The sequence below is a fragment of the Alteromonas sp. ABV2_168 genome, from assembly GCF_056161165.1.
In genome coordinates, this window is sequence record NZ_JBSWYQ010000005.1 from 57,672 (window position 1) to 173,014 (window position 115,343).

The 115,343-nt window shown below is 48.8% G+C and carries 98 protein-coding genes and 4 tRNA genes (2 of these 102 cut by a window edge); 63 read left to right on the plus strand and 39 right to left on the minus strand.

Annotation, left to right across the window (positions count from 1 at the left end):
• The 3 genes in view from ACXAH4_RS09340 to ACXAH4_RS09350 are tightly spaced (at most 41 nt apart) and all read right to left on the minus strand, a layout consistent with a single transcriptional unit that may run on beyond the window.
• Positions 1-207, minus strand: the beginning of a protein-coding gene (locus ACXAH4_RS09340; RefSeq protein WP_474844393.1) for a sulfite exporter TauE/SafE family protein. The gene continues 624 nt to the left of window position 1, outside the view; 207 of the gene's 831 nt are visible here — the first part of the coding sequence; it begins with the start codon at positions 205-207; its stop codon lies beyond the left edge, outside the window.
• A 41-nt stretch (positions 208-248) separates the two neighbouring features.
• Entirely contained in the window at positions 249-1,823 is a 1,575-nt protein-coding gene (locus ACXAH4_RS09345) for a gamma-glutamyltransferase family protein (protein ID WP_474881639.1), read from the minus strand.
• A complete protein-coding gene (locus ACXAH4_RS09350; protein ID WP_474881641.1) occupies positions 1,823-3,010 on the minus strand; it encodes an amidase in 1,188 nt (395 codons plus the stop codon). Before ACXAH4_RS09350 ends, ACXAH4_RS09345 begins: the two co-directional genes overlap by 1 nt.
• A 230-nt stretch (positions 3,011-3,240) precedes the next feature.
• Between ACXAH4_RS09350 and ACXAH4_RS09355 the strand changes: the two genes are divergently transcribed.
• A complete protein-coding gene (locus tag ACXAH4_RS09355) occupies positions 3,241-3,636 on the plus strand; it encodes a rhodanese-like domain-containing protein (protein ID WP_474844390.1) in 396 nt (131 codons plus the stop codon).
• A gap of 52 nt (positions 3,637-3,688) precedes the next feature.
• Here the strand turns inward: ACXAH4_RS09355 and ACXAH4_RS09360 are convergent, their stop codons facing one another.
• Together ACXAH4_RS09360 and ACXAH4_RS09365 are read right to left on the minus strand one after the other, a co-directional pair.
• On the minus strand, positions 3,689-4,252 hold the full coding sequence (locus ACXAH4_RS09360; protein ID WP_119501602.1) for a DUF924 family protein: 564 nt from the start codon (positions 4,250-4,252) through the stop codon (positions 3,689-3,691).
• A gap of 190 nt (positions 4,253-4,442) precedes the next feature.
• Positions 4,443-5,261 (minus strand): MurR/RpiR family transcriptional regulator, encoded by an 819-nt coding sequence (locus ACXAH4_RS09365; RefSeq protein WP_474864033.1) that lies wholly within the window; start codon positions 5,259-5,261, stop codon positions 4,443-4,445.
• A gap of 262 nt (positions 5,262-5,523) precedes the next feature.
• Between ACXAH4_RS09365 and ACXAH4_RS09370 the strand changes: the two genes are divergently transcribed.
• From ACXAH4_RS09370 to ACXAH4_RS09380, 3 genes are all read left to right on the plus strand, one after another.
• Positions 5,524-6,150 (plus strand): CPBP family intramembrane glutamic endopeptidase, encoded by a 627-nt coding sequence (locus ACXAH4_RS09370; RefSeq protein WP_474881643.1) that lies wholly within the window; start codon positions 5,524-5,526, stop codon positions 6,148-6,150.
• A 114-nt stretch (positions 6,151-6,264) separates the two neighbouring features.
• Complete coding sequence (locus ACXAH4_RS09375; protein ID WP_474881645.1) at positions 6,265-6,813, plus strand: YaeQ family protein; 549 nt, start codon at positions 6,265-6,267, stop codon at positions 6,811-6,813.
• A 121-nt stretch (positions 6,814-6,934) separates the two neighbouring features.
• Entirely contained in the window at positions 6,935-7,555 is a 621-nt protein-coding gene (locus ACXAH4_RS09380) for a CAP domain-containing protein (RefSeq protein ID WP_474844387.1), read from the plus strand.
• 26 nt (positions 7,556-7,581) lie between these two features.
• On the opposite strand, the gene ACXAH4_RS09385 is transcribed toward ACXAH4_RS09380, so the two are convergent.
• Both ACXAH4_RS09385 and ACXAH4_RS09390 read right to left on the minus strand, forming a co-directional pair.
• Positions 7,582-8,607 (minus strand): DUF3080 family protein, encoded by a 1,026-nt coding sequence (locus ACXAH4_RS09385; protein ID WP_474881646.1) that lies wholly within the window; start codon positions 8,605-8,607, stop codon positions 7,582-7,584.
• Positions 8,607-9,542, minus strand: a complete 936-nt coding sequence (locus ACXAH4_RS09390; RefSeq protein ID WP_474844385.1) for a fructosamine kinase family protein — start codon at positions 9,540-9,542, stop codon at positions 8,607-8,609. Before ACXAH4_RS09390 ends, ACXAH4_RS09385 begins: the two co-directional genes overlap by 1 nt.
• Positions 9,543-9,749: 207 nt before the next feature.
• On the opposite strand from ACXAH4_RS09390, the gene thrS reads away from it, so the two are divergent.
• The 8 genes from thrS to ACXAH4_RS09430 all read left to right on the plus strand — a co-directional run bounded on the left by thrS (position 9,750) and on the right by ACXAH4_RS09430 (position 17,618).
• Positions 9,750-11,666 (plus strand): threonine--tRNA ligase, encoded by a 1,917-nt coding sequence (gene thrS / locus ACXAH4_RS09395; protein ID WP_474851294.1) that lies wholly within the window; start codon positions 9,750-9,752, stop codon positions 11,664-11,666.
• 77 nt (positions 11,667-11,743) lie between these two features.
• Complete coding sequence (gene infC / locus ACXAH4_RS09400) at positions 11,744-12,283, plus strand: translation initiation factor IF-3 (protein ID WP_119501596.1); 540 nt, start codon at positions 11,744-11,746, stop codon at positions 12,281-12,283.
• 116 nt (positions 12,284-12,399) lie between these two features.
• Positions 12,400-12,597, plus strand: coding sequence for a 50S ribosomal protein L35 (gene rpmI, locus ACXAH4_RS09405; RefSeq protein ID WP_012518091.1), 198 nt, complete (start codon positions 12,400-12,402; stop codon positions 12,595-12,597).
• Between the two features lie 18 nt (positions 12,598-12,615).
• Positions 12,616-12,972: a 50S ribosomal protein L20 gene (gene rplT, locus ACXAH4_RS09410; protein WP_070123306.1), complete on the plus strand. Its 357-nt coding sequence runs from the start codon at positions 12,616-12,618 to the stop codon at positions 12,970-12,972.
• Between the two features lie 264 nt (positions 12,973-13,236).
• Positions 13,237-14,217 carry a phenylalanine--tRNA ligase subunit alpha gene (gene pheS, locus ACXAH4_RS09415; protein ID WP_119501595.1) on the plus strand — a complete coding sequence of 327 codons (981 nt, stop codon included), beginning with the start codon at positions 13,237-13,239 and terminating at the stop codon, positions 14,215-14,217.
• A gap of 12 nt (positions 14,218-14,229) precedes the next feature.
• Positions 14,230-16,617, plus strand: coding sequence for a phenylalanine--tRNA ligase subunit beta (pheT, locus tag ACXAH4_RS09420; protein ID WP_474851296.1), 2,388 nt, complete (start codon positions 14,230-14,232; stop codon positions 16,615-16,617).
• A 3-nt stretch (positions 16,618-16,620) separates the two neighbouring features.
• Complete coding sequence (ihfA, locus tag ACXAH4_RS09425; protein ID WP_070123303.1) at positions 16,621-16,920, plus strand: integration host factor subunit alpha; 300 nt, start codon at positions 16,621-16,623, stop codon at positions 16,918-16,920.
• A 119-nt stretch (positions 16,921-17,039) separates the two neighbouring features.
• A complete protein-coding gene (locus ACXAH4_RS09430; protein WP_474844381.1) occupies positions 17,040-17,618 on the plus strand; it encodes a hypothetical protein in 579 nt (192 codons plus the stop codon).
• A gap of 11 nt (positions 17,619-17,629) precedes the next feature.
• Here the strand turns inward: ACXAH4_RS09430 and ybaK are convergent, their stop codons facing one another.
• A complete protein-coding gene (gene ybaK / locus ACXAH4_RS09435; protein ID WP_474881648.1) occupies positions 17,630-18,115 on the minus strand; it encodes a Cys-tRNA(Pro) deacylase in 486 nt (161 codons plus the stop codon).
• A gap of 199 nt (positions 18,116-18,314) precedes the next feature.
• Between ybaK and ACXAH4_RS09440 the strand changes: the two genes are divergently transcribed.
• Positions 18,315-19,685 (plus strand): SLC13 family permease, encoded by a 1,371-nt coding sequence (locus ACXAH4_RS09440; protein ID WP_119501591.1) that lies wholly within the window; start codon positions 18,315-18,317, stop codon positions 19,683-19,685.
• A 20-nt stretch (positions 19,686-19,705) separates the two neighbouring features.
• On the opposite strand, the gene ACXAH4_RS09445 is transcribed toward ACXAH4_RS09440, so the two are convergent.
• Genes ACXAH4_RS09445 through ACXAH4_RS09455 form a run of 3 tightly spaced genes read right to left on the minus strand, consistent with a single transcriptional unit; the run spans position 19,706 to position 25,283 of the window.
• Positions 19,706-21,145 carry a CsiV family protein gene (locus ACXAH4_RS09445; protein ID WP_474881650.1) on the minus strand — a complete coding sequence of 480 codons (1,440 nt, stop codon included), beginning with the start codon at positions 21,143-21,145 and terminating at the stop codon, positions 19,706-19,708.
• A gap of 2 nt (positions 21,146-21,147) precedes the next feature.
• Positions 21,148-24,639 (minus strand): transcription-repair coupling factor, encoded by a 3,492-nt coding sequence (mfd, locus tag ACXAH4_RS09450; protein ID WP_474881652.1) that lies wholly within the window; start codon positions 24,637-24,639, stop codon positions 21,148-21,150.
• 50 nt (positions 24,640-24,689) lie between these two features.
• The gene (locus ACXAH4_RS09455; protein ID WP_474844377.1) at positions 24,690-25,283 is read right to left on the minus strand and encodes a PilZ domain-containing protein; all 594 of its coding nucleotides are present in this window, start codon (positions 25,281-25,283) and stop codon (positions 24,690-24,692) included.
• Positions 25,284-25,394: 111 nt separating this feature from the next.
• Here ACXAH4_RS09455 and ACXAH4_RS09460 point away from each other — a divergent pair, with 111 nt between their 5' ends.
• Together ACXAH4_RS09460 and ACXAH4_RS09465 are read left to right on the plus strand one after the other, a co-directional pair.
• The gene (locus tag ACXAH4_RS09460; protein ID WP_474844376.1) at positions 25,395-26,591 is read left to right on the plus strand and encodes a lipoprotein-releasing ABC transporter permease subunit; all 1,197 of its coding nucleotides are present in this window, start codon (positions 25,395-25,397) and stop codon (positions 26,589-26,591) included.
• 99 nt (positions 26,592-26,690) lie between these two features.
• Positions 26,691-27,257, plus strand: coding sequence for a phosphoribosyltransferase (locus ACXAH4_RS09465; RefSeq protein WP_474844375.1), 567 nt, complete (start codon positions 26,691-26,693; stop codon positions 27,255-27,257).
• Positions 27,258-27,284: 27 nt separating this feature from the next.
• Here the strand turns inward: ACXAH4_RS09465 and ACXAH4_RS09470 are convergent, their stop codons facing one another.
• From ACXAH4_RS09470 to ACXAH4_RS09485, 4 genes are all read right to left on the minus strand, one after another.
• Complete coding sequence (locus tag ACXAH4_RS09470; RefSeq protein ID WP_474844374.1) at positions 27,285-27,908, minus strand: DJ-1/PfpI family protein; 624 nt, start codon at positions 27,906-27,908, stop codon at positions 27,285-27,287.
• Positions 27,880-28,524 (minus strand): energy-coupling factor ABC transporter permease, encoded by a 645-nt coding sequence (locus tag ACXAH4_RS09475; RefSeq protein ID WP_303573992.1) that lies wholly within the window; start codon positions 28,522-28,524, stop codon positions 27,880-27,882. The genes ACXAH4_RS09470 and ACXAH4_RS09475 overlap by 29 nt, the downstream gene beginning before the upstream one ends.
• A gap of 15 nt (positions 28,525-28,539) precedes the next feature.
• Positions 28,540-29,349, minus strand: a complete 810-nt coding sequence (gene xthA / locus ACXAH4_RS09480; protein ID WP_474844373.1) for an exodeoxyribonuclease III — start codon at positions 29,347-29,349, stop codon at positions 28,540-28,542.
• 88 nt (positions 29,350-29,437) lie between these two features.
• Positions 29,438-30,019, minus strand: coding sequence for a heme oxygenase-like domain-containing protein (locus ACXAH4_RS09485; protein ID WP_474851308.1), 582 nt, complete (start codon positions 30,017-30,019; stop codon positions 29,438-29,440).
• An 84-nt stretch (positions 30,020-30,103) separates the two neighbouring features.
• Here ACXAH4_RS09485 and ACXAH4_RS09490 point away from each other — a divergent pair, with 84 nt between their 5' ends.
• Both ACXAH4_RS09490 and ACXAH4_RS09495 read left to right on the plus strand, forming a co-directional pair.
• Complete coding sequence (locus tag ACXAH4_RS09490; RefSeq protein ID WP_474881654.1) at positions 30,104-32,656, plus strand: HWE histidine kinase domain-containing protein; 2,553 nt, start codon at positions 30,104-30,106, stop codon at positions 32,654-32,656.
• Between the two features lie 99 nt (positions 32,657-32,755).
• Entirely contained in the window at positions 32,756-34,870 is a 2,115-nt protein-coding gene (locus ACXAH4_RS09495) for a two-component system response regulator (RefSeq protein WP_474881656.1), read from the plus strand.
• A 5-nt stretch (positions 34,871-34,875) separates the two neighbouring features.
• Here the strand turns inward: ACXAH4_RS09495 and ACXAH4_RS09500 are convergent, their stop codons facing one another.
• Both ACXAH4_RS09500 and ACXAH4_RS09505 read right to left on the minus strand, forming a co-directional pair.
• Positions 34,876-35,346: a hypothetical protein gene (locus ACXAH4_RS09500; protein WP_474844369.1), complete on the minus strand. Its 471-nt coding sequence runs from the start codon at positions 35,344-35,346 to the stop codon at positions 34,876-34,878.
• Between the two features lie 11 nt (positions 35,347-35,357).
• A complete protein-coding gene (locus tag ACXAH4_RS09505; protein WP_474881657.1) occupies positions 35,358-36,203 on the minus strand; it encodes a hypothetical protein in 846 nt (281 codons plus the stop codon).
• Positions 36,204-36,334: 131 nt separating this feature from the next.
• Between ACXAH4_RS09505 and ACXAH4_RS09510 the strand changes: the two genes are divergently transcribed.
• On the plus strand, positions 36,335-36,736 hold the full coding sequence (locus ACXAH4_RS09510; protein ID WP_474881658.1) for a DUF2750 domain-containing protein: 402 nt from the start codon (positions 36,335-36,337) through the stop codon (positions 36,734-36,736).
• 1 nt (position 36,737) lies between these two features.
• Entirely contained in the window at positions 36,738-37,121 is a 384-nt protein-coding gene (locus ACXAH4_RS09515; RefSeq protein WP_474851320.1) for a SufE family protein, read from the plus strand.
• Here ACXAH4_RS09515 and ACXAH4_RS09520 read toward each other — a convergent pair.
• Positions 37,114-37,536, minus strand: coding sequence for a hypothetical protein (locus ACXAH4_RS09520; RefSeq protein ID WP_474844365.1), 423 nt, complete (start codon positions 37,534-37,536; stop codon positions 37,114-37,116). The two genes, ACXAH4_RS09515 and ACXAH4_RS09520, sit on opposite strands and share 8 nt — an antisense overlap.
• Positions 37,537-37,574: 38 nt before the next feature.
• Complete coding sequence (locus ACXAH4_RS09525; RefSeq protein WP_474881660.1) at positions 37,575-38,828, minus strand: glycosyltransferase; 1,254 nt, start codon at positions 38,826-38,828, stop codon at positions 37,575-37,577.
• A gap of 263 nt (positions 38,829-39,091) precedes the next feature.
• Here ACXAH4_RS09525 and ACXAH4_RS09530 point away from each other — a divergent pair, with 263 nt between their 5' ends.
• Positions 39,092-39,937 (plus strand): HDOD domain-containing protein, encoded by an 846-nt coding sequence (locus tag ACXAH4_RS09530; RefSeq protein WP_119501574.1) that lies wholly within the window; start codon positions 39,092-39,094, stop codon positions 39,935-39,937.
• A gap of 30 nt (positions 39,938-39,967) precedes the next feature.
• Here ACXAH4_RS09530 and ACXAH4_RS09535 read toward each other — a convergent pair whose 3' ends face one another.
• The gene (locus tag ACXAH4_RS09535; RefSeq protein ID WP_474844530.1) at positions 39,968-40,783 is read right to left on the minus strand and encodes an acyl-CoA thioesterase; all 816 of its coding nucleotides are present in this window, start codon (positions 40,781-40,783) and stop codon (positions 39,968-39,970) included.
• 90 nt (positions 40,784-40,873) lie between these two features.
• On the opposite strand from ACXAH4_RS09535, the gene ACXAH4_RS09540 reads away from it, so the two are divergent.
• Positions 40,874-41,665, plus strand: coding sequence for an alpha/beta fold hydrolase (locus ACXAH4_RS09540; RefSeq protein WP_474844363.1), 792 nt, complete (start codon positions 40,874-40,876; stop codon positions 41,663-41,665).
• On the opposite strand, the gene glgC is transcribed toward ACXAH4_RS09540, so the two are convergent.
• Entirely contained in the window at positions 41,662-42,933 is a 1,272-nt protein-coding gene (gene glgC / locus ACXAH4_RS09545) for a glucose-1-phosphate adenylyltransferase (RefSeq protein WP_119501571.1), read from the minus strand. The two genes, ACXAH4_RS09540 and glgC, sit on opposite strands and share 4 nt — an antisense overlap.
• Positions 42,934-43,069: 136 nt before the next feature.
• On the opposite strand from glgC, the gene ACXAH4_RS09550 reads away from it, so the two are divergent.
• The 3 genes from ACXAH4_RS09550 to ACXAH4_RS09560 all read left to right on the plus strand — a co-directional run bounded on the left by ACXAH4_RS09550 (position 43,070) and on the right by ACXAH4_RS09560 (position 45,916).
• Positions 43,070-44,053 carry a nucleoside hydrolase gene (locus ACXAH4_RS09550; RefSeq protein ID WP_474844362.1) on the plus strand — a complete coding sequence of 328 codons (984 nt, stop codon included), beginning with the start codon at positions 43,070-43,072 and terminating at the stop codon, positions 44,051-44,053.
• Between the two features lie 41 nt (positions 44,054-44,094).
• Positions 44,095-44,628, plus strand: a complete 534-nt coding sequence (locus ACXAH4_RS09555; protein WP_119501569.1) for an SRPBCC family protein — start codon at positions 44,095-44,097, stop codon at positions 44,626-44,628.
• A gap of 79 nt (positions 44,629-44,707) precedes the next feature.
• Positions 44,708-45,916, plus strand: coding sequence for an MFS transporter (locus ACXAH4_RS09560; RefSeq protein ID WP_474881662.1), 1,209 nt, complete (start codon positions 44,708-44,710; stop codon positions 45,914-45,916).
• A gap of 1 nt (position 45,917) precedes the next feature.
• Here ACXAH4_RS09560 and ACXAH4_RS09565 read toward each other — a convergent pair whose 3' ends face one another.
• From ACXAH4_RS09565 to ACXAH4_RS09590, 6 genes are read right to left on the minus strand one after another with little or no spacing between them, the layout of a single operon-like run.
• Entirely contained in the window at positions 45,918-46,835 is a 918-nt protein-coding gene (locus ACXAH4_RS09565) for a hydroxymethylglutaryl-CoA lyase (protein WP_474881663.1), read from the minus strand.
• The gene (locus tag ACXAH4_RS09570; protein ID WP_474881665.1) at positions 46,825-48,807 is read right to left on the minus strand and encodes an acetyl/propionyl/methylcrotonyl-CoA carboxylase subunit alpha; all 1,983 of its coding nucleotides are present in this window, start codon (positions 48,805-48,807) and stop codon (positions 46,825-46,827) included. The genes ACXAH4_RS09565 and ACXAH4_RS09570 overlap by 11 nt, the downstream gene beginning before the upstream one ends.
• Complete coding sequence (locus tag ACXAH4_RS09575) at positions 48,800-49,606, minus strand: enoyl-CoA hydratase/isomerase family protein (RefSeq protein ID WP_474851330.1); 807 nt, start codon at positions 49,604-49,606, stop codon at positions 48,800-48,802. Before ACXAH4_RS09575 ends, ACXAH4_RS09570 begins: the two co-directional genes overlap by 8 nt.
• 12 nt (positions 49,607-49,618) lie before the next feature.
• Positions 49,619-51,226 carry a carboxyl transferase domain-containing protein gene (locus ACXAH4_RS09580; RefSeq protein WP_474881667.1) on the minus strand — a complete coding sequence of 536 codons (1,608 nt, stop codon included), beginning with the start codon at positions 51,224-51,226 and terminating at the stop codon, positions 49,619-49,621.
• A gap of 13 nt (positions 51,227-51,239) precedes the next feature.
• Positions 51,240-52,409 carry an isovaleryl-CoA dehydrogenase gene (locus ACXAH4_RS09585; RefSeq protein WP_474881668.1) on the minus strand — a complete coding sequence of 390 codons (1,170 nt, stop codon included), beginning with the start codon at positions 52,407-52,409 and terminating at the stop codon, positions 51,240-51,242.
• A complete protein-coding gene (locus tag ACXAH4_RS09590) occupies positions 52,406-52,813 on the minus strand; it encodes a MerR family transcriptional regulator (protein WP_474844355.1) in 408 nt (135 codons plus the stop codon). Before ACXAH4_RS09590 ends, ACXAH4_RS09585 begins: the two co-directional genes overlap by 4 nt.
• Before the next feature lie 239 nt (positions 52,814-53,052).
• On the opposite strand from ACXAH4_RS09590, the gene ACXAH4_RS09595 reads away from it, so the two are divergent.
• The 4 genes from ACXAH4_RS09595 to ACXAH4_RS09610 all read left to right on the plus strand — a co-directional run bounded on the left by ACXAH4_RS09595 (position 53,053) and on the right by ACXAH4_RS09610 (position 60,019).
• Positions 53,053-54,228 (plus strand): thiolase family protein, encoded by a 1,176-nt coding sequence (locus ACXAH4_RS09595; RefSeq protein WP_474881669.1) that lies wholly within the window; start codon positions 53,053-53,055, stop codon positions 54,226-54,228.
• A 454-nt stretch (positions 54,229-54,682) separates the two neighbouring features.
• Positions 54,683-57,778, plus strand: coding sequence for a S8 family serine peptidase (locus tag ACXAH4_RS09600; protein ID WP_474881778.1), 3,096 nt, complete (start codon positions 54,683-54,685; stop codon positions 57,776-57,778).
• A gap of 60 nt (positions 57,779-57,838) precedes the next feature.
• Positions 57,839-58,372, plus strand: coding sequence for a PEP-CTERM sorting domain-containing protein (locus ACXAH4_RS09605; RefSeq protein ID WP_474851337.1), 534 nt, complete (start codon positions 57,839-57,841; stop codon positions 58,370-58,372).
• Positions 58,373-58,624: 252 nt separating this feature from the next.
• Positions 58,625-60,019 (plus strand): transporter substrate-binding domain-containing protein, encoded by a 1,395-nt coding sequence (locus ACXAH4_RS09610; RefSeq protein ID WP_474881671.1) that lies wholly within the window; start codon positions 58,625-58,627, stop codon positions 60,017-60,019.
• A 28-nt stretch (positions 60,020-60,047) separates the two neighbouring features.
• On the opposite strand, the gene ACXAH4_RS09615 is transcribed toward ACXAH4_RS09610, so the two are convergent.
• Both ACXAH4_RS09615 and sbcB read right to left on the minus strand, forming a co-directional pair.
• Positions 60,048-61,709: a DUF342 domain-containing protein gene (locus ACXAH4_RS09615; RefSeq protein WP_474881673.1), complete on the minus strand. Its 1,662-nt coding sequence runs from the start codon at positions 61,707-61,709 to the stop codon at positions 60,048-60,050.
• An 87-nt stretch (positions 61,710-61,796) separates the two neighbouring features.
• Positions 61,797-63,227 (minus strand): exodeoxyribonuclease I, encoded by a 1,431-nt coding sequence (sbcB, locus tag ACXAH4_RS09620; protein WP_474881675.1) that lies wholly within the window; start codon positions 63,225-63,227, stop codon positions 61,797-61,799.
• 130 nt (positions 63,228-63,357) lie between these two features.
• Between sbcB and ACXAH4_RS09625 the strand changes: the two genes are divergently transcribed.
• Together ACXAH4_RS09625 and ACXAH4_RS09630 are read left to right on the plus strand one after the other, a co-directional pair.
• The gene (locus ACXAH4_RS09625; protein WP_474881677.1) at positions 63,358-64,374 is read left to right on the plus strand and encodes an isoaspartyl peptidase/L-asparaginase family protein; all 1,017 of its coding nucleotides are present in this window, start codon (positions 63,358-63,360) and stop codon (positions 64,372-64,374) included.
• Positions 64,375-64,473: 99 nt separating this feature from the next.
• Entirely contained in the window at positions 64,474-64,896 is a 423-nt protein-coding gene (locus ACXAH4_RS09630) for a CBS domain-containing protein (RefSeq protein ID WP_474851347.1), read from the plus strand.
• An 86-nt stretch (positions 64,897-64,982) separates the two neighbouring features.
• Here ACXAH4_RS09630 and ACXAH4_RS09635 read toward each other — a convergent pair whose 3' ends face one another.
• Together ACXAH4_RS09635 and ACXAH4_RS09640 are read right to left on the minus strand one after the other, a co-directional pair.
• Complete coding sequence (locus ACXAH4_RS09635) at positions 64,983-66,860, minus strand: phytase (RefSeq protein WP_474881678.1); 1,878 nt, start codon at positions 66,858-66,860, stop codon at positions 64,983-64,985.
• Positions 66,861-66,940: 80 nt separating this feature from the next.
• A complete protein-coding gene (locus tag ACXAH4_RS09640; RefSeq protein WP_474844345.1) occupies positions 66,941-69,634 on the minus strand; it encodes a TonB-dependent receptor in 2,694 nt (897 codons plus the stop codon).
• 325 nt (positions 69,635-69,959) lie between these two features.
• On the opposite strand from ACXAH4_RS09640, the gene ACXAH4_RS09645 reads away from it, so the two are divergent.
• From ACXAH4_RS09645 to ACXAH4_RS09660, 4 genes are all read left to right on the plus strand, one after another.
• The gene (locus ACXAH4_RS09645) at positions 69,960-70,859 is read left to right on the plus strand and encodes a GGDEF domain-containing protein (protein ID WP_474881680.1); all 900 of its coding nucleotides are present in this window, start codon (positions 69,960-69,962) and stop codon (positions 70,857-70,859) included.
• The gene (locus ACXAH4_RS09650; RefSeq protein ID WP_474881681.1) at positions 70,856-71,881 is read left to right on the plus strand and encodes an AraC family transcriptional regulator ligand-binding domain-containing protein; all 1,026 of its coding nucleotides are present in this window, start codon (positions 70,856-70,858) and stop codon (positions 71,879-71,881) included. Before ACXAH4_RS09645 ends, ACXAH4_RS09650 begins: the two co-directional genes overlap by 4 nt.
• A 40-nt stretch (positions 71,882-71,921) precedes the next feature.
• On the plus strand, positions 71,922-75,854 hold the full coding sequence (gene hrpA / locus ACXAH4_RS09655; RefSeq protein WP_474881780.1) for an ATP-dependent RNA helicase HrpA: 3,933 nt from the start codon (positions 71,922-71,924) through the stop codon (positions 75,852-75,854).
• A gap of 182 nt (positions 75,855-76,036) precedes the next feature.
• Positions 76,037-76,339: a PilZ domain-containing protein gene (locus ACXAH4_RS09660; RefSeq protein WP_119501548.1), complete on the plus strand. Its 303-nt coding sequence runs from the start codon at positions 76,037-76,039 to the stop codon at positions 76,337-76,339.
• A gap of 20 nt (positions 76,340-76,359) precedes the next feature.
• Here the strand turns inward: ACXAH4_RS09660 and ACXAH4_RS09665 are convergent, their stop codons facing one another.
• Complete coding sequence (locus ACXAH4_RS09665) at positions 76,360-77,553, minus strand: class I SAM-dependent rRNA methyltransferase (protein ID WP_474881682.1); 1,194 nt, start codon at positions 77,551-77,553, stop codon at positions 76,360-76,362.
• Positions 77,554-77,686: 133 nt separating this feature from the next.
• Here ACXAH4_RS09665 and ACXAH4_RS09670 point away from each other — a divergent pair, with 133 nt between their 5' ends.
• Together ACXAH4_RS09670 and ACXAH4_RS09675 are read left to right on the plus strand one after the other, a co-directional pair.
• Positions 77,687-78,664 carry an NAD(P)H-quinone oxidoreductase gene (locus tag ACXAH4_RS09670; protein WP_474881684.1) on the plus strand — a complete coding sequence of 326 codons (978 nt, stop codon included), beginning with the start codon at positions 77,687-77,689 and terminating at the stop codon, positions 78,662-78,664.
• 319 nt (positions 78,665-78,983) lie between these two features.
• Complete coding sequence (locus ACXAH4_RS09675) at positions 78,984-81,404, plus strand: bifunctional diguanylate cyclase/phosphodiesterase (protein WP_474881685.1); 2,421 nt, start codon at positions 78,984-78,986, stop codon at positions 81,402-81,404.
• Between the two features lie 151 nt (positions 81,405-81,555).
• Here ACXAH4_RS09675 and ACXAH4_RS09680 read toward each other — a convergent pair whose 3' ends face one another.
• A complete protein-coding gene (locus tag ACXAH4_RS09680; protein ID WP_474844339.1) occupies positions 81,556-82,629 on the minus strand; it encodes a YeiH family protein in 1,074 nt (357 codons plus the stop codon).
• Positions 82,630-82,729: 100 nt separating this feature from the next.
• Between ACXAH4_RS09680 and ACXAH4_RS09685 the strand changes: the two genes are divergently transcribed.
• A complete protein-coding gene (locus ACXAH4_RS09685) occupies positions 82,730-83,608 on the plus strand; it encodes a LysR family transcriptional regulator (protein ID WP_474881687.1) in 879 nt (292 codons plus the stop codon).
• Positions 83,609-83,804: 196 nt separating this feature from the next.
• Here the strand turns inward: ACXAH4_RS09685 and rnhA are convergent, their stop codons facing one another.
• Positions 83,805-84,269 (minus strand): ribonuclease HI, encoded by a 465-nt coding sequence (gene rnhA / locus ACXAH4_RS09690; RefSeq protein WP_303573950.1) that lies wholly within the window; start codon positions 84,267-84,269, stop codon positions 83,805-83,807.
• A 139-nt stretch (positions 84,270-84,408) separates the two neighbouring features.
• Here rnhA and dnaQ point away from each other — a divergent pair, with 139 nt between their 5' ends.
• The 9 genes from dnaQ to lolE all read left to right on the plus strand — a co-directional run bounded on the left by dnaQ (position 84,409) and on the right by lolE (position 89,184).
• On the plus strand, positions 84,409-85,125 hold the full coding sequence (dnaQ, locus tag ACXAH4_RS09695) for a DNA polymerase III subunit epsilon (protein ID WP_474844336.1): 717 nt from the start codon (positions 84,409-84,411) through the stop codon (positions 85,123-85,125).
• A complete protein-coding gene (locus ACXAH4_RS09700; protein WP_474881688.1) occupies positions 85,101-86,534 on the plus strand; it encodes a TIGR03503 family protein in 1,434 nt (477 codons plus the stop codon). Before dnaQ ends, ACXAH4_RS09700 begins: the two co-directional genes overlap by 25 nt.
• 30 nt (positions 86,535-86,564) lie before the next feature.
• Entirely contained in the window at positions 86,565-86,759 is a 195-nt protein-coding gene (locus ACXAH4_RS09705; RefSeq protein WP_474844334.1) for a hypothetical protein, read from the plus strand.
• A gap of 16 nt (positions 86,760-86,775) precedes the next feature.
• Positions 86,776-86,852, plus strand: a tRNA-Asp gene (locus ACXAH4_RS09710).
• A 30-nt stretch (positions 86,853-86,882) separates the two neighbouring features.
• Positions 86,883-86,959, plus strand: a tRNA-Asp gene (locus ACXAH4_RS09715).
• A 25-nt stretch (positions 86,960-86,984) separates the two neighbouring features.
• Positions 86,985-87,061, plus strand: a tRNA-Asp gene (locus tag ACXAH4_RS09720).
• A gap of 23 nt (positions 87,062-87,084) precedes the next feature.
• Positions 87,085-87,161: transfer RNA gene (locus ACXAH4_RS09725), tRNA-Asp, on the plus strand.
• A 104-nt stretch (positions 87,162-87,265) separates the two neighbouring features.
• The gene (lolD, locus tag ACXAH4_RS09730; RefSeq protein WP_474851371.1) at positions 87,266-87,952 is read left to right on the plus strand and encodes a lipoprotein-releasing ABC transporter ATP-binding protein LolD; all 687 of its coding nucleotides are present in this window, start codon (positions 87,266-87,268) and stop codon (positions 87,950-87,952) included.
• A complete protein-coding gene (gene lolE, locus ACXAH4_RS09735; protein WP_474881690.1) occupies positions 87,949-89,184 on the plus strand; it encodes a lipoprotein-releasing ABC transporter permease subunit LolE in 1,236 nt (411 codons plus the stop codon). Before lolD ends, lolE begins: the two co-directional genes overlap by 4 nt.
• A gap of 59 nt (positions 89,185-89,243) precedes the next feature.
• On the opposite strand, the gene ACXAH4_RS09740 is transcribed toward lolE, so the two are convergent.
• Complete coding sequence (locus ACXAH4_RS09740; protein WP_474851375.1) at positions 89,244-90,590, minus strand: dicarboxylate/amino acid:cation symporter; 1,347 nt, start codon at positions 90,588-90,590, stop codon at positions 89,244-89,246.
• Positions 90,591-90,710: 120 nt separating this feature from the next.
• Here ACXAH4_RS09740 and ACXAH4_RS09745 point away from each other — a divergent pair, with 120 nt between their 5' ends.
• On the plus strand, positions 90,711-93,350 hold the full coding sequence (locus tag ACXAH4_RS09745; RefSeq protein ID WP_474881691.1) for an Ig-like domain-containing protein: 2,640 nt from the start codon (positions 90,711-90,713) through the stop codon (positions 93,348-93,350).
• Between the two features lie 71 nt (positions 93,351-93,421).
• Here the strand turns inward: ACXAH4_RS09745 and astB are convergent, their stop codons facing one another.
• Positions 93,422-94,762, minus strand: coding sequence for an N-succinylarginine dihydrolase (gene astB, locus ACXAH4_RS09750; RefSeq protein WP_474881693.1), 1,341 nt, complete (start codon positions 94,760-94,762; stop codon positions 93,422-93,424).
• A gap of 354 nt (positions 94,763-95,116) precedes the next feature.
• On the opposite strand from astB, the gene topA reads away from it, so the two are divergent.
• Positions 95,117-97,750: a type I DNA topoisomerase gene (topA, locus tag ACXAH4_RS09755; protein WP_474881694.1), complete on the plus strand. Its 2,634-nt coding sequence runs from the start codon at positions 95,117-95,119 to the stop codon at positions 97,748-97,750.
• Between the two features lie 7 nt (positions 97,751-97,757).
• On the plus strand, positions 97,758-98,309 hold the full coding sequence (locus ACXAH4_RS09760) for a DUF2058 domain-containing protein (protein ID WP_474844327.1): 552 nt from the start codon (positions 97,758-97,760) through the stop codon (positions 98,307-98,309).
• A gap of 32 nt (positions 98,310-98,341) precedes the next feature.
• Here ACXAH4_RS09760 and ACXAH4_RS09765 read toward each other — a convergent pair whose 3' ends face one another.
• Positions 98,342-99,325 (minus strand): phosphotransferase, encoded by a 984-nt coding sequence (locus ACXAH4_RS09765; RefSeq protein WP_474881696.1) that lies wholly within the window; start codon positions 99,323-99,325, stop codon positions 98,342-98,344.
• Positions 99,326-99,410: 85 nt separating this feature from the next.
• Positions 99,411-102,626: a ribonuclease E gene (gene rne / locus ACXAH4_RS09770; RefSeq protein WP_474881697.1), complete on the minus strand. Its 3,216-nt coding sequence runs from the start codon at positions 102,624-102,626 to the stop codon at positions 99,411-99,413.
• Between the two features lie 638 nt (positions 102,627-103,264).
• Here rne and rluC point away from each other — a divergent pair.
• Together rluC and ACXAH4_RS09780 are read left to right on the plus strand one after the other, a co-directional pair.
• Positions 103,265-104,215: a 23S rRNA pseudouridine(955/2504/2580) synthase RluC gene (rluC, locus tag ACXAH4_RS09775; RefSeq protein ID WP_119501526.1), complete on the plus strand. Its 951-nt coding sequence runs from the start codon at positions 103,265-103,267 to the stop codon at positions 104,213-104,215.
• Positions 104,205-104,855, plus strand: coding sequence for an HAD-IA family hydrolase (locus ACXAH4_RS09780; protein ID WP_474844323.1), 651 nt, complete (start codon positions 104,205-104,207; stop codon positions 104,853-104,855). Before rluC ends, ACXAH4_RS09780 begins: the two co-directional genes overlap by 11 nt.
• On the opposite strand, the gene ACXAH4_RS09785 is transcribed toward ACXAH4_RS09780, so the two are convergent.
• Entirely contained in the window at positions 104,841-105,467 is a 627-nt protein-coding gene (locus ACXAH4_RS09785) for a Maf family protein (RefSeq protein ID WP_474844322.1), read from the minus strand. The genes ACXAH4_RS09780 and ACXAH4_RS09785 overlap by 15 nt on opposite strands.
• A gap of 189 nt (positions 105,468-105,656) precedes the next feature.
• Between ACXAH4_RS09785 and yceD the strand changes: the two genes are divergently transcribed.
• The 12 genes from yceD to holB form a co-directional block, all read left to right on the plus strand.
• The gene (yceD, locus tag ACXAH4_RS09790) at positions 105,657-106,190 is read left to right on the plus strand and encodes a 23S rRNA accumulation protein YceD (RefSeq protein ID WP_474851393.1); all 534 of its coding nucleotides are present in this window, start codon (positions 105,657-105,659) and stop codon (positions 106,188-106,190) included.
• A 3-nt stretch (positions 106,191-106,193) separates the two neighbouring features.
• The gene (rpmF, locus tag ACXAH4_RS09795; protein ID WP_119501522.1) at positions 106,194-106,364 is read left to right on the plus strand and encodes a 50S ribosomal protein L32; all 171 of its coding nucleotides are present in this window, start codon (positions 106,194-106,196) and stop codon (positions 106,362-106,364) included.
• A gap of 17 nt (positions 106,365-106,381) precedes the next feature.
• Complete coding sequence (plsX, locus tag ACXAH4_RS09800) at positions 106,382-107,407, plus strand: phosphate acyltransferase PlsX (protein WP_119501521.1); 1,026 nt, start codon at positions 106,382-106,384, stop codon at positions 107,405-107,407.
• Complete coding sequence (locus ACXAH4_RS09805) at positions 107,404-108,369, plus strand: beta-ketoacyl-ACP synthase III (protein ID WP_119501520.1); 966 nt, start codon at positions 107,404-107,406, stop codon at positions 108,367-108,369. Before plsX ends, ACXAH4_RS09805 begins: the two co-directional genes overlap by 4 nt.
• A 47-nt stretch (positions 108,370-108,416) precedes the next feature.
• Positions 108,417-109,340, plus strand: coding sequence for an ACP S-malonyltransferase (gene fabD / locus ACXAH4_RS09810; protein WP_474881699.1), 924 nt, complete (start codon positions 108,417-108,419; stop codon positions 109,338-109,340).
• 21 nt (positions 109,341-109,361) lie between these two features.
• The gene (fabG, locus tag ACXAH4_RS09815) at positions 109,362-110,102 is read left to right on the plus strand and encodes a 3-oxoacyl-ACP reductase FabG (protein ID WP_474881700.1); all 741 of its coding nucleotides are present in this window, start codon (positions 109,362-109,364) and stop codon (positions 110,100-110,102) included.
• A 194-nt stretch (positions 110,103-110,296) separates the two neighbouring features.
• Positions 110,297-110,536, plus strand: a complete 240-nt coding sequence (gene acpP / locus ACXAH4_RS09820) for an acyl carrier protein (RefSeq protein WP_012518211.1) — start codon at positions 110,297-110,299, stop codon at positions 110,534-110,536.
• 79 nt (positions 110,537-110,615) lie between these two features.
• Positions 110,616-111,860, plus strand: coding sequence for a beta-ketoacyl-ACP synthase II (gene fabF / locus ACXAH4_RS09825; RefSeq protein ID WP_474844318.1), 1,245 nt, complete (start codon positions 110,616-110,618; stop codon positions 111,858-111,860).
• 171 nt (positions 111,861-112,031) lie between these two features.
• Positions 112,032-112,838, plus strand: coding sequence for an aminodeoxychorismate lyase (gene pabC, locus ACXAH4_RS09830; protein ID WP_474851401.1), 807 nt, complete (start codon positions 112,032-112,034; stop codon positions 112,836-112,838).
• Positions 112,822-113,841, plus strand: a complete 1,020-nt coding sequence (gene mltG, locus ACXAH4_RS09835; protein ID WP_474881702.1) for an endolytic transglycosylase MltG — start codon at positions 112,822-112,824, stop codon at positions 113,839-113,841. The genes pabC and mltG overlap by 17 nt, the downstream gene beginning before the upstream one ends.
• Position 113,842: 1 nt before the next feature.
• A complete protein-coding gene (gene tmk / locus ACXAH4_RS09840; protein ID WP_474844315.1) occupies positions 113,843-114,460 on the plus strand; it encodes a dTMP kinase in 618 nt (205 codons plus the stop codon).
• On the plus strand, positions 114,460-115,343 hold the 5' portion of the coding sequence (gene holB / locus ACXAH4_RS09845) for a DNA polymerase III subunit delta' (RefSeq protein WP_474881781.1). The gene runs 4 nt beyond the window's last position; only the first 884 of its 888 coding nucleotides appear in the window; it begins with the start codon at positions 114,460-114,462; its stop codon lies off the right edge, out of view. The genes tmk and holB overlap by 1 nt, the downstream gene beginning before the upstream one ends.

Below are 115,343 nucleotides of genomic sequence, written 5' to 3' on the forward strand. Positions count from 1 at the left end.
TGTAGGAACAATGGTGGCCAGTGATGTGGCCGTTGCCACAATCATGGCAGTATCAGCGCTTATTCCCAGGGCCTGATAAAGAAAAAACAACACCGGTACGATGACAATGCCCCCTCCGACACCCAGTAACCCGGCCAGTAGTCCGGCGAAAACACCGGTGCCCATCATGGCCAAAATAATGGTTAAATTTTCACTGATAAATGCCATTTTTATATTTCTCCCTGACCGGCAGATGCCGTTGAAACAGATTACGCCGTGGCAAAGGCTTTACCGTCACTACGGGGATCGGTGGCCGCTTGTGTACTGCCGTCAGGATATCTGACAACTGCGCCGGCATGACCCATCAGTTCGTTACAGGCTTCAACAACAACCATGTCATGTCCCCTGGACCGTAATGCTTCGCCCACATAGTCGTTGACGTCACGTTCAACTTTCAGATTATGGCTCACATCACCCCAGGTCCGGCCCAGCAGCCAGCGACCCAGTGCAATGGATTTATCCAGCGGCTGATTGTGATAAACGTGACGGGCAAACAGCGCTGCCTGGGTTTGCGGTTGCCCTTCGCCTCCCATGGTGCCGTAACTGATGCGCCGGCCATCGTTGAGCTCTGCATAGGCAGGGTTCAGCGTATGGAAAGGGGTCAGTCCCGGTTGCAGATACTGGTGACTGGAGGCATCCAGAGAAAATGACGTCCCGCGGTTATTCCATACTATTCCTGTCGACGGACTGACTACACCGCTGCCGAATTCCCAGTAAAGGGACTGAATGTAACTTACCATCCGGCCCTCGCTGTCACACGCGCCCATCCAGATGGTGTCGCCGGGAATGGCCGGATGTGGCCAGGCCTGTGCACTTCCCAGTTGAATATGCCGTTGCATATCTTGTAGTGATTCCGGCGAAAGCAAACTTTGCAAGTCAACGCTGAGACGGCTTGGATCGGTGACATAGCGGTTTCGTTTGATGAAAGCTTGTTTGGTACATTCAATCAGTAAATGCACCATGTCGGCATCATCAGAACCTTGCTGCCAAACCCTGTCGTACAACGCCAGAATGAGTAACGAAGCAATACCCTGTGTAGGCGCTGGCAGGTTGTATAACGTACCTTTAGAGGTGGTGACACTCAGGGGCTCAACCAGCCTGGCTTCATAGCTGTGAAAGTCTTCAAGGGTGACCGGAGAACCTGCAGCCTGCAAATCGGCAGCCAGTTTTTCTGCGGTTTCACCCCGGTAAAAATCGTCGAGACCGGCTTCAGCCAGATGCTTTAAGGTTTCAGCCAGTTTCGGCAATTTAACTATCTTGCCTTTCTTAAGGGCCTTCTCCTTAATCAGAAACTGGTCGAAAGCCGGATCGCCGGCGAGTGTGTCAAAGGTTTTGAAGCTGGCATCACTCAGACTTTGAGTGACTTCAATGCCCCAGCTTGCCTGATTGACAGCTGTGTCTAACAGGGTGCCAAGTGGTAAAGGCGTTTGCCATTGTGCGCTGATTTCAAGCGCTTTCTGCCAGCCTGATACAGCGCCTGCCATAGTCAGTGCCGCTTTACCTCCACGTTCAGGGATGGCGTTCAGCCCTTTATAAAACGCCGGCGTTGCATGCTTTGCCGCAATGCCTGCTGCATCAATGCCTACCGGCGCTTTGCCGGGTTCGCTGATCAACCAGAAACCATCACCGCCTAAGCCGTTCATATGAGGGTATTCAACGGCAACAGAGGCGGCAGCCGCTACCATAGCTTCAATCGCTGTGCCTCCTTTTTCAAGGATGGCATTCCCCACCTGCGCTGCAGCATAGTGAGGGGCAGTGAATCCGCTCATTGTATTTTTAGTCATTATTGTTGTTTTCCTGATAATAGGGTACGGGCAATCTTCAGCAGTTGCCTGTCACTTCCCCGCGGGCCCAGAAGAGAAAGGCCACAGGGAGCATTGTGTAAACTGAACAGAGGCAGGTGTAACTGGGGACATCCGCTTAAACCTGCCAGGGATGTCAGTGAGAGTAGCTGGTTTCTGTATCCGGCTAATGATTCCGCCGGTGAAGATATTAGCGGACTGATGCCGGGGGTTGTCGGCATCACCAGAATGCGGTTTGAAACCACCTCTGAAAACCAGGCATTGAACGCCTCTCTGCGCTGTTTCGCTTCATCAACTTCATGGCTGGTTAACGCAGCACAACTATTCAGACGCAATTGAATGTCCGATGCGATGTCCGGCCGGTTATTACTCAGCCAGTGTCCGTGTTGTTGCCAGATTTCATGGCCCTGGATGACTCTGAATGTTTCACCGGTCTGCCAGACTTCTGTGGTCAGTTCGCACGGCGGCATAAACAATTCAGCATGCAGTGAAGCCTGTGTTTCATACCACTGCAGAATGGCTTCTTTATGCCCGCAACGGTCCGTCAGGTTGGTTACCAGACTTAGTGGTAGTGTCTCAGTGTCCTGGAGGTGGGGGAGCAACACCGCAACGGTGTTTTCAAGGGTTGTCAGATCCCTGGTCATCACACCTACGGTGTCAAAGGATGGCGCCAGCGCCACCATGTGGTCAGTGCTTATTTCACCGTGTGTAGGACGTAATCCAAATAAACCCTGATAGCTGGCCGGAACGCGAATGGAGCCGCCGGTGTCAGTACCGAGCCCGATATCTGCAAGATACAGGCTGACTGCTGTGGCTGAACCGGAACTGGAACCACCGGGCAGCCGGTCCGGAGCCGCCGGGTTCTCCGGTGTACCATAATGCTTATTTTGTCCGTTCAGACTGTAAGCCAGCTCGTCTGTAAGCGTTTTGCCCACAAACCTGGCACCATGCCGAATTAAGTCAGTTACCACCGGCGACGTTGCTAAAGGAAGAGGGTGGCTGCTCAGCCAGTCCGGATTGCCTGCAGATGTGGGAAGCCCTGCCATATGGAAAAGATCCTTAACGGCAAGTCGATAGCTGGCAAGAGGCACAGCGGTATTATTCTGTATGCACAGTGGTGCACCTGACTTTTGCGGTAAAGTCATAAACGGGTTTGTTGTGGTATGCATGACTGGAACGGTCGGATTGCGTTGTTCTATGAAACAATCGTTTCACCAATCTGTCAATAGAAACAAATGCTTTTTTCCACATGTTTTCAAATTGATGGCGAATATTTTTGTTATGAATTTGTAAAATTATGCTGCGCTGCAGTATGTTTGACACTTATGTTCACACTGGAGTGGCATAGGAATTACAAATGATCCGTCCGTTTATACGGTTTCATTCAGGAGTGAAGCACATGGCATTAAAAAAAGGTTTTAAGTCGTTACTGGAAGACGCCTCAGCGCGCATCGGAACCATAAGCCCTGCGCAGGCAAATGAAACTGTGTACAAAGCGGACGTTGTACTGGTGGATATTCGTGACGTCAGAGAACTTGAGCGGGAAGGGCAGATCCCGGGAGCCATTCACGCTCCCCGCGGTATGCTGGAGTTTTGGGTCGACCCGGACAGTCCATATTACAAACCGGTATTCGGTGGTGGTAAGCGCTTTGTTTTGTATTGTCAGTCGGGATGGCGTTCTACACTGGCAACAGCAACTTTGATGGATATGGGGTTTGAAGATGTCGTCCACATTGAAGGCGGCTTCGATGCATGGAAAGTGGCCGGTTTACCGGTGGAACCTTATACCCGTTAAAGGGAAGCCGGATACAGCAGAATGAAATCTGTTGTATCCGGATTGCGTTACGTCAGGCTTCGATGAAGTGCTGGCTAAGAAATGCTTTTTCTTCTTTGGTCGATTTGCGCTTCAGCGCTTTATTGCGTTGCGGATAGCGGCCAAATTTCAGCAATAAATCCCGGTGTTCCTGCTCGTATTCAAATTCCAGCTCCAGACCGTCTATATTGAACAGTTCCATGGCCATGTCATGAATAGCCAGTGATTCGGAATGCATAAAGGGCATGAATAAAAAGGTTTTCTGAGCCACGGTAAGTGCTTTATCCGCTTCTACTCTCAACGCTTCCTGGGACAGGGCCAGCGCCATACTGTCGCAAGCGAAAGCGCGGGCATCGTTACGGTAGATGTTACGTGAGAACTGATCCAGTACAATAATTTCGGCCAGTCTGCCTGACGGTGTTGCACGCCAGGGCCATAATTCACTGTTTGCGGCTGCGTTGTGAACTTTCCCGAACCTGGACCGGATTAAATTATCTAAGCCTTCATCTGCACGGAACCACTGTTCTGATTCCAGCTCGTTGAACCAGAAAGCGAGAACACTGGAAGCTTCTTCCAAAGGGATAATTGATGTTTGCATGTTACTCCTGTTTATCACGTCCGTTGTGCGCAGGTAATTGCCAGTTGTCCTTACACTGTTCAAATGCGGCCGGCACCGCCTTATCAGACCAGTAATTTGTATACTGTCATAAAGGTCAAAAAACAATCAATTTAAAATGACGATTTTTTTACGTATTTAGTCGCATTTTAGTTCGACTACTGAAAACGCATTAAGGTTCAAGCTCGTCGAGATTATCGTACATACTGGCAATGCGGGCGGCGCGTTTTACAGCTTTATCACCCAACCTTTCAAATACTCTGTTAGCGAGAAATGAGATCAGGCTCATAGGTGCTGCATAGCTGTCGAAGGCATGTTGCTGGCCGGGATGGCAAACCAGCAGATGAGACACTTTCTGGTTATACACCTGGCCCGTGGGGTCGGTGATCAAAACGGTGGTGTGGGCATTCAGCGCGTCTACAATCCGGGAGAATATACGGGTGCGTCTGCGAAAGCCCAACAAGATCACCACTTCATTTTCCGGAATATCAATAAGATCTTCACCCAGCGACTGGCCGGGTTGAGGCAAAAGCCTTACTGTGCTGCGTACCTGTTTCAGTTGCTGTCTGAAATGCAGCGCCAGCGGGTAAGCGTTCCTGTAACCTATCAGCGTGATTCGTTCAGAATCAGCCAGCAACGACACTACCTGATCCACCGTGTCCGGTTTCAGTCCGTCGAAGGTCATGGCTAAATTGCGGATTTCCTGTTGATAATGATCCGGCTGATTTTCGTCCAGCGGTAATGGCAGGCCTTTTTCACGCATCGACAGCATGGCGTCTTTCACGTCCTGGTGAGACTCAAACCCTAGCTGACGGAAAAAACGGCTGACGGTAGCTTTGGATGTGCCGCTGAGTCTGGCGATTTCAGCAGTACTTTTACTCACCAGTGCGATGGGATGTTGCTGAACGTAGGCAGCAATCTGCCTGGCTGAAGGCGACAGAGAAGGGTATTGCTGCTCAATCAGGCCTAATAAATCTTTTGGCGATGCCATTTAACCCGCTCTTTTCTAATCATTACCGGGACAAAGGTAATGCAAAATTGCTTCAGAGCCAACCTTTTAGCAAATCAATCCTTTTCCGGAGGAAAGGGAGCAGCCTTGGATGATATTGTAATGCCGCCAGGCCTCTTTCGTTTCTGCTGTCTTTTTTTCATACCAATTATTGATAAATAAACGCTGATTTTTTCACCATAACGGGACGAATAGCATTATAATGTCACGGTACTGTCATATTAATTTGTTAAGGGCTTTTCAGATGCGTTTGTGGGCGGAAATGATTGCGCTGTTCTTTATGTTACCGCTGGCAATTGCCTATTGGGTTAATCAGGTCGCCGGATACCTTATGCCTTTGTTGGGGCTCACCGGTGTTGCCTGCCTTGCTGTACTGCTCGCGGATAAACAGTTCAAGCGTTTCAGATTGTGGCACTGGCAGGATTTTTTCACTCACCTTTGTACTACATTAAAATTGTTCATTCCCTGGGCCTGCCTGCTGGGCGCACTGGTTTATCTGATAAAGCCGGAACTGTTTCTGCAATGGCCACTAAACGAACCTGAATTATGGATGCTGACATTACTGATCTATCCCATCGTTTCGGTGATCCCTCAGGAAATAATTTTCCGCACGTATTTTTTCCATCGTTATAAGACCATTTTGCCGTCAAAAATGATGCGTTGGGGGATCAGTACCTTCGTTTTCGGACTGGTCCATCTGGTTTATGGTAACTGGATTGCCATGGTACTTTCATGGTTCGGTGGTGCGCTGTTTGGTTACCGGTATATGCAGACGCGTTCTACACCGGTTGTCGTTGTTGAGCATGCGATTTGGGGCAGCTTTATTTTCACCATTGGTCTTGGATCTTATCTGGTGATTTCTCCTCCCTGAAGACGTGTTAAAGAAGTCACACTGTCAATGGGATAAGCTGTTAAGATAGCTGGAAATTATTGTCTGGCAGTCTGTGATTTTGCTGCCGGCATCGTCAGATTATCCGGAAAACCCATGGCACTGAAAGCGACTATCTTCAAAGCAGAACTATCCATAACGGATATGGACCGCAATTATTATAACGACCACAACCTGACCATTGCCCGTCATCCCTCTGAAAACGATGAACGTATGATGTTACGTATCATCGCATTTATCGCAAATGCCCATGAACGGCTGCAATTTACCAAAGGCTTATCTGATGATGATGAACCTGATTTGTGGCAAAAAAGCCTGAGTGATGAAATTGAACTGTGGATTGAACTGGGCCAGCCCTCAGAACAACGGATTAAAAAAGGCTGTAATCAGAGCCGGCAAATGCTTATTTACGCCTGCGCCGATAACAGTTTCGAAGTGTGGTGGAAAAAAGAGCAAAACAAACTTCAGAGCCGGAAAAATTTATCTGTTTTCACCTTGCCTGAATCAGTGGTGACCAGGCTTGCAAACGCAGTTCAGCGTTCAATGCAAATTCAGGTTACCGTTCAGGATGGCCAGATGTGGCTTAATATTGAAGGTGGCGGTTTAACAGAAAGTGTTGAAGTATCAATAGAACAGCGGATGTAAAGGCAGGGCAGCCCCGTCTCTGCCATTAGTTTTTCGACGTTCAGGCTTGACTGATTTGGCTGACCCGATATGTTAGACGATACGCTTCGCCGTTTTATGGGCTTTTCATAAGGAAGTGCATTTGCAAATATTCAGGTCAATTTTCTTTACCATGTTACTCACGCCCTTTGCTGTGATGCCGGCAGAAGAAACTGCAGACAACGATGTGACGGCTTGCGGCTTCAGCCCGCAGGCCATTGCTCTGGCAAAACTCATACAGCAGGACCCGTTGCAGCAGCGCGCTTCCATTCAATGTCATCCGCTGCTTGCCCAGGCCGCCGATGATAAAGCCCGGGTCATGGCTGAGGTTGGCATGGTTATGCACAATGTGGGAGGCAGTCCTAACAGCCGCTTACGGGAAATCGGTTTTCCGCTGCCACGCTATTATAGCGGTGTTATGGGTAATCAGGTGGAAGCTATTGCCGGCGGCTATACAACACCAGATTCAGTTTGGCGTGCTTTTAAAGACTCAAAGTCTCACCGCCAACACCTGCTCGGTGAGCTTGATTTTTATCGGGAACAGCAGTTTATCGGCGTAGGATTTTATTCCGACCGTCATGCGCCTCACGTGGAATACTGGGTTGTTTACGTTACGAAGGCGGCGGACAATCTGCCGGTGCCTGACTTTGAATTTATACCCGACAAAGGCATTTTTGTTGTACAGCAGGTTAAACCTGAAATTAACTTGTCTTCGCCACAGTGACTGATGGACACTTATTCCCTGTAACATTACCCGGCCTGTGGCGATAAATTACAACGTCCCAGGAAGTGCTGCCACAATCCGATATGTTCTGCCATCACCTCACGGTATTGCCGGAACTCCAGTTCACGCTCAGTTAAATAGTCTTTGAATGCCTCAGACAAATAAGGGGATGTCTGAAGCGCATTCAGTGCCGGCTGCAGTTTATACATGTACTGATTCAACTGGCTGCCGGCAGGTTGTATGCGTTCAATGAAGAACAGATAAAAAACATTTCTGAGTATTTCTGCCTGTTCAGAGGCTTTACCGTTATCACAGTTAATGTCTGCCAGAGGAGCTGGGAGCAAGCGGTTCAGAGCAGATAAATGTGCCGAGAAGACTTTTTGAGATTTCCAGACTTTGGCCGGAATGCGGGATGATTCCAGAATTTTAAGTTGCCCGTTAATTTGTTCTGATGTGACATTTCCTGCATCAGGCAGGGTTGTTAACCAGGCCAGAGCATTAATACCGCTTTCGGCATCGCGGTTACTATCAGCAGTTATCAATTCCTTGCTCTGAGAGAACGCCTGGCGGGTTTCGGTACTGGTTTGGATCAGGTTCGCCCACACTTTCTGCAGTTGTGTTGCTTTCATTGCCCGAAGTTCATCCAGCCGGTTGGCAAGTGACGGGTTTTCATCCGTTTGTTTTAGTTTTCTGACACAATTTTCCAGCGCCGTTACCAGCGCGGATTCATATACCCAACTCGCAGCGGCATCCTGTTGTTTTCCAAGCGTGGTGTTCCGTTCTGCTACCAGCGTACCTAATTCACAGGACTGAATAGAATAAAAATCGGGTAAGGTTATTTCAGCCTCTTCAAGGGGATTAAACAACGTTTGCCGGGAAGGATAGGATAGCGTTGTGTCAGATCCCACATCAGGGAAGCTGCTATTCAGCACCCGTGCCAGGCGGGAGGCGTATTCTTCAAGGTCTTTCGTCAGCGGGGGCGCCAGTCCGCAGCCATTCAAAATCAGGACGGCGATAACAGGCAACAGTATCTTCAGGAATGTCTTTGGCATTACTCAACGGGTTGCCGGATAGCGGAAATTTGTTCTTTGCACGATTGTATATAGTGTCCGCCAAAAAGTAACGCATGATTGAGCAAATGATAGAGATTATAGATGTGCTTTCTGTTCCGGTAACCTTTATCCAGTGGCCATGTCTGGTTATATCCGGCGTAAAATTCCTGTGGAAACGCGCCGAAAAGCTCTGTCATGGCAATATCTGCTTCACGGTCACCATAGTAAACCGCCGGATCGTAAATAACCGGGCCGAACTTACAGAAACCGGCATTGCCACTCCATAAATCGCCGTGCAGTAATGACGCACGAGGATGATGCTCTTTTAACAGCGTATGGATTTGTGTCACCAGTACATCAATATTGGTGAGGCGAATCCCGTGACGGGCACAATCTTCCATCATCAGGCCAATCCGGGTTTCGGCAAAAAAGCGAGACCAGCTTTTGTTGAGCGTATTGTGTTGCCGGGTCTGACCAATGTAATTGTCTTCGTGCCAGCCAAACTGTTGGGCGAGGGCTGTACGGTGGAGCGTGGCCAGCCGCTCGCCGAACACAGACCATTCGCCTTTGCCGGGCTGGCGCAACTTGAGATGTTGCAGCACCAGATATTCAAAATGCTGGTCATCTTCGTCGATTTGTCCGTGACACACTGCGGCGGGTACATACAGCGCGCCGGACCGGGATAAAGCCTTCAGTCCGTCCATTTCGTAACGCAGCTTATGGCCATTCAACAGCGGGTTGATTTTTACAAAGTACCGGTGGGTTTCATCATTGATAACAAAGGCAGAGTGGGTATCACCGCCGCTGATCGTTGCACGTTTTGTGTAACTGAAAAATGTCTGTGTTGCATCGCTTATATGTTCGCAGATGAAATGCCACATAGGAATAAACGTCATTGATCGCCAGGTGAACCATGGAGAAATTATGGCAAACATTACTGTGAATGCCAGCAACGAAAACTGCTGTATTCACAATTAAAGTAATGTGTCATTGCGCACAGCATTTAAGCCGTTATAATTCGGTCTCTTTTGTCAGATGCAGGTAGGCATCTGAATACTTTTTCATTGCGTTATTTTGACGCTGTACACCACAAATTAATGCAAGTGGCGCAGAGTAGGCGTCACCACTGTAAAGGATATAACATGCCTGTAATTACACTTCCTGACGGAAGCCAGCGCGCTTTCGATTCTGCTGTTTCGGTAATGGATGTTGCTGCTGACATCGGCCCCGGTCTCGCCAAGGCGACTATTGCCGGCCGTGTTAACGGTGACCGTGTAGACGCCTGCGACCTGATTGAGTCTGACGCAGCGCTGCAAATCATCACCGCAAAAGACGAAGATGGTCTTGAAATCATCCGTCACAGCTGCGCGCACTTAATCGGCCACGCTATTAAACAGTTATGGCCTGATGCAAAGATGGCAATCGGTCCGACTATCGACAACGGCTTTTACTACGATGTTGATATGGAACACAGCCTGACGCAGGAAGATTTGCAGAAGCTTGAAAAGCGTATGCTGGAGCTGGCTAAAACTAACTACGACGTAGTGAAGAAAAACGTAAGCTGGCAGGAAGCGCGGGATACTTTTGAAGCCCGCGGCGAAACCTATAAAATGGAAATTCTCGACGAGAACATTCCAAAGGATTCTTTCCCGGGTTTGTATCACCACGAAGAATACATCGATATGTGTCGTGGACCTCACGTACCGAACATGAAGTTCTGTCAACATTTCAAACTGATGAAAGTGGCGGGTGCCTACTGGCGCGGTAACAGCGACAACAAAATGTTGCAGCGTATTTACGGTACAGCCTGGGCAGACAAGAAACAGTTGAAAGCCTATCTGCAACGTCTGGAAGAAGCAGAAAAGCGTGATCACCGTAAAATCGGTAAAACCCTGGATCTGTTCCACTGGCAGGAAGAAGCGCCGGGCATGGTGTTCTGGCACAACGACGGCTGGTCTATTTACACCGAGCTTGAGCAGTTCGTGCGTAAAATGCTGCGAAGCTATTCCTACGACGAAGTAAAAGGGCCGTTGATGATGGACCGCGTATTGTGGGAAAAATCCGGCCACTGGGATAAATACGCTGAAAACATGTTCACCACGGAATCGGAAAAGCGTGAATACGCGATTAAGCCGATGAACTGCCCGGGTCACGTGCAAATCTTTAATCAGGGTCTGAAATCCTACCGCGACCTGCCGTTGCGTATGGCAGAGTTCGGTTGTTGTCACCGCAATGAACCTTCTGGTGCACTGCATGGTCTGATGCGTGTACGTGGTTTCACCCAGGACGATGCCCACATCTTCTGTACTGAAGAACAAATCCTCAGTGAAGTGGGTCTGTGTATCGACATGATTTACGACGCTTACAAAGCGTTCGGCTTCGAAAAAATCGAAGTTAAGTTGTCTACCCGCCCTGAAAAGCGTGTAGGCAGTGATGAAATCTGGGACAAAGCAGAAAAAGCACTGGCGGAAGCGCTGGACAGCAAAGGCATTGAATTCAGCTGGTTGCCTGGTGAAGGTGCCTTCTACGGCCCTAAAATTGAATTCACCCTGTACGATTGTCTGGACCGTGCATGGCAGTGTGGTACCGTACAGCTCGACTTCTCTATGCCTGGCCGCTTAGGTTCAACTTATGTTGCTGAAGATGGCGAGCGTCGTGTTCCGGTTATGATTCACCGTGCGGTGTTAGGTTCTCTTGAACGTTTCATCGGTATTCTTACTGAAGAATTTGCCGGATTCTTCCCGCTCTGGTTAGCACCTCAGCAGATGGTGGTGATGAATATTACCGACAATCAGGCTGAATATGTGCAAAAAACTGTACAAAAACTGCAGAATGCAGGATTTAGAGTAAAGTCTGACTTGAGAAATGAGAAGATAGGCTTTAAAATCCGCGAGCACACTTTAAAGCGCGTTCCTTATATGTTGGTCTGTGGTGACAAAGAAGTCGAAGCAGGGCACATCGCCGTTCGTTCCCGTAAAGGTGATGATTTAGGTTCAATGTCTGTTGATGCCTTCATCGAACTGGCACAAAAGGAAGTTGCGGAGAAAACCATTAAGTAATGGTGAGTGTATAAGATTCAGCCCGCTGGCATGAGAAACTGGCGGGCATCAGTTTTTAATTTTTGGAGGATTAGCACATTAAAGGCGCTAATAATAAGGCTCAGGGCGATAAAGCCCGCATTAACGACGAAATCCGTGCTCGCGAAGTACGATTAATCGGTAAAGATGGCGAACAGATTGGAGTAGTGTCTCTCGCAGAAGCGATGCAGACAGCTGAAGAAGCAACTCTTGATCTTGTGGAAATCAGTCCAAATGCTGAGCCGCCAGTCTGTAAAGTTATGGACTATGGCAAATTCCTCTTCGAGAAAAGTAAAGCTCAGAAAGAGCAAAAGAAAAAACAGAAGCAAATTCAGGTCAAGGAGATTAAATTTCGCCCTGGCACTGATGAAGGCGATTACCAGGTAAAACTGCGCAACCTGCGTCGCTTTCTGGAAAGTGGGGATAAGGCTAAAGTCACGATTCGCTTCCGCGGACGTGAAATGGCCCACCAGGAGATCGGCATTGAGCAACTGAACCGTGTTAAAACGGATTTAGAAGACATTGCTACTTGCGAGTCTTTTCCACGTCGTGTGGAAGGCCGCCAGATGATCATGGTGCTTGCCCCAATTAAGAGGTAGTAGTGGTCTAAAGTTTTCAGAGAATCTGCACCTTTGAAACACCCTGCTGCAAACATTAGCCGGCAATAAGTGACTGCACACTGAAAGCCGATATTAAACAATGCGGAGTTTTAGCAATGCCTAAAATGAAAACTGTAAGCGGTGCCGCCAAACGTTTCAAGAAAACGGGTTCTGGCCGCTTTAAAAGCAAACAGTCTCACTTACGTCACATTCTGACTAAGAAGAGCTCTAAGCGTAAACGTCACCTGCGTGGCAAAAAACTGGTTCATGACTCTGATACTAAATTAGTTCAGCGCATGCTGCCTTACGTATAAGACTTAGGAGACTGATTAATGGCTAGAGTAAAACGCGGCACTATCGCACGTGCTCGTCACAAAAAAGTCCTCAAGCAGGCAAAAGGTTATTACGGTGCACGTTCACGTGTTTATCGCGTAGCAGTACAGGCCGTAACTAAAGCTGGTCAATATGCATATCGTGACCGTCGTCAGCGTAAGCGTCAATTCCGTCAACTGTGGATTGCGCGTATCAACGCTGCGGCTCGTCAAAATGGTATCTCTTACAGCCGTTTCATCAACGGTCTGAAGAAAGCGTCTGTTGAAATCGATCGTAAGATCCTTGCCGACATCGCGGTACATGACAAGGTAGCATTCAGCGCATTAGTCGAAGCGGCTAAAGGCGCATTAGCTTAATTTTTTAACAAATTAAGTTTAAGTTCTTTCGGGAAACGGCGAGCAGGATGCTCGCCGTTTTTCGTTTCAGCGCAAAAATTTTTTCATTCTTTCGCCACCTCTGGCAATAAGCGCTCAAATCGCAAATTAATCCTGTAAATGTTGGAATATTCAGCCTCTTAGGGTAGCCGTATTCTTTGTCTGTCGTGTAAACTACGGGTTTAGAATTTTTGGTTAAGCAGCAACGCTGTTTTTCCACCACTACCATGCCAAATTGAGGATAACATGGAGCTTGAAGCGATCATCAGTCAGGCACAAAGCCAGATTGACGCTGCCGAAGATGCAGCCACGCTCGATAATGTGCGCGTCGAGTTTATGGGTAAGAAAGGCAAGTTGACTGACCTGTTAAAAGGGTTAGGCAAACTGTCTAACGAAGAACGTCCTGCAGCCGGACAAAAAATTAATCAGGCCAAACAGCAAATTCAGCAGGCTATCAGTGTTAAGGGCGAAGCGTTACGTGCCGCTGAACTGAATGCAAAGCTGTCTGAAGAAGCTGTGGACGTGTCAGCGCCCGGTCGTCAGGAAGTGCCGGGGAACATACACCCTGTCAGCCGCACGATTGAACGAATCGAAGGTTTTTTTGGTCAGCTAGGGTTCGCTGTTAAAACCGGACCGGAAGTGGAAGACAGCTTTCACAACTTTGATGCACTGAATATTCCTGCCAATCACCCTGCACGGGCTGATCACGATACTTTTTATTTTAATCCTGATGTGATGCTGCGTACCCAGACTTCCGGTGTGCAAATTCGTACCATGGAAACGGAAAAGCCACCACTGCGTATTATTTCGCCGGGCCGTGTTTACCGTAATGATTACGACCAGACACACACACCGATGTTTCATCAGGTGGAGGGTCTCATGGTTGACCGCAATGTGAGCTTTGCTGAATTGAAAGGCATTCTTCATGACTTCCTGGAACACTTCTTCGAAGAGTCACTGGAAGTGCGTTTCCGTCCTTCTTATTTCCCGTTTACAGAGCCTTCTGCCGAAGTAGACGTGCGTCGTAAAGGCGGTAAATGGCTGGAAGTACTGGGCTGCGGTATGGTGCACCCGAATGTACTGAAAGCGGTACACATTGATCCTGAAGAATTCACCGGCTTTGCTTTTGGTATGGGCGTTGAACGTCTGACCATGCTGCGCTATGGCGTTAACGACCTGCGCGCATTTTTCGAAAACGATCTTCGTTTCCTGAAGCAGTTCAATTAAGGCAAAGCAATCATGAAATTTAGTGAACAGTGGTTAAGAGAGTGGGTTAACCCACAGGTTTCTACCGGTGCCTTATCTGAGCAGCTTAGCATGGCTGGTCTGGAAGTGGATGGCGTTGAGCCCGTTGCAGCGGAATTTTCCGGTGTGGTAGTGGGTAAGGTAGTTGAGTGTGGTCAGCATCCGAATGCAGACAAACTCAGAGTGACAAAAATTAATGTCGGTGAAGAGGAATTACTGGACATCGTATGCGGTGCGCCTAACTGTCGCGAAGGATTGAAAGTTGCAGTAGCGAAAGTCGGAGCAGTACTTCCCGGTGATTTCAAAATTAAGAAAGCCAAACTTCGTGGCGAGCCTTCTCACGGTATGCTTTGCAGCTTTTCTGAGCTTGGCATGGGAGAGGATCATAGCGGTATCATTGAGCTTCCTGCAGACGCAGAGCTTGGCATGGACATTCGCGATTATCTGAATCTCGATGACAATATCATTGAAGTCGATTTAACACCTAACCGCGCGGACTGTCTGGGTATTCGTGGTCTGGCCCGTGAAGTGGGCGTTCTGAACAGCACTGATGTGACAGAGCCGGCTATCGAAGACGTGGAAGCCTCTATTGATGACAAACTGGCGATTACCTTAAGCGCCCCTGAAGCGTGTCCACGTTATCTGGGCCGTGTTATCTGCAACGTTGACGTAAAAGCAGCGTCACCGCTGTGGCTGAAAGAAAAGCTGCGTCGTTGCGGTATCCGTTCTATAGATCCTATCGTAGACGTTACTAACTTCGTTCTGCTGGAGCTGGGTCAGCCGTTACATGCATTTAACCTGGATGCCATTGACGGCAATATCAACGTTCGTCTTGCGCATGCCGGTGAACAACTTACTCTGCTTGATGAGAACACCGTTGAGCTGAAAGACAACACTCTGGTTATCGCCGATGACAGCAAAGCACTGGCCATGGCCGGTATTTTCGGTGGTCTGCACTCGGGTGTGAACGAAGAAACGAAGCACATTCTTCTGGAAAGTGCGTTCTTCAGCCGTGATGCCATTGCCGGTCGTGCACGTCAGTATGGTTTGCATACCGATGCATCTCACCGCTATGAGCGTGGTGTGGATCCGTTGCTGCAACGTAAAGCGATGGAAAGAGCCACGGCACTTATTCTGGATATTTGTGGCGGTCAGCCGGGTCCGGTTGTAGAAGCCGTAAATGAGGCATCACTGCCAGTGTCTTCTGATGTGGTATTACGTCGCGCACGTTTGAGCCGTGTGCTGGGTATTGATATTGCTGACGATAAAGTGACCGATATTCTTACCCGTCTGGGCCTGGATGTCACGGTAACGGAATCAGGCTGGGAAGCGAAAGCGCCAAGCTACCGTTTTGACATTGCCATTGAAGAAGATCTGATTGAAGAAGTGGCCCGTGTTTACGGTTATAACAATATTCCTGACCAGGCACCGAAAGGCAGCCTGAAGTTGCTGAACAGCAGCGAGTCAGCGATTCCGGTTTCCCGTTTTAAATCTGAACTTACTGCACGGGGTTACGTCGAAGCCATTACGTATTCGTTTGTTGACCCCAAAGTACAAAGTGGCTTATTCCCGTCCCGGGAAGGCATGGTATTACCACATCCTATCTCGGCGGATATGTCGGTTATGCGCTTAAGCCTGTGGCCAGGATTGCTGGGGGCTACGGCTTACAACCAGAAACGTCAGCAAGCGCGGGTCAGATTGTTCGAAACTGGTTTACGTTTTATTCCTGACAGCGATGCGCCGCAGGGTGTGCGCCAGGAGCCGGTGATTGCCGGTGTAATTGCCGGTCGCCGTTATGACGAAAGCTGGTTGAGCGACGACAGTGCGGTTGACTTCTTTGATGCTAAAGGAGATGTGGAAGCGTTACTGGCACTCAAAGCCGGCGGGCAGTCAGTCACCTTTGTAAAAGGCGAACACAGCGCATTGCATCCGGGTATGACTGCAGAAGTGCTTTTAAATGGCAAATCAATCGGTTATGTTGGTGCAATTCACCCACAGTTTACTAAACTGTTAGGTGTAAATGGTCGCGTTTTCGTCTTTGAGCTTGATCTTAAAGCAATTTCTGAGCGTAACTTGCCACAGGCAAAAGCAATTTCCAGGTTCCCGGCGAACCGTCGTGATATTGCAATTACGGTCAAAGATGAAATTACCGTTGGAGCGATTCTTTCTTTCGTAGAAAAAATTGGCGTAAATCAACTAGTTGGCCTAAACTTGTTCGATGTGTATAAAGGGAAGGGTGTCGAGCCCGGCTATAAGAGCCTCGCACTGTCTCTTGTACTACAGGATCCTGATAAAACTTTGGAAGAAGCTGAAATACAACAAGCAGTGGACACCGTAGTTAAAGGGCTGGAATCAGAGTTTGGGGCAGCGTTAAGAGAGTAGATTATGGCATTGACCAAAGCCGAAATGGCTGAACACTTATTCGAAAAACTGGGTATTAATAAAAAAGACGCTAAGGATTTGGTGGAAGCCTTCTTTGAGGAAATCAAGGAAGCGTTAGAATCTGGTGAACAAGTGAAACTGTCAGGTTTTGGTAATTTTGACCTGCGTGATAAGAACGAGCGTCCCGGAAGAAACCCGAAAACCGGTGAAGATATTCCGATCAAAGCCAGACGGGTGGTTACATTCCGTCCCGGCCAGAAGCTCAAAAGCCGGGTTGAAAACTCAAAGCCACCGACAGAGTAACGTCGTTACGGCATCTGTAAGCGGTGCCTCATCTGTCAGGTATTGATGTTCTTTGTTAGGGCAATACGCGCTGCGTATTGCCTTTTTCGTTTTTAAAATTGCATTTAGCAGGAGTTGCAATGAAAAAAGCAGGATTCCTCGCAGCATTGATTCTTGTTGCTGTGGCGGGGTATTTCATTTATCTGTCCGATTCTTCTTCAGAACAGGCCCCGGTACCGGTAATTACGGTGATGGATATTCTTCATGCTTCTGATTTGGAAGCCGGAATAAAGCAGGCAGTTGCTGATGGTGACAGTGAAGCGCTTGAAAAATGGATGAACCGGGCGCAGGAAGTGGCGGAACAGGCCGGTCTGAGTTCAACTGACATGCAGTATCTTGCGTCATCTCAGGCGGTTGAATACGTAAAGTTCAATGCCAAACGCAGCTTGTTTAATGATGAGTTTGAAGAACGTTACTATGCCCTTGAAGACATCGGCAGTCTGAAGGTGAAGTACCCGGAAGCGAAAGATTTGTTCCCGCAAGTGGAGGCATTAATCACTAAGCGGGATCAGATCATTGAGCAGATTGCTGTCACGTTGTCGTCAGGACAGGCACCCGGTGAGAAAGAACGTGAGGCAGCCAGAGAAATGTGGCAGTCACGCTATGCCGGAGCAAACAACGGGGAGCGGGATGCTATCCGGCCGGGTACCGGCGAATAATCAGCATGGTTTCACCCGTTATCTTCGCTGCTGACGGTCAGCGGGTGAAATGTTGCAGCGGTCAGTGCACTTAAATCAGACGGTTTCAAACCGACCTCAAGCCCTCTGCGGCCGGCACTGACGTGCATTTTCTCCAGGTTCTGCGCTGAATGGTGAATGAATACCGGTAGTCTTTTCTTTTGTCCCAACGGGCTCACTCCACCCAAAATATAGCCTGTAGTCCGCTCGACGTCTGCAGGGGCTGCCATGGCTGCTTTTTTCGCGCCGGCTGCTTTCGCCACAGCTTTCATGCTCAACTTATCTTCCACGGGTATGATGCAGACGACCCATTGCTGCTTATCCGTTTCTGCTACCAGGGTTTTAAAAACCGTTACAGGATCGAGGTGCAGTTTTTCACAGGCTTCCAGTCCGTATGAAGGCGCAGCGGGGTCATGTTCGTATTTTAATACCTGATGTGTCACTTTCTTCTTTTTCAGAAGATTAATCGCCGGCGTCATAGGGCCTCAACTAAGGAAGATAAAAAGAGTTTTGTGCGTTTTGATTTTTGCATCAATGCCGGTTTTTATGATATCAATATCAACGCGCTAACTTAATCAAATAATAAAAATAAACCGGATTAAGACTCAATTGCGAAAACGCCTGCCATCAGTTTCTTTCACCACGTAGTCGGTGCATCACGCGCCCGGAAATGTATGTATGCAAGTTAAATCACGCTTTATTGCCTTGTCAGTACTGGCAAGTCTGAGTATTTTTGTCATTATGATGAGTAATGACTTCGGCCAGATCATGAGTTTAACGGCCGGTCTTACTATTCTTATCGCTATGCTCTGGATGACCGAAGCATTACCTATTCCCGTCACGTCTCTTATTCCGTTTTTTGCCTTTCCCATGGCGGGAGTGATGACCTATCAGGAAGCCTCATCGGCGCTGGGAAGCCACGTTATCTTGTTGTTGATGGGCGGCTTTATGTTGTCCAAGTCGCTGGAAAAATCCGGCGTACACCGCAGGCTGGCAGTTTATATGCTGAAGCTTACCGGGGCCTCAAATGCTAAGCGGCTGGTGCTCGGTTTTATGCTTACCTCTGCGGTTCTCAGTATGTGGATATCGAATACTGCGACTACGCTGATGCTGCTGCCCATTGCACTGGCGATAATCAGCTCTGTGGATTCTCCCCGTCTGGCATCAGCCATTTTACTGGGGATTGCCTACGCCGCCAGTATCGGTGGGGTAGGTACACCAATTGGTACGCCGCCGAATATCATTTTTATGAGTGTGTATCAGCAAACTACCGGCACTGAGCTGAGCTTTCTGGACTGGATGAAAACCGGTATTCCGGTAGTCATACTGGCTATTCCGGTGATGGCGCTATGGCTTACACGTCATCTTGGTCAGATCCCCACGGTGGTATTACCGGACACCGGTGACTGGAAACCGGCTGAGCGCCGGGTGCTGATTTCATTTTTAATTATTGCGCTGGCCTGGGTTTTCCGGCCGTTCTGGACACAGTGGCTGGGCATGACGAATGTGAGTGACAGTACTATCGCCATGGCCGGTGTGGTAATGATGTGCCTTATTCCGGACGGCAATAAGGAAAAGCCGGGACAAATCCTCGACTGGGATACTGCAGCTCAGATCCCCTGGGGCCTGCTGATGGTTTACGCCGGCGGTATTTGTCTGGCTAAAGCTTTCACTGTATCAGGTTTGAGTGTGGTGCTGGGAGAAGCACTGACCAGTTTATCGGTGTTACCGGTCATGTTGCTGATCCTGGTGCTGTGTCTTGCAGTGAGCTTCGTGACTGAAGTGACTTCCAATACGGCCACAGCTACATTGTTGATGCCAATTCTGGCCAGTGCAGCTATTGCCCTCGACCTCGACCCTGTCGTGTTAATGATGCCTGCTGCTATCAGTGCCAGTTGCGCGTTTATGATGCCGGTTGCCACGCCGACAAATACAATTGTATATGGCAGTGGTCATATTAATATGCAGACAATGGTCAGAGAGGGCACCATTCTGAATATACTGGTGGCATTTGTGGTCACCGGCGTGGTCATTGTCACACGCCTTTAGCTGCCGTTAAAAGACATCAGCTATTGCTGATGTCTTCTGATTTGCACGATCATGCCAAACATGGGGTGGTCAAAGTAGTGGATTTGTTTACTGATCACCCGGCGTACCTGATGAAAAGGCACCGCCTGCAATTCAAATTCAGGCTGCCCGTTTTCGCTCTCTCCCGTCGTTACCGGCTGACGGTACTGCATCTCACTGTCGATGTGCAGATAAGGTACCCGGTTAATATATTTCAGATACACTTTCAGAAAACCATCTAATTTCCAGATGGCAGGAGTAAGGCCTTCGTTAGCCTGTGCGACAGTCGTATTTTGTGCTGTATCTGTCTGCATGATGTGTTCAGGTCCCGCTGCCATCATGTCGTCAAAACTCACCTTGCCGGCGCGGTTCAGACGTGAAGATAACTGCGTAAAGAAATCATCCTGTGTCAGCGTTAAATCTTCCTGTGTCTCCGACTCTGCCTGTTCGACGGGTAGCGGTAACTCCGGTTTAATAGCTTCACCGGTCATTGTGAAGCTGTCTGCATAATTGTCGCCGGCGATGATCCGCATGGCTGCAGCTTTTTGTTCACCGAACTTCACCGGCTGACGCCAGGCAATATGAAGCATACGGTTCAAGCCACGGGTCTGCCGGATCTGCCGTGAAAGTTTAGTCAGTTCCAGACTGTTATAAGGCAGCAAGTGTGCAAACCGGGCGAATTCTGTATCCCGGCCGTCAAGAAACTCCGGCACAACATCCGGTGCCGGAAGAGAATTATCCGGTTTGTAAGTCTGCCATTCACCATTTTGCCAGCTTAACCAGTCCCGCGGCGGTTCACAGTAGCTGAAACGGGGAACAGTGACGGGTGTAACCGTATTGATCCCGGAAAAAGCAATCCAGTACTCAGCGATTTCTGAATCTGTGACAGGTTCAACAGCCGGCGTAAGCGGTTCCTCGTCTGCAACGGCCATTTCAGCAGATGAGAACCCGTCATTGCCGGTTTCTTCGCTGAACGCTTCTGCCAGCGCATCTTCGCGGTTCTGCTGAGACAGTTCTGTTTCATCAGATAAGTCCGTTGCTGAGCTAAAATCAGATGGACTGCTGTCTGACAACCCTGTGTTATCAGCGCCTGTACCGGTATTCTCTGTTAACAGTGACTGCGAGGCTTTCCAGCGCGCATAGTCAGCCTGAATGTCTTCCAGTGACGGTGTATCCATCCACAAAGGGGAGGAGGGCACACCACAGGTGGCGAGACCTTGCTTAATGTAACTGATATCAGGACGAAGATAGTTGTCAATCAGATTTAATTCAGCCACAGACTGAGCCAGTGGTGTTTCAGCAAATTGCTCATTGAGCTCACTGATGCTGAGGTTACGATCGAAAATGATCACTTCCACATCAAACCACCAGTCATCAGCAGCAAATACTGGTGAAGCGGTATTTAAAAGAAGTCCTGCTGCTAAAGCGACTACCCGTTTCATGCTTACTTTGTCTCCATGGCAAAGTCGTTCAGTACATTTTCAATCAGGGATAACCGTTCTTCTGCTGTTTCGGTTTTCTTCACCAGACGCAACTTCTGGCTGCCTTCAAAACGGAACGTATCAGAACGGGTTTGTACCAGTTGTATGATATACCCCGGATCCACCGGCGTATTTTCTCTGAATTCAATGGTGCCGCCAATGCTGGTCAGGTCGATTTTTGTTATACCCAACCGTTTTGCGATGAGTTTGAGTTCAGCGACTTTGATAAGTTGTTTAGCCGGCAACGGCAGTAAGCCAAATCTGTCTATACACTCAACCTGGAATTCATCAATGGCATCTTTACTCTGACAACTTGCCAGTTGCTTATAGAGTGAAAGACGCTGATTAACATCTGCAATATAGTCATCGGGCAACAGCGCAGGAATACGCAGCTCAATTTCCGTCTGATTGGCTGAAGCATCTTCCAGACTGGGCTCGCGACCTTCCTTCAATGCTGTCACAGCCTGGTCCAGCATGTCCATGTACAGCGTAAAACCGATAGAGGCTATCTGCCCCGATTGATCATCGCCGAGCAATTCACCGGCACCACGAATTTCAAGGTCATGGGTAGCCAGTGCGAAGCCTGCGCCCAGATCTTCCAGGCTGGCGATGGCTTCCAGACGCTTGGCCGCATCTTTCGTCATCCGCTTCGGATGAGGGGTAAGCAGGTATGCGTATGCCTGGTGGTGAGAACGGCCCACACGTCCGCGCAACTGGTGAAGCTGCGCCAGACCGAGGTGGTCGGCTCTGTCCATAATGATAGTGTTAGCGGTAGGAACATCAATACCGGTCTCAATGATAGTGGTACACACCAGCACGTTATAGCGCTGGTGATAGAAATCACTCATCACGGTTTCCAGTTCCCGCTCACGCATTTGTCCGTGACCGGTGGCAATACGCGCTTCAGGGACAATTTCGGCAATTTCTTTCGCGGTTTTTTCGATGGTATCCACTTCATTGTGGAGGAAGTAAACCTGACCACCACGAAGAATTTCACGCATAACCGCTTCACGGATCACGGACGTATTGCGTTGCTGCACAAAAGTCTTTATCGATAAGCGGCGTGCCGGCGGCGTAGCGATGATGGATAAATCACGCATACCGGACAATGCCATGTTCAGCGTTCTCGGTATGGGGGTAGCGGTAAGGGTCAGAATATCTACATCTGCACGCAGGGATTTGAATTTTTCCTTCTGACGCACGCCAAAGCGGTGTTCTTCGTCAATGATCACAAGGCCAAGATCGTTAAATTCAATGTCGCTGCTGAGCAGTTTGTGGGTGCCCACCACGATGTCCACCTGGCCCTCTTTGATGCCGTCGACAACGGTTTTCTGCGCTTTACCGCTGACAAAACGGCTCATTACCTGAATATTAAACGGCCAGTTTGCAAAGCGGTCTTTGAAATTTTCAAAATGCTGTTGTGCCAGCAGGGTGGTTGGCACAAGTATGGCCACCTGTTTACCGTGATTGGCAGCCAGAAAAGCTGCCCGCATGGCTACTTCTGTTTTACCGAAGCCCACGTCACCACAAACCAGTCTGTCCATGGCCTGCGGTGAACCCATATCCTGAATAACGGCATTGATGGCCTGAATTTGATCCGGTGTTTCTTCAAAAGGAAAGCTGTCGGCAAAGCTCTGGTAATCTTCCCAGTTGATGTCGTAGGCGTACCCCGGTTTTGCTGCCCGTTTGGCATAGACATTCAACAGTTCCGCAGCCACGTCGCGGACCTTCTCGGCTGCTTTTTGTTTCGCTTTTGTCCACGCATCTGAGCCCAGTGAGTTCAGTGGCGCATGATCCACATCGCCGCCGGTATAGCGTGAAATCAGATGCAGAGAAGACACCGGCACGTAGAGCTTTGACTGCTTTGCATATTCAATGCACACATACTCGGTCATCACGCCGCCGGCATCCAGGGTTTGCAAACCCGTATACCTGCCCACGCCGTGATCAAAGTGAACCACCGGTTGTCCAACAGACAGTTCAGCGAGGTTGCGGATAATGGCACTTTCATCCGTTGCCTGCCGTTTGTCACGTAAGCGGCGCTGACTGACCTTATGGCCCAGCAGTTCTGTTTCAGTAATAAACAGAATATTGCCCTGTTCACGCTGCCACTCGAAGCTGTTTTCTACCAGACCAACACAAATGCCTGCAGCAACATCACTGTCGATGAAGTCACTGAGTTGCTGAACGGCTTCAGGGCGGATCCCTGCTTTATTCAGCAGAGTCAGCAGGTTTTCCCGCCGTCCCTGAGATTCAGCACAGAAAAGCACACGGCTGCCGGCATTCCGGGCGGCTTTCATTTTTTCCGTCAGCGCCTGAGCCGGCTGTTTCTTCTGTGGATTAAACGCGATGTCTTTAAGGCTTTCGCATCCGAGGTTGGATTTTCCTGCTTTTTCTTCTAAAGCGTCTGCGTGCAGCGTAATCCGCGGCCAGTTTTTGACCTGTTCGAAAAGTTGGTTAACTGGCAGAAACAGTGCTTCAGGGCTGAGCAGGGGGCGTGATAAGTCGTATCTGCGCTGTTCGTAACGCTCAGCCACATCTGCCCAGAAAAACTCGCTGGCGTCCATGACATCGCCATGCAGCATCAGGACGGCATTATCGTGGAGATAGTCAAACAGGGTAGCGGTATGGTCAAAAAACAGCGGCAGGTAGTATTCGATACCCCCGGGCATGGTGCCTTTGGATACCTGACTTAATACCGATTCCTGCGAACTGTTGCTGTCGAAGGTTTCCAGGTAACGGGCTCTGAAGGCTGAAAGTGCTGCTTTGTCGGTGGGAAATTCTCTCGCCGGTAACAACCGGATTTCATCTACGGCATCCGCAGAGCGCTGATTTTCTGTTTCAAAATACCGGATAGAATCAATTTCATCATCGAATAAATCAATGCGGAATGGTCTGTCACTGCCCATGGGAAACAGGTCGATAATGGAACCGCGAATGGAAAATTCGCTGTGGCTCATTACCTGGTTTACATGCAGATAGCCGGCTTGTTCGAGATTGCGCCGGAACTGTTCACGGTCAAGGGTATCGCCTTTATGAACCATCAGCAGATATTTATTCAAATAATCTACCGGTGCCAGCCGTTGCATCAGCGTGTTTACGGGAACGATGAAGATACCGCGGGGCTCGTTCGCCATCCGAAACAAAGTTTCCATCCGCTGGGAAACAATATCCTGATGGGGCGAAAACATATCATAGGGCAGAGTTTCCCAATCAGGGAACAAGGTGGTAACACTACGGTCGTTATCTAAAAACCATGCAAGTTCCCGCTGGAGCTTCATGGCTGACGGTGTGTCAGCGGTGATAACAACCACCGGTCCTTTATGCTGCTTATATGCCTGGCTGACGGCCAGAGCGCGGCTACTGCCTTTTAACTGACCCCATTGCTGGTGATCACCTGTGCTGCCGGCCTTTTTTGCCTTCGGCAGTGGTAAAGAAAAAATTGTGGCTGTCATGTCACCTTGAAAACTATTGGCTGGTTATCATGGAGTTGCGTGAGAGCGAACTATTCCTGTTTGTCCTGAGCGCGTTTGCGCAGCTGCTGGGTTTGCAAATGCAAACTGGCGCGCACCAGCAATTCCTGATCCTGTTCGCGGATGCTGCGGAAAATGAAAGATATATGGTAATCATCTCCGTGCTGCTGGCAAGCAATAACTTCACCGAAACAATAAACAGCCGCCGCTTCCTGATTGAGAAACAGCTTCAGTTCTGCCAGCGTACCGGTTTCGTAAGGCGATGTGGTACTGACGATTATACCGCCGCCGCCAAACTTAACGGTTTGATAGCGACAGGTCTCATCATCCTGCTGGTGCAGTATATAAGACATCATCAGGTCGATTTTTCTGGCCTGATGGTTCAGGTAATCGGTTAGCGCTGCAGCGTGGTCTCCGAGGTTACGCAGCGGTCTTAATGCCTGTGCCTCGATGGCAGCCATTTCCCCGGCAATTCTAAATGCATAGGGCATGACGGATTCAAGATCGTCACTGGCAGGAACGGATTTACCCGCTTCCAGCGGCACTACGTTTACCGGCAGTTCACTGGTAATCATGAAGAACTCGTCGAATTGTGCCTGTTTATCTGCCAGTGTCTCGTTGCTCATTTAAATCCTGCTACATCAATCTTGTACGTAGTAAAGCTTACACGTAGACTAACAACTTTACTAATACGGTTGCCGTATTACGCCATTTACTTTTTCCGACGCCGGGTTTTCATGTTTCAACCAGTCTCTGCCTTTCTGGCGCTGCGCTATTCTACTGCGAATAAACAAAATAGCTTTGTTTCGTTCATTAACTTTTTTTCAGTCGCCGGAATTGCACTGGGTTTGATGGCGCTGATCATTGTGTTATCGGTGATGAACGGGTTTGAAGGGCAATTAAAGCAGCGCATTCTGGGTATTCTGCCTCATGTGGTTGTACATGCGGAACCATCTGCGGCTCCCTTTGAAAGCATTGCCGGTGTAGACCATGTCATGCCGTTTATCGAAACAGAAGGGGTTTTACAGGCAAGAAGCGGGCTGAGAGGTGTGCAAATTCAGGGCGTTGTGCCGGAAGATATGCAGGACTCTGTGGTGGCAGAAAACATGGTGGCCGGTAAGTTCACCGGTCTGGAAAGCGGCAGTTTTAATGTGATTGCCGGTCAGGCGCTGGCTGTTCAACTCGATCTCAGACCGGGGGATACAATGCGTCTTCTTGTGGCTGGAGCGAGTGTATACACCCCGCTGGGACGCATGCCGGCTCAGCGTATTGTAAAAGTAGCAGGGTTGTACGGGGTTAATTCTCAGATGGATGACAAGGTCATCTTTATGCATCTGGACGATCTGAAAAGGTTATTAAGGAAACCTCAGGATGCGCCCTCAGATACCCGCCTTTTCCTTAACGACGCCTTTAATTACAGTGCGGTCATAAACACATTAGACGGGCAGGGCTTTTCATCCGATAACTGGCGGGAACGTCAGGGGCCCCTGTTCGATGCTGTGAAAATGGAAAAAAACATGATGTTTATGATGCTGCTGCTCATCATTGCCGTCGCTGCATTTAATATTGTTTCTGCGCTGGTGATGGTAGTCACTGAAAAGCAGGGTGACATTGCCATTTTACAAACTCAGGGAATGGAAGCCGGTCAGATACGGACAGTCTTTTTACTTAACGGCCTGTTTAACGGTGTGAAGGGCGCTATACTTGGTCTGGTACTGGGTGTTGTAGTAGTGTTGCAACTGAATAATTTGCTGGCACTGCTGGATATTCAGCTGGCATTGTCTGCCGACGGGCAGGGGATCCCTGTGGATTTACGTTGGCATCAGGTCATTATGGTGACACTATTTTCACTGGTATTGTGTTTGCTGGCCAGTGTTTACCCTGCTGTGAGAGCGATGAAGGTGCATCCTGCTACGGCGCTGCAGAACGAATAAACTGGCTTGTACCATGTTGACCATGTGGTTAATTTTGCGTGCAAATAACCTTAATTTTCACTATACTTCCCGCCTTTCAAATCTGGCCGGATAAATGCTATGAACAAAAACTTTATTACCTCCCAATCTCTTCTGGAAGACTCGTTCCGTTTAGCGGCTATGGTATATGAAGATGGCTTCCGGCCGGACTTCATTATCGGTATCTGGCGTGGTGGTGCGCCTATTGGTATCGCTGTTCAGGAATTTTTTGAATTCAAAAATACCCCAACTGACCACATCGCAGTGAGAACATCGTCTTACTACGGTATCAACAAACAGTCGAAAGAAATCCGTGTTCACGGTCTGCATTATCTGGTCGAGAATGCTAATGCTGACGACAAACTGCTGATTGTTGATGATGTATTTGATTCCGGCCGCAGTGTGGATGCGCTTATCAAACAGGTGCGTAAACTGATGCGTCTGAATATGCCGAAAGATATCCGTATTGCCTGCCCCTGGTACAAGCCACAGAACAACAAGACGGAAATTGTTCCTGACTATTATGTAAATCAGAGCGATGAGTGGCTGGTATTTCCTCACGAAATCGCTGGTTTGAGTGAGGAAGAAGTGCGGGAAGGTAAAACCGAACTGGCCGGTGTGATGGATATTCTTTACAAGAAAGACTAGTAGATCCTGCTGTTAAATGTGTCTGCGCTATATGCGCAGACAGCTGTCGTCCCACCGGTATTCCATTTGTCTGGCTGTTGCTTCAGCATCAGCTTTCTTCGTAATATCAGCTACCAGCGTTAACGCCATGTCGATGCCGGCTGATATACCGCCACTGCTGTAAAGCGAGCCCTCATTCACTACCCGGCAATGTTCATGCACAGTGAGTGACGGATAAAGCCTGCGTAAATCAGCAATGTCCTCCCAATGTGTTGTCATATTATGGCTATCCACAATCCCTGCTTCAGCAAGCAAGAATGAACCTGTACACACTGATGCCACTATCTTTGCACTGGCAGATGCCTGTTTGATCCATGCCAGCAACACAGGATTGTTCAATTCGCGGGTATGATCGCCGCCAACCACCACGAGGATGTCCGGTTTCTCTGCATCTGCAAATGTAGTGTGGCTCTGTACCATAAAACCCGCACGGGCTTTAATCATGGCAGTTTCGGCTACCAGTTGTACCTGCCAGTTAAACTGGTGGACCCGCACAGCCGTGGTAAAGACTTCGTAGGGCCCGGCGAAATCAAGCACCTCCGCGTCAGGGTATATCACAATGGCAAAGCGTAATGGCTGTCGGTTATTTTCCGTCGATATAGAATTTGTCATGGAAGGTGTAGACCAGTTCAGGTTTATAGACGATGAGCAATGTCATAGTCATACCATTTAACAGTCCTTCGGGGAAGAGCAGTAAGGGGATAAGAATAAGGTAGTTATCTCTTACGGTTTGCCAGTCATATAAACCGTCAGCCAGGTAATATCCCCCCAGCAAACCCATTTTCAAAGCTATGACTATGGCGCCCGGGAAAAATGCACAGGCAAATATGTAGACGAACAGATTACGGGGGATTTTGTGAAATGCGGTCATAAAGATGACGTAGCTGACACACACAGGCATGACAACGCCAAGCAGACCATTTACGCCGATCATGTGCCATTGTTCAGTACCGGTTAATGTTATACCGGTAAGGGCCACGGCTCCGGCGATCAGCGCCTTTCTGAATCCGAGTGTCAGTGTTAGTGCACTCAGCCATAAAAAATGAACATCCAGCCCCTGATAAATCCCGGCACGGAAAATCCACAAAAAAAACAGCAGCGCGGTATAACCGAATAACACATGCTGCTGTCTCTTATCTTTTAACAAAGCCTGCCAGGACAGATTCCTGATTATCACAATCATCAGTCCGGTGAACAGAATAAGTGCGAATGTTTGCAGGCTTGTCAATGATGACCTCGTTAGTTAAATATCATACACCGTCCAGATAGGAGCATGATCAGACGGCTTTTCAATGCCGCGCAATTCGTAATCAATGCCGGTTTCCTGAAGTCCTTCATGTACTGGCTTTGTTGCCAGGATATGGTCAATGCGCAGACCCCGGTTGTCGTTAAATCCTTTTGAGCGGTAATCGAACCAGCTGAACTGGTCGCTTACTTCCGGATTTTGTGCTCTGAAGCTGTCGGTCACGCCCCAGTCGTAGAGTGTGTTAATCCACTCCCGTTCTTCCGGTAAAAAAGAACATTTGCCGGTTTTCAGCCAGCGTTTACGGTTATCCTCGCCAATGCCGATATCATTGTCTGCCGGCGAAATGTTCAGATCACCCATAATGATGACGTTGTCATCCTGACTATGGTGGTCACTGAGATACCCCATTAAATCGGCATAGAATTTACGCTTCGCCGGGTACTTGGTTTCATGCTTTTCATTCTCGCCCTGAGGGAAATAGCCATTCAGTACCCGTACCGGCTGACCATTTTTACCTGCTAACGTCACCATTATCATGCGGCGCTGAGCGTCTTCTTCATCAGTGGGAAAACCGTATTGCACATTCAGCGGCTTCTCTTTTGTGAGCATAGCCACACCGTAGTGACTCTTCTGTCCGTGGAAGAAAACGTGGTAACCCATCGCTTCCACATCAGCAACAGGAAACTGCTCGTTATGCACTTTGATTTCCTGCAAACCGATGACATCCGGCTGGTGTTTTTCAATCAGTGCAGACAGCTGATGCAACCGCGCACGAATCCCGTTAATATTAAAAGATACTACTTTCATGAAATTCACTGTTAATTAATTTATTGCAATCATAGCAAAACCGCTGTGCTGCCTGAAGACAGGCACAGGCTATTTTGCAGCTTTTGAGTTATGCAGGTTCACTGTAGTGTGAGGCAGTATTAATGATACTTTCAAAAACCTGTCTGGCAGCGTCTCCCGCATCATCATCGTTGATATTATTGGCCCGGGCCCAGTCCGTAGCGCCTGCTTTAAACGTTTCCCAGTTTGCGCCGGTTTCTGCCATGGCACGGTAGTATTGCTGCGGCAATCCGGGATGACGTGACTGCAGCCAGCGACTGATGATACTGCCGCCCATGGACGATCCCATCCACACATAACTGAATGCCAGCAGGCTGGTTGGTGACTGAGATGATAATGCAGATTTGAACTCAGGCTGTTCTTCCAGCACCCCTAAAATTTGCAGGTCCAGGTTAAGTGCATCAATGACATCATCGACTATTATCAGGTGACGTATTTCATCAGGTAAGCGGGCCACGAAAGGCGCGGCATAAACGTGAAAAGCCCTTAGTACAGACAAGGCTCTGCCATAATGCAGCGGACTGAACGCTTCACTGCGCATCTGGTAACAAAACGGGTAGGTGGCTTCTAACTGCTTGTGAGGTTCTGACGATGATTCTCTGAGTGTTAAAAATAGTTTATTTATATTCATCAATAAGTTGATCTGATATTCTGAAAATGTTGTAAGACATTAAGCCGTAAAATATTCTAAAAGTCATAAGCACGGTTCAAAGACATGGATAACGCCACTTCATCAGACTTCACTGTCGATCTGACTAATTGCGACAGGGAACCCATTCATCTGCCGGGCAGCATACAATCTTTTGGTTGTCTGATTGCCGTGCGCGCCGACTGGCTGATTGCGTTTTGCTCAGCCAATACTGAACATTATCTGGGTGTACCTGTGGATGACGTTGCCGGAGAACCGCTGAAAAACTGGTTTGACAAAACGACGTTACACCATATTCGTTCTTCCTTACAGTCTTCCATGATTACCGGCAGAAATGAACGGTTGTTTGCACAAAAAGTTGTGGCTACCGGACTGACTGTTGATATCTCTGTTCATCATAATGGTCTTTATACTCTGATAGAGCTGGAAGAAGTGCACAGTGGACGTAAAGCTGATGAGCAGTTTGTGCGATCTCTGCTGACGCAATTTTACCGTGCCGCCGACAGTAAAGAACTCATTGATCAGGTTGCCCAGCAAATACAGCTTATCACCGGATATGACAGAGTGATGGTGTATAAGTTCCTGCCGGACGGGGCAGGAGAAGTGGTGGCTGAAAGTAAGCAATTTAAGTTGGAACCTTTTCTTGGCTTGCGTTACCCCGCCTCTGATATCCCTAAGCAGGCCCGTGCCTTGTATGTGAAAAACCTGCTGAGGGTGATTGCTGATGTGGATGACACAACGGTGCCGGTGTTACCTGTTGTGAAGGGGACTGACAGTCAAATTGATATGTCATTTTCCATTCTGCGTGCGGTCTCTCCCATCCATATCGAGTATTTGAAGAACATGGGGGTGAAAGCCTCCCTGTCTGTTTCCATTGTCATTAACGGTAAGTTGTGGGGTTTGTTTGCCTGCCACCACTACAGCCCTAAAGTACCGTCGTATTATCAACGGACGGAACTGGAGCTTTTTGCTGAGGTATTTTCCCTGGAGTTGTCGTCGCGGTTAATGACGGAGCAAAGTGTCGAACGGGACAGAGTGCGGCATGTTCATAATCGAATTATGTCGACCATTCCGACCTCCGGTTCGCTGGCACAGGGTATTGCTGATCAGTTTCCTGTCATGCGCGACCTGATAAAATGTGACGGTATTTGCGTCATCGTAGACGGTGAAGTACGCAGCGAAGGGCATGGTCTGGAACCGGATAACCTCAAGAGGTTGTGCCGTCAGTTGAACGCACTGGCAGCCAGCGAAATTGCCGCCATTGACACTCTGGCGGATTTTATGAGTGGTTATCAGACCGATGTTCACGGCATTGCCGGTGTGCTGGCGGTCCCTGTATCAAAAAGTCCCAGAGATTATTTGCTGTTTTACCGTCAGGCACAGACCAAAACCGTAAGCTGGGCAGGTAATCCGGAAAAACCGATGGTGGCCGGGCCGAATGGCGCCAGACTCATGCCAAGGAGCAGTTTCGACGTCTGGCAGCAAACTCACAGTGACAGTTGTCACGAGTGGCTTGAGCAGGAACTTAATGACGCAGATTCTTTGCGGGTGACCCTTCTTGAAGTAATGATAAGACACATTCAGGAAAGGGACAGTATCCGTCTGCAGGCTGCACGAAAACATGAAATTCTTATATCGGAACTGAATCACCGGGTACGGAACATTCTGAATCTGGTCAACGCCATTGTGATGCAAACTGAGCAAACCGGCAGAACACTGGAAGAATTTATTCAGGTTCTCAGTGGCCGCCTGGTTGCTCTGGCATCCGCTCATGATCAACTTACTGCGTCAGACTGGACTGATATTTCATTCCGCAAATTACTGGAAACTGAAATTCAGGCCTATGTGAATTTATCTAACAGTATTGAGCTCCATGGTGAGGATGTGTTGATAGCGCCTTATGCAGCCACGCCTCTGGTGCTGGTGATGCATGAGATGTTTACCAATGCAGCGAAATATGGCGCGCTTTCGAACTCAGGTGAAAAGGGCACGGTGTCTGTCCACTGGTCTGTATCGAAGAAATCTGAGTTAATCATCCGTTGGGAAGAAACTGGCGGTCCTCCTGTGTCGCTGCCTGGTAAAGACAGTTTTGGTATGACAATGATACGGAATGTCATTCCCCATGAGCTTGAAGGCGAAGTGGACATTGAGTTTTCTCCGGGTGGCGTAAAAGCGACACTGGTGATCCCCCATCGTTATCTTGTCGTTAAAGACACCTCTGCGGACAGTGAAAATGTAGCAACGATTGAAGAACCCGATACGTCTTTAAGCATGCCGGAATATGCTCTGGTAGTCGAAGATAGTCTGGTGATTGCCCTTGATATGCAAAAAAAGCTGAAGGCGCTTGGTGTTCAGAATGTCGCTGTAGCAGGTACGCTTGCCGCAGCGCGCCGTTCTGTTGAAGGGCGCGAACCCGGCCTGGCCGTTTTTGACGTGCATCTGGGTAATGAAACCAGTTTTGACCTTATCAGACAGCTTTCGGTCAAAGGTATTCCTGCCATTATCGTTAGTGGTTATGGTGAGGATGTAGACATCCCGGATGAAATAAAGCACGTACCGGTGTTAACCAAGCCGGTTACCGGGCAGGATTTAATGACTACTCTGGCGCAAATCTTGTAAGACTGATTGACGCAGTCTTCATTCATGATTAAGAGTAATGTGTAACTTAGCGTCAACCGTCGTCTTCAGACTTATCCGGCGGTGATAACAGGAGTAGTGATGAGTTTACTGGAAAATAAGCGGGTGCTGGTGGTGGAAGATACCACTATTGCGGCAACGTATCTGGCCCGCGAACTTACTCATATGGGCGCTGAAGTCGTCGGGCTTGCCCGCTCAGAGTCGCAGGCCGTTGATATGGCGGAGGAACTCGAACCTGAACTTATTCTGATGGACATCCATCTGGCCGATGGTGGAAGTGGTATTGAAGCCGCGCGGATCATCGCCAGCAAAATTGTTGCGCCATTGATTTATACGACGTCGTTTTCTGACGACACTACATTGAGTCAGGCACTGGAAACGTCGCCATATGGCTACATTGTTAAACCATTCGATACTAAAACATTGAAAGTCAGTTGTGAAACTGCGTTAAAGCGGTTTGAACTGGAACAGAAAATCGTATTCAACAAGGTGCTGCCTGAAATTCAGCGCGAAACTGCGGCGCCTGTCAGTCGAGGTGAGGTTTTAACAAATGAAACAGAGAAGAGGCACCGACTTTCTGACGTGATCTTTGATCAGTTATCCGAAGGTGTCGCTATTATTGATGATGCCTTTATAGTCACAGAGGCAAACCGTTCACTGGCAACCTTGCTGACCAGCGATGTGTCTACCCTGAAAGGGCAGGACATTACCCGATATGGTTTTAACCATGATCTCTTTTCACGTTGTGATGAACTCGCACAGTCTGATCGTGTATACCGTCATAAATTATCACTGCGAAACGGCACGGAAGCGATGTTTCCCGCTTTTATTACCCTGTCATGCCTGGATGCCGGAACGGACAGGCAGCAATACATCCTTACGGTTTCTGACATATCAGATTTGTCCCGTGCAGAGCGTAAGCTTGAGGAGCTGGCGTTCCGGGACCCGCTCACCGGAACGGGAAACCGCAATTATATGAAGCTGTTGCTGGATGAGGTGAAATTTTCGCGCTGCATCCAGTCTCTGATTTTTATTGATTTGGATGGTTTTAAGCAAATTAATGACCGCTACGGTCATGATATTGGCGATGCGTTGCTGGTAACCTGCGCTCAACGCCTGCAGTCTGAACTGAGAAACACAGATACATTAATCCGCCATGGTGGCGATGAATTTGTTGTGCTTGTTCAGGACAACGCTGACATATTAGCGCTGACACAAAAAATGCTGGTGTCTCTGGCCAAACCTTATCATTGTCACAGTGTGCCACTTTCTGTCACTGCCAGTATTGGTGTCGCTGATTTTGATATACAGGACAGCACAGAAGATTTGCTGAAACACGCTGATATCGCTATGTATGAGGCGAAAAAGCAGGGTAAGAACCAGACTGTGGTTTATTCCTCTGACCACGAAACGGCTATTGAATACCGTTTGCTGGTGGAAGAGAGTTTGCTGGCTGCTATTAAAAATCAGGATTTATACGCCAGTTTTCAGCCTATTGTTGACCGTGAAGGCAAGGTTGTCGCTCTTGAAGCCCTTTGCCGCTGGCGGGGGAAAGATGTAAAAGACATGCAGCCGGATACGTTCATTCCTGTGGCCGAAGAAACGGGTTTGATCAACCCCTTAGGCTTAAAAATGTTGAGGGAAGTATGCATTGCAAGCGGAATGCTTGAAGCACAGGACTTAAGTCACATCAGGATCCACATTAACGTGTCGTTATTGCAGCTCAGTTCAACAGCGCTGGTGGATCAGTTTGTCACCTACTTTGCGGATTTCAATGTATCGCCGTCATCCGTGGTGATCGAGATTTCAGAGCGGGCTATAGTCGATGCCGGCGCTAAGCGTATTATCCGCGCGCTGGAAGATTATGGGTTTACTGTGGCGCTGGATGATTTCGGACATGGTCTTGTGGCCTTATCCGAATTAACGGATAACCGGGCGTCGGTGATAAAATTCGACGGTACCTGGCTTGTCAGACTGGAAGATGAACCAATGCGATTACTGGCGGCGTCGCTGGTGGATTTAAATAAGCGTTTGGGTAAATCAGTTATTTTTGAAGGCATAGAGTCTCCCGCACAGGCGGCATTTGCCAGAGAGGTAGGGGCAGATTTATTCCAGGGTTTTTTGTATGCCCGGCCAAAGTCTCTGACGGAAATCCTCAGAATGCTTGTGCCTGAAGAGGCACGTGTTACCTACTAAAGTGGTTATTCTAAAGGATTGATAGCTGCCAATGATTGCTGCGGAGTTATTGTCGTATTTTGAATGCGGGGATAGCCGAAGCAATCGGGGCAGGGCATATCATGTAACGCTTTGAACAATGCCTGCTCATAGCCGGTAGATATTGAAAATGTGCAGAATGACGGGTTGGTTTCCATCATAAACAAACAAAAATCTACCACAGGCTCATGATGAGTTAAGTAATTTTGCAGTTCTTTAACGCAGACCAGTGCTGTGTTTATCAGTGTCTGAAACTGTAAATCAATATCGGAAAACGCATTTTCAGTGATGTCCAGCCAGGGAAACTGCACCGTAATGGTTTTCTGCGATGGTGCGCCGGCAGGGAGTGAAGCCCGGTAAAAAATGAAAGCTCTTTCATTGAATGAGATACGGTGTAATGTCAGAAAGTCATCGGGCAGTAATGAACAAAACAGACTGTCTGGTGCTGTTATTTCCATGTTTCTTTGTCTTACCGGTATTCGTCTTCTAAGTTTTGCTGGGCCACGTACATGGAGATAGGAAATTTATCATAGATGTTGTTGTCGTCTCCATGCATTGAATGAACAACAAACAAGTTGTTTACCGGCACGTCGTTTGAACCGGCAAAAACATTAATAAATTCTTTTACCAGCACGTGGCTGTTAATTGTCGTCTCGTCCGTGATCTGCCTGGCCAAATCATTGATCCGGTCCAGGCATCCCATGAATTCGTCCAGTAACGAAACCAGCTCTATGCTTCGTGGCGTTTCTTTCAAAACCGACGCTCTGAAATCCGTGGGGCCACCGAGAAAGTCACGGTCGATATACGCTTTGATTTCGTAGCGGCGGGCAGCGTCAGGTGAGTCAGATACAGGTTGCCCGCTTATTTCAATTTCGTGGACGCTGATCCCGTAATAAGACACATAGTCGTACAAACTGTCTACAAACCGGTAGGCGAAAGAGCGCTGATATTCAATTTCCATGCGCCGGGTGAGCCTGTTAATTTCGGAGCGGTCCTGGATGCAGGCCTGCACATGCCGTTTGATTTGTGCCGTGAACGTCCGGCCACTGAGAATATAATTATTCACCGCGGCGTTAAGTCGTGTCTTTGCGTCAATTAAGTGCTCAGGGTGAGCATTATCGAGATAGGCAGTCCCCACGGCTTTGAGCGCTTCTGTAATCAGGCCGTAATTAGTTCTGACCAGTTTAAATTTATGCCGGATAGCATAAGCTGAAGATAGACGTTTTCTTGCCCGTTTTAACTCCCGGAATTGCTCCTCATCAAGAGGCATTGAGGCTGCATGTGCCGGCGAAAGGATACAATAGGATGAGCTCATCAATACGTTACTCAGTTAACGCAGTCTTTAATCACGATTATGGAGATTAGCACGGAAAGGCGGGAGTTTATATTAGTTTCCCGGTCTCTCTGTGGGTATAATCCGCCGGAAATTATTTATGTGAGAAAATTATGTTCCCGGATACCATATCTGAAACTTTACCTGAAATTGTACAAAGCCAGGCTGCATCCTTGTCACCGGAAGAACGTACCGCGTTGTTTCTTCGTTACTCTACCAAAGCACAGTCAGTGTGGCTGGTAAAAGGAGAGGAAGGCTTCGTGATGTTCGAAAATGACGGTGCTGTGGTGTTGCCCGTATGGCCCCATAAAGATTTGATCAATACATGGGAAGTGGCAGCACACACCACATTAACAGCGGAAAATGTGGCGCTCGACACGTTCATGGAAACCTGGCTGCCCGGCATGGCTGCTAACAATACCCATGTGTGTGTTTTCCCGCTTACCAGTGACGATGCCGGCATTATCATGACAGCTTCTGAACTGGCAGACAGCCTGCAAGAAGAGGCAAAATAAAATGACCCTGCCGCCGCTTGCCGTCGGGGTCAGTGAGGCCCGTGGTTGGGATAATGTTATGCGCCACATTATGCTGGCAGGCAAGCATTTACCGGTGTTGCCTGAATCTTTACGCTCTGCCGGCAACAAAATTGCCGGTTGTCAGAGTAATGTGTGGCTGGACGTAAATACTGAAGACGGCGCCTCGCCATTTCTGGCGTGGTCTGATTCGAAGGTGATAAGAGGCTTGTTGGCGGTAATGCTTGAAAAAGCTGCTTTAAGCGGGCCGCTGACCGTTGCTGAATGGCAGGAATTCTTGCAGCAGGCAGGTCTTGAACGCTATCTCAGTGAGTCACGCACCAGTGGTTTGCGCTATGTCATTGCCGCGCTTGCTGATCTTAAATGACACGATTGTCCCGGATGCGTTCTAACACGCCGTTAAAACAATCAATATCCGGCTCGTTAACATCGCACTGAAAGGGCAGTTGCCGCGAAATGCGTTTTACCTGTTCAGTGTCATCTACATAACTATATACACAGGCATGTGTGAACAGAATTTCCGTCCATGCGGAAGGTAACGGTGAAGAGGAACGGATAAATGCATCAATGTAAGGCAATAAGTCGTATTCAGCCTCAGCAGACAAGCTGGCAATATATTTCACTGCGTCGTTGGCTTCATCTTTTAAACCGTACGCCCGTCCGTACTGGATGGAACTGACAGCTTCAGCCACTCCCTGACAAAAATATACATTGTCATCTTCCTGTGCACTGGCAGAGCAGGACAACAGGATAAGTAGTAAGGTGCTTATCAGTGTTTTCATTCATCTTTCCTGAGAGGCTGACAAGTTAAGCATAGCAACTATTGTCCGTGATGTTTATTTTTTGCCTCTATCCATTGTGACATAAATTGTGAAGCCCGCAGTGACTGGTGCCATACCATTGCCTGCAAAAACCACTGCCGACGATCGGCGTGAAGGCGGTTGCGACGGTCATCAACTTCATCAAGGAGCATTCGCTGGTGTTTTACTGAGTCAAAATGACTGGCCGCAAAACGTTTGCCATCTTCTGACGCTTTTAACCATAGATTTTCATCAGTATATAGTGTGACAGCAGATTCAACAAAGTCTTCGTTGGTATGTGTAACCATACCGGGCCAGGTTTTCTGCTCACCAATCCCTTCTGCACCGGTTGTTGTGGTTACAGAGGGCGTACCGCATTGCATGGCTTTCACCAGTTTTCCTTTTACGCCCGCGCCAAATCTTACGGGGGCCAGCATTATCCGGTGAGATGCAATGGTTTCATCTGCATTCTCAGCCCATCCCCTGACGTGAAATCCTCTGGCCGGATTATGTAAAGCCATTGCCTTCTTAGGAGGATACGCGCCGTATATATTCAGGTTAATGCCCGGCAGGCGCTTTCTGACAGCCGGCCAGATCTGTTGTAGCTGAAGTACCGCATCCCAGTTCGGGGCATGCCGGAAATTACCGATAAAAACAAAATCTGAGCGGGCATGGAAGTCTGGCAGAGGTGTCCGGCACCCGGTCGTAAGCAGCGGCAGGTGCAGCAATTGCTCCCGGGGGATCGGGAAATTGCTTTGCAGCCAGTTCAACTCCTGGTCAGAAATGATCAGCGTCAGATCACTGCGCAGAATGGCGGCCACTTCCCTGATAGTCATATCATTGAATGTGCCGGGAAAATTGTCTGATTTGTTGCCGCTTTTAACCTGCTCGTGACGCTGATGTCTGAGGCTGTGCAAGTCTTCCGTATTTAAAATGTGCATTGCGTCCGGGCAAGCGCCGCGCACTCTTGCACTGAACTGCTCTTCAGTCATAAAGCGGTCGAACACCACCACATCCGGCGAAATAGCGGCAATACGCTCATCGAAACTGCTGCAATTCAGTGCCACACTTTCTGTCGTCAACCCGTCTAAATCCAAATCGGCGCAATGCTCAGACGCATTGGCGGCAGTCATAAATACTACCCGCCAGCCATCACTCAGGAAGCCGGTGATAATACCCATCATGTTCTGTCCCGCTGCTGAAGAGTCAGGCTCAGGCCACACAAAACCGATAATCACAGCCACAGGCCGGGAAGATGAAAACGCAGTGCTCACAAGGTGTTCCGCTATCAAAAGACGGTATGTTACCAGACTCGGGGCAGGGTATGCATTTTAAGACTTATGTATCTGGTCATACGTCGTCTCTCTTATACCTTTACGTTAAACTTCAAATAATTCCCGGGCCCGTATTATTTAAGGCCTTAAACTGAAAAAGTGTGGCATGTTACGATTTCCTGGCCTATACATGTAAACAGCGAGCTGAAAAAAGGAACGCCTGCTGAACAAGGTCTACAGGATATTGCCGGAGTATTGTTGTGATGAATGCACAAGATATTGCAGAAAAAGCGAGTGGGGTGTTTGTACTGCCTGATGCAGTGACCCGGTTAAAAGAGTGTATGGATGACAACGCAGCCAGCATTGATGATATTGCTGAAATCATTGCTTTTGACCCGGGGCTTACCAGCCAAATGCTGAAAGTCGCTAACAGTGCGCTGTACCGCTTCCCCAATAAAATTGAAACCATCAGCCGTGCACTGCAAGTCATCGGAACACGATCAGCCTACGACCTTGCGCTAGCTTACGGTATTACCCACGCATTTAGTGATATCAACGCCAAAGTTATCGATCTGGACAAATTCTGGGAGCAGAGTGTCAGTTGCGGCTTGCTGGCAAAATATTTTGCTGAAAACAAACGTATCCGCGAACCTGAGAAACTGTTTGTGTGCGGTTTGCTGCATAACATCGGAGAGCTGGTGATAGCATCAGAGATGCCTCAGGAAGCGAAACGATGCCTGGCTTTCAATGCCAGAGTCAGTCCCGCTGAATTGCAAAAAGCCATTCTCGGCTTTACCTATGCTGAATTGTCGTCTGCACTGGTGCAGTGCTGGGGGATCCCTGAATCAATCTATCGTCCGGTATCGTTGATCCACGACGTCGACAGCGGAGTGGACGATTCCGATACCCTTATTCTGCAACTCAGTTACGTGCTGGCTCTGGATAACGTAAATCCTGAGGTGTATCCGAGCTATCACAACCTTTCGCCGGAGCTGCACGACAGACTGGCGTTGAAGCGGGAAGACCTGGAAGATGCGCTGGATATCACAAACCTGCAGTGTATCAGTGTAATGTCACTGTTTAATCCGAACTCATTTATTCTGTACTGACCGCCGGTTTCCACCGGCGGCCGCCTTCTGCTAATCAAATACCGCCACCGTTTGCCTGCTAAGGGCAACAACATCATTATGACTGTTCCAGATGGTCGCTTCTGTGTGACCGTATCCGTCTGCAGCCTGACGGGTATGTACCTTATAAGCAAACCAGTCTGTACCACTGACCTCGTGATGAGGGTGAATAAATTCAAGATTCCAGCTCACAGTACTTGCCGGTGCAGGCCATCGCAGCATCTGCAGTAAAGTAGGAGGCCAGGCATCGATCATAGTGATCAAATGTGCATCACTGATGCTTTGAGGCGCTTTCTTAAAACGCATGAAACCGTGGTAATGGCTGCCTGATTTTCCTGTAAAAGGCATGCCGCCATCGTCGATAGCCAAATCAAAATGCTGGAAAAATTTAGGCGTGACCTTAGGTATTTGCGGGATAAATTTTGCCTTTTGTGGCCAGGGCATTTCGTGGGTTTCAACATTGTCTACCCGAATCTTTGAGGTCCGTGCCATGCCGAAGCATGCCTGTACAAACACACATGTCTGACCGTTTTGTATAATCTGACCCGTATACTGGGATACGTTTTTACCGGTACGCAGGCAGGTGACCAGAATAGTAAAGGGCTCGTTAAGTAATAAAGGGCCGACAAAGTTAGTGGTGTAAGAGCGTAAAACACGGTCATCATGAACCTGTGTTGAAATGGCCTGATAGGCCATGCCGGCAGAGATGCCGCCAAATGCAGTGCGGCCCTGAGCCCAGTCCTTTGGTATGATTAATGGTTCACTCTGCCATTGATTTTCGGCGATAGCAGACATTCCCGGTACAGCAAGTAATTCATCTACGTGCATAATTCTTCTGGTCGGATGAGTTTTGTTGTATCCTAGCAGAGTTTTTACACTTCGCCAATTTAACGGTTTCATGAAGAGTCCGGACGACTTATGACAACAATTCATTTTGCCCATGCAAACGGGTTCCCGGCAGCAACATACAATACCCTGTTTTCAGCTTTACCGGCAGACTGGAACGTGCTGGCAAATCCTCTGTTTGGCCACAAGCCAGAATTTCCTGTAGCCGGTAACTGGCAAAAACAGGTTGATGAACTTGTCTGGTATCTGGATTCGCAGGAGCAATTCCGGCCTGTCTGGCTTGCCGGTCATTCATTCGGGGCTATGCTGTCTTATATGACCGCATGCCGTTATCCGCAAAGAGTAAAGGGGGTAATTATGCTGGATCCCCCGATGGTGTACGGGGCTAAACAATGGCTGGTGCGCGGGGCGAAGAAACTTAAATTGATGGACAGAATCACGCCGTCACGGCTTGCGAAAATTCGCCGGACGCACTGGCATAAGGATGATGATCTGGAAGGATACTTTGCCGGTAAAGCTCTGTTCAGAAATATGGATAAACGCTGTATCCGGGATTATGTGGCCGCCGGCACGGTGAAGGACGGAGAAAACCGCAGACTGACTTTTGACAGACAGGTAGAAGCCGAGATCTTCCGTCATTTTCCCCATAATCTGCACCAATTTTCAGGCAAATTGCAGTGCCCGGGGCTGATGGTTGCCGGTTCCGGATCGGATGTGGCAAAACCGTCAGACAGAGCCAGATTCGTTAAAGACAATGCTCTGGAATTCCGGATGTTCGATGGTGGTCATATGTTCCCCCTCGAACAACCGGAAAAAGTCGCTGAAATCATTACAACCACGATTCAGCGCTGGCAGGCGGGCTAACCCCCTAAACCACCAACAGGCATGCCCAGCATTTCGCGGGTTACCAGTACAACACCTTTATCAGACACACGGAAACCCCGGGCGCGGTCTGCCTCATGGTCGTAGCCGATAACAGTGCCTTCGGGCACCACACAACCCCGGTCAATGACGACTTTCTTCAGCCGGCAGTTACGCATAACTTCAACATCAGGCAGGATCACCGCTTCTTCAATGGTGCTGTAAGAGTGCAACCTGACATTTGAGAAGCACAGACTTCTGCGCAGCGTTGAACCGGAAATAATACAACCGCCTGACACGACGGAATTAATGGCTTCACCCCGTCTGCCGTCTTCATCCCAGACGAATTTCGCAGGGGGCAATTGCTCCTGGTACGTCCAGATTGGCCATAAACGATCGTACAGATTCAGTTGCGGCACCGGCGCAACCATTTCCATGTTGGCTTCCCAGAAAGAGTCAATAGTACCCACATCGCGCCAGTAAGCCTGCTCATCACCGGATGTTTCAAACGGGTAGGCAATTACCGTATGGTCTTTAATGATAGAAGGGATAATGTCTTTACCGAAATCACGTTGAGAGCCTTGTTTTTCAGCATCACGACGCAATTGCTCGAACAAAAACTCTGTATCGAAAATATAATTACCCATAGATGCCAGACAGCGAGTGCTGTCACCGGGCAGAGGAGTAGGGTGTTCAGGTTTTTCTTCAAAGCCCAGAATACGCATATTTTCGTCAACCGACATAACGCCAAATGCCCCGGCAGCTTCCTGAACCGGTACCGACATACAGGACACCGTCATTTTTGCGCCGCTTTCAACGTGGCGGGCAATCATCGGGCCGTAGTCCATACGATAAATATGGTCTCCGGAAAGGATCATCACATATTTGGGTAACTCATCGCGGATAATATCGATGTTCTGGAAAACTGCATCTGCAGTCCCTTCATACCAGCTATCGGAAAACCGCTGGGATGCTGGTAGAATCTCGACGGATTCGCCAAGTTCTTTTTTAAAGTGTCCCCAGCCCCGCACCAGGTGGCGGATGAGTGAGTGGGATTTGTACTGCGTTACCACACCAATCCGGCGGATACCGGAATTAACACAATTAGATAACGGAAAATCGATAATGCGAAATTTGCCGCCAAAATAAAGGGCAGGTTTTGCCCGCCAGGTAGTCAGTTCATGCAGTCTTGACCCCTTGCCGCCGGCAAGAATCAGCGCGTAAGTGTCCCGGGTCAAATTACTGATATAGCGTGAACTGTTATCAGCCATGTTGGTTCTCCATTTTATCAGCACGTTACGGCTGTGCCTGAAAGACAAAAGCAAAAAGTAACATTTGGACAACACTGTCACAAATTATTAACTCCATATTACACAAGATAAAACTTAACGCCAGATAAGGATTTTTATGCCGGCTAAATTAACCAGAACCCCGGTGATTTTCGATCACGACGGCGGTATCGACGATTTATTATCTCTGATGCTTTTACTGACAATGGACCATGTGGATCTGTTGGGTGTGACGATTACCCCAGCAGATTGCTATCCGGATGATGCACTGTTAAGTACCTTAAAAATTTTAACGCTTACCGGTAACGGGCATGTGCCGGTAGCCACCGGCAACATCCCGGGGCCAAATCCGTTTCCTCCTGAATGGCGGGCTCAACCGAGGGTTTGTCACAGCATGCCGGAAATGCTGCGGACACAGGAAATCACAGATAATGTGCAATCTGTCGCGGCTGATATCTGGATTGAGGAAACGTTAAAGCAGGCAGAATCACCGGTAACGGTGCTGATGACAGGGCCGTGTACGAACTTATCTGCAGTTTTGTCTCGCCAGCCAGCTTTACAATCCGCTGTCAAAGAAGTGATTTGGATGGGTGGTGCCATTGATGTGAAAGGAAATGTGGCAATGCACGACCACAATGGTACCGCAGAATGGAATGCTTACTGGGATCCCTGTGCCACCCGTACGTTAATTCAAAGTGGCGTTAATGTGTGTCTGGTTCCTCTGGACGCCACCAATGCGCTCCCGGTTGACCGGGCGTTCCTGGTCCAGCTTGCGCAATCACGCACCCCGGTGGCGGATCTGGCCGGGCAGTTCTGGGCCGCAACGGTCACTGCAATCCCATCTTACGAATTTACCTATTTCTTGTGGGACATACTGGCGACGTCCATCGCCGGATTACCAAAAACGGCTTTTTCAAAGACGTCAGGGTATGTTAACGCATCTGTATCGACCCCTGATGCAGGGCGCATTTTCAGATGTGAAGAAAGTGAAGGGCACAAAGTAAACTGGATTGACCGGGTTGACGCAGATGCCGTCAGAAAATATGTCGTTCAGCAATTTTCCGGGACGTTTGACACATTTCCTGCTGCAAATGTTAATTAAGTGTTATATATTTTGAGTGAATATCAACACGGAGATTCAAAATGGCGTGGCTGAAAAAAACGCTGGTGACAATAATAGTGCTCATTTTCGTGCTGACAGGCATCGGGTTTCTGTTACCTTCAGATTATCATGTCGAACGCAAAATCATGATCAATGCCGCGGCTGAAGACATTTATCCCAATGTGGTTAATTTAAAGGCATGGCCCCAGTGGGCAGTGTGGTTTATGCGTGACCCTGCGATGCAGGTTTCGTTCAGCGGCCCTGACCGGGCCATCGGCATGCAAACGGCCTGGCTCAGTGAAACTCAGGGCGACGGTGAGATGGAGATTACCGGTTTGCAACATAACCGCGTGATGACCTACCGGCTCTATTTTCCTGATTACGAAATGGGGTCGACCGGTGAATTTACACTGGAGTCTGTTGAAGGAGGCACGCTGGTTACCTGGAGCGACAGCGGGGATATGGGCATGAACCCGGTAAACAGGTATATGGGATTGATGATGGATGGCATGATCGGACCTGACTTTGAACTGGGGCTCGAAAACCTGAAAACCGTTGTGGAAAATCAGAGTTAGTCCGGAAACCTGAGTATATAAACTGATCCGATAACCGGAAGAATGGTGTTCATGGCGGTCATTACATGCGATATAGTGAATGTTACGACCGCCACGGAGTCTTACTGCGTTGTACCCGAAAAATAAAATCCTCGTCATCGCCTCACTGGCTGCTAACAAACTGGCGGATTTGCTGATATCCGCTAAAACAACGCTGCCTGCATTACTTTTGTCATTGTCTGCGCCTGTATGGATGATTAGCTGGCTGGTACCTGCGAGAGAATCCGGTGCTTTACTTCCACAGGCATTTATCGGTGTTTTACTGCGGCGTTATCCTGCAAGGCATCAGGTATGGCGTGCCGGCATGATCGTGCAGGCGCTTTCTGTGACCGCAATGCTACTCAGTGCGCTGTATCTCGAAGGCGTCGTGGCCGGTTCGGTGGTACTGGGCAGCCTGATACTGTTGAGCCTTGGACGGGCTGCCTGCTCACCGACCATGAAAGACATCCAGGCGGACGTCGCTGATAAAGGAGAGCGGGGCGATTTACTGGGGATAGCTTCCACTGTGTCAGGTGTACTGACACTTTGTCTTGCTGTACCGCTAATTTATTTCAAATCAGCACTGGGACAAACCGTTGTTCTGGTGATTATTGCACTGGCTCTTGCCGGGTTTGTCGCAGCGTTGTTCATTCTGTTGCCGGTGAAAACCCGGGTCAGTGTCGAAAACAATCAACAGGACAGCTCCGGTTTTTCTTTTTCTCAGTTTGATAGTGTGGTGTACCGTTTCATCGCAGTCAGAGGCCTCTTTGTACATTCAGCGTTAGTCGCGCCGTTTTTTATGCTGGAAGGCGATGCTGACAGTCAGTCGCTGTTACCGATTTATCTGGCTGCTCAGGCTGCTGCAACCATGCTGTCCTCGCTGGTTTGGGGCAGGGTGGCAGATAAAAGTGCCAAACTCACCCTTCAACTGGCAGGAATACTGGCTGTCCTTGCCTGTGCTGGTCTGCTCATGTTCAGCATTGACAGTCTGTGGTGGCCAGCCGGCCTATTTTTTTTGCTATCCATTGCCCACACCGGTGTGCGTACAGGCCGGAAAACCTACAGTCTGGATGTGAAGGAGGGGCAGCAACGCACGGAACTGGTGGCCTTCTCGAATACCGCGATTGGTATTATTTTGCTGTTATTCGGGGCCGCATATGCTGCACTGGGAGAGGTCTTGCCTTTCAGTGTCGTTTACATCATGGCCGGTTTTCTGATTGCCGGTGTAGTGACGACACTGATTTTACCGCAGGAAAAAGCGCCGGACTGAGTCATAGTTCCGGCACTTCAGAATGTAGTGCTGCTGCAACTTTGCTTTGTGCTTTTCTGTTGACGATAAGGCTTACAGCGCGACTTGCTTTCAGCAATGCGGTCATATCGACGCCGGTATCAATGCCCATGCCATTGAGCATATACAGTACGTCTTCTGTAGCAACATTGCCGCTGGCGCCTTTGGCATAGGGACATCCCCCCAGCCCCGCAACGGCACTGTCAATGATACTGACACCCTGCTGCAGAGCCACAAGTATGTTTGCCAGAGCCTGTCCGTAGGTGTCATGAAAATGCACTGCCAGTTGTGGCAGTGGTACTACCTCTTTAACTGCTTCCAGCATTGCTGCTGTTGCCAGCGGCGTACCGGTTCCGATGGTATCGCCAAGGGATATCTCATCACATCCCATTGCGATGAGTGCTGAAGCCAGCCGAGCTGCAGCAGCAGGGGCAATGTACCCTTCATAGGGACAACCCAGTACACAGGATACATAGCCCCTGACTTTTAACCCCTTTGCCTTCGCTTTGCTGACAACCGGTTCAAATCTGGCAAGACTTTCATCAATGCTACAGTTGATGTTTTTTTGTGAGAAGGATTCTGATGCTGAACCAAAAACAGCTACTTCTTTTACATTTGCCGCCAGCGCCCCATCCAGCCCCTTTTCGTTGGGTGTCAGCGCACTGTAGGTGACGCCGTTAACTTCAGGCAGTCCGGCAAACACCGCGGCGGTGTCTGCCATTTGCGGTACCCAGCGTGGGGAAACAAAGCTGCCTGCTTCAAGGCGTGTCAATCCGGCCTCAGTGAGCATACCAAGCAATGCTATTTTCTGTTCAGTGGTCACCGGTGCGGACTCATTTTGCAGTCCGTCTCTTATCCCCACCTCAACCAGCGTTACTTTGCGGGGGAGTTCATTCTTCATCAGGCGTAAACTCCAGCAAGACACTGCCGCCGTTAATCATGGTGCCCGGAGAGCAGAAAAGAGATGCCAGCGTACCATCGCAGGGCGCTTTGATACTGTGCTCCATTTTCATTGCTTCCATGATGACCAGAACGGTATCTTTTTTTACTTTGGTGCCGGCTTCAACAGGGCAGGCGACAATCGTGCCGTTCATCGGTGCAGTGAAGGTGTTTTCTGTGCCGCTTCCTTCATCAGAGCCCGTATCCGGTTTGATTTCATTAAAAGTCAGGCTGCCTTGTTGCGTGAAAATAGTGCGGGTTTCACCGTTCTCTGAAACGCGGATGGTTTGTAAAAGATCGTTAATGTTTAACTGTATCGCGTCATTCTGCCATTTACCGTTTGCACGCAATGCGTTGCCATCAATGTTAATCAGCCAGTCGTCGTTTGCCTGTTCAGGCCAGCGGATGTCTACCGTGAAATTGTCAGTTCCGGCAACAGCCAGTTGCAGTGTTTTCTGACAGGTTCCGTTCATCCGCCATGATAAGGTTGTTTCCCATGGAGATATAACGGAGGTCTCTTCCCGTGGCAACACGCAGATCAGTGCCATCATAGCCAATTGTTCGTCACTGACTTTTTTGCTTTGCCGCAACGATGCTGTGTGTTTGTCGATGAAAGTAGTTGTTAAGTTGGCTGCGATAAACTCAGGGTGAGTGGCCAGCCTGTGCAGATAATCCACATTGGTGGTCACTCCGGCAATATGATATTGCCGTAAGGCTGTCGCCAGGCGTCTGAGTGCCCGTTCCCGGTTTTCATCCCATACAATCAGTTTTGCGATCATCGGGTCGTAAAACACGGAGACTTCATCACCGCACCGGACACCGGTATCCACCCTGACATAACGGGAGGGTTGCGGCGGAGTATGATCTTTGAGGATGCCGGTTTCCGGTAAAAAGCCGTTATCCGGATCTTCAGCGTAGAGACGGGCCTCAAAAGCATGGCCGTTTATCGTAAGTGCTTGCTGTTTTTTCGGCAGTACTTCACCCTGTGCGACCTTGATTTGCCACTCTACCAGGTCTTCACCGGTGATCATTTCCGTCACAGGATGTTCAACCTGCAAACGGGTGTTCATCTCCATGAAATAAAAACTGTCATCTTCATCAAGGAGAAACTCCACTGTGCCGGCACCTTCATAGGCAATGGCTCTGGCTGCCTGCAGTGCCGCTTCACCCATCTGAGTGCGAAGTGCTTCCGTCATGCCGGGAGCGGGGGCTTCTTCAATGATTTTCTGATGACGGCGCTGTAAGGAACAGTCACGCTCAAACAGGTAAACACCATTGCCGTGCTGATCGCAAAACACCTGGAACTCCACATGACGGGGACGGGTGAGGTATTTTTCCACCAGCATAATATCGTCACTGAAGCTGGCCATAGCCTCCCGTCTGGCAGCACTCAGAGCGTCAGCGAATTCTTCATCTTTCCAGACCTGGCGCATGCCCTTACCGCCACCACCGGCTGCGGCTTTCAATAATACCGGATAGCCCATTTCTCTGGCAGCCTGAAGTAATACTGCATCCGCCTGGTCATCACCGTGATAGCCCGGGACAAGCGGAACACCGGCTTTTTCCATAATGGATTTGGCCGCTGATTTTGAACCCATCGCACGGATGGCCTCAGGCGGCGGACCAACGAAAATAATATTGTTGGCACGGCAGCTTTCGGCAAATGCTGCGTTTTCAGATAAAAAGCCGTAACCGGGATGGATGGCATCTGCACCGGTTTTCAGTGCAGTAGCAATGATGACATCGCCACGAAGGTAACTGTCTTTTGACGGGGCTTCGCCTATTTTTACCGCTTCATCAGCCATCGCAACATGCATGGCGTTTTCGTCGGCAGAGGAATAAACCGCCACCGTTGCTATACCAAGTTTCTTAGCAGAGCGGATAACACGGCAGGCAATTTCACCGCGATTCGCAATCAGAAGTTTATTAATCATTACTGCTCTCCTGCCACTGCGCCGGGCGCTTCTCCAAAAAAGCGGTTAACCCTTCCTGGCCTTCATCAGATACGCGGATATCCGCGATTTCCTGACTGGTTTCCTGCATCAGGTTTTCGTCTACCGGACGGAATGCCACATTTCGCACCAGCGCTTTTGCTCTGGCCATGGCCACGGGACCATTTTTAAGCAATTGAGAAACGAGAGTTTCTACCGTGTCATCCAGTTCGTCTTCGGTGACCACTTCACTGAGCAGGCCCAGTCGTCTGGCACGGCGGGCTGAAAATACTTCTGCGGTCTGGAAATAGCGGCGACACACACGGGCACCCATCGCTTCAATGACATAAGGGCTGATGGTGGCAGGTATAAGACCAATCCGGACCTCACTTAAGCAAAACTTGCTGAGTTTGGTACCCACGGCCATGTCACAACAGGCAATCAGACCTACTGCGCCACCGAAGGCTGCACCCTGAACTCTGGCAATAACCGGTTTTGGTAAGGTATTCAGTTTGTTAAGCAAACTGGCAAGGGCGAAAGCATCCTGCTGATTTTCCTCTACAGAATAACCAGCCATTTTTTTCATCCAGCCGGCATCTGCACCGGCACTGAAAGATTTACCTTCAGCCCGCAGGATCAAAACACGAACGTAATTGTCCTGAGCGGCGGTGTCTAAGTAATGAGATAACGCTGCAATAATGGTGTCATCAAACGCATTGTGCTTTTCCGGCCGGTTCAGTGTAATGCTGGCAACGCCGCGCTCATCAATATGGTACGTCACGAAATCGGTTACAGGTTCCATGATCCGGACTCCTTACATGCGGAACACGCCGAAGCGTGTTTCTTCAACGGGTTTATTCAGGGCGACTTTCAAACTCATTCCCAGCACTTTGCGGGTATCGGCAGGGTCAATCACACCGTCATCCCACAGGCGCGCGGAAGCATAGTAGGGGTGTCCCTGCTTTTCATAAGTATCGATAACCGGTTGCTTGAAGGCCTGCTCTTCATCGTCAGTCCAGCTTTCGTTATTACTTTCTTTCTGGTCACGTTTTACCTGCGCCAGAACGCCTGCAGCCTGTTCACCGCCCATCACTGATATGCGGGCATTCGGCCACATAAATAAAAATCGCGGATCATAAGCGCGTCCACACATGCCATAATTGCCGGCGCCGAACGAGCCACCTATGAGAACCGTGATTTTCGGCACTTTGGCGCATGCCACTGCGGTGACCATTTTCGCTCCGTGTTTAGCAATGCCGCCAGCTTCGTATTGTTTACCCACCATGAAACCGGTGATGTTCTGCAGGAAAATAAGCGGAGTCTTGCGTGTTGCGCATAACTGTACAAAGTGCGCGCCTTTCAGCGCACTTTCGCCGAACAGAATGCCATTATTGGCGACAATACCTACTTCCATACCGAAAATGCTGGCAAAGCCGCAAACCAGTGTTGTGCCGTAGAGGGGTTTGAATTCATCAAACTCAGAGCCGTCTGTGATCCTGGCTATTATCTCTCTGACATCATAGGTTTTCCGCGAGCCTTCCGGCACGATGCCGTAGATGTCTGATGCCGGATAGCGTGGCTCTTCCCAGTTTTGTTCTGCCACCTGATACCGGTTCTGCCGGTTCAGTCTACCGACAGCATTGCGTGCCAGCTCCAGTGCATGATGATCGTTATTAGCGAGCTGGTCGGCAACGCCTGAAGTACGGGTATGCACATCGCCGCCGCCCAGTTCTTCAGCACTGACCACTTCACCGGTTGCTGCTTTTACCAGCGGAGGACCGCCGAGAAAAATGGTGCCCTGTTCGCGTACAATAATACTTTCATCGGCCATGGCCGGTACGTACGCACCACCGGCGGTACAGGAGCCCATTACCACAGCGATTTGCGGAATATTTTGCGCTGACATATTGGCCTGATTGAAGAAGATCCGGCCAAAGTGTTCGCGGTCGGGAAATACTTCATCCTGACGGGGCAGGTTAGCGCCACCGGAATCTACCAGATAAATACAGGGCAAATGATTTTCTTCCGCGATGGTTTGCGCCCGTAAGTGTTTTTTGACTGTGAGCGGGTAATAGGTACCGCCCTTCACAGTGGCATCATTGGCAACAATCATGCACTCCAGGCCGGCCACGCGCCCGATCCCGGCGACTACGCCGGCGCAGGGTACGTAATCGTCGTACACTTCCCAGGCTGCAAACTGTCCGATTTCCAGAAACGGAGAGCCTTCATCCAGAAGAACGTTTATACGTTCACGGGCCAGTAGTTTCCCCCTGGCATGGTGTTTCTCCACGGCTTTTTCGCCGCCGCCCTGAGAAATCTGAGCGACTTTGGCTTTAAGATCGTCTGTCAGACGGCGCATACAGGCGGCATTATCTTTAAATTCTGCCGATGCAGAATTCACAGTAGAACGCAGAACGGGCATAACCCCTCCTTACTTATTCAGATTCTTTGAACAGTTCGCGGCCGATGAGCATCCGGCGGATTTCAGAGGTACCTGCGCCTATCTCATAAAGTTTCGCGTCGCGGAGTAAACGTCCCGTAGGGTACTCATTGATATAGCCGTTGCCACCCAGCAACTGGATGGCGTCCAGCGCCATACGGGTAGCCAGTTCCGCCGAGTACAAAATGGCACCTGCAGCATCTTTTCGTGTGGTTTCCCCGCGATCGCAGGATTTTGCAACGGTGTACACATAGGCCCTCGCGGCATTCATCTGCGTGTACATATCGGCAATTTTGCCCTGTACAAGCTGAAATTCACCGATAGACTGACCAAACTGCTTCCGGTCATGAATATAGGGTACGACGATGTCCATACAAGCCTGCATGATACCCAGCGGACCACCGGACAGCACAAGGCGCTCATAGTCCAGTCCGCTCATTAAAATACGGACGCCTTCGCCTTCTTTGCCCATCAGATTTTCTGCCGGCACTTCACAGTCTTCAAACACCAGTTCGCAGGTATCGGAAGAGCGCATACCCAGCTTGTCGAGTTTTTGTGCACGGCTGAATCCCGGGAAATCACGCTCAACAATGAACGCTGAAATGCCCTTGGGGCCGGCCTGTGTGTCAGTCTTTGCATAGATAACAAAGGTATGGGCATCAGGACCATTTGTGATCCACATTTTATTGCCGTTGAGGATGTACTTGTCGCCTCGCTTTTCGGCCTTCAGCTTCATGGAAACCACATCAGAACCGGCGCCGGGTTCACTCATCGCCAGCGCCCCGATATGCTCGCCGCTCACCAGTGCCGGTAAGTATTTTTCTTTTTGTGCCTCAGAACCGTTACGGAAAATTTGGTTTACACATAAGTTTGAGTGCGCTCCGTAACTTAAACCAATTCCGGCTGAAGCGCGGCTGATTTCTTCCATGGCGACAGTGTGTGCAAGATACCCCATGTTGGCACCGCCATAACTTTCATCCACCGTGACACCCAGTAACCCCATGTCACCAAATTTTGTCCATAACTGATTGGGAAAACGGCTTACTTCATCCGCTTCTGTCGCCAGCGGTGCAATCTCCTGCTGAGCAAACTGATGCACATGTTCTCTGAGCATGTCGATTTCTTCGCCCAGACCAAAATTCAATGTGGGGTAGGGTGTTATCATCTGTCGTGTCCTCGTTTTAATTCTGCCAGCTCTTCACGGCAGCGTGCTTCAACTTCATCAAGTTCACCCATCAACATCTGAATGTCTTCGAGTTGCTGACGAAGTACCGCACGCTTTTGTTCCGTCATGCTGAGCATCGTTTCCAGCTGTATGGCTGAATCCGGATTTGTGTCGTAAAGTTCGAAAAGGTTGTTCACTTCCGCCAGCGAGAAGCCCAACCTCTTACCACGTAAAATTAGCTTTAACCTCACCCTGTCTTTGTTATTGTAGATGCGGTTCTGCCCGGTTCTTGAAGGTGTAATAAGTCCTTGTTCTTCATAGAAACGGATGGATCTGGGTGTTATATCAAACTCCTTTGCCAGTTCTCCGATGGTAAAAGTTTGCTCTTCTTTGTTGTTTGTCATGACTGCGCCTTGTCGGTGTCGTTAACCTGTATGCCCGGCCCGTAACAGGCATGACGACTGAGAAACTGTCTTAATACAGGTTTACGTTAACGTAAATTGTAGTTAACGTTAAGGTAAAGTAAGAAAATTGTAACGTCAATAAGTGCAAAGTTTCTGTTACGTTTTCCGGTGATATATGATGTACTGAATATAATTTGTGCAGTACCTGAACTTCCTAAAATAAGTGAGGCAATACAACTATGAGCAATGAAGCGGTAGTAATTGTGGAAGCAAAACGTACCCCTATGGGTGGATTCAATGGCAGTTTGTCTTCTGTGCCATCGACGGAGCTGGGTGCTGAAGTGATCAAGTCAATTTGTACAGATGTGGATTTGAGTCAGATTGATGAAGTTATTATGGGCTGTGTATTACCTGCCGGTCTGGGTCAGGCGCCGGCCAGACAAGCTGCATTGAAAGCAGGACTGCCTTTATCTGCCGGTGCAATTACCCTCAATAAAGTGTGCGGATCCGGACTCAAAGCCGTGATGCTGGCCCACGACCTGATCAAAGCCGGCAGCGCAGAAGTCGTCGTAGCCGGTGGCATGGAAAGTATGAGTAATGCACCGTACCTGTTGCCAAAAGCTCGCACAGGTTACCGTATGGGGCATGGTCAGGTACTTGATCATATGATGCTGGACGGACTTGAGAATGCCTATGATGGTAAAGCCATGGGGTGCTTTGCGCAGGATACCGCTGACAGTGAAGGACTGACCCGTGGTCAGATGGATGAATACGCGTTAACTTCACTTTCCCGCGCGAACGAAGCTATCAACACCGGTGCGTTTGGCAATGAAATTTCTGCTATTACCATCTCTACCCGTAAAGGCGATGTGGTGGTTGATACTGACGAAGGACCGGGTTCAGCCCGTCCTGATAAGATTCCGTCATTGCGCCCTGCATTCAAAAAGGACGGTACGGTCACAGCGGCAAACTCCAGCTCAATTTCCGATGGTGCTGCAGCCCTGCTGGTGATGTCTGAATCGAAAGCCGCGTCACTTGGCCTGACACCACTGGCCAAAGTGGTGGCGCACGCTACCAATGCCATTGAACCTGAAAACTTCACTGTTGCTCCAGTAGGTGCAATGGAAAAAGTGCTCGATAAGGCCGGTTGGTCTAAAGAAGACGTCGATCTTTGGGAAATCAATGAAGCGTTTGCCATGGTAACCATGCTGGCCATTCAAAAGCTGGGTCTGGATGCAGAGAAGGTGAACATTAATGGTGGTGCCTGTGCGTTAGGTCACCCTATTGGTGCATCCGGTGCCCGTATTCTGGTGACGCTTATCCACGCACTGGCTAACAAAGGAGCGAAGAGAGGTATTGCTTCTTTATGTATCGGTGGTGGCGAAGGTGTAGCCCTTGCCGTTGAAATGTGCTGATGGTTGCGTACCTTAGTTACTGAATATAAAGGCAGTGCAATCATGTACTGCCTTTTTTTATCTCTATGATTTGATTAATAAATAACCTTTTAAGCGTCAAGAAAATTTACAAATTAGCAACAGGTTATATATTCCTGCTTGATATATCTTATAAAGATCAGGAAGATAGAACACGTGGTGTGAATTTTGTATAAATATCAGACCTCCGATGACATGGAAGAAGTAAATAAAAATCGGGGAATAATAATAAATGCAGTAAATCCAGAAAGCGGGTTCCACGTTTGTAAATGCGTTAACGCAGATTCAGGCAGGAATAATTCCCGATGCGGTAAAACTGATGTTTTATCTTCTGAAGGAAGCCGCAAAACAAAAAAAGTGTCAATGGGAGACGCAATAAATGACATTTAAGAAAAAACTATTGGGAACAATGGTTTCTATGGCTGTTACCGCGGGTATGACTACCACAGTAACTGCTCAGCAGATTCCAGCCCAGGACCTGACGAAGTTTTCTGTTTCAGGAAACCAAGCTAATGTCAAAAAGGGTTCCGGTGTTTACATCATCCAGATGAAGCAGGCACCAGGTATCACCTACGCAGAGGAAATCGGGGAGCTCATCCCAAATAAACAACACGTCGCATCGAGGGGTAACCAATACGCCTCAGACACCAAACAAATCCGCAATTACACCAGCAAATTAAAACGCAACCAGCGTGCCGCAGCAGCCGCCGTGGGTAACGTTAAAATCATCCATAACTATGTTCACAGCTTTAACGGATTTTCAGCAAAGTTAACGCCTGCCCAGGCAAAAGCATTACGCGCTAATCCTGAAGTCGCCAGCGTCTGGGAAGATCAGATGGTGAAAGTAGACACGGCTAATACTCCTGAGTTCCTCGGCCTTACCGGCGCGGGTGGACAGCATACTCTGGGTATTAAAGGTGAAGATGTGATTGTCGGTATTCTTGACACGGGTATCACACCGGAAAACCCGAGTTTTGCTGATGACGGCTCTTACTCCGATCCGGCTGACATCGGTTGGCAGGGTGCCTGTGATACCGGTGAAGAAGCACAGGCAGGCACATTTGCCTGTAACAACAAACTTATCGGTGCACGTTTCTTCCCTGAGACTTTCCAGTCTGTTTATGACATTCAAACAGAGTTAGGTGAATTTATGTCTCCCCGTGACGCCGATGGTCACGGTAGTCACACAGCCAGTACTGCTGCCGGTAACGAAGGCGTGTCTGCTGTAATGAACGGCACTGAAATTGGCGTAATGTCCGGTATCGCGCCGCGTGCCCGTGTTGCCATGTATAAAGTGTGCTGGAACTCTGACTACGTTAACCCGCAAGGCGGTGACGAAGCCGGCTGTTTCTACGGCGATAGTATGGCTGCAATTGAACAGGCTATTGTTGATGGTGTGGATGTACTCAACTATTCCATCGGTGGCAGTCTGACTGACCTGACCGTGCCTTCTACTGCAGCCATGTTACGTGCGGCACAGGCTGGTGTATTTGTTTCAGTTTCAGCCGGTAACTCTGGCCCTGCAGCATCTACCACCGGCACACCTGCTCCCTGGGTAACCACAGTGGGCGCCTCGACTTATGACGGTACAACTGTTGTAAATGGTCTTGAAGTCACCCAGTTCGATGAAACCAGTACGGTTGCATTTACCGAAGGTTCAATTACAAAACCACTGAGTGAAACAGGTCCTGTGACCGGTTCACTAGTTGTAGCTGAACCACTGCTGGCCTGTTTTGACGGTGCAGCATCTACGCCACTTGATAACGCTGATGATATTTCAGGAAACATTGCGTTAATTCAGCGTGGTTCCTGTGCATTCTCGCAAAAAGTTAGCCGTGCACTGGATTCAGGTGCGACTGCTGTCGTGGTCTATGACAATGGCGGCGGTGTGACCGTAATGGGCGGCGATTTTGTCGGCGGCATCCCCGGCGGTATGGTTACTGAAGCTGTGGGCAGCATGCTGAACTCTTCAGCGGTTGAAGGCGGCAATGTGACCGTGACAATGAGTGCCGGTACCTACGTTGAACAAGAGGAAACAGGCAATATCATGGCTGATTTCTCAAGCCGTGGCCCGAATGCCTCTACACTGGATGTTATTAAGCCGGATATCACAGCCCCGGGTGTTCGCATCCTGGCTGCAACCACTGACACGCCAATGTTCGGCGAGCAGGGTAAGCAAGTGGCTTACTTAAGCGGTACGTCAATGTCTTCCCCGCACATTGCCGGTATGGCAGCGCTGCTTATCGATCAGCATCCTGACTGGACTCCTGCTCAGGTTAAATCTGCACTTATGACTACTGCTTATCAGGATGTCACCAAAGAAGATGGCAGCACACCGGCTGATCCGTTTGATTTTGGTGCTGGTCATGCTGCACCGGTTTCTGCTATGGAACCCGGCTTAACCTTTGATGCTTCTTTCTTCGATTACATGGGCTTTATGTGTGGTCTGGACGAAGAATCATTTGTTATCAGCGAGTCAGGTTATGATTGTGCCACTTATGAGGCCAATTACTTCCCGACTGATCCAAGTCAGCTGAACTATCCGTCAATTGCTATCGGTGAATTGTCCGGTGCTGAAACTATCTACCGTTACGTTTCTGACGTAACTGGTGCAGACAGCACTTACACCATTTCAATTGAAGGTCTGGATTCACTGGATGTTTCTGTTCAGGGCTATAACAGCGAGCTTACGCCGGTTCAGGGCGGTGTGGTAGAAGTTGCAGCAAACGGCACCTCAGCATTCGCACTGACAGTAGCGAAAACAGAAGAAACTGTTCTTGATGAATGGATCTTCGGTGCAGTGGTACTTGAGGGTGATAACGGTAAAGTTGTTCGCAGCCCGGTAGCAATTATGCCGGCAGCGGATGAGAACATTTCTGCACCTGAGAGCGTTTCTGTAGGTCTGAACTCCCGTGGCCGTGGTTTCTTCTCAGTGGGAATGAACTATACCGGTCGTGCAAGTATCGACTACGCAAGTCTGGTTGCACCTGAAGTGGTTACAAGCACCGTTGAGCAAGATCCTGACAGCTCGTTCGCATTCAACGAAGACGGTTTGTCTACTACCTTGTTCCACATCCCTGAAGGGACCACCATGGCCCGTTTCAGCTTACGTGACGAACTGGTAGAACAAAGCGGTACTGACCTTGACCTTTACGTTTACCGCTGTGAAGGCTGGTTATGTTCAGAAGTTGGTGTGTCTGCATTCGGTGGTTCTGATGAAGATGTTGTTCTGATGAATCCTGAGCCGGCAGCTAATGTTGGCGTTGGTGATGTCTATATCGTTTGGGTTCACGGTTGGGATCTGAATGGCGCGACGGAAACTGACTTCCAGATGCCTGTATGGGTAGCCGGTGGTAAAGACAGCAGCAGCCGTTTCAGCATGTCATCCCGTGCGGTTGACGGACGCCTTAATGACGTTCGTATCATTACCCGCGGTCTTGCGTCTGGCGTACCTTACATGGGTACCGTGACGTTCTTCGATGGTGATGGCCAGGAACAGGGCACCACAATCGTTGAAGCTGTAAAACAATAATCAGAGGAAACGGGTACAGTGATTTTCACTGTACCCACACATTAAAAAGGCAGAAGTAACATGAAAAAACTAAAAGCACTCTTTAGCGCAGCCGTACTGGCTTGTTGTTCAATGATGTTTGCAGCGCAAAGTCAGGCTGCAATTATCTCTCAGTCTGTATATGTTGGTGGTCTTGAAATCATTTCTTATGACCTCGAACTGGATAACAGCCTGATCAATTCAGGGATGGGGGCAATCAGCACTTATGATGGCCTGGCGTTTAACCTGGTTGATTTCTATATCCCTCTGGCAGACGGCTGGAACCCCGTTTTGAACGATTTCGAAGCTGTTGTCGATGTAGATAATATCTTCGCGGGCGTTGAATTTTTATATGTAGATGCAGAGGATGATTTCCCCTGGTACTACAGCGTTTATTACGATGCATTCTCCACAATTGATAATTACGTAGCTATTTTCTTTGCCGGCGATTATCAGTTAGAAGCATTTGAAGATGACGTAATGGTTGTTAACTCAGTAAGTCTGTCTGAACCTTCAGTGCTGGCACTGTTTGCTCTGGCGTTCGGCGGCATGATGGTACGCCGTCGTCGCGCGTAAGCAGTTTACTGTTATGATTAAGGCCTTCCCGATGAAGGCCTTTTTTTATTCCTCATTAATTACATCCATTTTATCTGCTCAGTCAGATAAACAGGTCGGTCCGGCGCAACCGTTGCATCACTTGTAAATGCCGGGAGATACTATGATCTTTGTACCGGCACTTTCCTTATTAAGAATAAGTCGTTAACCTGTAGCCGTTGGCGTTCAGTGAGTTTGCCACCGGTAGTTTTCCATTTCCCCGAGGTTGTTTGTTTGTCAAAACGGTATTTATTCCTGTTTCTTGCGCTGGTTGCTTTAGCCGGCAAGGTGCCGGTGGCCGTTGCTGCCGGAGAACAGGTTGTCACGTACTGTATCGATCCCGACTGGATGCCTTATGAAGCCATGCGTAACGGCAAACATATTGGGATCTCCGCAGATTATCTCGATGTTATCAGTAAGCTCTCTCATCTCAGGTTCGAACTCATCCCCACGGAGAGCTGGCAGGATTCGCTTGCGGCTGTAGAGTCCGGTGCGTGTATGGTGACGACAATGATCAACCGTACACCCTCAAGAAGCCACTTTTTGAACTTTACTACCCCGTATATAGAAGTACCTAACGTACTGGTAGGCCGTAACGGTACGCCTATCGTTCAGGGGTTTGAAGGTGTCGGCAATCGTATCGTCGGTGTGGTCAGCGGTTTCAGGCATGCGGAATACCTTGCCCGCTACTATCCTGATTTGCTTACGGAGTATGTTGATTCTGAGGTGAGCGGGTTACAAAAGCTATCTAAAGGCGACATCGATTTAATGGTGGGTTCACTGATGGGCGTTTATTCTGCAATAAACGCTCACGACTTTTCAGATCTGCAAATTGTCGGTTTTGCCGAGCCTTTTGATATGCTTTCCTTTGGTGTGAATAAGAATCATGCCGAACTGGTTCCTTTACTGAATAAGGCGATTTCGTCTATACCTGAATCCCGTAAAGTTGATATTTATAAACGCTGGAATGCTGTTCGTCAGGTAAAGCAGAGCCGGTATGGGTTTGTGCTCGGTATCGTGTTTATCGCTATTGCACTTGTTGCTGTAGCCGCCTGGCGAAAACGGGTAATTAGCAGTTACCAGCGCCAAATCAGCCAGAAAAACGATGAAATTGAAAGCTTGCAGTCTTCGTTACTTGAAAAGAACCGTACACTGGAGTTTTTATCCACGCGGGATGAAGTAACCGGCTTATACAACCGCAATTATTTCATGCAAAAGGCTGAAGAAGAGATCTCAAGGCATTTGCGTTTCCAGACTCCCTGTACACTGATTGCGATTGAAATTACTGAGAACGGTAATAAACTCAGGGCAGGAGCACACACAGACAGTCTATGTAAACGACTCACCAGTGCTTGCTTAACCACAGTAAGAGATGTGGATATTACGGCAAGGTGCGAACCTGATAAGTTTATGATTTTATCACCGCAAACGAACCTTGCGGCAGGCGACAGCCTGGCGAACCGTTTACTTGAGTGTCTGAAAGCAGAAGCAGATCCTACAATCATTTTTATCACAGGAGTGGCTGAACTGCAGAGCGGCCAACGTTATTCCGAATGGAACGACGACCTTAACAGAGCTCTCAGTGCTTCCCGTCGTCAGGGCGGCAACGTAGTCGCGTTGGCAGAGTAGGTTTTGGTAGAGTAAGGCCGGCAGAGGCTTAGCCGGAGGTATCCGGCTCATAGTGCCACTGATGGCCTTCATAGCGGATTTTGCAGCGTTCGTATTCCCGTTCTGAGCGCCAGTTACGGTTATTCAGTTTGGCTGATACGCCGGCGTAAATTCGTTTGTTGGCCTTTAACTGAATACGGTTTTCATATTGCGTTTTCAGCTTTTTCAGTTCCGACGCTTTCAGTTCCAGCCAGTTTAATAACGCTGTTTCATTATTCAGAAGAGATTTTGCTTCGGTTATTTTGTGCTTTAAATCTTTATGGATGGTACGACCGGAGATGACCTCCAGTTTCTCGCGGTGGCGGGAGTTATTCTCCCGTAGCTGGCGTAGCAGTTCATCAATGGTTTCTTTACGCTCCATCAATGCACTCATCCCCCCAGTAAAATCTACTTTCAGCGTACTGCCTGAAATCGCGCCCAGTGTGCCGGCTTCAACTTTGTCTTCGCACACAATTTCACAGGCAAACAGATTACCCATTGGTTTGGATATGTTTCCTACAGTGACAGAACCACCGGCCTTCAGGCGGCTGTAGGCCATTTGTCTGCCCACGGTAATATTCTTACCGGCAATAATATACAGCCCCTGGCCATGCTGAACGTGAATGCTGCCGCCTGCGATAAGCGTGCATGCATAACCTTCAGCGTTATCGGTAACCTTACCCATTGCACCTTCAGTGATGATGATATCGCCGCCGGCTTCAATGATTGCAGATTCAACAAAGCCGTTAATCGTGATGTCTTTGGTTGCTTTGATTTTCATTTTCTCTGCAACATCACCATTCACCAGAACAGCACCGTCATAGGTGACATGTCCGCTGCCCACATTGACACCATTGCAAATAAAGGTGTCGTCAATATTCATGCGATGTTCATGGTATTTCGGCATCCCGGAAATCGTCGCCACCAGCATGTTCTCATCTTCATTACTGACGGCGGTACCGGAACCCATTTTAAATTCCAGCCATTCACCGGGCTTGGGGTAAAGTACCGTGTCTTTAACGTCATAGCCTTTACGGCCTTGAGTCGGTGCTGTTCTGCGCACTACCGGTGTGCCGGTTTTCACACAGACGACGTCGCCAAGATTCCGGAGATCCGCTTTTTCGCCGTCACTGGTCTGAGGCTTGAGGACCCGCTCAAGTGCATTCGGGACCAGCGGAATAAATCTTGAACCCTTTCCGTTTCTGGGAGGGAGTCCCCTGGCCACTACAGCATTGAGCACCTGGCCGGGTTCTGCTTTTTCCGCTTCTTTCAATAGCATATTGATGTGGCGCATGCCCACGCCACGGCGTATGCGCTGTTTCCAGGCGAGGTTACGGATAGTAATGGCATTAGGCATTCTGCCGCCGTAGGGAGCGGTAAGCCGCAAAGTGGCGTGCATGTTGTCTTCACTGATAACAAAGTCGACTTCTGCATGACGCAATTCAGCAATGTCTGCGGTAACCGGCGTCTTGTCGCCGGTTTTATGATAAAGGTTTGCTTTGTCACATGCTGATTTCAGGGCTTTTTCTGACAGATAAAAATCGCTGTAAGCACCACTGGCTAATTCAGATTTAATGGTGCTCAGATCTGCTTCCTTTTCCATTTCGGCAGGAAGTAAGCTAAGGGTGACAAACTGAGTATCGCTGTTGTAACTGAAAGAAATACCTTTCATCTTCTGTTCCATGAGACTACGCCAATACCATATCGGCAAACTGCTACTACGTCTTTAGTCTACTTTATAGTGACAGTTGCGATGAGGTCAAAGGTTTTGAGCGTATTGATATAGCGCCCTGAGTATAGCTTGTCTGTTCGGATCGTTCTGATGCTCATGCGCCAGCGTTTCCAGTTCCATCATAAACAGTTCGAGGGTAACCGTGGCGGGCGAATCTTTATCAGTCAACCTGTATTGTCTGTGTGCCTGCCAGCGGTGCATTTCATCAGCATTCAGCGTGTAAGGATAATTACGTGCACGATAACGGAACAGCAGGGTTTTTAAGGTCTGGTTCTGTGTTTGTGATGCCAGCCGGTCAAGCGCTTCCGGTGCGCTGGCATGCACCTGCTCACACCAGCGGCGCTCTTCATCTGACAAAAATCCACCACTGTAAAGGGAATGATCGGCGTCATTATCAACGTCATCATGAGGCGTGTTATACACATCAGACAACTTTTGTGTGATATCGCTGGCCGCTAAACGCTTGTAATTTTCCAGGCACTGCTCTCTGTTCAGCCCCAGCCGTTCAGCATTTTCTTCCGTCATGGCTTTTGCCGTTGTGACAAAAGGCGACCGGTTGATGTGAATAAGCTTTAGACCGGGACGGGGTTCATCCCCCAGCTCTGAAGCTGGTGTATACAGCTTTTCCCGGATGGTATCTGCATCATCGTTTAACAGCGGTTCTATGGGCTGAGACAAATCGACGGCGATAATGGCATTACTGTTAACGGGGTGCATGGCAATTGGCATTACCCAGGTACAACAACCCTGACTGGCGGGAATTTTAGACGAAATATGCAACAGCACAGAAGGCTGCTGCAGATTAATCTGCTTTAATACGGCATGTTTACTGCGCAATGAAAACGCATAGTCATAAAGTTTTGGTTGATGTTGCCGTATCAATTTTGCCAGCGCGATAGTAGCGCGAACATCCGAAAGTGCATCGTGAGCCTGACTATGTTCCAGTTCATTGGCTTTGGCCAGTTCTTCTAATTTGAATACCGGTGTACCATCGTCTCTCACCGGCCAGTTAATACCCTCTGGGCGCAGGGCATAGCAGGCCCTGGCAAGATCAATAATATCCCAGCGGGAATTGCCGTTTCGCCACTCTCTGCCATAAGGGTCATAAAAGTTGCGATAAAAGAGGGTGCGGCTGACTTCATCATCAAAGCGAATACTGTTATAACCAACCACGCAGGTGTTGGGCTGGCTCATTTCTTCATGGATACGTCTGGCGAAATCAGCCTCAATCATACCGTCACGCAGTGATTGCTGTGGTGTGATGCCGGTGATCAGGCAAGCCTGAGGGTGGGGCAACACATCATTGGCAATTTGCGCCATAATATTAACGGGCTTTCCAATAACATTTAATTCTGCATCGGTACGGATGGCAGCAAATTGAGAAGGGGTATCTTTGAGCGGGTTAGCGCCCCAGGTCTCGTAATCGTGCCATAGCATTGATGGCGCATATTGTGTCATTGGTAAATAAAATCCATTAGAAAAACGTTACGCGGGGCACTATACCAGCGCAGCAGGGTGCAAGCCAGTTTGCGGCTGATGAACTGATCCTCCGGACGATGTAAAACATGAACAACAATAAGGAAAAGGAATGAAAACGTTTCTCGCAGCTGTGATATGCGGCGCTCTGACATTAAGTTCGCAGGTAGTGGCGGCTGAAGAAAAACCGGTGGCAATCGTTATCCACGGCGGCGCCGGAACCATTTTACAGAAGAATTTCACGCCGGAACTGGAAAAAGCCTACAAAGATACCCTCAGCGAGGCGGCAAAAGCAGGCTACGCTTTGCTTGAGCAGGGCGAACCCGGTGAAAAGGCAGTAATTGCTGCCATCCAAATTCTGGAAACCTCACCGTTGTTTAATGCCGGCATTGGGGCAGTGTATACCTGGGAAGGTGAACACGAACTGGATGCCTCATTAATGCACGGCGGCACCCATAACGCCGGTGCGGTGGCGGGCGTAAAAACCATCCGGAGTCCAATCGCTGCAGCATCGGCCGTCATGCACTTATCTCCCCATGTCATGCTATCCGGTGAAGGGGCAGAAGCTTTTGCAGAAGAGCAGGGGCTGACGCTGGTGGATAACCACATTTTTGACACTGAAAGACGCCTTGAATCACTCAAAAAAGTAAAAGCCCGTATGGAAAGTGCAGGTTTGTACGGCGGTCAGAAAGGCAATGAACGTTTCGGTACAGTGGGCGCGGTTGTGCTCGACAGCGAAGGCAATCTGGTAGCTGGCACTTCAACCGGCGGTATGACTGCCAAGCGATACGGCCGCATCGGCGATTCGCCCGTGATTGGTGCCGGAACCTGGGCTGACAACGAGAGTTGTGCGGTGTCGGCGACGGGGCATGGTGAGTTTTTCATCCGTTATCATGTTGCAGCAGATATTTGTACCCGTATGAAATATCAGGGCACAACGTTAAAAGAGGCGTCTGATACAGTTATTTTTGATGTGCTCAAACCGGTGGGCGGTGACGGCGGCATTATTGCCATTGATAAAGAAGGCAATATTGCAGCACCGTTTAACTCAGCGGGCATGTACAGAGCAAAAATTGACGGTAAAGGTGTTCTTTCCGTGGGCATTTTTGAGCGGTGGGAAATATTGTAAAAATTATGTACAAATCCGGCTGAATTTATTCGCGTCCGGGCCACGGAGGGTCTAGGCTGAAAGTAACGACACGTCATGGTGACGTACTGGAGGCTAAACATGGAATCTTTGCAAGTAAGCGATTATATGAATCATCATCCGGTGAAGTTGACCGAAGACATGACCGTTGCCGAAGCCGTTGAAAGACTGCTGGCAAATAACCAGACCGGTGGCGCTGTTCAAAATGCGCGGGGGCAGGTGACGGGGTTCTTATCCGAACAGGATTGTCTGAAGATGATGATTGAGTCGAGTTATTATCGTGAGCAAGTGTGTCGGGTGAAAGACATTATGCAAACTACCGTCAGTGCAGTGAAACCCTGGAATTCTGTACTGGAAGTGGCGCAGCGACTGATTAACGAACGCCCGAGGGTTTTCCCTGTTATCGACGATGACGGTGTACTCGTTGGCGTGATAAACCGTGCCGCTGTTCTGAAAGCCATTGATAAGCAGCTTCAGTCGGGCTACGACAAAATGGCTGTTTAAGTTACCGCTTACACCGGCAGACATTAAAAAATAAACCCTTGCTATTAACCATAGCAAGGGCCCGTTCTCCGTTTTGCACTAAGCCGTTATTTCCGGCGATGTTGGCGGATAAATTCTGCCAGCGATGAACCGGAAACCAGTTTGAAGTTTTGTTGCTGAGAGGGCATCACGTTGTGTCCATCCTGGACAACCAGCAAGCCATCAGGCAGGTTTTCGCCGAAGGGCAGAGACATAGTTTCCAGACCGTCTGTTTCTGAAACCCCGTCGATGCCTTTTTGAAGATCAGGCACAATATCAAACGTGCCCAGCAAATGGTTATTCGTTGTGGCGTAAACGGCGTAGCGGTGATTGCCCTGACTGGACACTATCAGATAACGTTCCCCGTCCACATCAAACAGGCCCATACCTTCAATATCGTCTTTTACCGCACCGTCTGCTTTTGCAATCAGTGACGGCTCAGGGTTACTGATATCCAGGCTACGCTTCCACACGCCGGTATCTTCTTCGCCGTAATACAGCATGGCATTTTCATCGTCTGCCACGCAGCCCTCAGGCTGTGAAGGAACGGTAAACCGGTCGATGACCTTGCCCGTTACTTTGTCTTTTTCAAATGACAGGCGATGCCGCTCGTAACTGCCATCCGTATCGTTCACCAGTACGTCAACACCGTTTGTATGTTGGTACAGGCACAGACCATAAAGATCGTTTAATTGCGAGGGCAGCTTCCCGGCAGGTACAGCGTTTCTGGTTGCAGGTTCCAGCAGGAATATATCAACCGTGCGGGTAGTGCGGTTTGACGCTGCGGCAATGGCAAGTTCCTGTCCGGCTACCTGCCAGCGGGACCGCACGTCGACGTTATTTAGCCTGCCTGCATTCAGATGTTGAAGTCGCTTGCCTGAAAGATCATACAAGTCCAGCCCGGATTTTTTGTCTGTACCGATTATCACAGAGGATTCCGGTGCTTCGTCGTTGTACCATATGGCCGGATCGTCAGCGGCATCACCAAAGCGGGCAACGGGATCGGTTTCTGCGAATGCGGTTAAATGCCCGTCTGCCGGTTGTGTGCGGCGGGTTGCCGTTTGTGGTGCTGATACCGGTAATACAGCGGTAAACAGGCTTTCGCTGTCATCGTCATACAGGCCGATCACAGTGTTGTTGTTAAACGGGGCAGCCCTGACTGCTTCCCATTTATGTTCTCCGTTTATTTTAAATTCACTGATGCTGTCATTCTGGAAAACATTCACCACCGGAGCGTCAGGGGAAACGAATACTGTCAGTCCTGCTGCCTGGCCTACTCCTTCAACGCCTTCGCTTGTTACGCCGTGCTGTTGCGTCATAATAAGGGAGCGGCCATCACCGGCTTCGGCGTGATGGTCGTATTGCCACAATCCGGTATTTTCATCAGCCAGATAGACATAGCCGTTTTGCACATCGGCCTGGCAACTTTTAATGCCCGGGCCTGTGTTAACGGTTCGTATTTCTACAAAGTGGTCGTCTGCCAGCCAGTGCTGCTTCATTTGTCCTGTGGCGTCTGCTGTGGTCAGTGTCAGATATTCACCGGAAACAGATAAACACAGCGCTTCAATATCAGCCAGATCTGCCTGCAGCGATTGCTGTTTTTCAAACTCGTCAGTACCGGTGTTGTAGCGGTACAGCTCAACACCATAGGTATCTTTGTTAAGCGCCGCAACGGTCAGCGTGCCGTTGTGCTGCAGAATGTCGGATTGACTGAAGTGACCGGGTAGTGTGCTGATTATTTTCTGATCTTTACCGGTCAGAATCAGGCCCTGGGTTTCGCTGGTAACCAGATAATGCAACTGATTGTTGATGACCAGCGGGGTTAACTGATTACCTTCAATTGAAAAGGCTGTTGCATCGATGGTGACAGGGTCGGCCATTACCTTTCCCGGCGCAAAAAGCAGAGAGGCAAACAGAAAGGCGAGGGGAGTATGTTGTTTTTTCACTTTAAATCTCATTGAAATCGTTAGCAGTATGAGGGAAGAAAATCGAGGTGCAGCATCAGCCGCACCACGGTGCCTGCAGGTTACATTTGCCAGGTAAATCCAAGTTCAAATGTACGGCCGTATTCTTCGTACTGCGCATTGCGGTTTCGCTGGTCGAAATAGTGGTAGTAAGGCTCGTCGCTCAGGTTAATGCCGTTGAAATAAATCAACATGTCATCATTGATGTAATACTTGCCTGAGAAATCAAGCTGGTGGTGATCGTCTTCCATACGAAGCATATCGCCATCGATTTCTTCCAGGTTCTCGCTCTTGTACGTCATAGTAAGACGCAGGCTGACCAGGTTGTTTTCGTAGCCTAACGTAAGGTTACCCACCGTGTCTGACTGGTTGGGCAGGCTGGTTTCAAATGTTTCACCGTCAAGCAGGGTCGTTGCATCAGAGGACGAGAACGTACCGTTCGCTGACATTAAAAAGCCGTTATCAAAAGCTTTCACCCATGACAGCTCAAGGCCGTGTAAGCTGGCAGACTCACCATTCACAGGCTGTACCACTTCGTCATAGCCCTGCCAGTCTTCTGTACCGGCTACGTCTGCATATACGACAAAATTATCTATGTCTTTATAGAAGTAACCGGCAGAGAGCACACCGATTGCGCCGGGATAATACTCAACAGACAGGTCAATGTTGGTAGATTCATACGGTTTAAGTTGCGGGTTACCCACTTCGGCTTCCCGTTCAGTGACAAAGCTGTCGCCGTCTTCTTCTGTTTTACTCTCGATGATCTGGTAAGCCGCCACATCTTCAAACTTAGGTCTTGCGATAGTTTGTGTAAATGCGCCGCGCAACACGACTTTATCATTGAGGTCGTATCTGAGGTTCACACTTGGAAGCCAGTTGTCGTAGTCACGGTCCGCGTTCCAGGCGGTATTGATCACTTCTTCAACGTCCGTTTCTTCATTTTCAACCAGTTCAACCCGCATACCGTCAGTGCTGAAGTCCGTGCGCTCATAACGTAAACCGGCAACCACACGAAGGGCATCAATGTTGGCTGTTACCATAGCGTAGGCCGCGAAGATATCTTCATTATTTACATAAGACGCCCCGTTAGACTCTACCTCAGAGTCCAATTCGGCCAGTTCAAGACTATTGCGGTTACTGTTATAATTATTTCGCAATGCGTTTCTGTCCAGTCCGTCGCCAAAATCACCTATATTCCAATCCGGAGCAGCAGTTGCAAATCCTTCACCTGTGATGCCATCAAAGTCACCATCATAAATGGATATCTGGCTTGTATTTATTTTTTCACGGCTGCGGTATTTGCTACCAAATTTAAACTCGCCCTGATAATCGCCTAAGGTAATACCGCGGACAAAGTCAATTTTTGCACTCGTCTCGGTATCCTTCGTATAGTTATCTTCAAAACTGATTTCGTCTAAATCATAGTTGGCCAGTTGCATGGCTTCTGCATTCTGTGTGAGCTGCGGAATGCGGGTGTCGAGGTCAGCACTGATGCTGGCGTTATCCTGAACAAATGTGTAGTAAAGGGCATCAGGTTCGTCTTCCTCAGACTTTGCATAACCCAACTGCCAGTTGATATCCCAGGTATCCAGTTGATGTTCACCGCCGGCCGCAACGGTCATAATCGTTTGTTTCTCGTATCTGTCTTTGCTTTCTCTGGCAATTTCAGAGTCTTCGCCATCAAAGGTAAAAATATTCGCCTGACGATACTCGTTGTCAGAAAACTCGCTGTAAAGGGTTCGCAGGAAATACTGATTGTTGAAGTCAGGACGGAAATCGAAATTGACCGCAGCACCTAAACGCTCACGGGTGATGGTATAGTCACGCTGTTCCAGTTCATCATCGCCGTTGCTTTCAATATTGTCGGAACCAAAATCACGTTCAAACCATGAAAGCGCTGCGGCAACACCAAAGGATTCATTAAACTTGTGGGTCAGGCTGCCAGACAATTTCGGGCTCGTTTTATCTACCAGCTCATTGTGGCTGGCCTGCATGGTAAGTTTGGCCGTGTCCTGCTGGTAATCAAAGGCACTGACACTTTTCACTTCGATGGCACCACCGATAGCGTCACCATCCATATCTGCTGTGACCGATTTTGACACTTCAAGAGTCTGAATTAGTTCTGATGGGATAACATCCAGTGCTACAGAGCGCACACCGGCTTCCGGCGAAGGAATGTTAAGTCCGTTAATGGTAACGTTATTTAAGTTAGGATCGATACCGCGGATCCCAACAAAGCGGCCTTCACCCTGATCCCGCTCAATCGACAAACCCGGTAAGCGTTGTAATGCTTCAGCGGCATTTTGATCCGGGAACTGACCAATGGCGTCGGCAGAGACAATGGATGAAATGCGATCTGATACCCGCTGCTGGTTAATGGCACTTGCCTGGCCGCTGCGTTGTCCTTTCACCAGAATATCGGCGATGGCTTTGCCATTATCAGACAGTGCAATAACAGGAGAAACAATGCCTGTTTCCGTTACATTAACCACTTCTGTGACAGGTTGCGCGCCCAGATAGCTAACCTGAAGTGTGTAAGCACCTGCGGGCAGGGAAGGAAAGCGGAAGGTACCGTCTCTGCGTGATTCGGTAACAAGATTCAATTCTTTAAGTGTGATTTGAGCACCCGCAAAAACACGGGAGTTGTCGTCGTTTGTCAGTTGTCCGGCAATTTCTCCGGCATTCACTGACAAGGCAGCAGAAGAAAGGCTGAGCGCAGCTAAACAATGAGTGGTCAATTTTGAAAGACGAAGCATGAGTGCATTCCTGAATTTATAACGTTGTGTTAAGTGACTGGCCGCTACGCTAGAAAGAGTTAATGACAATTTTGTGACCGCATGATGACAGCGACTGTCATAAATACCTGATTTTATTATTTATTATTGTAAAAAATAAAATGGTGAGCCATTTTGACCCGAAGCTAACTCATTGAAGTTAATAAAGTTATCGCAATTGCGGGGAGTTTGACGCAGCAAATGATCACCGGATTGTCACATTGGTGAGCCAAAATGACCCTGTTATCACAGATATAAAACGGGTAAATCATCATTTCACCCGTCTGATTTAAGGTTTTTACAGGTTATGAATGCGGTTTTTCGTTACCGGCAAAGTCATCTCATTGGTGCCAGTATTGGCGCTCAGTGCATTGCATTATATTTAAGTTTTTCCCATGGACAGTTAAAGCCATTTGATGAGATTGCCTGGCTGGATGTCACCGGCGAGGGCAGCGTTATGCTGTTCGCATTTGCCTGGATTATTGCTGCTATTGCCAGCCGGCCACCCGGAAGGGTAACCACCTTGCTGGTGGCTGGCCTGAACTGTTTTGCATTTACCGCATTGCTCGATTTTCTGGATGAAATGTTCACTTACTCCGCAGCTTCAGACTGGTTAAGCATGCTGGAGTCTATGCCGGCTGCCTTTGGTATGGTGATCATGACAGCCGGATTGCTGGGCTGGCACGAAGAACAAAAAGCACTTAACAGGCAATTGCAGCGCAGAGAGTGGGCTTTACGTAATCATGGGCAGATAGACAGCGTCACGCAACTCTATCTGGCGGATTACTGGCAGGAACGTCTCACAGACCTGAAGCACCAGGGCGGCAGAGGCAGTGCAATCATGATAGACATAAACGGCTTCTCACGGTTTAACGAGGCCCACGGTTATGCCGAAGGTGACCGTTTTTTGCAGGAAATTGCCCGCTTACTGGTCATGCATGTACGTGAGACAGATCTCGTTTGCCGTTATGCAGGAGACCGGTTCGTGATTTTAATGCCTGATACAGCACATCCGGATGCCCGCCGGATTGCCGGCGATATTCAAACGTCGGTACATTGTCTGGCATTTAAAAGCGGCGCCAATACAACGGCCTTGTTTCAGTCTGTCCGTACGGCTGTTGGAGAGTTTGATGCACACCATAACAGCGACAGGTTGTTGTCAGATCTGCAGGACCAGTTAAATCATCAGGATACGCAGGCAGCATGAAACAGCCGGGTCATCATTTATCTTCAGAGCCTTTGTTGAATCCGGAAACCCGGTGTATCAGCGCATCGCCGTTTTGCCAGACGCTGCTTAATGTGGCGTGTGCCAAAGGGGCAGATAAAAACAAGGTGCTTCGGGGAACCGGTATTTTCGATACAGACCTCACGCACGAGCGTGCTTTTTCGCCGTTACAGATAGCTGCCCTTGTGCTGAATGCGGATAAATACGCCGGCGTGCGGGATTTTGCCTTTCAGGCCGGGCAGGCACTGGCTACATCACAATATAGTGGTGTCCTCAAAGCCATGGCATACAGTAAAAACCTGAGGCAGGCTTTACTGATTTTGCGTCGATTTACATCTCACATATCGCCGTTAGTGTCGTTTGGCGTATACCCAAGGCCGCAGGGTATAGTGATCACGCTGCGGGACAGTGCCGGCAAAAATAAAGCGTTCGATGCTGCATCACTCATGGTCTGTTCCGCCTTCATCGCGTTAACGAAGCAATGGTGCGGTCAGAGACTGCCTCTTAGTTTTCATTTTCCGTTTTCCCGCCCCCGACATATCGCTGAATTTGAAATGCACCTCGGACGGCGCCTGCATTTCGATTCTCCCTGTTTTTACATTGCGATAGATAACGCCTCCTTACAGAAGCCTTTTTTGCATTACGATACCTATTTGCTGAAAGCATCGGTTTCTCACTATAAAAAGCAATTAATCAGCGGTGTACAGCTGCCGGATTTTATCCGAAATGCAGTTATGCGTAACCCGCATCTTTGCGCTACAGACCTGGCTTCAGCGCTGGATATCAGCCCGGCCACACTGAAGCGAAGACTAAAAGCTTGTCACTGCACGTTTTCAGCGCTGGTTGATGATGTACGGCGGGAACAGGCTATATTTCTGTTACAAATTTGCCGGTTATCTAACGAAGAGAGTGCCTTGCGACTTGCCATTTCCGACCTTACAAACTTCCGGCGCGCAGTAAAACGCTGGACAGGTTTAACGCCCGGCGAGTTGCGAAGCCGTTAAACAACATAACGGCTTTATGGTAGACTCTTCCTCTTTTTCGATGTCCCAGAGTAGTAAGGAAAGAGTCTTGTCTTCTGAGCCAGCCGCGCCTTCTGTTTCTTCATTATACGACCAGTTGTCATTGTGTATGCTGGCCGATCGTTTTCCTTTACGCCGTCGCATTCAAAAACTCAGCGGGTTGATTAAATCTCAGTCTGAACAGGCGGCTGACGCCATCAGTGATGTTATGCAGCGCATTGACGCGTCAAAAGTGAAACGTGCTTTGCGGGCGGAGAATTTGCCGGTCATTGAATATCCGCCGTTACCCGTCAGTGATAAAAAAGACGACATCAAACAGGCCATCGCTTCTCACCAGGTGGTCATTGTGGCGGGGGAAACAGGCTCAGGAAAAACCACCCAGCTTCCGAAGATTTGCCTGGAACTGGGCAGGGGCGTGGACGGCATGATTGCCCATACCCAGCCAAGACGACTGGCTGCCCGCAGCGTGGCAAGCCGTATTGCTGAAGAACTGAATACGCCGTTAGGTGAAAAGGTGGGTTTCAAAATCCGCTTTTCAGATCAGGTCAGCGACAGCAGCTACGTCAAGCTTATGACCGACGGTATGTTGCTGGCGGAGATGCAGCAGGATCGCTTCTTAAATCAGTACGACACCATCATTATTGATGAGGCTCACGAACGCAGTCTTAATATCGACTTCCTCCTCGGGTATTTACGTCAGTTATTGGATAAGCGCCCCGAACTTAAACTCATCATCACTTCGGCGACCATCGACCCGGAACGCTTCAGCAGACATTTTAATGATGCGCCTATTGTCGAAGTGAGCGGCAGAACCTATCCGGTAGAAATTCGTTATCATGATCCTGAAGAGCGGGAAGATGACAACGATCAGACTGATGCCATTGTCCGGGCCGTTGATGAACTTAAGCGCGAAGCGCCCGGTGACATTCTGGTGTTTTTAAGTGGTGAGCGGGATATCCGCGATACCCAGGATGCTCTCCAGAAGCAGCAATACCGGAACACTGAAATTGTGCCTTTGTACGCCAGATTGTCGGCAGCAGAACAAAACCGTATTTTCCAGTCTCACAGCGGCCAGCGCATAGTGCTGGCCACCAACGTGGCGGAAACCTCGTTAACGGTGCCGGGCATTAAATACGTTATTGACCCGGGTACCGCGCGTATTTCACGGTACAGCGCCCGCAGCAAAGTGCAGCGCTTACCCATTGAACCGGTATCTCAGGCGTCTGCGAATCAGCGGGCCGGACGATGCGGGCGGGTATCAGACGGGATCTGTATCCGCTTATACAGTGAAGAAGATTATCTTGGTCGTCCGGCGTTTACCGATCCGGAAATTCTGCGTACTAATCTCGCGTCCGTCATTCTGCAGATGCTGGCGCTGGGGTTGGGGGACATCGGCGCATTTCCGTTTGTTCAGCCACCGGACAGCCGCAATATAACCGATGGCTTCAGGTTGCTTGAAGAAATTCAGGCGATTAAACGGGGTAAAGGCCAGCCAAAGCTAACGGAAATGGGCCGCAAAATAGCCCGGTTACCGGTTGATCCCCGCTATGCCCGTATGGTCATCGAAGCCGGGCGCACGAATGCGGTGCGGGAAGTCATGGTGATTGCTGCCGGTTTATCTATTCAGGATCCCCGTGAGCGGCCACAGGAAAAACGTCAGCAGGCAGATGAAAAGCATAACGAATACCGTGACAAAGACTCAGACTTTATCAGTCTGTTTAATTTGTGGCAGTCATTCAGAGAACAGCAAGCTGCGCTGTCTAATAATCAGTTGCGCAAGTGGTGTAAAGCGCAGTTCATCAATTATCTGCGTATGCGTGAATGGCAGGACATTGTCAGCCAGCTAAAAAAATCTGTCGCGGAAATCGGTTTGGGGATCAGCAAGCAGGATGCTGATTTTCAGTCTGTGCATCAGGCGCTTTGCAGCGGTTTGTTGTCGCACCTGGGCATGAAAGACAAAGAGCGGGAGTATCTCGGCTCACGGAATTCAAAATTTATGATTTTCCCGGGCTCAGGCCTGGCAAAATCACAACCCAAGTGGATCATGGCGGCAGAGCTGGTGGAAACGTCCCGCCTGTTTGCCCGGATGAATGCGAAGACTGACCCGGCATGGGTAGAGCCTCTGGCAAAGCATGTGACCCAGTCCAGCTATTCAGAGCCTCACTGGTCTAAAAAGCGCGGCGCTGTGGTGGCTTTTGAGAAGGTCACCCTGTTTGGCTTGCCCATCATCCCGAAGCGGGCTGTGGTTTACAGTCAAATCGATCCGCACGTGTCTCAGGATTTATTTATCCGTCACGCGTTAATTGAAGGTGATACCAAACTGAATAACAGCGTGCTGGCGGATAACCAGACCTTGCTTGATCAGGTGGATGAGCTTGAGCAGAAAACCCGGCGCCGGGACATCATGGTGGACGAAGAAGCGCTGGTGGCCTTTTATGCCCAGCGTTTACCGGTAGAAGTCAATAACGAAGCTTCGTTTAAAAAGTGGTGGCAAAAACAATCCGACAAGAACATTCTCGCTTTCAGTGAAGAGGATGTGTACCGCCAGCAGCCGGGTGCGAAGACTGCCAATGCTTTTCCCGATGTCTGGAAGCAGGGCAATATTACGCTGCCTTTACGGTACCATTTCGAGCCCAATGCTGAAGATGACGGGGTAACGGCAACCATTCCGTTACCCATATTAAATCAGGTGGCAGATAAGGGCTTTGACTGGCTGGTGCCGAGTTTACAACACGAACTGATTGTCAGCCTGATTAAAAGCCTGCCTAAACGTTTACGCAAAAATTTTGTGCCTGCACCGAATTATGCAGAAGCCTGCCTTGAAGATATCAGCGCCTTTGACAAGCACGGTCAGCCGGTGCCGCTTTTACAGGCGTTGTCTGACAAACTGCGCCGTATGACCGGTGTTATTGTGGAAGAAGAAGAGTGGCAGTTGTCTCAGCTTGAACGGCATCTCAAAATGCACTTTGCTGTGGTTAACGACAAAGGTGAGGTGATTGCCCGTGGTGATGATCTGGAAGCATTGAAGAAGCAATGTCAGGGGCAGGTGAAAGCCACCTTTGAAAAGGCCGCAACGCCGGAACTGGAACGCAAAGGGCTTGAAAGCTGGGATTTTGAACAGCTGCCGGAAACCTTTACGCAAAAGATGGGGGGCTTTGAAGTACAGGCGTTTCCCGCTTTGGTCCGCCGTGGTGACAAAGTTGATATAGTACTGGTGGACGAGCCTGAAAAAGCGAAACAACATCATCAGGACGGCGTTAACGTGCTGATCCGTAATGCTATGCCGTCGCCACTCAGCTATCTGCAAAGTAAATTGCCGAACAAAGCAAAACTGGGTTTGTATTTTAATCCTTTCGGCCAGATCAAAGCGCTCATTGACGACTGTATACTGGCCGGTATTGATGATTTGGCCAACACCTTTAAACAAGCACAAGGTGTTGAAATACGTGACGCTGAAACCTTTAAACAGTGCGTCGATTTTGTCAGGGCTGAAATTAATGATGTGGTGCTGGACATAGCCGGGCAGGTGGAAGAGGGGCTCACTCTCGCGCACCAGTGTCAAAAGCAAATGAAGGGCAATGTACCGCTCAACATGGTCAGTGCCCTTGGCGATGTGAAACAACATCTGTCTACACTGGTTTATCCGGGTTTTGTCTCGGATTTAGGTCGCGGAAGGTTGCCGGACTGGAACCGCTACATTAAGGGACTGGCGCGACGCCTGGAAAAGCTGCCCATTGATCCGAATAAAGACCGCATGCATCAGCAAACCATTGAAAAAGCGGTGACTGCGTTTAATAAAGCCTGCAATAAATACCCGCAGGGTAAGGCACCTGCTGAGCTGCTTGAGGTCCGCTGGATGATTGAGGAACTGCGTGTTTCTCTGTTTGCCCAGCAACTTGGCACCGCCTATCCGGTATCAGCAAAAAGAGTTTTAAGTGCGCTGGAAAACTTTTAATAAAAAAGTCGCGTAAAGGTATGTGATATCGCGAAAAAGCGTGATGGATATACGCTGATATTACACCACATATCAAACTTTCGGTGACTCTTCGGCGATCTCAGTTGACATCGCCGGGGTGTCGTCCTATAAGTGATGAAGTATATTACGAGGTTGCTACCAGAGGTTGGGAGAAGTAAGACATGTTAGGATACGACGATAAACGTAATTTTTTCAGGATGATGGTTAACTCGCCTTGTCAGGTACAGATTAACGACGAAGAATCCAGCCGTACTCATCAGGCAGTATGTAAAGATATCAGTGCCACAGGCATGTCTCTGGAAGTTGAAGAGCCATCCATTGAAGTGGGTACGCAGGTTAACGTTTCTATCGACTCCAACAGCTCCCAGATCCCGTCCTTGTCTGCCATTGCAACCGTGGTTCGCTGTGTGCCTGAGACAGACGCCAGCTGTATTATTGGTGTAGAAATTTCAGAAATGAAGTAACTAACTCATGAAGTAACTGATTAAAGATCAGTTACTTCACACACCAGACCTTTCAGGTAATAACCTTCCGGATACGTGCCGATAACAGGGTGGTCTTTGGCCTGAGTCAGGCGTTCAACAATCTTAATGGTCTTGCCGGCATCCAGCGCGGCATCGGCCACAATTTTCTGAAATAAATCCGCCGGCATCAGGCCTGAGCAACTGAATGTCAGCAGCAAACCACCGGATTTCACCGCGTGAATACCGTACATATTAATGTCTTTGTAGCCTCGTGATGCGCGGCCCAGTGATGCTTTGCTGTCGACGAACTTAGGCGGATCGAGGATCACCATATCGAACTGTCGTTGTTCTTCGTGATACTTACGCAGAACCTGAAACACATCACCGTTCACCATGTCGCAACGGGCACTGTCGAGATGATTGATTTCAAGATGCTTTGCCGCGAGCTCAAGCGCCGGATCAGACACATCCACATTGGTGACATGTTTTGCGCCGCCCTGTAACGCGTAGCACGAAAACGTGCCGGTATAGCTGAAACAGTTCAGCACATCTTTATCTTTTGCATAGCGGCCGGCAGCTGCGCGGGCATCACGCTGATCAAGGTAAAAACCGGTTTTATGGCCGTTGCGAATATCTACCTGAATCTGAATACCATTCTCCAGAATTGTGACCACCGGTTCCGGATCGCCATGAAGCGTCTGCACCAGTGGCTCCAGTCCTTCTTTTGCACGCACATCCACATCGCTGCGTTCAAAAATGTCTTTCCCCGGCAGCACTTTTTTCAGTGCCCACACAATTTTGTCACGTTGCTTATCAGCACCGGCACTCAACAATTGCACAACAATCACCGTGTTGTACACATCTATAGTCACGCCGGGCAATCCGTCAGACTCTGAAGCGATGAGGCGATAGCTGTTAGTGTTGTCGTTAATCACCAGGTTTTCACGGAGGGTGAGGGCAGTAGAAAGGCGACGAACAAAAAAACCATTGTCTACCGGTTCATCTTTGTTAAAAGTCCACATGCGAACCCGTAACTGGGATTCAGGGGACCATGCACCGCGTCCCAGCCAGTCACCTTCTGCACTTATTACATCAACAGTGTCTCCGCTGCGGCAACGTCCGTTAACCGTGGCAACGGCACTGGCAAAAACCCAGGGATGACGACGGCGCAGTGATTTATCACGTTGAGGTTGTAAGACGACGGTGGCAGACATTGTTATGATAACCCTTAGATGAAAGTGGCGCGCAGTATAGCTTTTCTCATTATCCGGCGCGACTTTTGAACCGAATATTTGTGATGACCATAGGTATCTTTGAATTCAGATCGTCAAACGAAGGAGTACAGCGATGCGATATATCGATTTTGACAAGGGCGCGGGGCCGGAAACTTTGAAGATCAGTGAAACGGATACGCCTGCTATCGCCAGTGGCCAGGTGCTCGTTAAAGTGCATGCATTCGGGGTAAACCGCGCCGACACCTTGCAGCGTCAGGGAAAATATCCGCCACCGCCGGGTGAAAGCGACATTCTCGGACTGGAAGTTTCCGGGGTAGTGACTGAGGTTGCAGATGATGTCACTCATTGGAACACGGGTGACAAGGTGTGCGGTTTGGTAGCGGGTGGCGGCTACGCTGAATATGTGGCGGTAAATGCACGTCATCTGATGCCGGTGCCAGAGCGTATGTCCTTGACACACGCAGCAGGGCTCACGGAGGTGTTTCTTACCGCCTGGCAGGCGCTGTTCACAATCGGTAACCTGCAAGCTCAGGATAAAGCCCTTATTCACGCCGGTGCCAGCGGTGTTGGCTTAGCTGCGCTGCAACTGTGCAAACTGAAGGGCATTGCCACAGCCACCACCGCGTCTTCTGAAGATAAATTAGCCCAGTGTCGTGATATGGGCGCGAACCTGACCATCAATTATAAAGAACAGGATTTTGCTGCTGTTTTGAAAGACACCTGGCCGGAAGGCGTAAACTTTGTACTCGATTTTGTGGCAGGGGATTACCTGAACCGTAACCTGAAAGTACTCGCGCAAGACGGGCACATCGTTTATTTAGCCATGCTGGCAGGGCGTTTCGCCGACAAGTTAGACATGGCATTGATGTTGGGCAAACGCGCCCGCATTCAGGGGTCAACGCTCAGAAACCGCAGCGACGCTTACAAGGCTGATTTGATACGTGATTTCTGCGAACACGGCTTGCCGGGCTTCGACGACGGCACGCTCACAGTGAACGTAGATACCGTGTTGCCAGTTGAAGATGTCGCTACTGCCCATGCCCGCCTTGAAGCCAATGACAGTCGCGGCAAAATCATTGTTGAGTGGTGATGAAGGCGAGGTTCACCTGACAGGTGTCTTTTAGTCAATTGCCGATGGCAGACACCCCGGCAAAATTGTATGACCCGTTTCGCATTATCGAGTGTTAGTCCGGCTTCATCACTGCACGCGACAAAGGACTGATAAAAATTCACAGTTCGCCATGCTATCTAACCTTCCTGGCTCAGCTATAACAATCCTGGTTTTACGATGACAAATGAGATCTTTCTGATATCAGGAAAGAAGATGGAACAAGATCGAAAAGGAACTTGGTAAGCTTCGTAGAGAATATGAACTGCGATTTTTCACAAAAGAAGCAACGTCTTTATGAATGAAAATTAATAGTGTAGGATGGATGAAATATTCATTTGATTTATGTTTAAGTGCAAAGGTAATGATTAAAAAAATATTTGGATCATTAAAAGGGCGTTTGTTTTCACTTATTTTTTTGGCAATTTTACCTTGCTACGGCTTGATCCTTGTTCATTTTAACACTGCGATAAATAATGAAATTGAAAAATTGCGTGGCAGGGCAGAATTCGTTACTGAGCAATCGGTGCGGAATCAGCAGAACATTGTAAACGGTACCAATATCTATTTGCGGCGGTTAGCTGAATCAGAAGCCGTTAAAGATGTTTTCTCAAACCGCTGTATTGAGTTTGTAAAAGAACAAAACCGGTTGAACATGCACGTTACGAATATAGTGGCTTTTTCTATAGACGGTCATTTAGCATGTGCGGCATCTGATAGCGAGTTTGTCTCAGGTTTGGCTCAACAGCCTTTTTTTTCAAAAGCTATAAATACTAAGACCTATGTAACCAGTGAAATACAAGTTGACTCATCTACGGGCGAATTTGTTATGGCGTTTGCTTACCCAATTGTTAGTGAAAGTAACACAAATGAGGTGACTGGTATTGCGGTTGTTGTTGCATCAGTGGAATGGTGGGGACATTTTGTCAGGTCAATGGTGTTACCAAAAAATAGCGTCGCATATATTTTGGATCGTAATTATAAAGCGGTATTCAGTTTAAATAATGATCTTAGCTTTGAAGGGTATTCACAGATTAAAAATGGTGAAACGCGAATAGGGCCAAATGGAGTTCGTCGAATATTTTTCAGCCATCATTTAAGTGTTGAAGATCAAGATATATCGTTAACATTTGTGACGGGGATTAGTATTGATAGAGGTTTTAACTCAATACTTCGCTCATTTTATTATGAGCTATTGTTGTTTACTGCGTTTGTGGCAATTGTACTTATTATTTTGTGGCTTTTTTTCAGAAGTAATATTCAACGTCCACTAGACAACCTTTCAAGCTTCGCTGATGCTCTGGGTGAAGGTAAAGAGATCCAAAGTGACGAAGGTATTGGGATAGAGGAAATGGATTCCCTTCGACAGTCGTTGTTCAACATGGCTGACAAAAAGCATTCTGCCGAACAAAAGTTACGTAATCAGGCATCGCGGGATTCTCTAACTGGCTTGGCAAACCGATCGGCATTCAATGCGTTTGCGCAGCGGATTGTTGAAAAAGGCTATGCATCATATTCACCTAAATTTTCCGTAATTTATATCGACTTGGATAATTTCAAAGAAATTAATGACACCCGGGGGCATGAGGTCGGCGATAGAGTTTTGCATATATTGGCGGATAGGTTAAGCAAGCAGCTACCTGCGAACTGGTTTATTGCTCGACAAGGAGGTGATGAATTCACAATTATTGTTGACCAATATCAAAAAAGCGAACGTGTTGTTACTGATTGTCAATCATTGCTTAAACTGATTAGTGAGCCCATTCAAGTCTCGCATTTTTCGATGTCGATAATGGCTAGTATTGGATTAGCATTTTATCCGGAAGATGCTGATTCTGTTTCCGATATTATGTCTGCGGCAGACCAGGCAATGTATGCAGCTAAATGTCAAGGTAAGAACAGGGTTTGCCGATTTGATCTCGAATTAAAAAACGCTTTGCTACGGCGTACTTCGCTAACTGAAGCTCTGGGGCTGGCAATTGAAAGAGATGAACTCACTCTGCACTTTCAACCTATTGTTAATAAGCAAAATCGTGTTGTGAAGTTTGAAGCATTATTGAGATGGACGCAGCATAATGGCGTTAAGGTATCTCCGGCGGAATTTATTCCGTTGGCTGAGCATTCAGGTTTGATTTTTGATATTGGGTATTGGGTTATTGAACAAGCATTGGCTGCACTTCCGAGCCTTCAACTGCGGTTTGGGAATGATATACAGGTGAGTGTCAATGTATCGCCGTTACAGTTATCAGGTCATCGGGGAGCATCTAATGATTTGTTGCAGCAACTTTTAGAAAATCACCGCCGGGATCAAAGTACTAGACATGGAATAGTTATTGAAATTACTGAAAACCTGTTAATGTCTTCTGAGGATGCCACAAAAGAAGCGTTGCGCAAAATTCAGGAACATGGCATAGATATCGCTTTAGACGATTTCGGAACCGGCTATTCCTCTATGTCGTACATTCTGGATCATCGCATCGATTTACTAAAAATAGACAGGAGCTTTGTGCAACACATTACATCAAATAAGTCGTCGTATTTAATGTGTGAAGCAATGATACAGCTCAGCCAAAATTTGGGAATAAAGGTTGTCGCAGAAGGCGTAGAATCTAAAGCACAGGCCGATCTACTGTTTGAAATGGGATGCGATTTTCTTCAAGGTTTTTACGTTTCAAAACCACAACCTTTAAGCGTGGTTTTGAATGATTATAAACTTGTATAAATTTCGGACGTTATTTTTGAATAAAATACACAGACCTTTATTTTTCCTTATTCAGGAGCGCTTATACGTGCCTGTTTGTTATAATTTTATACACTACTCTGCCTGGCAGTGACAGGTAAAGTGTTCAAAAAGCCGCAACGTATAGAAACGCTTACACAAAAAATAAAAACTTATTAATAAGCGCTCCCCCGCCAATCAGGAAGATAAATAACACCAGCCCCAGTATTAGTGGTTTCATGCCGGCCTGCCGCACTACTTTGAGATGGGTCTTTAATCCTAATGCCACCATCGCCATTGTCAATAATACATTATCCAGTTCTAATAGTGGCGCAATTACGTTTGTGTCCGGCTTGCCCAGAGAATTCAGGGCAATGACCAGTAAAAAAACAATGGCAAACCAGGGCATCTGGGCCAGTGGAAAATTGTGTCTGCCTGCTGACAAGTTCTGTTTAGAGTCGTTAGTTGCCTGCGCGCGTTGTGCAGGCAGCACTGCCAGTACAATAAGAAAAGGCGCCAGCAACATCACCCGGATCATTTTTTCCAGCACCGCTACCTGTGCTGCGTCGGGGCTGACCGCACTGGCGGCGGCAACCACTTGCGCGACCTCATGAATGGTAGAGCCGGCATATATACCAAAAGCATGGTCAGATAACCCCAGATACGCACCGATAAACGGGTAAATGAACATACTGGTGGTACCAAAGATAACTACAGTGGCCACGGCAATAATAACGTTATCAGCTTTTGCCTTAATCACAGGGGCTGTCGCCAGTATGGCTGCAGCACCACAAATAGCCGAACCTGCACCTATCAGCAGGCTGGTGTGACTGTCCAGTTTAAGTAGTCCCCGACCAGTAATGTAGGCCACCGTGAATACACCCGACATAATAACCAGGTCGATCAATAAGCCAATCCACCCTAAATCAATAACCTCGCTGAACGTAAAGTGAAATCCAAATAGCACAATACCGGTTTTAAGAATCCGGCTTTTGGCAAACTCTACTCCGGTATCAATGTGCTTTAACAGGCCCGGCGTAATCAGGTTGCCCGCCAGCATACCTATCACTATGCCCAGCGTGAGCGGGCTGATACCGGCCTGGGAAAACCACTCCAGCCGGGCCAGGCCTGTCGCGCCAACAGCGATGAGCAACACAATGATCAGGCCGCCCGCAAGATGGCGAGAATTGTCCGTGTTCGGATTGTCTGGGTGTATTGGTGATGGCATGGCGCTTTCCTGCAATAGCTGAAGTTGCATTTAATCTACGCCCGGCATTACTATTACTCAAATACACTATTTTCATTTTTGAGTAACTTTAGGTTATACAATGAATTTGCATGGTTTGCGGGTATTTTATACTGTGGCTACCCAGCGTAGTTTTTCACTGGCAGCGGAGGCGCTTTTTATTAGTCAACCGGCGGTGTCAAAAGCGATCAAAGAACTTGAGCACACAGCAGGCCTGCCATTACTTGAGCGCGCCAGTAAAGGCAAGACAATTCGCCTGACCGAAGCTGGCCTTGCCTTGCTGGAACACGCTACGGGAATTTTTGCAATTGAAGCGGCCGCCGAGCAGGACTTAAAAGCCCGGGCGGGACTCACCCGCGGACAACTCAAGATCGGTGCCAGTACAACCGTGGCCAGTTACTGGTTAACCGACTTTCTGGCCCGGTTTCACCGTGACCATCCTGATATCGATATATCATTGAACGTGTCCAACTCTTCGCACATTGAACAGGCGCTTCTGCAAAATGATATTGAACTGGGTTATGTGGAAGGTGAAATTGTTCATCCACTTATTCATTGTGAACATTGGAAAAGCGAGCCGTTAAGTCTGTTCTGCGTTAGCACCGGCGCATCCCCCGAGAAAAAGATACCGGCACTTGAGCAGGCGACCTGGCTAGTCAGGGAACCCGGTTCAGGGACGCGTAGTGTGAATGAACAGTATTTTCTCGCACATCAGATTGCGCCGTTTCAGACCATAACGCTGGGCAGTAACGAAGCCATTATTCATGCTGTTGCCGCCGGGATGGGTATCGCGCTGCTGCCCGATGTGGTGGCTGCGCCATTGCTGGCGCTCAACAGCGTTCAGCGCTTACCTGTTAAGGCGCTGCATCAGCCGGAGCCGCGTTCTCTGTTTTGCATGACCCATAACACCCGTCCCCGCTCACCCGCTGCCATCGCTTTTTTAAGTCTGAGTCGGGCGTAAGTAATGCAGCCCTATATTGCTTTACGGCAAACATTCTGTAAGTAGCAGCCCCAATACCGCGGCTACCACCAGTGACTAAAACGATTTTTGAATCATCCATGAATTTATCCTGCGTTACTCAAAATACGTGCCTGAGGTGTTGCGTTCAAAAGGATAATCATCTCTGTATCCGCCAGTTTTTCTTTGCACCGGTGAATTAACCGGAAAAGCCGGTATCGTCCTGCGTAGGACTGCCGGCAGCTTCACGGGCTAAATCATCAACCCGCTCATTTTCCGGATGGCCGGAGTGGCCCTTAACCCAGTGCCAGTCCACATCGTGCTTCTTCACTGCTTCGTCCAGACGCTTCCACAAATCTGCATTTTTTACCGGCTTTTTATCGGCGGTACGCCAGCCGTTTTTGCGCCAATTTTTGATCCACTGGTTTATGCCATTTTTTACGTACTGACTGTCGGTGGTAATGTCTACAATGCAGGGTTCTGTCAAACATTCCAGTGCGGCAGCGGGGGCCATCAGTTCCATGCGGTTATTGGTGGTTTGATTAAAACCCTCACTGATTTCTTTTTTGTGTTTTCCGAATATCAACAGTGCGCCATATCCGCCAGGTCCGGGGTTGCCTAAACAGGAACCATCGGTATATATCGCGATTTTTTTCTTTGCCATGAAGGGCCTTTTTTACGTCAGAAATGTGTTTCCGGGATAATGTCCTGGTATACTAATGAACTGAAACCGCCTGTGCCAGCGAAAATCTGAAATTCGCGGGGCACCCGGCAACTATAAGATAAAACAAGGTGTTGCAGACATGCGTCAAATCGTGCTCGATACAGAAACCACGGGTATCGAACCTAAAGAAGGTCACCGTATCATTGAAATTGGCTGTGTTGAGGTTGTTAACCGCAAACTCACCGGCAATCATTTTCATGTATACATTAACCCTCAGCGAATTGTTGAACAGGAAGCGATTGAAGTTCACGGGATTACCAATGAATTTCTGGCAGACAAGCCGTTGTTTGCAGACGTGGCGCAGGACTTTATCGACTTTATCACCGGTGCCCAACTGGTAATTCATAACGCGGCCTTCGACGTCGGCTTTATGGATCACGAATTCGGTATGAATGCTCCCACTGCCGGGGTCAAAACTCACGATATCTGCTCTGTGCTCGACAGCTTATCTCTTGCCAGAAAGATGCACCCGGGGCAGAAAAATAACCTCGATGCATTGTGCCGGCGCTATGGTATAGACAACAGCCACCGTGAACTTCACGGCGCTTTGCTGGATGCCGAAATTCTTGCTGATGTTTATCTGCTGATGACCGGTGGCCAGACAAAATTGAATCTGGCCGGCCAGAACAGCGAAGGGAGCGGCGATACTCAGGGGATCCGGCGTATTCAGCGAAACGGAAATAAATTAAAGGTTATCCGCGCCTCCGCCGATGAATTAGAACAACATGAAGCACGACTGGATATTGTGCAAAAGAGCGGTGGAAAGTGTTTGTGGCGAGCAACTCCCGAAAGTTAATTCCTTTTTTAACTTCTATCTGGCTATTCTTTATTGCCGGCAGTTTTTCGCTGTCAGCACAGCAGGCCGGTGATGAACCGGCCGTCGACACCAGTGCGTTAACCGCACTGGGTGATGATTATCAAAATTCTATTCTTTTGCTTCGTAACCGCTTCCGCATCGATCATGAAGTGGACGAAGTGACCATGGTTTTCTTCCGTGAATTTGGCTCTGCACCCGTGGTTCTGGTGCGTCCCGACGGCTCTAAGATATTTTCTTCTCAGGCTGAAAAAAATAATGTGGAATGGTATGACGATGATACCTTCGACATGATTAAGATAAAAAATCCGGTGCCGGGACCGTGGCAGGCTGTAGGGCAGGTGTTACCGGAAAGCCGGGTGATGGTACTTTCAGGCATTGAGCTTCATGCCGATCCTCTGCCGGCAGTTATATTCTCCGGTGAAGTGCTCAAACAAACCGCCTATCTGACTAATGGTGGCAAGCCCATTGATTATTCGGCTTTCCGTGAAGTGGTTGACTTGTCCATCGAACTCAAAAGTACCAATAATCCGAATTTTGATAACTTTGGCGCGAAAGACGAACTTATCGCCACCTTTGAAGACAATGGCAGGGGCATGGACGAAGCGCCGGAAGATGGCGTATTCACCGGTCAGTTTAATCTGGCAATCCCTTCCGGTGAGTGGCGTCCTGTTTTCACCGTGGACACTCCCATGTTTTCCCGTGAACAAATTGATCCGGTTATCATGTTACACCCGAACCCCGTGCTATTGAGTGAAACACTGGATGACGGACAACAGGGTTACCACGATTTACATATTGATGTGGTGCGTGACCAGATTGATATTGAATCATTATTGATAGACGGAAAGGTCAGGTTTCCCAATGGTGATATTCAGAACTTTTCCATTACTGAACCTTCATCTGAAGCCCGCTTACACCGGATCCTCGCCTATGAAGATGGTTTGTTCAGAGTAAAGATCACTGCTTACGCGAGCACCACCGGTGGCAGGGACGTGATCCTCGATGTGCCGGAATATACATTTCTAGGCGAAACCGGCGGCGAAGAGAGTGACGAAGCGCCTGTAACAGGTAGAGCAGGGGATCTTGAAGCGGCATTATTAAAAGACACGCCATCCATGCCGTCTGTACAACTTCCACCGGAAGAGCCCGGAATGGATGACGGCACAATGATCATGCTTATTGCAGTGGTAAACGGCTCGATAATCCTGATTGGTGTGCTCATTGTAGGCTTTATTGTATGGAAGCGGAAAAAGGCTGCAAAACCTGCGGTTGCTCCGGCAGCGCCTAAGGCTACTACAGGTGCAGAAGTTAAAGAGAAAAAGCCGGGTATGCTGGCTGGTTTACTGTCGAAATTTAAAAAGAAGAAGCCTGACAGCGAAGAAAAGTAGTCGGGTTGTGGTCTTCACCAGGTGACTTAAATGGCAGAAACACGGTTTGCAGGCCCTGCCAGCATGCTATACGGTGGTTATTACATCATTATGGCGAATAATCAGGCAAACGATGCATGTTGGCACATTTTATCTAAAAAAACCGTTGACTCGACCATAGGGAATACGTATTATCTGCGCCGCAGTCAGGGCAGAGACTTCAATAAAGAATCTGCAAGCTGCTGAAAAAATTGAAAAAAGTGGAGCGGTAGTTCAGTTGGTTAGAATACCGGCCTGTCACGCCGGGGGTCGCGGGTTCGAGTCCCGTCCGCTCCGCCACTTTCAATAGCAAAACTAATATGGTTCTTCGGAGCGGTAGTTCAGTTGGTTAGAATACCGGCCTGTCACGCCGGGGGTCGCGGGTTCGAGTCCCGTCCGCTCCGCCATTTAGTTTCGCGCCTTCTCTTGTGTGGAGCGGTAGTTCAGTTGGTTAGAATACCGGCCTGTCACGCCGGGGGTCGCGGGTTCGAGTCCCGTCCGCTCCGCCATTCAAGAGACACAATTTCCCAGTGGAGCGGTAGTTCAGTTGGTTAGAATACCGGCCTGTCACGCCGGGGGTCGCGGGTTCGAGTCCCGTCCGCTCCGCCACTTTCCTCTAAAGTTATCTGTTTTTCAACGCTTTCTGTTGGTCATTTGCATCCCTCACGTTAGTATTCGCTCAGGTAGAATTACTTCCGGAAGCTAGATTTCATATGGATGCACTACTCGCATGTCGCGGGATTTCAAAAACTTATCATGATGGCGAAACCGATACGCCGGTTCTCTCTGATGTGTCACTTACCGTACAGACCTCTGAGCATGTCGCTATTCTCGGCAGTTCGGGTTCAGGAAAAAGTACCTTACTGCATATTCTCGGCGGCCTGGACAAACCTGATGAAGGTGAAGTCTGGTTTCATGGCGAGTCCATGACAGGTATGAAACCGTCTCAGCTGGCGGCACTGCGCAATCAGAAAATTGGTTTTATTTACCAGTTCCATCATCTTCTCCCTGAGTTTTCAGCACTGGAAAATGCAGCCATGCCTTTACTGATTGGCGGTATGCCGGAAAAAAAGGCAAAACAGGCGGCAACTGACATGCTGGAACAGGTGGGGTTAACGCACCGGTTGATGCATAAGCCATCCGCGTTATCAGGTGGTGAACGTCAAAGGGTGGCAATTGCCCGTGCACTGGTAAATCGTCCCGCTCTGGTTCTGGCCGATGAGCCCACCGGGAATCTGGATAACAAAACCGGCGAGCAGGTCTACGGTTTACTGACATCTCTCAGTGAAAGCCTGGGCACCAGTTTTGTTGTCGTGACCCACGATAATGCGCTGGCCGCACGAATGAACCGTACTTTGCATATTAAAGACGGATTGCTTCACGGGGAGGCGGCAGGTTGAATCTGGCATGGCAGCTTGCTTCGCGTTTCCGGCGCAGCAAGCAAAAAAATGGCTACATTTCTTTTATCTCCTTCTCCTCCACGGTGGGGATTGGCCTGGGTTGTTTTGTACTCATTGTTTTGCTGTCGGTGATGAATGGTTTCGAACGGGAATTGCTGAACCGTATTCTTGCTGTTATCCCTCATGGCGAACTCTATGCCGTTAACAGTGAAGGCATTGAAAACTGGGAAGAAGAGATAGCCCGCCTTGAGCAGGATCCCAGGGTGGAGAGCATTGAGCCTTATACAAAAATCACCGGTATGTTGCAGCATAAGGGTAGCCTGAAAGCTGTCGAAATTACCGGTCTTGATATCAGCCGCGCCAGTCATGACCGCTGGCGGGATCAGGTGACGAAAGCCGGCTGGGAACAGTTTACCTCGGGCGATGATCAAATCTTGCTGGGGCAGGGACTGATGCAGAAACTGTCGTTATCGGCTGGTGACCGCATTGGTGTTCTGATCCCGACAGCGACAGATAATATGGCATTCAAAGCCCCCCATCTGATGCATCTTACTGTGGCAGGCAGTCTGAACGTGGGCGGTGAAATGGATAACTACCTGGCGATGATGCACCTGAACACCGCTTCAAAAGAATCCGGCGTAACCACCGGTGCCCAGGGCCTGCGTTTTATGTTGAAAGACCCTTACGATGCCTATGACACCATGCGCAGTATTGGTTATGATTTCAGCCAGGCGGTTTATATTTCCTACTGGATGCGTACCCAGGGACACCTCTATAACGACATTCAACTGGTGCGTGTTGTTGTGATGATTTCACTGACCCTGGTGATTGCCGTAGCCTGTTTTAACATTGTGTCCACTCTGGTGATGGCCGTCAGAGAAAAACAGGGAGCAATAGCAATCCTGAAAACCATGGGTGCAGGAGACAGTCTTATCCGCCGCACATTCATGATTCAGGGCCTTATCAACGGTGTGACCGGTATTGTTTGCGGCACCGTGGCAGCGGTATTCGTGGCGCCTAATCTTTCTGCCATTGTCGCTTTTATTGAAAAGCTGACAGGCATAACGGTGTTGTCCGGAGATATTTACTTTATCGATTTTCTGCCGTCAGAATTGCAGTGGCAGGACGTGGTTATTACTGTATCGACTGCCTTTGTATTGTGTTTGCTGGCAACATGGTATCCGGCTTCAAGGGCAGTAAAGGTTGATCCGGCAAGAGCACTGAACGGATAACAATAATTATGCGTGCTCTGTGAATATAAAAAAAGGTGGCCGCGGCCACCTTTTTTCTTTTAAGCATTTTTATCGAAGTGTTCGAAGTCCACCGTTTCTTCTTTTATGCCGGCATCCGGGTCATTGTAAACCGCTTCATCCAGTTCACCCTCACTCTTTGCCACCACACAGGAAACCATACAGTCACCGGTGATGTTAACGGCAGTACGGGTCATATCCAGTAAACGGTCGACACCGATAATCAAACCGATACCTTCCACAGGCAGATTCACCTGTTGCAGTACCATAGCAAGCATTATAAGGCCTACGCCCGGCACACCTGCCGTACCTACTGAAGCCAGTGTGGCGGTGAAGACCACCATAATGTAATCACCAAGTGTCAGATCCACACCATAAACCTGTGCGATAAACACGGTGGCTACACCCTGCATAATGGCAGTACCATCCATGTTGATGGTTGAACCCAGTGGAAGCGTGAAAGAAGAAACCGATTTGCCCACGCCCAGTTTGTTACGTGCAGTTTCCATGGTCACCGGTAAGGTGGCGCTGCTACTGGATGTGGTGAAGGCAAACAGGGCGGCGTCGCGCATTTTCTTAATCAGGGTAAACGGGCTCAGACCGGTCATGGTTTTAAGAAGCACTGAATACACAATCGTACCATGCAGAATAAGCACGACTAATACGAGGAAAAAGTATTTCGCGAGACTGCCAAGCATATCACCACCGATGGTGCTGAACAGTTTAGCCATTAATACGAACACCCCGTATGGCGCCAGATTCATGATAATGGTAACCAGTTTCATGATAATCGTATTTAAATCTTCAAATACCGCGCCCAGACGTTTGCCGGCATCGCCGGTCATCGCCATAGCTACACCGAACAACACGGCGAAGATAATAATTTGCAGCATGTTTCCTTCCGCCATGGATTTGATGGGGTTGGTAGGGAACATGTTAATAATAACCTGAGAGAAGGAAGGGGCTTCTTTAGCCACATAGCTTGCATCTGTGGGCATTAATACGTTACTGCCGGGACTGACAACTAATCCCAGACTGATGGCCAGTGTAATTGCGATAGCTGTTGTGAGTATATATAACGATACGGATTTGAGGCCCAGACGACCCAGTTTTCCCGGGTCAGATAAACTGCACGTACCGCATACAAGTGAGATAAACACTAGCGGGACAACCAACATTTTCAGGCTGGCGATGAAGATAGCACCGATTGTGGAGAATATACCTTCTACCAAAAAGGTATACGTGGAAAACTCAAAGCCGAATATCGAAAAGCGAAAATCTCCGCTATTATCGAAAAGAAGCTGAAGTAACCAACCGGTAATGATTCCGGCGCCCATGCCGATAAAGATTCTGGCAGTGAGGCTAAGCTTATTAGCAGATTGAGACATGTGGGTTCCCTAACAACAATGTTATTGATTTTGTTATAGCTTTAGTGTGCCAGAATCTTATCAGATTGAAATGAAAAATATTTCAGTATTGTCATTTACTAGAGGTCCAGGAAGACAACTATGAAAACACTTTCCCAGTCTCTGACGCTGTTCAGTATGCTGTTCTTATTATTAGCCTGCGGAGGCGGCGGCTCATTAGAGCGTGAATCCGACAGCAGTAGTGGCTCAGGAGACTCTGGCGACACTGACTCAACTTACACGGTTTCCCTTGCTCTCGTAAACCAGAATGATGAGACTGACCGTAATCTTGCGACAGATAACCCGCTCACACTGAACGCGACAGTGACTGACAATGACGGGGCGCCGCTGGCAGACACCTTAATTACCTTCACATTATCTAATGAAGAACTGGCTGTTTTCGGTAATGATACCGGCACAGCGCGTACAGATGATGCCGGTGTTGCCACTATTGATCTTACCGTTGGCACAGCGGCCGGTGATGGTCAGATCACAGCCACTTTACCTGATGGTACTGAAGGCACAACGACATTTACTTCGTCCGGCAGTAGTTCGGATGAAAACGCGGTCTACACAATTTCGCTGACACTGGTAAACCAGGCAGGTGAGGCTGACCGTAATCTTGCATCAGACAATGCACTGACCCTCAATGTCAGTGTGACCGATCAGTTCGATAATCCGCTTACCGATACTCTGATTGATTTCACGTTATCTGATGAAAATATTGCCACTTTCTCAAACGACACGGCTACCGCCCGCACTGATGATACCGGCGCGGCGACCATCGGCCTTGCTGTTGGCAGTGCCTCAGGTGACGGTGAAGTCACCGCTACATTACCTGACGGGACTACTGCTTCTACCACTTTTTCCTCTGAAGGAGCTTCTGTGATCACGGAAGTGCCGGCTGTTCTTGAGTTGTACACCACTTCGGTACAACTGGCTTCCAGCGGTTCAGATGACATTGAATTAATTGCACTGGTTAAAAATGCTCAGAGCGTATTAATGGAAGGGGTTGATGTGTCATTCTCTGCACCTTCTTCAGCCGGTGTAGAAATTCAGCAGGTTGACAGCCAGACACTGGAAAACGGTACGGCAACGGCCAGACTGACCAGCCAGAATAATGCTGCCAACCGCACTGTCACCGTGACTGCCGCCGCCGGCGACCTGACGCAAACCATCGACATTGAGATTTCAGGCACTGAGGTCACTATTAACGGTGCCCGCTCAATTACTATTAATGATTCCACCACTCTGACGTTGCGGGTTCAGGACTCGGATGGCACAAATATTCCTAATCAGGCCATCGAACTGGCTGCAACATCCGGCGAATTATCAGCGTCATCTGTCACAACTGGCGCGAATGGTCAGGCTACCGTCCAATTTACCGGTACTGTATCAGGTTCGTCCACGGTCACAGCGTCTGCGTTGAATGCCATTGGCAGTTTCACAGTCACCGTGCAGGAAGATGACTTTTCCTTTACCACTGTGCCTGCGGAAGAAGTGGCTGTTGCACCGGATGACAGCTATGAAGAAGCGAATTACACCACACTGACAGTGAGCTGGAACAAAGACAATGCCCCTTTTGCCGGCGGAACAGTAACTTTTACTGCATCCCGCGGTGATATTCGCCCGGGCGATGAAAGCGGTACTACCGACGCTAACGGTGAGTTGTCCTTTGATATCGCGTCAACCAATGCCGGCTTATCTTCTGTCACTGCAACCGGCGTGGACGGTGACGGTAATGAAGTGAGTGCGACAGTTGATATAGAGTTTATTGCCACCGATGCTGACAGCCTTTATGTGGATGCGTCTCCTGATCAGATTGGCCCTGACGGACAAACCAGTACCATTACTGCGATAGTCCGTGACCCTGCGGGCAACCTGGTGAAAGGCAAAGTTGTCAGCTTTACAGTGAACGACACCAGTACCGGTTCCATTTCACCGTCACAGGCAACCACTGACAGTAACGGTATTGCTTCAACAGTATTCACATCCGGCGCAGTAACCAGCGAAGATGCGGTGATGGTAACAGCAACAGTGGTTGATGATGTCGCTGTAACCGGCGATGTAACACTGACTGTAGGAAACCGGGCATTTGACGTATCAATCGGTACCGGTAATGAAATTGAAAAACCCGATAGCACAACATACCTGAAAGAGTTTGCTGTGTTTGTAACGGATTCGGTGGGACAGCCAATTGAAGGGGTGTCGCTGACAGCATCGTCTACACCTGTAAAATATGCCGATGGTGGTGAATTCTACAAGGGATACTGGGTATGGGTTGACCCTGTATGGGTTATCCGTGATGTAGATTCTGACGGGAATATTCTGGGTACCTATACTGCTGAATGTGTGAACGAAGACATTAACGGAAACGGTATTTTAGATTCAGGTAATTTTAATGCTCAGCGCCTGGCTTCGGATACTACAGACTTTTCCAATGGTGAAGACATTAACCGCGATACTTTCCTGACTCCCGGTATTGTTGGTTCACTGACATTCAAGGATGGTATCAACGAAACTGATGAAAATGGGCAGGCAACGCTGGAACTCCGTTATCCCAGAGAATATGCCGGATTTTACGAAGCTGAGATTTCTGTATTTGCACAGTCTACAGGTAGTGAAGCCAGTGCGAGTATGAAGTATCTGTTTGCAATCGCTGCAGATGATGCTTCGAATGAAAATATTCAGCCACCTTCCAGTCCGTTCGGAGTGAGTAGCCAATGTACAGATGCTGAGTGATTCAGCTCTCTGACAAAAAAGCCGTCACCTGAAGTGACGGCTTTTTCATATCTGCCTGTCCGTAAGATTAATTAAACCTGCTGGAAGGGGTAGACCGAACCGAGTTTCATGATTTGTGTCAGTTCATCCAGTGCGGTACGGCTTTCTGTGAGTAACTGCGGATCCCGTAAATCCTGCTCAGACAAGCGGTCACGGTAGTGTTTTTCCACCCACTGATTCAGACGGGCAAACAGGATGTCATTCATCAGCGTATGCGGGTTTGCGGCCTTTAATTCTCTCTCATTCATGGCTACGCGTAACCGTAGACAAGCCGGACCACCGCCGTTTCGCATGCTCTGCTTAACATCAAAGTATTTCACTTCTTTTACCGGCGTGTCCATGGCTGTGAGGGTGTTTAAATAATCAGAAACTGCCGGGTTTTCCTGACATTCTGCCGGTGCAATAATTGCCATGTGACCCTGCGGCAGGGTGATGATTTGAGTATTAAACAAATAGGTACTGACCGCGTCCATTACAGAAACAGCACTGGTAGGTACTTCAATGAAGTGCAGCGGACTTTCACCAAATTTGCGGCGAATTTCTTTCAGTACGGAGCCGGTATTCAAAAAGGCTTGCTCATGATAGAAAAGGACGTTCTGGTTACCTACTGAAATCACGTCGTTGTGGAAGACTCCCTGATCAATCACATCCGGATTCTGCTGGATATACACCACTTTTTCATCTTTCAGACCGTGCAGGCGGGAAATAGCCTGTGAGGCTTCAAACGTTTGTCTTGCAGGGTAACGCACCGGTGCAGGTTTACTGTGGTTAAACGCATACCGGCCGTAAACGAACAACTCTACACCGGCTTTGCCGTATTCAGTACACAGCCTGGTATGGTTTGCCGCACCTTCGTCGCCGAAATGCTCGTTATCGGGCAGGTGAGTATGGTGAGCGAAGTATTTGTCATCATCGAAGGTTGCCTGCAAAATGGCACCGGTTACCGCCGGTTCAAGTGAACGGTGGAACTTATTGGTCAGATTGGCCGGGGTAAAATGAATTCTGCCGTCCAGTGTGTCAGCACCGGGTGAAACCGTTGCTGCATTGGCTGTCCACATGCTTGAGGCGGAGCAACAGGCAAGAAAGACCTGAGGCGCCTGCTTTGCAGCTTTATCAAGAACCTGTGCATCTGAACCGGAAAAGCCCAGACGTCTCAGCATGGCGATGTCAGGACGCTCCTGCGGCGCTAAAACACCTTGTTTCATTCCCATATCAGCCAGCGCTTTCATCTTCGCCAGACCTTGTTTTGCTGCCTCTTTAGGATTGCTGACAGCATTGGCATTATTTTGAGATGCAACGTTTCCGGTTGATAACCCTGCATAGTTATGGGTAGGGCCAACGAGTCCGTCAAAATTTACTTCAAATTGCTGCATGGAATTGCCTCTTGGAAATGGATCATGAATGACTGCCGGCCGTTGCTTGAATTTAGCGTAAGAACCCAAATAAAGCAGGGGAAGGCAGCAAATAAACCGTCTTTTTTGCTCACTGAATTGGCGGCATTATACGGTTTTTAATGGCCTTGCCAACGTGAGTGATTAAAAAGTGAACGGTTTGTGGCGGTATTTGAAGCAGGCGACAGAATAACTATTAAGAAGATCTTGTTTTCCATTCACTTTGTAGATATATGTTAAAAAAAGAAAGGGTAGTGCACCATCACTTCTTTATACCCTTTATTATTCAATGAGATGATCTAAATCTCTGATTACGAACAGGTTTAATCAATTTTTATGGCAAAATCACTGGTTATTGTCGAGTCACCAGCAAAAGCAAAAACGATAAATAAATATCTCGGTAAAAATTTTATCGTAAAATCTTCTGTTGGCCACGTGCGCGACTTGCCTACGAAGGCGGTCGGCAATGTTGAGCCCAAAAAACCGGCAAAAGAACTGAAAACGTTAAGCGATGATGCGCGGGAAGAATATCTGCGCAAATATGAATACCGTAAACTGGTAGATCGCATGGGCGTCGACCCTGAAGCAGACTGGAAAGCACATTATCAGGTGCTTCAGGGCAAAGAAAAAGTTGTCAATGAGCTGAAGAAGCTCGCAAAAGACGCTGACACCGTTTATCTCGCAACGGATTTGGACCGCGAAGGGGAAGCCATTGCATGGCACCTGCGGGAACTCCTTGGCGAGAAGAATAAAACTTATCAGCGCGTGGTGTTTAACGAAATCACCAAAAACGCCATTCAGGAAGCTTTCTCTCATCCCGGTGAGGTTAACACTGATCGCGTGAATGCCCAGCAGGCAAGACGTTTCCTTGACCGCGTTGTGGGTTTCATGGTGTCACCGCTGTTGTGGAAGAAAATTGCCCGCGGGTTGTCTGCCGGTCGTGTGCAGTCAGTGGCTGTACGTCTGGTTGTCGAGCGTGAGCGGGAAATTAAGGCTTTTGTACCGGAAGAATTCTGGGACGTACATGCAGATGTAACATCAGGCGCGAAACAGCAACTGCGTATGCTGGTTAACCGTTATCGGGATAAAGCGTTTAAACCGGTTAATAAGAAAGAAACCGATGCAGCGCTGGCCGAACTGGAAAAAGCGCAATACGTGGTTGAAAGCCGTGAGTCTAAACCCACGCAAAGTAAACCGTCAGCACCGTTTATTACATCTACTCTGCAGCAGGCGGCCAGTACACGTCTTGGTTTTGGTGTTAAGAAAACTATGATGCTGGCTCAGCGATTGTACGAAGCTGGTCACATTACCTATATGCGTACAGACTCAACGAATCTGAGTCAGGAAGCGCTGGATAATTGCCGTGCTTACATCGACGATAATTTTGGTGGCAAGTATCTGCCGGATTCACCTATCCGTTACGGTAGCAAAGAAGGCGCTCAGGAAGCCCACGAAGCGATTCGTCCTTCAAACGTAAATGTGCAGGCAGCGTCGCTTAAAGAGATGGAGAGAGACGCACAGCGCCTGTATGAGCTGATCTGGCGTCAGTTTGTTGCATGTCAGATGACAAACGCAAAATATGATGCCACTACGATCCGTGTAACTGCCGGTGATTATGAACTGGTGGCTAAGGGCCGGGTACTGAAATTTGACGGTTGGACTAAGGTACAGCCACAAATCCGTAAGAAGGGTGATGAAGAACTGTTACTGCCGGACGTGAAGCAGGGCGAAGCCCTCGATTTGCAGGCCCTGGATCCTAAACAGCACTTTACGAAACCGGTGGCCCGGTTTAACGAAGCTTCACTGGTAAAAGAGCTTGAGAAACGTGGCATTGGCCGGCCTTCTACCTACGCCAGCATTATATCCACGATTCAGGATCGTGGTTATGTCCGGCTGGAAAATAAACGTTTCTATGCTGAAAAAATGGGTGAAATTGTTAATGATCGTCTGATGGAAAACTTCGACGACCTGATGAGTTATGATTTCACTGCCAATATGGAACAGCATCTCGATGACATTGCAGAAGGTAATAAAAACTGGAAGCAGGTTCTCGACAGTTTCTACAACGATTTCTACGCCAAGTTACTGAAAGCAGAAAAGGACGCTGAAGAAGGTGGAATGCGCACCAATCAGGCGGTCCCGGCTGGTATTGAATGCGACAAGTGTGGCCGTGAAATGAACGTCCGTACCGCATCTACCGGTGTATTCTTAGGATGCTCAGGTTACAACCTGCCTCCGAAAGAGCGTTGCACCAACACCATGAACCTGACACCGGGTGACGAAGTGGTGAAAGTCGATAACGAAGAAGAGCTGGAAACCGAAGCCTTGCGGGCTAAGCGCCGTTGTGACGTATGTGGTACGGCAATGGACAGCTATTTGGTAGATGAAAAGCGTAAACTGCATGTGTGTGGTAACACGCCGACCTGTCCGGGGACTTACGTAGAAGCCGGTACATTTAAGATTAAAGGGTACGACGGTCCGGTTATCGAGTGTGATAAGTGCGGCAGTGATATGGAGCTGAAGAACGGCCGGTTTGGTAAATACTTCGGTTGCACCAGCGAAGAATGTAAGAATACCCGTAAGCTGCTGCGTAACGGCGAAGCTGCGCCACCAAAAGAAGACCCGGTGGATTTACCTGAATTGCCCTGTGAGAAGTCTGATGCGCACTTTGTATTGCGTGACGGTGCCTCCGGTATATTCCTCGCAGCACATAATTTCCCTAAATCAAGGGAAACCCGTGCACCAAAGGTTGAGGAACTGGCCCGTTTCAGAGATCGTATTTCGCCTAAGTTTTACTATCTGGCGGATGCGCCGCAAAAGGATCCGGAAGGTAATCCGGCCATTGTGCGTTACAGCAGAAAAACTAAGCAGCAATACGTTATGTCTGAAAATGACAGCGGTAAATCAACAGGGTGGTCGTCCTGGTATCAGGATGGCAAATGGGTAACCCAGGACAAGAAAAAGAAATAGGTGTCAGGTGGCTTCATTACAGGATCAACTCTTAAAGGCAGGTCTGGCCGATAAAAATTCGGCAAAGAATGCCCGGGCGGAAAAGCGCAAAAAGCAAAAGCTGAAAAATAAGAATCAGCAGGTAGAAGCTGATGCTGCCAAAATCGCTGCTGAACAGGCCGCTGCTGAGAAAAAAGAGCGGGACCGTCAGTTAAATGCTGAACAGCAACAGGAGCGTGAAAAGCGCTCTGTTGCTGCGCAAATCAAGCAACTTATCACGGTGAATAAACAAAGCCGTGACGGTGATACCTTACTGAACTTCACCCACGAAAATGTGGTTAAACGTATGTATGTTTCAGCCGCTGTCCATAAGCAGGTGACGAAAGGCCGTCTGGCTGTGGTTGCTCTCGACGGAGCGTATGAACTGGTGCCGTCACCGGTTGCTGATAAAATTGCTCAGCGTGATGAATCTGTAGTGGTTTACCGTGCCGACCTGGATACCAGCAACAACGAAGGTCAACAGGAAGACGAAGAGGACTGGTACGCCGACTACGAGATCCCGGACGACCTGACCTGGTAATTTTACCGGTTCAGTAGTGCGCCGGCAGGACTTCAGCTTTGTAGTCCCGCCAGTGCATTATTAGTGGAGTCTTGCAACGCGCGGTTAATTTTCACGTGTTCAGGGCTCCAGCCTGCAAGAAAGCGGTGGAAGTCGGCATTTGCCAAATCATAAAGCCCCCGCCATTCTGCCTCCGCAGCTTCTGCATCCGTTTGCGGACAGTGTTTAGCAAGAGAACCTTTTAACGCTGAGAAATAATGCCGGAGACAGGTTTCTTTACCGTTTCTCTGCTCCTCATCACTCAGTGCACTTCCCATGAAATACACTACGTCTTTGATACCCGCCCCGTGACCACAGTACTGGAAATCAACTGCGGCACAATCGACAAATTGTTCATCAAAACAGAAGTTGGCCACTTTCGCGTCACCGTGAAGAAGGGTAGAAAAACGGGCATTTTTAAGGGCATCGTCAATCTGCACGGCAGCAGACTTTAACGGAGAGTCGGGCATGGCTGCCCATTCGTTTTGTCTTGTTCCCAGATGCCAGTAAGTGCCTTCCTTCCATACTTTTCCATCAGAACAATGCATAAAACGTCCGTGGAATTCGCCCAGCCAGCGCAATACGCATTTTGCCTGCGCCAGCGTCAGTGAGTATGTTGTCAACGGGAATCCGCTGGCAGATAAGTCCTCCATGATAATCATTCTGTTATCGCCTTCAGCACTACCGCCCAGATAGTCAGGTACTTTACATGCTGAACCCGTAAGCGGAGCCAGTGCCTGATAAAAATAATGTTCAACTTCAAATGAGCGGAGTTTTCGCTGATGACTGTGATCTGATTGCCAGCCACGGGGATGCGCTGTGCTGTTCGCGGGCCGGATACATTTCACCACTACAGGTTTGCCCGTATTTTTGTTCACCGCTCTGAAACAGGCGCCGTAACCACTCCATAATGACTGGATGAGTGAAGCTTCGGTGTACTGTGTTCCGGACACAGTGTTCAGCCAGTTGAGATATTGGTTTAGTGAAAGAACAGTCATTATTTTTACCATTAAAAAAGCCGTACTCAAGGTACGGCTTTGTTATCACGTGCAGGGATTGACAGCCTCAACAGGGCTGTCAGCCTCAGGCCTCTTCAGCAACTGCTGCTTCAGATGCACTGGCAGGTAACGTCATAGCCGCAGATGCGGATGAAGTCGCCTGTGATACCGATGCTGCTTTACCTGACACCAGCAGTGCAGGGCGGCTTTCATCTTTCATCGCGCCTGCTGTTACATCACTGAACACTGCTTCTACAACCGGTGGCAATGCCATCGGATGTGATGCTGATTTTTGTCCGGTGCTGCTTGTTGCTCTGAAAGTGGCTTTCGCAACCGCAGGTTTGGCAACAGGTGCTACGGCTTCTGATTTCACCTCTTTCTCTGCCGTGGCAGCTACAGAGTTTTCAGATACCGGTGCTGCTTTTTCAGCAACTTCAGCTACCGTTTCCGTAGATTTTGTTTCAGTTGTACTCTGTTCAGCTACAGATTCAGTTGAACTCTGTGCTTCCTGAGTCGCATTTTCCGTTTCCTGAGCAGGATTCTGCTGTTCAGTTTCTGATTCTGCATGGGCAGCTAGATTAATCTCAACCTGCTCAGGAGAAGCCGGCACAGCGGTCAGCTGATCACCGTCAACACGTACACGGGGCTTCGCTGATTTTGGCTTTTTAGCCTGTGTATCTTCTTCAGGATGTGCAATATCAAATTGCAGTTCATCCTGCACTGCGCCGGTAGCTGCATCAGAATCCGCAACTTCAGAAGCATCACTGACTTGCTGTGGTGCGTTGTCCTCTGCTGCGTCACCGGCGGGAGACTGCTCCTTCTTACGGCGTTGACCCGCTGCCCGTACATGACGCGGAGAACGACGTGAGCGGCCACGGCTTTCTCGCTTCTGACCATTTTCATCGCCGGAAGCATCCTGTTCAGACGCAGTACTGTCAGCTTGCTCTGCCGCTTCCGCAGAAGCAGGCACATCAATGTTCTGAGCTTTACTGGTGTTGCTCTGCTCAGCGTCAGCCTGAGTTCGCTCCGTGCTGTCTTGAGTCAGACCAGAGCCTTTTTGACTTTGCTCAGGGCTGCTGGCCGGTGCTTCTGTAGCAAACTGAGTATCCGAAGGTGCTACAGTCTGTACAGTCTCAGTAACGGCTTCTTTCACTTCAACCGCAGAATGTTTAGTGTCAGATTTGTCTGCCTGAGGCTGTTGTGTCGCTGACTTATCCGCTGCGTCTTTATTTACACGAACGCTGCGGCGGTTGTCACGACGCTTACGACGCTCGGCAACCTGCTTCTTTCGGGCTGGCTGTGCTTCCTGATTGTCAGTTTGCGCTTCGGCCTCACGGTTTTGATTTTGCTGTTCCGGCTTGGCCTTTTTATCTTCCTGCGGCTTACGGCGGGACTTAGGACGACTGTTACGCTTATCATCCTGGCGTTTCTGAGTCTGCTTACTCTCATCACGCTCATTGCTGTTCTCAGACTGCTTACCACGACGGTTACGGTTGTTGCGTGGTTTTCTGTTGCGGTTGTCATTATTGCGATTATTACGCGGACTACGCGTCTTCTCTTCAGTCTTTGTTTCTTCTTCTTTCTTGTCTTCACCGCCAAGTACAGAAGAAATCCATTTGCCCAGTTTGGTGAACAGGGTTTCAGTGGCTGCCGGTGCAGTTGCTTCTTTAGCTGCAAGCGCTGCTACAGGAGCAGGCGGAGCCTGAGTCGGCGCAACGAGACCTTTCAATGCAGGTTCTTCACGTTTTACCGGTGCTGCAGCAGGCTGATAGGCCTCTGTCTCGTCCTGCTCTTTCAGGGCAACGTTATAGCTTGCATCAGAAATGACTTCATCCGGACGGTGGCGAATAACTTCGTAATGCGGCGTGTCCAGGTGAGGGTTAGGGATCAACAGCAGGGAAACGTTATGACGCTTCTCGATCACATTGATTGATTTACGCTTTTCATTCAGCAGATAGGTAGCTACCGGTACCGGCAACTGAGCTTCAATCTGACCGGTATTATCTTTGATGCTTTCTTCTTCGATAATCCGCAGAATCGACAGCGCAAGGGATTCTGTACCACGTATCGTACCGTGACCGGAACAGCGCGGACATACATGGTGAGCTGACTCGCCAAGAGAAGGACGTAAACGCTGACGTGACATTTCCAGCAAGCCGAAACGTGAGATACGTCCCAGCTGAACACGTGCACGGTCTGAGCGCACAGCATCCTGCATACGTTTTTCAACTTCGCGCTGGTGACGGACCGGTGTCATATCGATAAAGTCGATGACTACCAGACCACCTAAGTCGCGAAGACGCAACTGACGGGCAATTTCGTCGGCGGCTTCAAGGTTGGTATTAAGGGCTGTTTCTTCAATATCTCCGCCTTTTGTTGCGCGGGCAGAGTTAATGTCGATTGATGTCAGGGCTTCAGTCGGATCGATAACAATTGAACCGCCGGAGGGCAGACGGACTTCACGCTGGAAAGCTGATTCGATTTGACTTTCAATCTGGTAGTGACTGAACAGAGGTACGTCACCCTTGTACAGTTTTACACGATTAGCAAAGTCCGGACGCACCAGTTCAATGTGCTGCAGGGCTTCTTCATAGATGCTGGTTTTATCAATCAGGATCTCACCGATATCACGGCGCAGATAGTCGCGGATGGCACGGACAATAACGTTACTTTCCTGATGGATAAGGAATGGCGCCGCACGGCTTTCAGCGACTTCTGAAATGGCTTCCCAGTGCTTCAGGAGTACTTTTAAATCCCATTCCAGTTCTTCGTAAGATTTACCTACACCAGCAGTACGGACAATCAGACCCATGCCGTCCGGTAATTCCAGGCGGGACAGGGCATCTTTCAGATCCGAACGCTCATCACCTTCGATGCGGCGGGAAATACCACCTGCGCGGGGGTTATTCGGCATCAGTACCAGGTAACTACCAGCCAGTGACAGGAAAGTAGTGAGGGCTGCGCCTTTCTGGCCACGCTCTTCTTTATCAATCTGAACAATAACTTCCTGGCCTTCTTTAATCACATCTTTGATGTTTGGGCGGCCTTCGAATTTATAACCTTTCGGGAAGTAAGTGCGGGCAATTTCTTTCAGAGGCAGGAAGCCATGACGGTCTGCGCCGTAGTCTACGAAAGCAGCTTCAAGGCTGGGTTCTACGCGGGTAATCTTACCTTTGTATATATTCGCCTTTTTTTGTTCGTGACCCGGGCTTTCAATATCAAGATCATACAGCCGTTGCCCGTCAACCAGGGCAACGCGCAACTCTTCTTGTTGAGTTGCGTTAATCAACATTCTTTTCATTGTATCTAACTCTGTTTTGTACAGCCGCTTAGACACAAAATCAAAATGACACGTGCAAATACGCGTCACCCAGCCTCACGGCTGTGTGCGGGATTTGTTGTTTAGTCGTATTACCCATAAATACCGGCATTTCAGTTAGCCGGACAATTAAATGCGGGGTGTCGGGAACGACGGCCCTTACTATCTTTTTTCATTTTCACCCCCGTCATTACAGGGGCAAAGGTCAATTTAATTCTGTTTGCTAAACGGCGAACTTTATTTTCATCAGTTTGTGCAACGTTCTAAAGGCTTTTGTGCTGCCTTTATAAACCGGACGAATGCGTTTATTCAGTTGTCCGCACAATATTATGGTTCATTAATTAAGTTCGAACCGGATTTTGCTTAAGCATGTTTACTGCAAAATCACACGCGATTATCTCACCAACGTTTCGGGTTTAGCAAGCAAAGTTAACTCCCTTTTGTACTAAAAAACGTCATATTGAGAAATTAATTACATAAAAGACAGGCCCGAACGTAAGAATGGCTGTTCTTTAACCAATCCGGCAGAACGGGAGGACCCTCAATTGTCTGTTGAAATGGTCCCGGTTTGCGCTATTTAGCTTTAGCGTATCCATACTTGCTCAGGTATACTCCCGCCCATGAAAGAAGATACCCCCCAACAAGTTCGTTTCGTTACCATCGAGCCAGATCTCGAAGGGCAGCGCATCGACAATTATTTGCGTACCCAGTTAAAGGGTGTGCCGAAAAGTATGATTTACCGGATTTTGCGTAAAGGTGAAGTGCGGGTAAATAAAGGCAGAGTAAAGCCGGAATATAAGCTTCAGGCTGATGATGTTATCCGCATTCCGCCGGTGCGGGTATCAGAACCCAAAGATACGCCGAATCCGAAACTGGATAAGGTGGCAGAACTTGAGCATTGTATATTGTTCGAGGATGACCGCATTCTGGTCATTAACAAACCTTCCGGCACTGCGGTGCATGGTGGCAGCGGCCTGAATTTCGGTTTGATTGAGGGCCTTAGGGCACTACGGCCCGATGCTCAGTTTATGGAACTGGTGCACCGTCTCGACCGGGACACTTCCGGCTGCATTATCATTGCTAAAAAACGTTCAGCACTGCGCCATCTGCATGCCCAGCTTCGTGACGGACAAATGGACAAGCGCTATCAGGCACTGGTCGCCGGTCAATGGCCTGAAAACCGTTTTAAAGTAAAAGCGCCGTTGTTGAAAAACGTACTGCAATCCGGCGAAAGGCTGGTGAGCGTGAATGAAAATGGTAAGCCATCAGAAACCCGCTATCGCATTCTGACCCGCTATGAAGATGCCACCCTGGTAGAAGCATCTCCTATTACAGGCAGAACGCATCAAATACGTGTGCACTGTTTGCATGCCGGTCATCCTATTGCCTGCGATCCCAAATATGGCGATGAACAGTTCGATGACACTATGCGTAGCCGTGATTTAAAGCGTCTGTTTCTGCATGCCGCCAGCATTCAGTTCATACATCCTGGCAGCGGAGAGACAGTTCGTTTTCAGGCGCCCCTTGATGAACAACTAACCAGAGCGCTAAAGCAGTTAAATGAAGTATAAATTTGTTATTTTCGACTGGGACGGCACGTTGATGGATTCAGCGGCCAAAATTGTAAATTGCATGCAGCTTGCTGCACGTCAATGCGAAGTAGCGATCCCACCGGCTGAAGCTGTCGGGGGAATTATCGGTATCAGTCTGCGTCCGGCAATTCAAAAGCTGTTTAACATCACTGATGAAGCACTGACAGACCGGCTGTTTGAAGCCTATAAAAATGCGTTTATTGAACAGGACCAGACACCAAGCCCTATGTTTAACGGCACTGAGCAGATGCTCACTTCATTAAAAAATAGTGGACGAACGCTTGCTGTTGCTACCGGTAAAGCGAGAAGGGGACTTGACCGTGCCTGGAAGAACACAGATACCGGTCACTATTTCAGCTTTTCACGTTGTGCTGATGACGCAGAGTCCAAACCGTCGCCGGATATGATCCTGCAACTGCTCGCAGAAGCCGGAGTCGATAAGTCGGATGCGGTGATGATCGGGGATACCACCTTTGATATGCAAATGGCGCAGGACGCAGGTATTGCACGTATTGGTGTATCTTATGGAGTGCATGCACAGGTTCACCTGGAACGGTTTGCGCCGCTGGCTGTTGTGCACAGTATTGCGGAACTGGAATCATTATTACTCAGTCATTGAAGTGGCGAGTAACAATAAATCAATTCCGTAACCGGCAAGCATATCCCGCAAAAGCATAACCGGTAAGCCGATGAGGGCATTCGGATCACGGGATTCAATTCGTTCAAACAGCAAGGTACCTTTACCTTCGGACTTAAAGCTGCCGGCGCAGTCATAGGGTTTTTCGTCCTGCAGGTAATGTTCAATGTGTGTTTTGCTGAGAGAACGGAAATGCACTTTTGTTATTTCGGTGGCTGTTGTCTGCTCTTTTGTGGCAGCGTCAATAATGCTCAGGGCAGAATAGAATGTCACGCAGCGGTCGCTACTTAATAAAAGCTGTTCCGTTGCAGCCTCATGAGTTCCGGGCTTGCCGAGTATAATTGTGGTGCCGGGACCGGTAGACAGGGAAGCTACCTGATCGCCGGCAATAACAATTCCGTTTTCCGTCCCGGTTGCTACTTTACCTGCTTTTGCTGCCGCCAGCCTTTCTGCCAGTGCCCCCGGCTGTTCATCCGGTAAGGGGCTTTCATCTATATCCGGTGCGATAATTGTGGCATTAACACCGAGAGAAGCGAATTGTGCCTGGCGGTAAACAGAAGATGTGGCCAGAATAAAGCGGGGGGATGTATACATGAATTCCTCTTTCGGTTACATAGCGTGCCAGATAGTAGCGGGAGTAAGCCATAAATCCGCGATATTTTCGAGTCGCCGGCTGTTTTTATCCCGAATACCTGACAATCTGTCCGCCAACCGGTCGAATCCGTGCTAAAAGGCGATTAATCTTTTGACACTGAGATACCAAATCTATAATATGCGCGCCCTATGCAGAAAGTGAAATTACCTCATACCGTCGATCCGGTGAAAAGCGCTGTGAAACGTTCCGATTACCGGGGTGTTATCGCAAGTAAAGATCTGGAACGATTGAATGAAGCTGTTGTCAGCTGTGATGAATGGGTGAACGCAGAAGTACAGTTCGAAAAAGACGCGCAGGGTCTTACTGTCTTTCACGGTCACTTAAGCGCACAGGTAACACTTATCTGTCAGAGGTGTAATGGCGAGTTTCCACACTCACTTCATACCGAATTCTGTTTTAGTCCGGTGCAGGGACAAGATCAGGATGAGGCAGATGCATTACCCGAAGCCTATGAACCGGTAGAGGTCAACGACCACGGAGAAGTCGATTTACTTCAATTATTTGAAGACGAGTTGATTATCTCATTACCTATCGTAGCCCTTCATGCAGAGGAGGATTGCGGCCTTGGTAAAGATGATATGACATTTGGTAAAATCAGTCCGGAACATGAGCGACCAAACCCTTTCGCGGTTTTGAAAGAACTTAAGCGAGACCAGGAGTAAGTTATGGCAGTACAACAAAATCGTAAAACACGCTCTAAGCGTGGTATGCGTCGTTCACACGATGCATTGACAGGCGCGACTTTGTCTGTCGATTCAACGTCGGGTGAAACACACCGTCGTCATCACGTAACCGCAGATGGTTACTATAAAGGCAAAAAAGTAATCGCCCGCTAATCAGTAGGTGACAACTTTTGTCTAAGCTAACCATTGCGTTAGATATCATGGGGGGCGATCATGGTCCCCCTGTTATCCTTTCCGCTACCCTCAAAGCCATCCGGCAACATCCAGATTTCAAATTTATCTTATGTGGCCAGCAGTCCGTCATTGAACCTGCTGTCGCTGATTTATTGCCAGAACAACGTGCAAGAGTCACCATCGAGCATTGCGACGATGTCGTTGATATGGGCGATGCGCCTGCCTTTGCATTGCGCAATAAAAAGCAATCTTCTATGCGCCGCATTATTGAACTGGTGGAATCCGGGGAGGCCGATGCCTGTGTCAGTGCCGGAAATACCGGCGCGTTGCTGGCAATGGCTTATTATCTTCTGAAAACATTGCCCGGTATTGACCGGCCAGCCCTTGTTTCGGCTATGCCGACGGCCAGTCACCATAAAGTGTTTCTGCTGGATCTTGGCGCAAACGTAAACTGTACGTCAGAAATACTGTTTCAATATGGTGTGATGGCCAGTGTACTTGCCCAGGAAGTGTCCGGTATTGAAAAGCCGAGAGTGGCGCTACTGAACGTAGGCGAAGAAGATATAAAAGGAAATGCGCAGGTAAAGATTGCCGATCAGTTGTTCAGAAATGCCAGCGCACTGAATTATATAGGTTATGTGGAAGGGGATGACATTTTTACTGATTATGCCGATGTCGTGGTGACCGACGGATTTACCGGCAATATTGCCCTTAAATCTACCGAAGGTTTAGCCAAACTGGTTATTAATGAAGTAAAACGACAATCCCAAATGAACCTTTTAAGCCGTTTGATGGCCAGAATAGCGTTGCCGCTGCTGAAAAGCATCTACAACAGGGTGAACCCCGACCAGTATAACGGGGCGAGTCTGATAGGATTGCGCGGCATTGTCATCAAGAGTCACGGAAACGCTTCCGCTGACGCTTTTTACTATGCGATTTATCAGGCAATGCAAGAAGCCAAAATGGGCATTCCTGAGAAAATAAAAAGTAAAATAGAAACGGTTTTGTTGGAGCAGCTTTGAGCAATTATTCACGAATTATCGGGACCGGAAGTTATTATCCCAGTGAAGTGCGTACTAATGCCGACCTGGAAAAAATGGTCGATACCAGTGATGAATGGATCACTGAACGTACCGGGATTAAAGAAAGACGCATTATCGGTGCTGACGAAACAGCCGCCACCATGGGATTTGAAGCCAGTAAGCATGCTATAGAAGCTGCCGGTATCGACCCGAAGTCCATCGACATGATTGTGTGTGCAACCACCAGTGGTGCCCATGCATTTCCCAGCACAGCGTGTGAAATTCAGGCGATGCTCGACATTAACGGCATTCCTGCGTTTGATGTTGCCGCTGCCTGTGCCGGTTATTGTTATGCCCTGAGTATTGCCGATCAGTACATCAAGTCTGGTATGGCTAAACGGGTGCTGGTTATTGGTACAGACTGTCTGACCCGCATGATGGATCCTACCGACCGCGGTACAATCATTCTGTTTGGCGACGGTGCAGGTGCAACGGTCATTGAAGCCAGTGAGGAACCGGGTATTTTGTCTACCCATATTCACGCAGACGGTTCATACGGTGAATTACTCTATGCCGGTAATCCTCAACGGGGTGTAGCATCTTCCGTTGAAGAAAACTGGTGTGCTATGAAAGGCAATGAGACTTTCAAGGTGGCCGTCACTAAATTGTCTGAGACTGTAGAACAAACCCTTGCAGCCAATAATATGGCAAAATCTGATCTTGACTGGCTGGTACCGCACCAGGCAAACTTCCGCATTATTAAAGCGACTGCCAGAAAGCTGGACATGTCGTTAGATCAGGTTGTGCTGACTCTGGAAAAATACGGTAACACGTCTGCTGCAACCGTGCCTACAGCACTGGATACTGCTATCAGAGATGGCCGTATTAAACGTGGTCAGAATCTTCTTCTTGAAGCATTCGGCGGAGGCTTCGCCTGGGCTTCAGCTCTGGTAAGATATTAAGTCCGGTCTGCAGACCGGCACGATAAAGATAACAATAAGGAACAATAATGACTCGTACAGCTTGTGTATTTCCGGGACAAGGTTCCCAGTCTGTCGGCATGCTTAAAGAGCTGGCTGAAAGCCACCCTGTTGTAATTGATACATTTAAAGAAGCGTCAGACGCGTTGGGATATGACTTGTGGGATCTGGTGCAGAATGATGCAGACGGCAAGTTAAACGAGACTCACATCACGCAGCCTGCGCTGCTGACAGCCAGCGTTGCCATCTGGCGTATTCTTCAGGAAAAGCAGATCCAGGTAGATTACCTGGCCGGTCACAGTCTGGGTGAATATTCAGCGCTGGTTTGTGCCGGAGCCATTGAATTTAAAGAAGCGGTGAAGCTGGTAGAAGCCCGTGGTCAGTTCATGCAACAGGCCGTACCGGCCGGAGCAGGGGCAATGTACGCCATTATCGGGCTGGATGATGAAACCATTGCTGAGTGTTGTCAGCAAACAGCTATTGCAACCGGTGAAGTTGTGTCTCCGGTTAACTTCAATTCGCCGGGCCAGGTGGTCATTGCCGGTGAAAAGGCTGCCGCAGAACAAGCTGCAACGGCATGTAAAGACGCCGGTGCAAAACGTGCGTTACCACTGGCTGTCAGTGTGCCGTCTCACTGCGAACTGATGCGTCCAGCTGCTGACCAGTTAGATGATGCACTGGCTGCAATCAACATTACTGCACCTGCGATTAACGTGGTGAACAATGTTGATGTAAGCGTAGAGTCTTCGGCTGAAGCCATTAAAGATGCGCTCGTACGTCAGTTATACTGTCCGGTGCAGTGGACCCGTACCGTCGAGTTCCTTGCCGCGAAGGGCGTAGAGAAAATTATTGAGGTGGGGCCGGGTAAAGTATTAACCGGTCTGACTAAACGAATTGATAAAGCATTAACCAGTGTTGCGGTAAATACGCCGGACACACTGGCTGATCTTTAATTACTCAGAATCAGGAAAATTATGAGTCAGTTATCAGGTAAAGTCGCCTTAGTAACAGGCGCAAGTCGCGGTATCGGTAAAGCTATTGCTGAAGCACTGTCTGCGCAGGGTGCAACCGTTGTGGGTACAGCAACCAGCGAAAACGGCGCTGCTGCTATTTCTGAATATTTAGCTGCATCAGGCGGTAAAGGCCTGGCATTAAATGTGACAGACAAAGCATCGGTGGAAACCGTGCTGAAGAACGTTACTGATGAATTTGGTGCTATTGATATTCTGATCAATAATGCAGGTATCACCCGTGATAATCTGTTAATGCGAATGAAAGATGACGAGTGGCAGGACATTATAGATACCAATCTGTCATCTATCTTTACGCTGTCTAAAGCCGTGTTACGCGGTATGATGAAGAAGCGTTATGGTCGTATCGTCAATGTTGGTTCAGTAGTGGGCAGTGCCGGTAATGCCGGACAGGCAAACTATGCTGCTGCAAAAGCCGGTGTGATTGGATTTTCAAAATCTATGGCACGTGAAGTGGCATCCCGCGGTATTACCATCAATGTGGTCGCTCCGGGCTTTATCGATACAGACATGACGAAAGCATTGACAGACGACCAGCGAGAAGCGATCTTTAAGGACATCCCGGCAAACAGACTGGGTGCACCGGAAGAAATTGCTTCAACTGTTGCTTTCTTAGTCAGTGATGGCGCTGCGTACATCACTGGTGAAACCATCCATGTAAATGGTGGAATGTATATGAATTAATGTTGCCATCTGGCAGCAATTTCGTGCCTGAGCCTTGTTTTGCTTGGGTGTTGGTGTTAAAAAATTGTAGAATTAATTGGTTGGTTGCTGGTTTGACCAGGATATTTACATCACTTGGTACTTGCAAGGATAGTCCTTGCAAAATAAACTAGCGGCACTTTTTTATCTAGTGACGTTAAGGGAAACCTAGAATTATGAGTAACATCGAAGAGCGCGTAAAAAAGATCATCGTAGAACAGCTGGGCGTTAAAGAAGAAGAAGTAAAAGCTGAAGCTTCCTTCGTTGATGATTTGGGCGCAGATTCACTCGACACTGTTGAGCTGGTTATGGCTTTAGAAGAAGAGTTCGATACTGAAATTCCTGATGAAGAAGCAGAGAAGATCACTACCGTTCAGTCTGCTATCGACTACATCAACGCAAATAAAGACGCGTAAGCGTTCCTGAGTTTTGCGAAAACGGCTCTGTTAAGAGCCGTTTTCGTATCTAACGTTAGTTCCAATACGAGGGCTTTTTGTGACAAAACGTCGCGTAGTAGTTACTGGTATGGGTATGCTTTCACCACTGGCTTCTAATGTTGAAGACACGTGGAGCCGCCTGTTAAAAGGTGAAAGTGGTATCGGTGACATCACCTTATTCGATTGCAGTAACTATTCCACTCGTTTTGCCGGTCAAGTCGATGATTTCGACCCGCAAGATTACATCGAAAAGAAAGAAGCAAAAAAGATGGACCGGTTTATCCAGCTCGGCATTGCCGCGGGTAAGCAGGCGCTTGCTGATTCCGGTCTGGCGATTACTGATGAGAATGCTCACCGTGTAGGTGTGGCTATCGGTTCAGGTATCGGCGGTCTTGAACAAATCGAGCAGAACCACGTTAAACTGATGAACAGCGGTCCTAAGCGCGTTTCACCGTTTTTTGTGCCTTCTACTATCACCAACATGATTTCCGGCTTCCTGTCTATCATGGAAGGGCTGAAAGGGCCGAACCTGAATATCGTGACGGCCTGTACAACCGGTGTGCACAATATTGGTGTGGCAGCGCGTACTATCGCTTACGGCGATGCTGACGCCATGCTTGCAGGTGGTGCTGAAGCCTCTATTACCCCGCTGGGTATCGCAGGTTTTGCGGCAGCCAGAGCGCTGTCCTCAAACAACGATGCGCCGCAGCAAGCCAGCCGTCCTTGGGATAAAGACCGTGATGGCTTTGTTATGGGTGAAGGTGCCGGTGTGATGATGCTGGAATCTTATGAATCTGCCGTTGCCCGTGGTGCCAAAATCTATGCTGAACTGACAGGCTTCGGAATGAGCGGTGATGCATATCACATGACTTCACCTCCTGCAGATGGTGAAGGAGCAGCCCGTTCTATGGAAAATGCCTTACTGGATGGCGGCGTTAACCGTGAAGATATTGGTTATATCAATGCTCATGGTACGTCCACACCAGCTGGAGACATTGCAGAAGTTGCAGCAGTAAAGCGGGTATTCGGTGAGCATGCTCATCATTTACTGGTCAGCTCGACTAAGTCAATGACCGGTCACCTGTTGGGTGCTGCCGGTTCGGTAGAAGCTATTTTCACCGTGCTTGCACTGCGTGACAAAATGGCGCCGCCTACTATCAACCTGGACAATCCGGGTGAAGGCTGTGATCTTGATTTTGTTGCACACAAAGCGAAATCATTCGATACGCCTTACGCCTTATGTAATTCATTCGGCTTCGGTGGTACTAACGGTTCATTAATCTTCAAACGTATTGACGGTTAATGTAATTGATTGCGAAAAGGCAGCATTACGCTGCCTTTTTTGTATCTGAAGTATAGTGACTGGTTATGCGTAACTCGCTTCCGGTTTTTGTAAGCCGCGTCTGCACACTGTAAATCCATGCATCTGCTGGTATACTTCCGCACTGAATTTTATCAATGACTCACACTCTTTATGTCTGAAGACATACATCAGGACCGCGCATTTCAATACGGTGATGGCATGTTTACCACTATGCATGTGGCTTGTGGCCGTGTTGCTCTGTGGTCTCTTCATAAACAGCGGTTACAAAACGACAGTGCCCGGTTGGGATTAACTGTAGATTTGGCCTTGCTAACTGAACAAGTGCATGCGGCAGCGGAAAAACTGGCTGATGGCGTGCTGAAAGTGCACATTTCTTCAGGTTGCGGCGGTCGTGGTTATCAGCGTCCGGCAGGGCAATCTGCTGTCTGGCGGTTATCTGACTTCTCTGTGCCGGCTCAGTATGCTTGCTGGCAGAAGCAGGGAATTGCTGCTGACATCAGCCCGGTGACGCTGGGTTTGCAACCTTTGCTCGCAGGTATCAAGCATATAAACCGGCTCGAACAGGTGCTGGTGAAAGAACAGATTACCCTCGATGATGCCATCGTGTGTGATATGCAGGGCTACGTGACAGAGGCGAGTGCCAGCAATGTGTTCTGGTATGCAGACGGTCAGTGGTATACGCCCTCACTGGATAACGCCGGCGTGGCCGGTGTTTACCGGGCGTTTATTCTTTCTACCCTTGAGCAGGCCGGCAAGCCTGTGATAACAGGAAAATTTACGATTTCAGATCTTAAAGAAGCCAGCGCGGTTTTTTTATGTAATGCGTTGATGCACATTGTACCGCTGAACCGTATTCAGTTTGATGATGCAGAGGTTCGCTTCGATTGCGGGCCGGTGTGGACGTTGCAGCAGCAAATGAATGAGGCTTATGAGAGGGAACATGAAACGCCTGATTAGTATCCTTGCAGTGCTTTTTGCCGGCTTTGCTTTCCTGGCCATCGCTTATTTCTGGTCTGTTAAACAACTCACAGCACCACTTTCGTTAGAAGATGACGTTTTGTATACCGTACCCCAGGGCAGTTCTGCGACTTCTGTTGTCCGCGATTTACTCGATAACGGCCTGGCGTCTTTTCCTCTCCTTACTGCAAAAGTGTGGTTGAAACTGGATCAGCAGGCCAGTGCTGTCAGAGCGGGTACCTATCAGTTAACGCCCGGGATGTCTGCAGTGGACGCCCTGTATCTGTTTGCCAGTGGTGATGAATATCAGTTTCAGATAAGTCTTGTGGAAGGGTTGACGCTCAGCCAGTGGCTGATTTTACTCAGAGCCGATATGAATCTGGTTCAGGATGTTACCGGAGATGATGCATTGTCCGGGCTGGCAGCCGCCGTTGAAGGTTATGATTCACAGGCCTGGCCGGAGGGTTTATTCCTGGCAGATACCTATCATTATACTGCCGGTACATCTGTCTCTGATATCCTCAGACGCGCCGGTGAGGCATTGAGCCGGTATCTTCAGCCACAATGGGATAGCCGCCCGGGGGCATTACCCTATAAAACGCCTTACGATGTGCTGATCATGGCGTCAATTATTGAGAAAGAAACAGCCATCGCCAGCGAGCGGCCCCTCATTGCCGGTGTATTTGTTAACAGGCTGGACAGTGGTATGCGTCTGCAAACCGATCCCACCGTTATTTATGGTCTTGGCGATGAGTTTGACGGTAATCTGACCCGTCAGCACTTACGGGGTAAAACACCGTACAATACGTATACTATAAACGGTTTACCGCCCACTCCTATTGCTATGCCGGGTAAAGCGGCTATCGATGCGGCGCTGAATCCGTCGCTGACGGATGCGCTTTATTTTGTGTCCCGCGGTGACGGGACACATGTTTTTTCATCAACGCTGGAAGCCCACAATGAGGCCGTTAACCAGTATCAGCGGAATATCAAAAAAGAATAATATGTCAGGAAAATTCATTGTTATAGAGGGCCTTGAAGGAGCAGGTAAAAGCTCTGTTATTGAGGTAGTGAAACAGTTCATTGAAAGCCGCGGGCATTCCTGTGTTTGTACCCGTGAGCCGGGTGGTACGCCGATGGCTGAGGCTATCCGTGAATGTGTTAAAGGTGACTGGCAGGAGACGGTAGCAGAAGAAACGGAATTAATGCTGATGTATGCTGCCCGCCGTCAGTTGCTGGTTAACGTTGTCCATCCGGCCCTCGAAAGAGGAGAGTGGGTGCTGGGTGACCGTCATGATATGAGTTCACTTGCCTACCAGGGCGGCGGCAGGCAAATCCCTGAAGATAAGTTGATGGCGCTCCGGGAGTTGTGTCTGCAGGGCTTTGGTCCCGATCTCACCTTGTATCTTGATGTCGAGCCGGAAACCGGATTGCAACGGGCGCGGGGACGGGGAGAGTTAGATCGGATCGAACGTTCCGGGCTGGCTTTTTTTGAGCGCACCCGTGAAAAATATCTGTCACTGACAAATGAATCGCCAACGGCGTTTCTCATTGATGCCATGCAGCCTATGGAAAACGTACATCAGGATGTGTTGAGTACGCTGGAGGCTAACCTGCCATGATGCCCGTCTGGCTGCGACCTCTTTTGCTAAAGTTTACAGACAGACTCCGGTTGCGTAGTCTGCACCACGCTTTATTGTTATCAGGTATTGCAGGAACCGGCAAACGTGTACTGGCTACAGCACTGGCAAAAACCTTACTGTGCAAACAGGTATCAGATGAAGGTAGTTGTGGTCAATGTCAGAGTTGTCTGCTTTTCGAAGCCGGTAATCATCCGGACTATCACGAGCTTGTCAGTGAAAAGCAACTCGGCGTTGATGCTGTGCGGGGTGGCATACAAAAGTTAGCTGGGACTGCTCAGTTGGGTAACAATAAGGTACTGGTGATCCCCGACGCGGATACCATGACAGAAGCGGCTTCTAATGCGTTACTCAAAACGTTGGAAGAACCGACGGTAAATACTTATTTATTATTACTTACGAGTCGCAAAACGGCGCTGTTACCCACTATTCTGAGCCGGTGCGAAAAACATGATATTCCTTTACCGGCAGAGCAGACCGTTATCGACTGGCTTGGCGCGCAGGGCATGACTGACGTTACCCCGGCAACCTTAAAAGCCTACGGCTATGCGCCTTATACTGTACTGGACAGTTTGCAGGAAGGTGCTGAAGGGTTGTCGTTTAACGGCTATCAGCAGGGGATTGCGGATTTGATGGGGAATAAAGAATCTCCCCGCAGTCTGGCTGTGAAATGGCAGGAGCACGCTGTTCAGGTAGTAAAATGGCTGCAAAGCGATGCCCATGAAAAATATATCCGCACATTGCATTCCGACGATTACCGGGCGTCGTTAAAATGTCAGCAGGCGTCTGCACAACTGCAGCATCCCGGCGTAAATAAAGCGGTGATCCTCACCGGCGTACTGGCCGTTTTTTCTGTTAACCCGTT

Coding starts and splice junctions, on each gene's coding strand:
- ACXAH4_RS09780 (WP_474844323.1), top strand. CDS start 104,205: ATGAAGTATAAATTTGTTATTTTCGACTGGGACGGCACGTTGATGGAT.
- ACXAH4_RS09530 (WP_119501574.1), top strand. CDS start 39,092: ATGAATGCACAAGATATTGCAGAAAAAGCGAGTGGGGTGTTTGTACTG.
- ACXAH4_RS09745 (WP_474881691.1), top strand. CDS start 90,711: ATGAAAACACTTTCCCAGTCTCTGACGCTGTTCAGTATGCTGTTCTTA.
- rnhA (WP_303573950.1), bottom strand. CDS start 84,269: ATGGCAAAGAAAAAAATCGCGATATATACCGATGGTTCCTGTTTAGGC.
- ACXAH4_RS09535 (WP_474844530.1), bottom strand. CDS start 40,783: ATGCACGTAGATGAATTACTTGCTGTACCGGGAATGTCTGCTATCGCC.
- ACXAH4_RS09500 (WP_474844369.1), bottom strand. CDS start 35,346: ATGGAAATAACAGCACCAGACAGTCTGTTTTGTTCATTACTGCCCGAT.
- ACXAH4_RS09595 (WP_474881669.1), top strand. CDS start 53,053: ATGAGCAATGAAGCGGTAGTAATTGTGGAAGCAAAACGTACCCCTATG.
- ACXAH4_RS09485 (WP_474851308.1), bottom strand. CDS start 30,019: ATGAATATAAATAAACTATTTTTAACACTCAGAGAATCATCGTCAGAA.
- ACXAH4_RS09430 (WP_474844381.1), top strand. CDS start 17,040: ATGAAAAAAGCAGGATTCCTCGCAGCATTGATTCTTGTTGCTGTGGCG.
- ACXAH4_RS09705 (WP_474844334.1), top strand. CDS start 86,565: ATGGCAGAAACACGGTTTGCAGGCCCTGCCAGCATGCTATACGGTGGT.
- thrS (WP_474851294.1), top strand. CDS start 9,750: ATGCCTGTAATTACACTTCCTGACGGAAGCCAGCGCGCTTTCGATTCT.
- dnaQ (WP_474844336.1), top strand. CDS start 84,409: ATGCGTCAAATCGTGCTCGATACAGAAACCACGGGTATCGAACCTAAA.
- lolD (WP_474851371.1), top strand. CDS start 87,266: ATGGATGCACTACTCGCATGTCGCGGGATTTCAAAAACTTATCATGAT.
- rne (WP_474881697.1), bottom strand. CDS start 102,626: ATGAAAAGAATGTTGATTAACGCAACTCAACAAGAAGAGTTGCGCGTT.
- ybaK (WP_474881648.1), bottom strand. CDS start 18,115: ATGACGCCGGCGATTAATCTTCTGAAAAAGAAGAAAGTGACACATCAG.
- ACXAH4_RS09605 (WP_474851337.1), top strand. CDS start 57,839: ATGAAAAAACTAAAAGCACTCTTTAGCGCAGCCGTACTGGCTTGTTGT.
- ACXAH4_RS09375 (WP_474881645.1), top strand. CDS start 6,265: ATGGCACTGAAAGCGACTATCTTCAAAGCAGAACTATCCATAACGGAT.
- ACXAH4_RS09640 (WP_474844345.1), bottom strand. CDS start 69,634: ATGCTTCGTCTTTCAAAATTGACCACTCATTGTTTAGCTGCGCTCAGC.
- ACXAH4_RS09520 (WP_474844365.1), bottom strand. CDS start 37,536: ATGAAAACACTGATAAGCACCTTACTACTTATCCTGTTGTCCTGCTCT.
- ACXAH4_RS09765 (WP_474881696.1), bottom strand. CDS start 99,325: ATGACTGTTCTTTCACTAAACCAATATCTCAACTGGCTGAACACTGTG.
- ACXAH4_RS09660 (WP_119501548.1), top strand. CDS start 76,037: ATGTTAGGATACGACGATAAACGTAATTTTTTCAGGATGATGGTTAAC.
- ACXAH4_RS09505 (WP_474881657.1), bottom strand. CDS start 36,203: ATGAGCTCATCCTATTGTATCCTTTCGCCGGCACATGCAGCCTCAATG.
- ACXAH4_RS09560 (WP_474881662.1), top strand. CDS start 44,708: ATGTTACGACCGCCACGGAGTCTTACTGCGTTGTACCCGAAAAATAAA.
- ACXAH4_RS09675 (WP_474881685.1), top strand. CDS start 78,984: ATGAAAATTAATAGTGTAGGATGGATGAAATATTCATTTGATTTATGT.
- ACXAH4_RS09630 (WP_474851347.1), top strand. CDS start 64,474: ATGGAATCTTTGCAAGTAAGCGATTATATGAATCATCATCCGGTGAAG.
- ACXAH4_RS09615 (WP_474881673.1), bottom strand. CDS start 61,709: ATGAAAGGTATTTCTTTCAGTTACAACAGCGATACTCAGTTTGTCACC.
- ACXAH4_RS09345 (WP_474881639.1), bottom strand. CDS start 1,823: ATGACTAAAAATACAATGAGCGGATTCACTGCCCCTCACTATGCTGCA.
- ACXAH4_RS09360 (WP_119501602.1), bottom strand. CDS start 4,252: ATGCAAACATCAATTATCCCTTTGGAAGAAGCTTCCAGTGTTCTCGCT.
- rpmI (WP_012518091.1), top strand. CDS start 12,400: ATGCCTAAAATGAAAACTGTAAGCGGTGCCGCCAAACGTTTCAAGAAA.
- ACXAH4_RS09540 (WP_474844363.1), top strand. CDS start 40,874: ATGACAACAATTCATTTTGCCCATGCAAACGGGTTCCCGGCAGCAACA.
- rplT (WP_070123306.1), top strand. CDS start 12,616: ATGGCTAGAGTAAAACGCGGCACTATCGCACGTGCTCGTCACAAAAAA.
- pheS (WP_119501595.1), top strand. CDS start 13,237: ATGGAGCTTGAAGCGATCATCAGTCAGGCACAAAGCCAGATTGACGCT.
- ACXAH4_RS09460 (WP_474844376.1), top strand. CDS start 25,395: ATGTTTCAACCAGTCTCTGCCTTTCTGGCGCTGCGCTATTCTACTGCG.
- topA (WP_474881694.1), top strand. CDS start 95,117: ATGGCAAAATCACTGGTTATTGTCGAGTCACCAGCAAAAGCAAAAACG.
- ACXAH4_RS09355 (WP_474844390.1), top strand. CDS start 3,241: ATGGCATTAAAAAAAGGTTTTAAGTCGTTACTGGAAGACGCCTCAGCG.
- ACXAH4_RS09465 (WP_474844375.1), top strand. CDS start 26,691: ATGAACAAAAACTTTATTACCTCCCAATCTCTTCTGGAAGACTCGTTC.
- ACXAH4_RS09740 (WP_474851375.1), bottom strand. CDS start 90,590: ATGTCTCAATCTGCTAATAAGCTTAGCCTCACTGCCAGAATCTTTATC.
- ACXAH4_RS09365 (WP_474864033.1), bottom strand. CDS start 5,261: ATGGCATCGCCAAAAGATTTATTAGGCCTGATTGAGCAGCAATACCCT.
- acpP (WP_012518211.1), top strand. CDS start 110,297: ATGAGTAACATCGAAGAGCGCGTAAAAAAGATCATCGTAGAACAGCTG.
- tmk (WP_474844315.1), top strand. CDS start 113,843: ATGTCAGGAAAATTCATTGTTATAGAGGGCCTTGAAGGAGCAGGTAAA.
- ACXAH4_RS09645 (WP_474881680.1), top strand. CDS start 69,960: ATGAATGCGGTTTTTCGTTACCGGCAAAGTCATCTCATTGGTGCCAGT.
- ACXAH4_RS09490 (WP_474881654.1), top strand. CDS start 30,104: ATGGATAACGCCACTTCATCAGACTTCACTGTCGATCTGACTAATTGC.
- astB (WP_474881693.1), bottom strand. CDS start 94,762: ATGCAGCAATTTGAAGTAAATTTTGACGGACTCGTTGGCCCTACCCAT.
- ACXAH4_RS09570 (WP_474881665.1), bottom strand. CDS start 48,807: ATGATTAATAAACTTCTGATTGCGAATCGCGGTGAAATTGCCTGCCGT.
- ACXAH4_RS09585 (WP_474881668.1), bottom strand. CDS start 52,409: ATGATAACACCCTACCCCACATTGAATTTTGGTCTGGGCGAAGAAATC.
- ACXAH4_RS09670 (WP_474881684.1), top strand. CDS start 77,687: ATGCGATATATCGATTTTGACAAGGGCGCGGGGCCGGAAACTTTGAAG.
- pheT (WP_474851296.1), top strand. CDS start 14,230: ATGAAATTTAGTGAACAGTGGTTAAGAGAGTGGGTTAACCCACAGGTT.
- fabD (WP_474881699.1), top strand. CDS start 108,417: ATGACTCGTACAGCTTGTGTATTTCCGGGACAAGGTTCCCAGTCTGTC.
- ACXAH4_RS09515 (WP_474851320.1), top strand. CDS start 36,738: ATGACCCTGCCGCCGCTTGCCGTCGGGGTCAGTGAGGCCCGTGGTTGG.
- ACXAH4_RS09370 (WP_474881643.1), top strand. CDS start 5,524: ATGCGTTTGTGGGCGGAAATGATTGCGCTGTTCTTTATGTTACCGCTG.
- ACXAH4_RS09440 (WP_119501591.1), top strand. CDS start 18,315: ATGCAAGTTAAATCACGCTTTATTGCCTTGTCAGTACTGGCAAGTCTG.
- mfd (WP_474881652.1), bottom strand. CDS start 24,639: ATGACAGCCACAATTTTTTCTTTACCACTGCCGAAGGCAAAAAAGGCC.
- pabC (WP_474851401.1), top strand. CDS start 112,032: ATGTCTGAAGACATACATCAGGACCGCGCATTTCAATACGGTGATGGC.
- ACXAH4_RS09665 (WP_474881682.1), bottom strand. CDS start 77,553: ATGTCTGCCACCGTCGTCTTACAACCTCAACGTGATAAATCACTGCGC.
- ACXAH4_RS09565 (WP_474881663.1), bottom strand. CDS start 46,835: ATGAAGAATGAACTCCCCCGCAAAGTAACGCTGGTTGAGGTGGGGATA.
- ACXAH4_RS09510 (WP_474881658.1), top strand. CDS start 36,335: ATGTTCCCGGATACCATATCTGAAACTTTACCTGAAATTGTACAAAGC.
- ACXAH4_RS09495 (WP_474881656.1), top strand. CDS start 32,756: ATGAGTTTACTGGAAAATAAGCGGGTGCTGGTGGTGGAAGATACCACT.
- fabG (WP_474881700.1), top strand. CDS start 109,362: ATGAGTCAGTTATCAGGTAAAGTCGCCTTAGTAACAGGCGCAAGTCGC.
- ACXAH4_RS09390 (WP_474844385.1), bottom strand. CDS start 9,542: ATGTTTGCCATAATTTCTCCATGGTTCACCTGGCGATCAATGACGTTT.
- ACXAH4_RS09350 (WP_474881641.1), bottom strand. CDS start 3,010: ATGCATACCACAACAAACCCGTTTATGACTTTACCGCAAAAGTCAGGT.
- ihfA (WP_070123303.1), top strand. CDS start 16,621: ATGGCATTGACCAAAGCCGAAATGGCTGAACACTTATTCGAAAAACTG.
- ACXAH4_RS09575 (WP_474851330.1), bottom strand. CDS start 49,606: ATGGAACCTGTAACCGATTTCGTGACGTACCATATTGATGAGCGCGGC.
- yceD (WP_474851393.1), top strand. CDS start 105,657: ATGCAGAAAGTGAAATTACCTCATACCGTCGATCCGGTGAAAAGCGCT.
- ACXAH4_RS09625 (WP_474881677.1), top strand. CDS start 63,358: ATGAAAACGTTTCTCGCAGCTGTGATATGCGGCGCTCTGACATTAAGT.
- ACXAH4_RS09550 (WP_474844362.1), top strand. CDS start 43,070: ATGCCGGCTAAATTAACCAGAACCCCGGTGATTTTCGATCACGACGGC.
- ACXAH4_RS09445 (WP_474881650.1), bottom strand. CDS start 21,145: ATGAAACGGGTAGTCGCTTTAGCAGCAGGACTTCTTTTAAATACCGCT.
- ACXAH4_RS09785 (WP_474844322.1), bottom strand. CDS start 105,467: ATGTATACATCCCCCCGCTTTATTCTGGCCACATCTTCTGTTTACCGC.
- mltG (WP_474881702.1), top strand. CDS start 112,822: ATGAAACGCCTGATTAGTATCCTTGCAGTGCTTTTTGCCGGCTTTGCT.
- ACXAH4_RS09685 (WP_474881687.1), top strand. CDS start 82,730: ATGAATTTGCATGGTTTGCGGGTATTTTATACTGTGGCTACCCAGCGT.
- ACXAH4_RS09650 (WP_474881681.1), top strand. CDS start 70,856: ATGAAACAGCCGGGTCATCATTTATCTTCAGAGCCTTTGTTGAATCCG.
- xthA (WP_474844373.1), bottom strand. CDS start 29,349: ATGAAAGTAGTATCTTTTAATATTAACGGGATTCGTGCGCGGTTGCAT.
- ACXAH4_RS09385 (WP_474881646.1), bottom strand. CDS start 8,607: ATGCCAAAGACATTCCTGAAGATACTGTTGCCTGTTATCGCCGTCCTG.
- rluC (WP_119501526.1), top strand. CDS start 103,265: ATGAAAGAAGATACCCCCCAACAAGTTCGTTTCGTTACCATCGAGCCA.
- ACXAH4_RS09590 (WP_474844355.1), bottom strand. CDS start 52,813: ATGACAAACAACAAAGAAGAGCAAACTTTTACCATCGGAGAACTGGCA.
- ACXAH4_RS09580 (WP_474881667.1), bottom strand. CDS start 51,226: ATGCCCGTTCTGCGTTCTACTGTGAATTCTGCATCGGCAGAATTTAAA.
- ACXAH4_RS09455 (WP_474844377.1), bottom strand. CDS start 25,283: ATGAGCAACGAGACACTGGCAGATAAACAGGCACAATTCGACGAGTTC.
- hrpA (WP_474881780.1), top strand. CDS start 71,922: ATGTCCCAGAGTAGTAAGGAAAGAGTCTTGTCTTCTGAGCCAGCCGCG.
- ACXAH4_RS09680 (WP_474844339.1), bottom strand. CDS start 82,629: ATGCCATCACCAATACACCCAGACAATCCGAACACGGACAATTCTCGC.
- ACXAH4_RS09555 (WP_119501569.1), top strand. CDS start 44,095: ATGGCGTGGCTGAAAAAAACGCTGGTGACAATAATAGTGCTCATTTTC.
- ACXAH4_RS09600 (WP_474881778.1), top strand. CDS start 54,683: ATGACTACCACAGTAACTGCTCAGCAGATTCCAGCCCAGGACCTGACG.
- rpmF (WP_119501522.1), top strand. CDS start 106,194: ATGGCAGTACAACAAAATCGTAAAACACGCTCTAAGCGTGGTATGCGT.
- ACXAH4_RS09470 (WP_474844374.1), bottom strand. CDS start 27,908: ATGACAAATTCTATATCGACGGAAAATAACCGACAGCCATTACGCTTT.
- glgC (WP_119501571.1), bottom strand. CDS start 42,933: ATGGCTGATAACAGTTCACGCTATATCAGTAATTTGACCCGGGACACT.
- sbcB (WP_474881675.1), bottom strand. CDS start 63,227: ATGACACAATATGCGCCATCAATGCTATGGCACGATTACGAGACCTGG.